General features: G+C 71.8%; 97 protein-coding genes, 1 tRNA gene and 3 pseudogenes (1 of these 101 only partly in view). 66 read left to right on the top strand and 35 right to left on the bottom strand.

Going from position 1 to position 115,343, the window contains the following annotated elements; genetic code table 11:
- The 9 genes from AQJ58_RS16225 to AQJ58_RS42510 form a co-directional block, all read left to right on the top strand.
- Positions 1–843 carry the end of a hypothetical protein gene (locus AQJ58_RS16225; RefSeq protein ID WP_067250621.1) on the top strand. It extends 2,190 nt beyond the left edge of the window, so the window shows 843 of its 3,033 coding nt (coding positions 2,191–3,033); its start codon lies off the left edge, out of view; its stop codon occupies positions 841–843.
- Complete coding sequence (locus tag AQJ58_RS16220) at positions 840–2,207, top strand: hypothetical protein (protein ID WP_067250619.1); 1,368 nt, start codon at positions 840–842, stop codon at positions 2,205–2,207. Before AQJ58_RS16225 ends, AQJ58_RS16220 begins: the two co-directional genes overlap by 4 nt.
- Complete coding sequence (locus AQJ58_RS16215; RefSeq protein ID WP_079078959.1) at positions 2,204–2,716, top strand: Pycsar system effector family protein; 513 nt, start codon at positions 2,204–2,206, stop codon at positions 2,714–2,716. Before AQJ58_RS16220 ends, AQJ58_RS16215 begins: the two co-directional genes overlap by 4 nt.
- A 192-nt stretch (positions 2,717–2,908) precedes the next feature.
- On the top strand, positions 2,909–5,251 hold the full coding sequence (locus AQJ58_RS16210) for a vWA domain-containing protein (RefSeq protein WP_067250617.1): 2,343 nt from the start codon (positions 2,909–2,911) through the stop codon (positions 5,249–5,251).
- A 143-nt stretch (positions 5,252–5,394) separates the two neighbouring features.
- Positions 5,395–9,408, top strand: a complete 4,014-nt coding sequence (locus tag AQJ58_RS16205) for a tubulin-like doman-containing protein (RefSeq protein WP_079078958.1) — start codon at positions 5,395–5,397, stop codon at positions 9,406–9,408.
- A complete protein-coding gene (locus AQJ58_RS16200) occupies positions 9,405–12,047 on the top strand; it encodes a hypothetical protein (protein WP_067250611.1) in 2,643 nt (880 codons plus the stop codon). The genes AQJ58_RS16205 and AQJ58_RS16200 overlap by 4 nt, the downstream gene beginning before the upstream one ends.
- Positions 12,041–13,279, top strand: coding sequence for a hypothetical protein (locus AQJ58_RS16195; RefSeq protein WP_067250609.1), 1,239 nt, complete (start codon positions 12,041–12,043; stop codon positions 13,277–13,279). The genes AQJ58_RS16200 and AQJ58_RS16195 overlap by 7 nt, the downstream gene beginning before the upstream one ends.
- 8 nt (positions 13,280–13,287) lie before the next feature.
- Positions 13,288–14,370, top strand: coding sequence for a hypothetical protein (locus AQJ58_RS16190; RefSeq protein WP_067250606.1), 1,083 nt, complete (start codon positions 13,288–13,290; stop codon positions 14,368–14,370).
- Positions 14,367–17,666, top strand: coding sequence for a hypothetical protein (locus AQJ58_RS42510; RefSeq protein ID WP_067250604.1), 3,300 nt, complete (start codon positions 14,367–14,369; stop codon positions 17,664–17,666). Before AQJ58_RS16190 ends, AQJ58_RS42510 begins: the two co-directional genes overlap by 4 nt.
- Positions 17,667–17,730: 64 nt before the next feature.
- On the opposite strand, the gene AQJ58_RS16180 is transcribed toward AQJ58_RS42510, so the two are convergent.
- A tRNA-Leu gene (locus tag AQJ58_RS16180) sits at positions 17,731–17,818 on the bottom strand.
- 165 nt (positions 17,819–17,983) lie between these two features.
- Between AQJ58_RS16180 and AQJ58_RS16175 the strand changes: the two genes are divergently transcribed.
- From AQJ58_RS16175 to AQJ58_RS45640, 3 genes are all read left to right on the top strand, one after another.
- A complete protein-coding gene (locus AQJ58_RS16175) occupies positions 17,984–19,339 on the top strand; it encodes a M20/M25/M40 family metallo-hydrolase (RefSeq protein WP_067250602.1) in 1,356 nt (451 codons plus the stop codon).
- A 131-nt stretch (positions 19,340–19,470) separates the two neighbouring features.
- Positions 19,471–19,704, top strand: a complete 234-nt coding sequence (chpH, locus tag AQJ58_RS16170; RefSeq protein ID WP_055638647.1) for a chaplin ChpH — start codon at positions 19,471–19,473, stop codon at positions 19,702–19,704.
- A gap of 189 nt (positions 19,705–19,893) precedes the next feature.
- Positions 19,894–20,781, top strand: coding sequence for a chaplin (locus AQJ58_RS45640; protein ID WP_067250600.1), 888 nt, complete (start codon positions 19,894–19,896; stop codon positions 20,779–20,781).
- Positions 20,782–20,850: 69 nt separating this feature from the next.
- Here AQJ58_RS45640 and AQJ58_RS16160 read toward each other — a convergent pair whose 3' ends face one another.
- Positions 20,851–21,039 carry a DUF5703 family protein gene (locus tag AQJ58_RS16160; RefSeq protein ID WP_046732800.1) on the bottom strand — a complete coding sequence of 63 codons (189 nt, stop codon included), beginning with the start codon at positions 21,037–21,039 and terminating at the stop codon, positions 20,851–20,853.
- Between the two features lie 47 nt (positions 21,040–21,086).
- Between AQJ58_RS16160 and AQJ58_RS16155 the strand changes: the two genes are divergently transcribed.
- On the top strand, positions 21,087–21,806 hold the full coding sequence (locus tag AQJ58_RS16155) for a hypothetical protein (protein ID WP_067250597.1): 720 nt from the start codon (positions 21,087–21,089) through the stop codon (positions 21,804–21,806).
- Between the two features lie 101 nt (positions 21,807–21,907).
- Here AQJ58_RS16155 and AQJ58_RS16150 read toward each other — a convergent pair whose 3' ends face one another.
- Together AQJ58_RS16150 and AQJ58_RS16145 are read right to left on the bottom strand one after the other, a co-directional pair.
- Positions 21,908–24,148, bottom strand: coding sequence for a helix-hairpin-helix domain-containing protein (locus AQJ58_RS16150; RefSeq protein WP_067250595.1), 2,241 nt, complete (start codon positions 24,146–24,148; stop codon positions 21,908–21,910).
- A complete protein-coding gene (locus tag AQJ58_RS16145) occupies positions 24,145–25,131 on the bottom strand; it encodes an aldo/keto reductase (RefSeq protein WP_067250592.1) in 987 nt (328 codons plus the stop codon). Before AQJ58_RS16145 ends, AQJ58_RS16150 begins: the two co-directional genes overlap by 4 nt.
- 216 nt (positions 25,132–25,347) lie before the next feature.
- On the opposite strand from AQJ58_RS16145, the gene AQJ58_RS16140 reads away from it, so the two are divergent.
- Positions 25,348–26,403, top strand: a complete 1,056-nt coding sequence (locus tag AQJ58_RS16140) for an LLM class F420-dependent oxidoreductase (protein WP_067250589.1) — start codon at positions 25,348–25,350, stop codon at positions 26,401–26,403.
- A gap of 202 nt (positions 26,404–26,605) precedes the next feature.
- Positions 26,606–27,394 carry a ferritin-like domain-containing protein gene (locus AQJ58_RS16135; protein WP_067250586.1) on the top strand — a complete coding sequence of 263 codons (789 nt, stop codon included), beginning with the start codon at positions 26,606–26,608 and terminating at the stop codon, positions 27,392–27,394.
- A 33-nt stretch (positions 27,395–27,427) separates the two neighbouring features.
- Here AQJ58_RS16135 and corA read toward each other — a convergent pair whose 3' ends face one another.
- On the bottom strand, positions 27,428–28,423 hold the full coding sequence (gene corA / locus AQJ58_RS16130) for a magnesium/cobalt transporter CorA (protein WP_067250583.1): 996 nt from the start codon (positions 28,421–28,423) through the stop codon (positions 27,428–27,430).
- Positions 28,424–28,485: 62 nt separating this feature from the next.
- On the opposite strand from corA, the gene AQJ58_RS16125 reads away from it, so the two are divergent.
- From AQJ58_RS16125 to AQJ58_RS16105, 5 genes are all read left to right on the top strand, one after another.
- Positions 28,486–29,172 carry a histidine phosphatase family protein gene (locus AQJ58_RS16125; RefSeq protein ID WP_067250580.1) on the top strand — a complete coding sequence of 229 codons (687 nt, stop codon included), beginning with the start codon at positions 28,486–28,488 and terminating at the stop codon, positions 29,170–29,172.
- A gap of 85 nt (positions 29,173–29,257) precedes the next feature.
- The gene (locus tag AQJ58_RS16120; RefSeq protein WP_067250577.1) at positions 29,258–29,848 is read left to right on the top strand and encodes a DUF3090 domain-containing protein; all 591 of its coding nucleotides are present in this window, start codon (positions 29,258–29,260) and stop codon (positions 29,846–29,848) included.
- Complete coding sequence (locus tag AQJ58_RS16115) at positions 29,812–30,645, top strand: SCO1664 family protein (protein ID WP_199844596.1); 834 nt, start codon at positions 29,812–29,814, stop codon at positions 30,643–30,645. Before AQJ58_RS16120 ends, AQJ58_RS16115 begins: the two co-directional genes overlap by 37 nt.
- A 114-nt stretch (positions 30,646–30,759) precedes the next feature.
- On the top strand, positions 30,760–31,989 hold the full coding sequence (gene mshC / locus AQJ58_RS16110; protein WP_067250572.1) for a cysteine--1-D-myo-inosityl 2-amino-2-deoxy-alpha-D-glucopyranoside ligase: 1,230 nt from the start codon (positions 30,760–30,762) through the stop codon (positions 31,987–31,989).
- 193 nt (positions 31,990–32,182) lie between these two features.
- Positions 32,183–32,386 carry a hypothetical protein gene (locus AQJ58_RS16105; RefSeq protein ID WP_067250570.1) on the top strand — a complete coding sequence of 68 codons (204 nt, stop codon included), beginning with the start codon at positions 32,183–32,185 and terminating at the stop codon, positions 32,384–32,386.
- Between the two features lie 77 nt (positions 32,387–32,463).
- On the opposite strand, the gene AQJ58_RS16100 is transcribed toward AQJ58_RS16105, so the two are convergent.
- Positions 32,464–33,468 carry a PAC2 family protein gene (locus tag AQJ58_RS16100; RefSeq protein WP_079078955.1) on the bottom strand — a complete coding sequence of 335 codons (1,005 nt, stop codon included), beginning with the start codon at positions 33,466–33,468 and terminating at the stop codon, positions 32,464–32,466.
- Positions 33,469–33,616: 148 nt separating this feature from the next.
- On the bottom strand, positions 33,617–34,288 hold the full coding sequence (locus AQJ58_RS16095; RefSeq protein ID WP_067250568.1) for a FadR/GntR family transcriptional regulator: 672 nt from the start codon (positions 34,286–34,288) through the stop codon (positions 33,617–33,619).
- A 202-nt stretch (positions 34,289–34,490) separates the two neighbouring features.
- Here AQJ58_RS16095 and mtnA point away from each other — a divergent pair, with 202 nt between their 5' ends.
- On the top strand, positions 34,491–35,522 hold the full coding sequence (gene mtnA, locus AQJ58_RS16090; RefSeq protein ID WP_067250564.1) for an S-methyl-5-thioribose-1-phosphate isomerase: 1,032 nt from the start codon (positions 34,491–34,493) through the stop codon (positions 35,520–35,522).
- Between the two features lie 51 nt (positions 35,523–35,573).
- Here mtnA and mtnB read toward each other — a convergent pair whose 3' ends face one another.
- The 3 genes from mtnB to AQJ58_RS16075 are packed head-to-tail and all read right to left on the bottom strand — an operon-like array spanning position 35,574 to position 37,503.
- Entirely contained in the window at positions 35,574–36,182 is a 609-nt protein-coding gene (mtnB, locus tag AQJ58_RS16085) for a methylthioribulose 1-phosphate dehydratase (RefSeq protein WP_067250561.1), read from the bottom strand.
- Positions 36,179–36,907: an acireductone synthase gene (gene mtnC / locus AQJ58_RS16080; protein WP_067250559.1), complete on the bottom strand. Its 729-nt coding sequence runs from the start codon at positions 36,905–36,907 to the stop codon at positions 36,179–36,181. Before mtnC ends, mtnB begins: the two co-directional genes overlap by 4 nt.
- Positions 36,904–37,503, bottom strand: coding sequence for a 1,2-dihydroxy-3-keto-5-methylthiopentene dioxygenase (locus AQJ58_RS16075; protein WP_067250557.1), 600 nt, complete (start codon positions 37,501–37,503; stop codon positions 36,904–36,906). The genes mtnC and AQJ58_RS16075 overlap by 4 nt, the downstream gene beginning before the upstream one ends.
- A 550-nt stretch (positions 37,504–38,053) precedes the next feature.
- Between AQJ58_RS16075 and AQJ58_RS16070 the strand changes: the two genes are divergently transcribed.
- From AQJ58_RS16070 to mtnK, 4 genes are read left to right on the top strand one after another with little or no spacing between them, the layout of a single operon-like run.
- On the top strand, positions 38,054–39,151 hold the full coding sequence (locus tag AQJ58_RS16070) for a substrate-binding domain-containing protein (protein WP_067250555.1): 1,098 nt from the start codon (positions 38,054–38,056) through the stop codon (positions 39,149–39,151).
- Positions 39,138–40,658 (top strand): sugar ABC transporter ATP-binding protein, encoded by a 1,521-nt coding sequence (locus AQJ58_RS16065; protein ID WP_067250553.1) that lies wholly within the window; start codon positions 39,138–39,140, stop codon positions 40,656–40,658. The genes AQJ58_RS16070 and AQJ58_RS16065 overlap by 14 nt, the downstream gene beginning before the upstream one ends.
- 36 nt (positions 40,659–40,694) lie before the next feature.
- Positions 40,695–41,741, top strand: a complete 1,047-nt coding sequence (locus tag AQJ58_RS16060) for an ABC transporter permease (RefSeq protein ID WP_067250550.1) — start codon at positions 40,695–40,697, stop codon at positions 41,739–41,741.
- Positions 41,742–41,756: 15 nt separating this feature from the next.
- Positions 41,757–42,926 carry an S-methyl-5-thioribose kinase gene (gene mtnK / locus AQJ58_RS16055; RefSeq protein ID WP_067250547.1) on the top strand — a complete coding sequence of 390 codons (1,170 nt, stop codon included), beginning with the start codon at positions 41,757–41,759 and terminating at the stop codon, positions 42,924–42,926.
- Between the two features lie 113 nt (positions 42,927–43,039).
- On the opposite strand, the gene AQJ58_RS16050 is transcribed toward mtnK, so the two are convergent.
- The 4 genes from AQJ58_RS16050 to AQJ58_RS16035 form a co-directional block, all read right to left on the bottom strand.
- Positions 43,040–44,656: a glycerol-3-phosphate dehydrogenase/oxidase gene (locus AQJ58_RS16050; protein ID WP_067250544.1), complete on the bottom strand. Its 1,617-nt coding sequence runs from the start codon at positions 44,654–44,656 to the stop codon at positions 43,040–43,042.
- Between the two features lie 51 nt (positions 44,657–44,707).
- A complete protein-coding gene (glpK, locus tag AQJ58_RS16045) occupies positions 44,708–46,246 on the bottom strand; it encodes a glycerol kinase GlpK (RefSeq protein ID WP_067250541.1) in 1,539 nt (512 codons plus the stop codon).
- A 147-nt stretch (positions 46,247–46,393) separates the two neighbouring features.
- Positions 46,394–47,188, bottom strand: a complete 795-nt coding sequence (locus tag AQJ58_RS16040; RefSeq protein ID WP_067250539.1) for an MIP/aquaporin family protein — start codon at positions 47,186–47,188, stop codon at positions 46,394–46,396.
- Between the two features lie 309 nt (positions 47,189–47,497).
- Positions 47,498–48,262 carry an IclR family transcriptional regulator gene (locus AQJ58_RS16035; protein ID WP_067250536.1) on the bottom strand — a complete coding sequence of 255 codons (765 nt, stop codon included), beginning with the start codon at positions 48,260–48,262 and terminating at the stop codon, positions 47,498–47,500.
- Positions 48,263–48,600: 338 nt separating this feature from the next.
- Here AQJ58_RS16035 and metH point away from each other — a divergent pair, with 338 nt between their 5' ends.
- The 4 genes from metH (at position 48,601) to AQJ58_RS16015 (ending at position 56,681) form a co-directional block, all read left to right on the top strand.
- A complete protein-coding gene (gene metH / locus AQJ58_RS16030) occupies positions 48,601–52,113 on the top strand; it encodes a methionine synthase (RefSeq protein WP_067250533.1) in 3,513 nt (1,170 codons plus the stop codon).
- A 107-nt stretch (positions 52,114–52,220) separates the two neighbouring features.
- Positions 52,221–52,916, top strand: coding sequence for an HAD family hydrolase (locus AQJ58_RS16025; RefSeq protein WP_067250530.1), 696 nt, complete (start codon positions 52,221–52,223; stop codon positions 52,914–52,916).
- A gap of 483 nt (positions 52,917–53,399) precedes the next feature.
- Positions 53,400–55,007, top strand: coding sequence for an ABC transporter substrate-binding protein (locus AQJ58_RS16020; RefSeq protein ID WP_067250527.1), 1,608 nt, complete (start codon positions 53,400–53,402; stop codon positions 55,005–55,007).
- Between the two features lie 90 nt (positions 55,008–55,097).
- On the top strand, positions 55,098–56,681 hold the full coding sequence (locus AQJ58_RS16015) for an ABC transporter substrate-binding protein (protein WP_067250525.1): 1,584 nt from the start codon (positions 55,098–55,100) through the stop codon (positions 56,679–56,681).
- A 69-nt stretch (positions 56,682–56,750) separates the two neighbouring features.
- On the opposite strand, the gene AQJ58_RS16010 is transcribed toward AQJ58_RS16015, so the two are convergent.
- Together AQJ58_RS16010 and AQJ58_RS16005 are read right to left on the bottom strand one after the other, a co-directional pair.
- On the bottom strand, positions 56,751–57,425 hold the full coding sequence (locus tag AQJ58_RS16010) for a response regulator (RefSeq protein ID WP_067250522.1): 675 nt from the start codon (positions 57,423–57,425) through the stop codon (positions 56,751–56,753).
- A gap of 14 nt (positions 57,426–57,439) precedes the next feature.
- Positions 57,440–58,597 carry a RecB family exonuclease gene (locus AQJ58_RS16005; RefSeq protein ID WP_067250519.1) on the bottom strand — a complete coding sequence of 386 codons (1,158 nt, stop codon included), beginning with the start codon at positions 58,595–58,597 and terminating at the stop codon, positions 57,440–57,442.
- A 174-nt stretch (positions 58,598–58,771) separates the two neighbouring features.
- Here AQJ58_RS16005 and AQJ58_RS16000 point away from each other — a divergent pair, with 174 nt between their 5' ends.
- The 3 genes from AQJ58_RS16000 (at position 58,772) to AQJ58_RS15990 (ending at position 62,332) form a co-directional block, all read left to right on the top strand.
- Positions 58,772–60,370, top strand: coding sequence for a site-2 protease family protein (locus AQJ58_RS16000; RefSeq protein WP_067250516.1), 1,599 nt, complete (start codon positions 58,772–58,774; stop codon positions 60,368–60,370).
- A 287-nt stretch (positions 60,371–60,657) separates the two neighbouring features.
- On the top strand, positions 60,658–61,560 hold the full coding sequence (locus AQJ58_RS15995) for a tRNA (adenine-N1)-methyltransferase (protein WP_067250514.1): 903 nt from the start codon (positions 60,658–60,660) through the stop codon (positions 61,558–61,560).
- 187 nt (positions 61,561–61,747) lie between these two features.
- The gene (locus AQJ58_RS15990) at positions 61,748–62,332 is read left to right on the top strand and encodes a hypothetical protein (protein WP_067250511.1); all 585 of its coding nucleotides are present in this window, start codon (positions 61,748–61,750) and stop codon (positions 62,330–62,332) included.
- A gap of 58 nt (positions 62,333–62,390) precedes the next feature.
- On the opposite strand, the gene AQJ58_RS15985 is transcribed toward AQJ58_RS15990, so the two are convergent.
- On the bottom strand, positions 62,391–62,696 hold the full coding sequence (locus AQJ58_RS15985; protein ID WP_067250509.1) for a ferredoxin: 306 nt from the start codon (positions 62,694–62,696) through the stop codon (positions 62,391–62,393).
- 243 nt (positions 62,697–62,939) lie between these two features.
- Here AQJ58_RS15985 and arc point away from each other — a divergent pair, with 243 nt between their 5' ends.
- From arc to prcA, 6 genes are all read left to right on the top strand, one after another.
- Positions 62,940–64,706 (top strand): proteasome ATPase, encoded by a 1,767-nt coding sequence (arc, locus tag AQJ58_RS15980; protein ID WP_067250506.1) that lies wholly within the window; start codon positions 62,940–62,942, stop codon positions 64,704–64,706.
- 240 nt (positions 64,707–64,946) lie between these two features.
- Positions 64,947–66,458 carry a depupylase/deamidase Dop gene (dop, locus tag AQJ58_RS15975; protein WP_199844595.1) on the top strand — a complete coding sequence of 504 codons (1,512 nt, stop codon included), beginning with the start codon at positions 64,947–64,949 and terminating at the stop codon, positions 66,456–66,458.
- Between the two features lie 187 nt (positions 66,459–66,645).
- Positions 66,646–66,864: a ubiquitin-like protein Pup gene (locus AQJ58_RS15970; protein WP_067250936.1), complete on the top strand. Its 219-nt coding sequence runs from the start codon at positions 66,646–66,648 to the stop codon at positions 66,862–66,864.
- Positions 66,800–67,495 (top strand): endonuclease VII domain-containing protein, encoded by a 696-nt coding sequence (locus AQJ58_RS40765; protein ID WP_420712155.1) that lies wholly within the window; start codon positions 66,800–66,802, stop codon positions 67,493–67,495. Before AQJ58_RS15970 ends, AQJ58_RS40765 begins: the two co-directional genes overlap by 65 nt.
- Positions 67,447–68,292, top strand: coding sequence for a proteasome subunit beta (prcB, locus tag AQJ58_RS15965; RefSeq protein ID WP_067250500.1), 846 nt, complete (start codon positions 67,447–67,449; stop codon positions 68,290–68,292). Before AQJ58_RS40765 ends, prcB begins: the two co-directional genes overlap by 49 nt.
- Positions 68,293–68,354: 62 nt before the next feature.
- Positions 68,355–69,107: a proteasome subunit alpha gene (gene prcA / locus AQJ58_RS15960; protein ID WP_067250498.1), complete on the top strand. Its 753-nt coding sequence runs from the start codon at positions 68,355–68,357 to the stop codon at positions 69,105–69,107.
- A 71-nt stretch (positions 69,108–69,178) separates the two neighbouring features.
- On the opposite strand, the gene AQJ58_RS15955 is transcribed toward prcA, so the two are convergent.
- Positions 69,179–70,252, bottom strand: coding sequence for a LacI family DNA-binding transcriptional regulator (locus tag AQJ58_RS15955; RefSeq protein ID WP_067250496.1), 1,074 nt, complete (start codon positions 70,250–70,252; stop codon positions 69,179–69,181).
- A 95-nt stretch (positions 70,253–70,347) separates the two neighbouring features.
- On the opposite strand from AQJ58_RS15955, the gene AQJ58_RS15950 reads away from it, so the two are divergent.
- The 12 genes from AQJ58_RS15950 (at position 70,348) to AQJ58_RS15895 (ending at position 82,363) form a co-directional block, all read left to right on the top strand.
- Entirely contained in the window at positions 70,348–71,607 is a 1,260-nt protein-coding gene (locus AQJ58_RS15950; RefSeq protein ID WP_067250493.1) for an MFS transporter, read from the top strand.
- Positions 71,608–71,616: 9 nt separating this feature from the next.
- Positions 71,617–72,978 carry a Pup--protein ligase gene (gene pafA / locus AQJ58_RS15945; RefSeq protein WP_059196529.1) on the top strand — a complete coding sequence of 454 codons (1,362 nt, stop codon included), beginning with the start codon at positions 71,617–71,619 and terminating at the stop codon, positions 72,976–72,978.
- A gap of 108 nt (positions 72,979–73,086) precedes the next feature.
- Complete coding sequence (locus tag AQJ58_RS15940) at positions 73,087–74,091, top strand: FKBP-type peptidyl-prolyl cis-trans isomerase (RefSeq protein WP_067250491.1); 1,005 nt, start codon at positions 73,087–73,089, stop codon at positions 74,089–74,091.
- A 71-nt stretch (positions 74,092–74,162) separates the two neighbouring features.
- Positions 74,163–74,534: an FKBP-type peptidyl-prolyl cis-trans isomerase gene (locus AQJ58_RS15935; protein ID WP_067250489.1), complete on the top strand. Its 372-nt coding sequence runs from the start codon at positions 74,163–74,165 to the stop codon at positions 74,532–74,534.
- Positions 74,535–74,664: 130 nt separating this feature from the next.
- On the top strand, positions 74,665–75,660 hold the full coding sequence (locus AQJ58_RS15930) for a helix-turn-helix transcriptional regulator (protein WP_067250485.1): 996 nt from the start codon (positions 74,665–74,667) through the stop codon (positions 75,658–75,660).
- A gap of 18 nt (positions 75,661–75,678) precedes the next feature.
- On the top strand, positions 75,679–76,833 hold the full coding sequence (locus AQJ58_RS15925) for a helix-turn-helix transcriptional regulator (protein ID WP_234360067.1): 1,155 nt from the start codon (positions 75,679–75,681) through the stop codon (positions 76,831–76,833).
- An 8-nt stretch (positions 76,834–76,841) separates the two neighbouring features.
- Positions 76,842–77,132 (top strand): hypothetical protein, encoded by a 291-nt coding sequence (locus tag AQJ58_RS42505; RefSeq protein WP_067250484.1) that lies wholly within the window; start codon positions 76,842–76,844, stop codon positions 77,130–77,132.
- A gap of 19 nt (positions 77,133–77,151) precedes the next feature.
- Entirely contained in the window at positions 77,152–77,346 is a 195-nt protein-coding gene (locus tag AQJ58_RS15915) for a hypothetical protein (protein WP_067250482.1), read from the top strand.
- Positions 77,347–77,630: 284 nt separating this feature from the next.
- Positions 77,631–77,918, top strand: coding sequence for a Sec-independent protein translocase subunit TatA (gene tatA, locus AQJ58_RS15910; protein WP_067250480.1), 288 nt, complete (start codon positions 77,631–77,633; stop codon positions 77,916–77,918).
- A gap of 47 nt (positions 77,919–77,965) precedes the next feature.
- Positions 77,966–78,910, top strand: a complete 945-nt coding sequence (tatC, locus tag AQJ58_RS15905; protein WP_067250477.1) for a twin-arginine translocase subunit TatC — start codon at positions 77,966–77,968, stop codon at positions 78,908–78,910.
- A gap of 142 nt (positions 78,911–79,052) precedes the next feature.
- Positions 79,053–81,905: a DEAD/DEAH box helicase gene (locus AQJ58_RS15900; RefSeq protein WP_067250475.1), complete on the top strand. Its 2,853-nt coding sequence runs from the start codon at positions 79,053–79,055 to the stop codon at positions 81,903–81,905.
- A 122-nt stretch (positions 81,906–82,027) separates the two neighbouring features.
- On the top strand, positions 82,028–82,363 hold the full coding sequence (locus tag AQJ58_RS15895) for a beta-Ig-H3/fasciclin (protein ID WP_234360066.1): 336 nt from the start codon (positions 82,028–82,030) through the stop codon (positions 82,361–82,363).
- Here AQJ58_RS15895 and atzF read toward each other — a convergent pair.
- The 4 genes from atzF to AQJ58_RS15875 form a co-directional block, all read right to left on the bottom strand.
- Positions 82,339–84,006: an allophanate hydrolase gene (gene atzF, locus AQJ58_RS15890; RefSeq protein WP_067250932.1), complete on the bottom strand. Its 1,668-nt coding sequence runs from the start codon at positions 84,004–84,006 to the stop codon at positions 82,339–82,341. The two genes, AQJ58_RS15895 and atzF, sit on opposite strands and share 25 nt — an antisense overlap.
- Before the next feature lie 111 nt (positions 84,007–84,117).
- Entirely contained in the window at positions 84,118–87,624 is a 3,507-nt protein-coding gene (locus AQJ58_RS15885; protein WP_067250473.1) for a 5-oxoprolinase/urea amidolyase family protein, read from the bottom strand.
- Positions 87,621–88,241 carry an urea amidolyase associated protein UAAP2 gene (locus AQJ58_RS15880; protein WP_067250470.1) on the bottom strand — a complete coding sequence of 207 codons (621 nt, stop codon included), beginning with the start codon at positions 88,239–88,241 and terminating at the stop codon, positions 87,621–87,623. The genes AQJ58_RS15885 and AQJ58_RS15880 overlap by 4 nt, the downstream gene beginning before the upstream one ends.
- Positions 88,238–89,065: an urea amidolyase associated protein UAAP1 gene (locus tag AQJ58_RS15875; protein ID WP_067250467.1), complete on the bottom strand. Its 828-nt coding sequence runs from the start codon at positions 89,063–89,065 to the stop codon at positions 88,238–88,240. The genes AQJ58_RS15880 and AQJ58_RS15875 overlap by 4 nt, the downstream gene beginning before the upstream one ends.
- 151 nt (positions 89,066–89,216) lie before the next feature.
- On the opposite strand from AQJ58_RS15875, the gene AQJ58_RS15870 reads away from it, so the two are divergent.
- From AQJ58_RS15870 to AQJ58_RS15845, 6 genes are all read left to right on the top strand, one after another.
- Entirely contained in the window at positions 89,217–89,852 is a 636-nt protein-coding gene (locus AQJ58_RS15870) for a TetR/AcrR family transcriptional regulator (protein WP_067250465.1), read from the top strand.
- Positions 89,853–90,124: 272 nt separating this feature from the next.
- Positions 90,125–91,759 carry a sensor histidine kinase gene (locus AQJ58_RS15865; protein WP_199844594.1) on the top strand — a complete coding sequence of 545 codons (1,635 nt, stop codon included), beginning with the start codon at positions 90,125–90,127 and terminating at the stop codon, positions 91,757–91,759.
- Entirely contained in the window at positions 91,756–92,163 is a 408-nt protein-coding gene (locus tag AQJ58_RS15860) for a roadblock/LC7 domain-containing protein (RefSeq protein WP_067250463.1), read from the top strand. The genes AQJ58_RS15865 and AQJ58_RS15860 overlap by 4 nt, the downstream gene beginning before the upstream one ends.
- Positions 92,160–92,570 carry a DUF742 domain-containing protein gene (locus AQJ58_RS15855; protein ID WP_067250461.1) on the top strand — a complete coding sequence of 137 codons (411 nt, stop codon included), beginning with the start codon at positions 92,160–92,162 and terminating at the stop codon, positions 92,568–92,570. The genes AQJ58_RS15860 and AQJ58_RS15855 overlap by 4 nt, the downstream gene beginning before the upstream one ends.
- The gene (locus AQJ58_RS15850) at positions 92,551–93,171 is read left to right on the top strand and encodes a GTP-binding protein (RefSeq protein WP_067250458.1); all 621 of its coding nucleotides are present in this window, start codon (positions 92,551–92,553) and stop codon (positions 93,169–93,171) included. The genes AQJ58_RS15855 and AQJ58_RS15850 overlap by 20 nt, the downstream gene beginning before the upstream one ends.
- 60 nt (positions 93,172–93,231) lie before the next feature.
- On the top strand, positions 93,232–94,710 hold the full coding sequence (locus AQJ58_RS15845; RefSeq protein WP_067250456.1) for a cytochrome P450: 1,479 nt from the start codon (positions 93,232–93,234) through the stop codon (positions 94,708–94,710).
- Between the two features lie 15 nt (positions 94,711–94,725).
- Here the strand turns inward: AQJ58_RS15845 and AQJ58_RS15840 are convergent, their stop codons facing one another.
- Positions 94,726–95,673 carry an RluA family pseudouridine synthase gene (locus AQJ58_RS15840; RefSeq protein WP_067250453.1) on the bottom strand — a complete coding sequence of 316 codons (948 nt, stop codon included), beginning with the start codon at positions 95,671–95,673 and terminating at the stop codon, positions 94,726–94,728.
- A 66-nt stretch (positions 95,674–95,739) separates the two neighbouring features.
- On the opposite strand from AQJ58_RS15840, the gene AQJ58_RS15835 reads away from it, so the two are divergent.
- Positions 95,740–96,321, top strand: coding sequence for a GNAT family N-acetyltransferase (locus AQJ58_RS15835; protein ID WP_067250452.1), 582 nt, complete (start codon positions 95,740–95,742; stop codon positions 96,319–96,321).
- Between the two features lie 306 nt (positions 96,322–96,627).
- Positions 96,628–96,948, top strand: coding sequence for a hypothetical protein (locus tag AQJ58_RS43320; protein WP_159056251.1), 321 nt, complete (start codon positions 96,628–96,630; stop codon positions 96,946–96,948).
- 127 nt (positions 96,949–97,075) lie between these two features.
- Here the strand turns inward: AQJ58_RS43320 and AQJ58_RS15825 are convergent, their stop codons facing one another.
- The 3 genes from AQJ58_RS15825 to AQJ58_RS15815 all read right to left on the bottom strand — a co-directional run bounded on the left by AQJ58_RS15825 (position 97,076) and on the right by AQJ58_RS15815 (position 100,627).
- Positions 97,076–98,617: an amino acid permease gene (locus tag AQJ58_RS15825; protein WP_067250447.1), complete on the bottom strand. Its 1,542-nt coding sequence runs from the start codon at positions 98,615–98,617 to the stop codon at positions 97,076–97,078.
- 122 nt (positions 98,618–98,739) lie between these two features.
- Positions 98,740–99,585, bottom strand: a complete 846-nt coding sequence (locus AQJ58_RS15820) for a siderophore-interacting protein (RefSeq protein ID WP_067250444.1) — start codon at positions 99,583–99,585, stop codon at positions 98,740–98,742.
- 94 nt (positions 99,586–99,679) lie between these two features.
- A complete protein-coding gene (locus AQJ58_RS15815; RefSeq protein WP_067250441.1) occupies positions 99,680–100,627 on the bottom strand; it encodes a 5'-3' exonuclease in 948 nt (315 codons plus the stop codon).
- A 102-nt stretch (positions 100,628–100,729) separates the two neighbouring features.
- On the opposite strand from AQJ58_RS15815, the pseudogene AQJ58_RS15810 reads away from it, so the two are divergent.
- Positions 100,730–101,221 (top strand): annotated as a pseudogene (locus AQJ58_RS15810) (FtsK/SpoIIIE domain-containing protein); the annotation flags it as partial.
- A gap of 5 nt (positions 101,222–101,226) precedes the next feature.
- Here AQJ58_RS15810 and AQJ58_RS15805 read toward each other — a convergent pair.
- The 5 genes from AQJ58_RS15805 to AQJ58_RS15785 form a co-directional block, all read right to left on the bottom strand.
- On the bottom strand, positions 101,227–102,030 hold the full coding sequence (locus tag AQJ58_RS15805) for a hypothetical protein (RefSeq protein ID WP_067250435.1): 804 nt from the start codon (positions 102,028–102,030) through the stop codon (positions 101,227–101,229).
- Positions 102,027–102,677: a hypothetical protein gene (locus AQJ58_RS15800; RefSeq protein WP_067250433.1), complete on the bottom strand. Its 651-nt coding sequence runs from the start codon at positions 102,675–102,677 to the stop codon at positions 102,027–102,029. Before AQJ58_RS15800 ends, AQJ58_RS15805 begins: the two co-directional genes overlap by 4 nt.
- Before the next feature lie 37 nt (positions 102,678–102,714).
- A complete protein-coding gene (locus AQJ58_RS15795) occupies positions 102,715–103,371 on the bottom strand; it encodes an amidase domain-containing protein (RefSeq protein ID WP_067250430.1) in 657 nt (218 codons plus the stop codon).
- Positions 103,372–104,102: 731 nt separating this feature from the next.
- On the bottom strand, positions 104,103–104,843 hold the full coding sequence (locus tag AQJ58_RS15790) for a DJ-1/PfpI family protein (protein WP_067250427.1): 741 nt from the start codon (positions 104,841–104,843) through the stop codon (positions 104,103–104,105).
- A gap of 171 nt (positions 104,844–105,014) precedes the next feature.
- Positions 105,015–105,389: an XRE family transcriptional regulator gene (locus tag AQJ58_RS15785; RefSeq protein WP_159056250.1), complete on the bottom strand. Its 375-nt coding sequence runs from the start codon at positions 105,387–105,389 to the stop codon at positions 105,015–105,017.
- Between the two features lie 743 nt (positions 105,390–106,132).
- Here AQJ58_RS15785 and AQJ58_RS44420 point away from each other — a divergent pair.
- Positions 106,133–106,468: a WXG100 family type VII secretion target gene (locus AQJ58_RS44420; RefSeq protein WP_067250929.1), complete on the top strand. Its 336-nt coding sequence runs from the start codon at positions 106,133–106,135 to the stop codon at positions 106,466–106,468.
- Between the two features lie 98 nt (positions 106,469–106,566).
- A complete protein-coding gene (locus AQJ58_RS15775; RefSeq protein WP_067250422.1) occupies positions 106,567–106,968 on the top strand; it encodes a type VII secretion system-associated protein in 402 nt (133 codons plus the stop codon).
- 85 nt (positions 106,969–107,053) lie between these two features.
- On the opposite strand, the gene AQJ58_RS15770 is transcribed toward AQJ58_RS15775, so the two are convergent.
- The 3 genes and pseudogenes from AQJ58_RS15770 to AQJ58_RS15765 form a co-directional block, all read right to left on the bottom strand.
- The gene (locus AQJ58_RS15770) at positions 107,054–107,647 is read right to left on the bottom strand and encodes a response regulator transcription factor (protein WP_079078950.1); all 594 of its coding nucleotides are present in this window, start codon (positions 107,645–107,647) and stop codon (positions 107,054–107,056) included.
- A gap of 17 nt (positions 107,648–107,664) precedes the next feature.
- A pseudogene (locus AQJ58_RS45345) lies at positions 107,665–107,850 on the bottom strand (aminocyclopropane-1-carboxylate deaminase/D-cysteine desulfhydrase family protein); the annotation flags it as partial.
- Positions 107,838–108,257: pseudogene (locus tag AQJ58_RS15765) on the bottom strand (alpha/beta fold hydrolase); the annotation flags it as partial. The pseudogenes AQJ58_RS45345 and AQJ58_RS15765, both read right to left, overlap by 13 nt.
- Before the next feature lie 167 nt (positions 108,258–108,424).
- Here AQJ58_RS15765 and AQJ58_RS15760 point away from each other — a divergent pair.
- Positions 108,425–110,695: a helix-turn-helix domain-containing protein gene (locus AQJ58_RS15760; protein ID WP_234360065.1), complete on the top strand. Its 2,271-nt coding sequence runs from the start codon at positions 108,425–108,427 to the stop codon at positions 110,693–110,695.
- 344 nt (positions 110,696–111,039) lie between these two features.
- Here the strand turns inward: AQJ58_RS15760 and AQJ58_RS45870 are convergent, their stop codons facing one another.
- On the bottom strand, positions 111,040–111,474 hold the full coding sequence (locus tag AQJ58_RS45870) for an aminotransferase class V-fold PLP-dependent enzyme (RefSeq protein ID WP_420712157.1): 435 nt from the start codon (positions 111,472–111,474) through the stop codon (positions 111,040–111,042).
- Between the two features lie 779 nt (positions 111,475–112,253).
- Here AQJ58_RS45870 and AQJ58_RS15755 point away from each other — a divergent pair.
- The 4 genes from AQJ58_RS15755 to AQJ58_RS15740 form a co-directional block, all read left to right on the top strand.
- The gene (locus AQJ58_RS15755; RefSeq protein WP_234360064.1) at positions 112,254–112,493 is read left to right on the top strand and encodes a hypothetical protein; all 240 of its coding nucleotides are present in this window, start codon (positions 112,254–112,256) and stop codon (positions 112,491–112,493) included.
- Positions 112,494–112,541: 48 nt separating this feature from the next.
- Positions 112,542–112,865, top strand: a complete 324-nt coding sequence (locus AQJ58_RS15750; RefSeq protein ID WP_067250417.1) for a WXG100 family type VII secretion target — start codon at positions 112,542–112,544, stop codon at positions 112,863–112,865.
- A gap of 99 nt (positions 112,866–112,964) precedes the next feature.
- On the top strand, positions 112,965–113,408 hold the full coding sequence (locus AQJ58_RS15745; RefSeq protein ID WP_067250414.1) for a type VII secretion system-associated protein: 444 nt from the start codon (positions 112,965–112,967) through the stop codon (positions 113,406–113,408).
- A gap of 35 nt (positions 113,409–113,443) precedes the next feature.
- Positions 113,444–115,343, top strand: a 1,900-nt coding sequence (locus AQJ58_RS15740) for an AAWKG family protein (RefSeq protein ID WP_199844593.1), incomplete at its 3' end; no start/stop codon positions are given.

Raw genomic sequence — 115,343 nt, 5'->3', positions numbered from 1 at the left:
GGCGCCCACCTCCAGGTCGCCTCGTACGCCCTGACCCGGCTGGCCGCCGGCAGCAGGGCCGCCGAGGCACTGACGCTGCTGGGTGAGTGGGCGGCCGAGATCACCGGGGACCGCCGCGACCTCGCGCTGCTGACCGGCGTACGGCTGTGCACGGCCCGCTGCGACGACTACTGGGAACCCGAGACCTCCGCCGACGACACCCCGGACGACCGGGGCGGACACCGGGGTGAGGAAGGCGCGGTCGCCGCGGGGGCCCCGGCGCGGGCGGCGCGACGGCCCGGCCGGGTGGGCGCCGAGACGGTGGCCGGTCCCGCCACGGCGCTGCGCATGCCGGGGCTGTGGCAGCCGGTCCCCACCCGGCCCGCCGTGCCCCGCGCCGACACCACGGCCGTCGACGACGGGATGGGCCTGCGCCGCGACTGGCCGCTGCCGCTCGCGCTCGCCGTCACCGTGCCGGAGGCCGCCGGGCCGTTGGCCGGGCTGCTCTGGCGGGTCTTCGACGGCCATCTCTCCGGCGAGCGGGCCCTGGACGGACTGTGCGGATGGCTGCGCGCGGCGGAACAGGACGCGGCGGTGACCGCCGACGGCCGCCGGACCTATGTGTTCGACCGGGACCGGCCACCGCCGGGCGAGCGGCCGGACGCGGCGGCGGGCGAACTGCTGCGGGCGCTGGTGTGGTTCCTCCCGCTGCTCGTGCGCGAGGAACGGGACTGGCAGCGGCTCGGCTGGGCCCTGGAGGCGATGGCCGCCGACCCGGCGGAACCGATGGACGAACGCTTCATGGGCCAGGTGCTCGACACGGTGGGGGCAGGCCTGCGGGCCGGAGGAAGGGAGCAGCGGTGATCGAGAACGGGCAGCCGGAGAGGGGCGGCCTTCCCGAGAACATCGCGGGACCGTATCTGCGGGAACGGGTGCTTCAGGGGGCCAGGTTCCGGCACACCAGCGCCGAGATCGCCTCGGTCGTCTACTACGAGGGGGGCGGCTGCAGCCTGGTGACCTCGAAGGGCACCGAGCACCTCGTGCCCCGGCGCTTCTACGCCCGGCCCGTGAGCGTCTGCGAGATAGCGAGGGGACGCCACACGACCGTCTTCAGCCTCGACCTGCCGGCGGCGGACGCCGCCTCCTGCTTCCGTACGAAGGTCACCGTGCGCTGGGAGGTGACGGACTTCCAACTCGTCGCGGAGAAACGCCTGTCCAGCATCGAGCGGGACCTCGGGCCGGAGATCGTCTCCCGGCTGCGGCAGGTTTCGGGACGGTTCGCGGTGGAGGACGCGCAGCGCGCCAACCAGGCCATCCTCGCCGAGACCGAGGCCGGGCGCTGGGCCGACCTCGGGGCCGACGCGGGCCTGCTCACCCAGATGTTCGTGGAGGTCAGCACCGACCAGATCCGGCTCGACCAGGTCGCGGAGGCGCGTAAGCAGACCGCGCAACAGGAGGAAGTGGCGCGCAGGTTCGCGGCCTGCTCCCGGCTGACGACCGGTTCGGCGGAGGACCGGCTCACGTACCTGATGGCCGTGGGCGGCAAGGAGGACGTGGCCGACGTGATCAACATGATGCGCGAGGACGAGGCCCAGGGCCGCCGCGAGACGCAGGAGTTCTTCCTGCGGATGCTTCAGCAGGGCCGGATCACCAGCCCCGAGCTGGAAGGGTTCCTGCGCACCAGGGTGCTCGCCTCGATGGCCCCAGGCGGCTTCACCCCGCCCGCCGTGCCCGCGCCCTTCGTCCCGGCGCCGAGGGAACTCCCGATGCGGGAGCCCGAACCGCGGCACGGTCCGGGGGGCCGGGACGCCGAGCCACCACGCGCACGCGTACCGGACGCACCGAACACCGCGTATCCGCCGGAGGGGTATGAGCCCGAGGCCTACGAGCCCGAGCCGTACGAGCCCAAGCCGTACGAGCCCGAGCCGTACGAGCCCAAGCCGTACGAGCCACCGGTCTACCACCCCGAGCCGTACCGTCCGGACCCGGAGCCGTACCGTCCCGCGCCGTACGACCGGCCCTCGTACGACGACCGGCCCTCGTACGACGAGCGGCCCTCGTACGACGAGCGGCCCTCGTACGACGAGCGCCCCCCGTACGACGACCGGCCCTCGTACGAGGACCGGGGCGCCGCCGACCGCGGTGGTGCCCGTCGCCGCAGGCGGGACGACGACTACTGGGACACCGCTCCGGAGCCGCCGGACGGCGGGGGACAGAGCGCCCGGTGACCGGGGGGCCGGGCTCGGCCGGTGAGCCGGACGCGCAGTTCGTGGCCGCGCGACTGCTGGCGGTGATCCGGGAGGACGCCGGACGGGCCGACGCCAAGGCGTCGTTCCTGCTGACACTCGTGATCGCGCTGCCCACCGTGCTACTGGGCATCACCGGCCTGCCGCACGGGCGGACGCCGGCCGCCCCGGTGCTGTTCGTCCTCGCGCTCGCCGGATGGCTGGCGGGGGCCGGCGCGCTGGTCCGCGTGGTCCTGCCGCGCAGCCGCACCCGGCGCAGCGGTCCGGGCCTCACCTACTACGTCGACGTCCTGGCCCTGCACGAGGACGGCGGCATGGAGGGGATCAGGGCGGCGGCGGTGCGGGCGGGGCGTGATCCGGCGGTCTGGCTGCTGACGCAGGCGGTCGACATCAGCGTCATCCTCGCCGAGAAGTACCGCTGGATCAGGTGGGGGGTCCTCTGGGTCCTCGTGGGTCTGGCCTGCGCCACGGCGGGATTTCTGACCGGCTGACCGGCTGACCGGCTGACGGCTGACAGCTGACCGGCTGACCGGCGCACGGCAGCGCACGGCAGCGCACAGAACAGGGCACTTTCAGAAGGCGAAGTGGGGATCGTGGGGAAACTATTCATCAGTCATGTCCGTAATGGGCGGGAATGTGCAAGACGTCAGGTCGCCCGCGGCGCCACCGCGCTGCTCGCGGCGATGCTGCTGGCCGGTACCGCCGCCGTGGGACAGGCGCCGGGGGCGGCCCGCGCGGCCGCCCCCGGCGACGCACCGGACCCGATCAGCCTGGCCGTGGCGGTCGACGAGTCCAGCAGCCTGAGCCGCCCCGACGTGGAACGCGAGCGGGACGCCGCCCAGCGCATCGCGCTGAGCGAGATATCCCCCGCCTCGCGGCTGACCGTGTTCGGCTTCGCCAGCGCGGACGACGACGCACAGCAGGCCGTCGACGAGGTGTGCCCGACGACGGCGCTGAGCGAGGTCGCCCGCGAGAAGCTCGGCGCCTGCGTCGGCAGACTCGACCGGAGACGCCCGGGGCAGGGCACCGGCACCGACTTCCCGGCCGCCATCCGGCAGGGCATCGCCCGTCTCTCCGAGGGGGACGGCTCCGCCCCGCGCATCCTCTTCCTGCTCACCGACGGCGTCCTGGACGTCAGCAGCAGCAAGGCCTACGGCGACGACAAGCGCAGCAGGCAGGCCAACGGCAGGCGGGAGCTGACGCGGGCCCTCGCCGAGGCCCGGGCGGCCCAGGTGCAGATCTGGCCGCTCGGTTTCGGTGACGTCGACGCGGCCGGCCTGCGCGAGATGGCGGCCGGCGGCTACCAGGGCGCCTGCGTCGACCTGCCCCAGGCCAAACCCGCCTCCCGGACCGTCGAGGACTCCGCCGCCCTGGGCGACGCGGTCCACAAGGCCTTCGCGAGCGCCCGCTGCCTCATCTCCGACCCCACCCACCAGGACACCCCGCCCGCCACGTTCCGGCTGCGGATCTCCCCGCTGGCCACCCTGGCCACCATCGTGGTCTCCAAGGGCGACCCGGAGGTCAGGGTGCGCATCCGCGCCCCGGGCGGCAAGGAGATCGACGGCAGCGGCGACGACGGCATCTCGTCCTACGAACTCACCGGCACCGACCAGGAGGTGGAGTCGCTGCGCATCGTGGCGCCCCGCCCCGGCACCTGGACCGTGAACCTGACCGCGCCCGAGGGCCACCGGGGAAAGCTTGCCAGCGTGGGGGTGCAGTGGCGCGGCGCGCTGCGGTCGTCGATCGTCATGACCCCCGCGTCCCCGCGGGCCGGCGAGCGGGCCACCGTGGGCCTCCAGCTCCAGACCTGGAACAACCGGCCGGTCGCCGACCCCGCCGACCTCAAGGTCCTCAAGGTGTCGGCGTCGCTGGAGGGCGACGGTTTCACCCGGCAGGCCGTCCGGCTCTCCGACGACGGGCAGGACGAGGACAGCCGGGCGGGCGACGGCCGGTTCACCGGCACCGTCACGATCCCGTCGACGGCGAAGGGCTCGCTCAAGGTGACCGGCGTGCTCACCGCCCTCGGACTCACCGCCGACCACCGGCCCTTCGTGACCGGCGTGACGCCCGTCAACCCGGACGTACAGGCCCACCTGGGCGTCCTTGACGCGACCGTGCACCCGGGCGGCCGGGTAGCCGTCACCCTCAAGGCGTCCGACGACTCCACCACCGCGCGCACGCTGCGCCTGGCCCTGGAGGACACGAGCCACGGCGACCTGACGGTGACTCCGTCGCGGGTGCGCCTCACCCCCGGGCAGACCCGGACCGTGCGGGCCGAGGTGCGCGTCGGACCCGACGTGACTCCCGGCCGGCTCTCCGCCAAGATCGTGGTCTACGACACGGCGCGCTCGGCACGGGTGCTGGACGCCCGCCTGGTGGCCGTACGGGTCACGCCCGAGCCGACCTGGCCGCAGAAGCACTGGCTCCTGCTGCTCGCCCTCGGTCTGCTGCTGGCGGCCGGCGCCGCGTTCGCCGGCTGGCGGCTGCTGGAGTCGCGGCGCGTCCACGACGTGCGCGGACTGGTCCTCACCCTCCTCGTCCCGGGCGGGGAGGGCCAGCCGGACCGCTCCGTCAGCACCATCACGGTGAAGACGAGCGGTCCGGAGTACTGCTTCGCCGTACTCACCGGCCAGGGCGGCGACCCCCGGCTGGTGCCGGACCGGCGGGGCCCGTACGCGGTACGGCGGGACGCCCAGCGCATGGCGCTGCTGCGCACGCCCGGGAAGAGCTCCGGCACCCGCGTCGACCACGGCAGGAGCGCACCGCTCTCCGACGGCCTGCTGCTGCGGATCGACTCGGCCGGCAGCCGGACGGGCCGCACCGGCGGGACGGGCCGCACCGGGGCGACGGGCGGGACCCAGCGACGGCCGGCCCGCGCCGGCGGCCGCTGGCCGTTCGCCCGGCAGGCCGGGCCCGGCCCGTCGGCATCCCGCCCGCCCCGCCGGGGCGAGGACACCCCGGCGTCCCGCCGCACCGACCGCGTACCCGCGTCCGGAGCGGAGCGCCCCTACGACCCCGACCTGTGACCGCGCGGCGAGGCCCGGCCACCACGCCGGCCACCAGGGCCCCGCCGCTCTCCCGCCCCATCACACCACCGGTCCGTAGCAGCGACCGGGCCACGCAGACACGCTGCCGGGCAGGCGACCGCCCGGGCAGAGGGGATCGCACGATGAAGATATTCCAGCCGATGCTGTTCGTCGGCCTGGGCGGCACGGGAGGCCTGGTAGGGGCCGAACTCGAGCGCCGCCTGCGCGCCGAACTCTGCGGGCCCGACGGCACCGCCCTCACCGGCGACGGCCGCCGGCTCCCGCACCAGCTGCCGGACTGCGTCCAGTTCGTGTACGCCGACTACAGCGAGGCGGAACTCGCCAAACTGCCGCACATCAGCGCCGAGCCGGCGCTGCGGCCGGCGTACTCCCGCACCGCGCGCGCCACCCACGACCTGCTGCCCGCCGAGTTCGACAGCTCTCCCGAGGTCACCCAGATGCTCCGGGCCGAGCTGCGCACCGAGGTCAGCGGCTGGCTGCCGCCGGTGGACGACGAACCCAAGGTCACCCCGCTGCGCAGCGGCGCCGGGCAACTGCCCACCGTCGGCCGGGCCGCGCTGTTCGCCACCCTGCGCGAGGGCCCCGCCCCCGTGCTGGAACCGCTGCGCCGCGCCATCGACGCGATCGGCCTGTCCGGCGGCGAACTCAGCGAACTGGGCGGCGGACCGCTCAGCGGCTGCGACGTGTTCGTCGCGTTCTCCGTGGCGGGCGGGACCGGCGCAGGGATCTTCCTGGACTACCTGTACCTGATCGGGCACGTCTTCCGGGAGAAGGGCCTGCCCGCCCGGATCTACCCGCTGGTGGTCATGCCCAAGGCCTTCCCGCCGGGCAAGGGCGGCGGACGCCGGGCCGAACTCAACGCCGCCCGTGCCGTGGTGGACCTGTCCCGGCTGGTGGACGAGCAGAACGTCCCCGACGCCAAGGCCAACCTGGGCGACACCGGCCGCCCCGACCCGACGGCCATGCGCTATCCCCAGATGCACCCGGTCCGGCTGCGCACCGGCACCGTACCGACGGCCTTCCTCTTCAGTCCCACCGCCGGCATCCGCCCCGACGACCTGCGCCGGTCCATGGTCTCGCTGGTGCTGTCCCTGATCGGCACGGACCTCGGCGACACCGGCAAGGGCACCGACCACGACGACCAGACGTTCGCCTCGAACTTCATCAACGGGGAGGTGGACCGCCGGACCCGCTCCGCCACCGGCATCGGCCACCGGGGCATCTCCACCAGCCTGGTCGCCGCCATGACCTCCCCCCTCGACGAACTCGCCGAACTGGTCGCGGCCCGGATGCTCGCCCTGGCGGTCCGCCGGCTCTCCGACCCGCAGGCGCACGCCTCGCTGGACATCCGCCCCCTGGTGCAGGAGATGTTCACCGCCGCCGGGATCGCCCCCGTCTGGCGCCGGGAGGCGCTGCCCGCACCCGAACCCGACCCCGTGCCCAAGGGCACTACGGAGATCCAGCAGGCGCTGCGCAACCGGCTGGAGGAGATGCAGCGGCTGCTCGACGAACTGGAGACCCGCCTCCAGCGGCAGATGCCCGCGTGGGCGGACGCCTTCGTCCCCCGGGTGGCCGCGGAACAGATGCTGCGCAAGGTCGACCTGCTGAGCCTGGAGGCCGTCGTCAAGGGCGTGCCCGGCCAGTCCGGCGCCGTCGGCCTCGGCTTCCTGGGGATGCTGGAGAACCGCCGCCAGGAACCGGCCCGCCCGGACGGCGTCGAGATCCAGCCGCCCTCCGTGCCCCGCATCCACCGCCGGGCCGGCGGTCTGTCCCGGGCCCGCTGGGGCGACGAGGAGGTCCTCGCCGCCCTCGCCGAACAGGACCTCTGGTACGAGTGGCGGGCCAAGGACATCTGGAACCGCGCCTGGGACCGGCAGGAGCCGCGCTGGCGCCGGGCGGCGGAGGAGCTCCGGCACGAGATCGGCCAGCTCGTCGAGGCCTTCGACAAGCACCTGGAGGAGGAACCGCGGGCCTGGGCCGCCGGACTGAAGGAGCTGTACGACGACCGGGCCGGCGTCTCCTACCTGCTCCCGCCGCAGAGCAGCCTGCGCGACTTCTACGAGGACCTGATCGACCGTCTCGTGGAGAGCGCCCAGCTCGGGCGCTCCGGCGACGAGGCGGACCTGCTGACCCACCTGGTCTCGGCCGACCACTGGGAGGCCGCCTTCACCACCGGGCGCCGCAACCCGGCCGCCGCCGTCGCCGAGGTCAAGACCGTCCTGCAGAAACGGGTCGAGCAGCTGTTCGCCGAACCGGGCACCCAGCAGCGCGCCCAGCCGCTGCTGCCCGCCATGGGGACGCTGCTGTCCGCGGCCGTCGGCGACGGCCAGGCCGTCCGGCAGGTCAGCAAGCCCGCCCTGGAGCAGTTCACCTACAAGCTCGCCGGACTGCTCCCCGCCGGTTTCACCCCCGAGGGCAACGGCCCGCTGAAGGTCCTCATCACCTACCCCAGCACCCATGGCCGCCGCACCGTGGTGGAGGACTACCTGGAGAAGCGGCTGCACCTGCCCAAGGGCCGCCGCAGCATCGTCTTCCGCCCCGTCGACACGGCCTCGATCACCGTCGTGCTGTTCCGCAGCGAGATGAGCCTGACCGAGGTGCCCGGCGCCCGGGAGGTCATGCGCCAGTGGGCCCGTGCGCAGGAGAGCCGCCGGGACGACGACGCCCTGCGCTGGCGGCAGCGGCTCGGCTACCAGGACCCCTGGCTGGCCAGCACCGCCGACGACCGCAGACACATCCTGCAGCGGCTGCTCTGCGTCATCTGGAACGGCCGGGTCGACGTCCAGGGCGACCCGGCGTCCCCGCGGCGCGTGACGCTGCGGCTGCACGACGAGATGGGCCCCGAGGTCCCCGGTCTGACCCTCCGGCTGGACGACTACCGCGACGGGGTGTCGAGCTGGGCGAGCCTGCTGCGCGCCTACGAGCGCTGGGCGCTGCTGGAGGAGGACGCGGTCGTCGGATCGTACTGCCGGGTCCTCATGGACACCCTGCCCGCCGGTCTCGGCACCTCCGGCAGTCGCCCCTCGCCGCTCTACCTCAAACTGGTCCACGAGGTGGCGCCGCACCAGCTGTCCCTGCTGGCCGAGCGGGAGCGGATGTACGGCGGCCGCATCGCCGAATGGCTGCGCCCGCTGCGGGAGTTCTGGTCCGTGGCCCTGCCCGGCGCCCTCGACCTCGCGTTCCCCAACGAGCAGCGCGCGGTGCAGTCGACGCTGCGGGGGCTGGAGGAGTGGACCCGTATCGGCCCGGTGCCCGCGCCCCGGCGCGAGGACCCGCCCGCGTCCCGCCCGCCCCACGGCGCCCCTCGGCGCGGCGCCGGCCCGGCCGCCTCGCCGTGGCAGGGCCCGGCGGCCGCCGAGACGGCCGCCAACGGCACCCTCCACTGGCCCGGAGCCACATCCGGCGGACCGGGCACCCCGGCCGACGGCCCCGGTTCCTCGCGTACGTTCGCCAACGGTGCGGCCGGGTGGTCGGGCGTCAGCGGCCCGGGTTCGTCGGGCACGTCCGCCGGCGGTCCGGCCGGGTGGTCGGGCACCGGCGGGCCGGGTTCGTCGGGGGCGTCGGGTGGGTCGGCCAACGGTGCGGCCGGGTGGTCGGGCACCGGCGGTCCGGGTGCTTCGGGTGGGGCGGCCAACGGTGCGGCCGGGTGGTCCGGCACTGGCGGACCGGTTGCGTCGGGTGGGTCGGCCGGTGGTCCGGCCGGGTGGTCGGGCACCGGCGGGCCGGGTTCGTCCGGTACGGCGGCCGACGGCGCTGCCGGATGGTCCGGCGCCGGTGCCGGGCACCCCGCGAGGGCGGCCGACAGCGCCGATCACTCCGCCCCGGGGGCGAACGGCGCGCACCGCCCGGCCGAAGGCCCCGCGTACCCGGGCCCGGGCTCCGCCCCCGGCGCCCCGGCCGACGGGGCGCCGCCCCCCTGGCCCGGCGGGGGAGGGGCCCACGTGCCCACCGCGGGCCGCACCGTCCCCGTCACCGAGCAGCCCACCGGCTACCCGCCCTACCCGGACCGCGCGCCCGCGGACGCCCCCTGGCCCGGCGGCGACGCCTCGGTGCCCTGGGGGATCGCCGACGGCGACGGCCAGGACGAATGGGACGACGCGGACGAGCACGACCCCTGGAAGGGAGACCCCCGGTGAACGACGCGAGGCCCGAGGACGGCGTGGCCGTCCTCGATCTGCGGCCGCCGCCGGGCCGTCCCGCCGACCCCGCCGCCACCGACCGGGCCCTGCGTGAACAGCTCGGCCGTGCCCGCCTCGGCGGCCACGCCCCCCGCCGCCTCCTCCTCCTGGACACGGCGGAGGGCCTGACCGTCCACACCGAGCTGTACGAACGCGTCATGGCGTATCCGGCCCGGACCGCGCCGCGCGTCCTGTGCGTGGTCGTCGGGGACCCCGCCCCCGCCGCCGCCCACGTCCCCGGCCGCCGGCTGCGGCTGCCGACCGTGCTGCGCACCGCCGGAGCCGGGGTGCTCTGGGTCTCCGACCCGCAGTGCGGCGCGGAGGAGGGGCACGACCGCCCCCTCGGCGACGAGGCCGCCGTCACACTGCTCGTCGAGCTGCTGGGCCCGCCGGAGCTGTTCGACGAGGTGCTGGAAGCCGTCCTGGGCTGTCCGTCCGCGACAGCCGCACTGTCCGCCAGGGTCCTCGCCTACGACCTTCCGGCCGACGCCCGCGACCGGGCCTGGCACGCGGCACTCGCCCGGTTCGCCGGCGACCCCGCCGCCCGGCCCCCGGCCGACGGGGCCGACCTGGCGCCCGCCGAGCTGCCCAGGCCCCTGGCCGAACTGCTGTCGGCCGCCCCGGGCGGGGCCCCCGACCGGCTGCTGCGCCCCGGCGGGCCCGCCGCGGCCGACCGCGACGCCTGCGCCGACGCCCTGGCCGCCGCCGAGACGGCATGGTCGGACCTGGCCCGGCCGGTCGCGCTGCTGACCGGCGGAGCCGCCGCGCAGGCCCTGCCCCGTGCGCTGGAGGACGCCTCGCACGCCCTGCGCCGCTACCGCGAGGTCGTCGCGCGCGTCCTCCGCGAGGGCGGGGCGCCCGGGGCGGCGCCCGCCGAGTCCGCCGCCGTCCTCGACCGGCTGGGCATCACACCGCCGGCGGCCGCGCGCTCCACGGCAGCGTCCGCCCAGAGCACCGAGGAGGAACTCGGCACCTTCACCCTCGGCCTGCTCTCCCGGGGCCTGGCCCTGCACACGGTCGCGGGCCGGCTCACCTCGCTGTCCGAACGGGTCGCCCCCGTACCGGCCGCGGGCCTCGCCGCCCGACTGGACCGGCGCCCGCCCGACGACCCCACCGGGGCGGTCGGGGCCGTCGGCGCGGTCGGGGCCGTCGGGGTCGACCATCCGTTCCACGCCTCCTCCGCCGGTCCCGGGCGGCTCGCCGCCGTCGCGGCGCTCCTCGCCCTGGCCGGAGCGGTGCGCTGGCCGGGCACCCTGCTGGCGCTGCTGCCGGTGCTGGTGCTGCTGGCGGGCGGCGCCCTGGCCGCCGCCCGGCGACCGAAAGCGGCCGTACGCGGCCCGATCAGGCAGTACGCCGTCCCCCGGGCGGTGTCCGCCGCAGTGGGCACCGTCGGCGGGTTCCTGCTGGGGCGGGCGCTGGACCCGCCCCTGTGGGCGGGCGTCGTCGGCGCGGCGCTGGCGGCGCTGGTCTGCGCGTTACTGTGCTGCGTCGACTGGGTGCGGGACGTCGACGACTGGTGCGAGCGCTCCGGACTCGCCGTCCTGCGCGAAGAGCTGGACCGGGTGGACTCGGTGCTGGCCGAGGCGATGCGGCAGCAGTGGTGGGCCGCCGGCGAACGCACCCGGTGCGCCGACTCCGCCCGCGCCCTGGCCGTGGTGCTGCGCCGCAGCGCCGCCGAGGCCCACGAGGGCCGTACCGCCACGGGCGCGCGCGTCCCCGGCCCCGCCGGGCCGCCCGACGCCGCGGAGCCCGCCGTACGGCACGACGACGGCTGGACCGGTGAGGCATGGCCGGACGACGACTGGTCCGAGGGCCGGTGGCACGAGGACACGGCGGGTACGGGAGACGCCGACCCCTGGCTGCAGGACGGTCCCCGGGAGGAAGCGGCGCCCCCGCACGGGACCTGGGAACCCGCCCCCGGAGACGACCGGCCCGTGGTCCCCGGAACACCGCCCTGGCTGGTGCACACCAGCGCCGACGGCGGCCCGGAGCTGCTGCCCACGCTGGTCGCCGACCTCGCGGACGCCACCGTCGACGCCCTCCGCCGGTTCTGGGGCGTCGCGGCACCGGCCCCGTCCGCGCACCGGCATGCCGACACCCTCGCGCACGCCGTCCGCGACGGGTTCGGCACCGCCCGCCGCCATCTGGAGCTCTGCGGGGTGATGGCGGCGCCGCCCTTCACCCGGCCCGGACGGGGACGCGGCGACGCCATGGCCCTGCTGGGCAGCGGCATCATGCCCGTGCGGGAGGCACTGGCCCCCGAGGCCGTCGACCGGCTGCGGTCGCTGTGCTCGCCCGCCCAGCTGCCGCTGCTCAGCCGCGATCCGGCGGCCATGCGGGTCATCCGCTTCGCGCCGCGCGCGGTGCGCACCGCGCTGGGGACGGCCCCCGTGGCCGAGTCCGACGACACCGTGTGGATGTCGTCCGGCCGTCTCGTCGGCGCGATCAGAGTGACCGCCCTGCGCCCGGGAGCGGTCGAGACGGTACGCGTCCGGGTCCGCCCCCCGGACGACGCGGTGGACGACGCGGTGGACGACGTGGGGGACAGGGCCGACAGCGGCCTGTCGCACGGTGACAGTGGGGGAGCCTCATGGTGAACGACCGACACCCGGGACCGCAGGGCAGCAGCCCCGGCACACCGGCCGACGCCGACCGGTCAGCGGCCGCCGGTGAGTTCGGCGAACTGACCATGGTCTCGGCGCAGGGCGCCCCGATGCGGGTCAAGGCCCGCTTCGGCGCCGACCTGCCGCGCATGGTCCGCCCGCCCGCCGTGGGCCGGCGGGTGCAGCTCCCGGACGACCGGTCCGGCCTGCAGGTCCGGCTGCCCGAGACCGAACTCGGCAACGACACGGCACAGACCGCCATGGAGGCCGAGATCGCCGCCGCGCTCACCCTGCACCGCGCCTACTCCGGAACCCGCTACAGCGGCCTGTTCCCGGTCCCGGTCGGCCACGACGTCAACGCCGCGGAGCCCTTCATCGTCTACGCCGCCCCCCGGGGCTCCTCCGTCGCCGCCCTCGCCCAGGGCGTGTCCACCAGCCAGCAGCGCGTCATCGAACGCGACCTCGTGCTCGCCGTACGGCTCATGGAGGCCGTGGGCCTGGTCCACCAGGGGATCGTCCCGGCCGCCGTACGCTGGGACGAGCACGGCATCCAGCTCTGGGACCTCGGTTCCGTCACCCGGCTCGGCCTCCCCCGCAGACCGTTCGGCATCCCGCCCTACGCCTCCCCCGAACAGCGGGCCGGCGAGGGCCTCACGGACGCCCGCGACGCGCTGTGGAGCGTGGGCCAGGTGATGCACCAGCTGGTCACCGGCCGCCCCGGGCACCTCGACGGACCGTCCGCGGACCTCACGGCACACCCCTCGCTCGCCCAGACGCTCGCACCCGTCTTCGCCCCCCGGGCCGCCGACCGGCCGCAGCCAGGCCAGCTGCTGCACCTGCTCATGCCCGGCGCCGGAGCAGACGTCCCCGCCGCGGGCAAGCCGGATCCCCTCGACCCCTACCGGCGCGACTTCGACACCGCGCTGCGCCGCAAACGCGCCTCCCTGCGCCGTACCCCGCCGCCGCCACCCGTCGCCCCGCCCCCGCAGGAGCCGCCGTGGCACGCGTCGGCGCCGGAGACCGCCGGCGACCGCTCGACGGGCCCGACCGGCTCGTCGGGCCCCGACCGCCCGCTCGGCCCGCCCGGCCCGCTCGGTCCACTCGGTCCGGCCGATCCCGCCGCTTCGGCCGCTTCGGCCGGTGACGACAGCACCTGGTTCTACGGCGGCAGCACGACCGCACAGGATCCCGAAACCGCAGGTACCGAAAGGGGTGGCTACCGGTGAGCCCCTTCATGTCCGACTCCTCGGCACGCGACATGCTCTGCCCCTACTGCCTGGAAATCGTCTCCTACGACGAACGCCACCTGTTCGTGCGAGACGACCGTCAGCAGTACCAGAGCCTGGACCTGAGTGGCCAGACCAGCCCGCTGCGCCGGGCCGACACCCTGCGCTCGGCCTACCAGCGCTGCCGCAACACCGACGGGGTGACCCCCCACTACATCCCCGTCCCCTACCTCACCAACGGCAGCCCCCTCACGGTGGCGATGGTCGGCGACTCCGCGACCGGCAAGACCCATCTGCTCACCCAGATGATCGGTGAGATCACCGACGGCGGCCTGGAGCAGTACGGGATCACCTGGCAGTCCGTGAACCCCCAGGACCACCGGGAGTTCATGGAGGAGCAGGTCGACGTACTGCGCTCCGGCATCATGCTGGAGCACACCCCGCAGCTGGAGACCTCCGCGACCTTCGAGGAGGCGCTGCTGCTCACCGGGGCGGACGGCAGGACCCGCCCGCTCGCCTTCTTCGACCTCAGCGGCGAGGACCTGCGGCGCACGGACGCCCTGCTGCGCTTCATGCTGGGCGTGGACGCGCTGATCTTCGTCGTCGACCCGCTGCGCGCGCTGCCCCACGCTCAGCTCGATCCCCTGCGCGGCGCCTTCCGCTACACGCGCGGCGGCGACCCGGCCTTCCAGACCGTCCTCGACCGGCTGCCGCGCACCGGCACGTACCTCGGGGTGGCCGCCGCCGTGGTGATCAACAAGTGCGACCTGCTGCGCTTCGAACCCCCGGTGGACCGCTGGCTGTCCCAACCGGCGATGCCCCAGGTCTCCGCCGCCCGGCTGCGCGCGGAGAGCTGCGACGCGTACGCGTTTCTGCGGCACTACGCCGGACCTGCCTGGGTACGGCCGTTCGACAGCGTGCTCCGCTGCACCCTGCACTTCGCCTCCGCGACCGGCAGCCAGTACCGCGACGACCGTTTCGTGCACGGCGTCCGGCCCCGCCGGGTCCTCGAACCGCTGGTCTCGGTGCTGTCCATGTGCGGCATGCTCGGCGACACGGGTGCCGACGGCCCCGCCGAGGTGGGGATGTGAGCGACGGCAACGGCGTGGTCCACCAGATGGTGTTCCGGTGGGCGGGCAGCCGGGGTGCCGCCCGGGGCGCGGGCATCACCGCGGTGGCGTACTCGTGCGACGAACGGGTCGCCCGAGACCTCGCGGAGCAGCGCGGCTCCGTGCTGCGGGTGAAGGGGGGCGGAGAGCGCGTCAGCCTGGTCCGGCTGATCCACGGCGGCCGGGCGGTCCTGCTGCGGAGGATGCCGGAGAAGGACGGCAACAACCGCGAGAGCAACATCTGCCACGCCCTCATGGCCCCGGCCGGGGCGCTCACTGCCCGCCGCTGTCTGGCCCTGGGCGCCGGCCCGTGGAAGGAGGACAAGTGGTTCGACTCGGCGCGGGGCGCCATCCCGGGTTTCGCGCTGAAGGACCTCCAGAAGCTGGCGGACCGGAGGCAGGGGCCGCTGCGGGACGGTGTGGTCCTGGTCCGCGAGCCGTTGGTGCGCCTGGTCGCCGAGCTGCTGCGGGAGCCGGGTGGCCGGGTGTCGGCCCGGATCGGTGAACTGGAGGCGGTGGCCGAGGCCGTCTCCCGGGAACTGCCCGCCGGTCGTGCCGGTCATGCCGGTCATGCCGACGGATGGCCGCCGGACCCGGCGTTGTCGGCCCTGTGGGCCCTGTGCGACATCTTCGGCGGCTGGCTCGGCCACGACGGCTGGACCTACGCCACCTACGACACCTCGGACCGGCATCCGCACCGGGTGGTCTTCGTGCCGGACTGGCGCCGCTCCCACGTCCAGGACGCGGATCTGCGCCGGATCAGGCTGACGGACGTCCAGCAGGACCACGCGGCGGTCCTCGCCCGGATGCTGGTCACCCACTACTGCGACTGGCTCGCCACCGGTTCGCTGGACAACTACCCCCGCCCTCTCGACCGTGCGGCCGACGCGGCGGCCCTGCCGGAGGAGGAGCGTTACGACCGCGTCGAAGCGGCGCTGACCGGCCACCCGCGCCGCCCGCACCGCGCACGGGACGACGAGCGGCCGCCTCCGAACCGCGCCGCCCCGTCGGACGCCTGGGCGCCGGACGCCGAAGCGGAGGGCGAGATCTGGACGCACCGGGAGGCCTGGCAGGCGCACCCACGGGACCGCGACCGACACCCCGCAGGACCGGGAAACCCGTCCCCGTCTCCCTCCTTGCCCCTGCCGACCGGCTGGCAGGGACGGGGAGAGCCGGCCCCGGACGCCACCGTTTCCCCACCGGGGCGCGGGCCGGGGGGCGCTGGACCGCCCGGCCCGGATCTTCGCGCTTCTGCCGAGGAGCCCGGGTCGGCGGAATGGGCTCCGGGACCGCAGCCGCGGACCTCCGGCTCGGGGCCTCAGGGCCGGGGGCACGGGGCGGCGGCCCAGGCGCCTGGTCCCACGGCCGGGCTTCCCGGCGGGGCAGCGCGCGCTGATGACCCGCCCGAGCAGCCCCGCGCCGGGGCGGCCCGGCCCCCGGACCCGGCAACGCGTCCCTCCGACGGGTCGCGCTCGGTGTCGTACCCCCCTGGCCCGGCCGGTGAGGCGCCCGAAGCCAAGGCGTCGCACATCTCGGGTCCGGCTGGTCCGGCTGGTCCGGCCGGTCGGGCATCTCGCGGGCCTGATGGGCCTCCGGGCCCTGGAGCGGGGCCCCGTGGCGCCTCGGGCTCGTCGCCGTACGTCTCCGCCCCGGCCGGGCCGGCATCCGGCGGGGACGGCTGGGACCCCGGTTCCGCGGCGCGGGCCCCCGGTACGGTGCCGGAGGCCCGCGGTACCGCCGCAGCGGCCCTCGGGCCGGCCGGACCGGGCGGGACGGACCCGACCGCGCCCCCCGTCGGAACCGCCGGCCCGGCCGGGTCCGGTGGGGGGTCCGGGGGCCCGGCGAGTCTCGGTCCTGTGGCGGTCGACGGGGGCGTGCGCTCCGGTCTGTCCGGTGCCGGTCCCGCAGGCCGGGCCCCGTCGGTCGAGGGAGGCCTGCGCCCAGGTCGGTCCGGCGTTGGTCCTGGGGGTCCGGCCGCGTCGGTCGGTGGGGGCGTGCGCCCTGGCTCGTCCGGCGTGGGGTCTGCGGTCCCGGCCGCGTCTGTCGGGGAGGGCACGGGCCCCGGCTCCGCCGCGGCTGTCGATGGAGGCGTGCCCCTCGGCCCGTCCGGCGTCGGTCCCGCAGGCCCGGCCGCGTCGGTCGGTGGAGGCATGGGTCCCGGTCTGTCCGGTGTCGGTCCTGTGGGCCGGGCTGCGTCGGTCGAGGGAGGCGTGCGTCCCGGTGCCTCGGGGGTCGGTCCTGTGGGGCCGGCCGCGTCGGTCGGTGGCGGCGTGGGTCCCGGTCAGGGTGGCGGTCCCGCAGGCCCGGCGGCGTCGGTCGACGGTGGCCTGCGTCCCGGTGCCTCGGGTGTCGGTCCTGCGGGCCCGGCCCCGGCTGTCCACGGCGGCCTGTGCCTGGGCTCCTCGGGAGTCGGAGCTGCGGGGCCGGCCCCGTCGGTCGACGGGGGCGCGGGCCCCGGTCCGTCCGGTGTCGGGCCCGGGGGCGCCGACCCGTCCGCCGGGAGGGGCGCGCGTCCTGGTGCCGCTGCCTCCCTCGGTGAGGGTGCGGCCCTTGCCTATCCGCCCAGGCCCAGCAGCCCCCCCGCCCCCGGTGGCCGGGGTGTGCGGCGGTCGCGGGAGGAGCGGGAGCGCGTCGGCCGGGAGGCGCTCGACACGCCCTTCCTCAGCAGCCTCCCGCACCCCAGGACGAAAAGGCGCCGCAAAAGCGGGGAGAGCATGACGACGCAGGCGCGCGGGGAGCTGATCAGGCAGCTGTGCGAGCCGTTCGGTCCCCGTGCCGACGACCTGCGGGGCACGTACCGCCGGAGGATCCTGCAGGAGGCGTCGGTGCCCGACCTCCTCCGCATCCTCACCGTGCCGCTGAACTGCCAGGCCCAGAACATCGTGCTCGGCTGTCTGGGGGACCGCGACTACTCCGAGGGCGAGATCGGCGACCTCTGCAAGGGACTCCTGCACGCCCGGCTGCTGCTCCCGGTCCGGCCCGTGGACGACGACCCCGAGCTGGACGGCGAGCTGCGGCGCCGGGCCGTCGAGGTGGCCGTCTGGCTGTTCCACTGGCTGGTGGTCCCCAGGGCCGAGCAGCACGTGCAGCTGGTGACGGGCTTCCTCGGTGATCTCGTGTCGTCGGGCGACGCCCTCGACCGCCTGCTCCTGGAGCAGATCCTCATTCCGGAGTGGCCCGTGGGCCGGCCAGAGCTGCCGAGCGCCGCGTTGCGGGAGGTGGTGCGCGGCCTGTACCACCACTACGGCCTGTGGACCCCCGGCCCCGAACGGCACTAGCAACAAATGCCGTATACCAGTGAGGGGCGGCCCGGCCTGAGCCGGAACCGCCCCTCACAGGAAGTGGTGTCCGAGGGGGGACTTGAACCCCCACGCCCGATAAAGGGCACTAGCACCTCAAGCTAGCGCGTCTGCCATTCCGCCACCCGGACAAGGTGTCTGTCGCGGCGGGTTTCCCTCGCGGCGACGTCGTAAACACTACCAGGCTTTCGAGGGTGCCCGATCACGCCTGGTCGGACGGGAGGCGTCGGTCCATGTGAACGGAGTGTGACGGGCCGGGACCGGTCTTGGGCGGGGGCCGCACCGGGAGGGAGGATGTGGGGGAACCGGCCAGGACAGCGGGAGGAAGCAGCGTGAGCGACACGGCCAGGAACGTCACCGGCGAGGACGAGGTCGTGGACCTCTGCCGCGACCTCATCCGGATCGACACCAGCAACTACGGCGACCACTCGGGCCCGGGTGAGCGCAAGGCGGCCGAGTGGGTCGCCGAGAAGCTCGCCGAGGTCGGCCTCGAGCCGCAGATCTTCGAGTCGCACCCGGGACGCGCCTCCACCGTGGCCCGTATCGAGGGCGAGGACCCGTCCCGGCCCGCACTGCTCATCCACGGCCACCTCGACGTCGTCCCGGCCAACGCGGTCGACTGGACCCACCACCCCTTCTCCGGGGAGGTCACGGACGGCTGTGTATGGGGCCGCGGCGCGGTCGACATGAAGGACATGGACGCGATGACCCTGGCGGTCGTGCGCGACCGGATGCGCTCCGGGCGCAAGCCGCCCCGGGACATCGTCCTCGCGTTCCTCGCCGACGAGGAGGCCGGCGGCCTGTACGGCGCCCGCCACCTCGTCGACCACCACCGGGGGCTGTTCGACGGCGTCACCGAGGCGATCAGCGAGGTCGGCGGCTTCTCGTTCACCGTGAGCGAGGAGCGGCGGCTCTATCTGATCCAGACGGCCGAGAAGGGCATGCACTGGATGAAGCTGACCGTCGCCGGCACCGCCGGGCACGGCTCGATGATCCACAAGGACAACGCGATCACCGAGCTGTCCGAGGCGGTCGCCCGGCTCGGCCGGCACACCTTCCCGGTCCGGGTCACCAAGACCACCCGCGCCTTCCTCGACGAGCTCGGCGACGCCCTCGGCACGGAGCTGGACCCCGAGGACATGCAGTCCACCCTCGCCCGGCTCGGCGGCATCGCCAAGCTGATCGGCGCGACCCTCAGCAACACCGCCAACCCCACCCAGCTCGGCGCCGGCTACAAGGTCAACGTGATCCCGGGCGAGGCGACCGCGCACGTCGACGGCCGCTTCCTGCCCGGGTACGAGGAGGAGTTCCTCGCCGATCTCGACCGCCTGCTCGGCCCGAACGTACGGCGTGAGGACGTGCACTCCGACAAGGCGCTGGAAACCTCCTTCGACGGGGCGCTCGTCGAGGCGATGCAGTCGGCGCTGCTCGCCGAGGACCCGGCCGCGAAGGCGGTCCCCTACATGCTCTCCGGCGGCACCGACGCCAAGTCCTTCGACGACCTCGGCATCCGCGGCTTCGGTTTCGCGCCGCTGAAGCTGCCCCCGGAGCTGGACTTCGCGGGCATGTTCCACGGCGTCGACGAGCGGGTGCCGGTGGACGGGCTGAAGTTCGGCGTGCGGGTGCTCGACCGGTTCATCGACGCGTCCTGAAAATCGCGCGCACGTGCGGGAGCTGCTGAGAAGAGTGAATGCGCCGATAAGCGCGTAGCCTCATTAATTCCCCCTCGTTACTGGTGATGCGGTCCGCTGCTGAGGATCGCTTTTGCCAACAAGGAGGAATAATGATCAAGAAGGTCGTCGCTGCTGCGGCTGCCACTGGTGGGCTGGTTCTCGCGGGCGCGGGCCTGGCCGTCGCCGATGCCGGTGCCCAGGGTGCCGCGGTGCACTCCCCGGGTGTCGCTTCCGGCAACGTGATCCAGGTTCCGGTGCACGTCCCGGTGAACGTCTGCGGCAACACGATCTCGGTGATCGGGCTGCTGAACCCCGCCTTCGGCAACGTCTGCATCAACAAGTGACGTCGACCCGCTGAGGGGTCGTCCACACCGTCGGCCCCGGAGCGCACCCTGCGCTCCGGGGCCTACCGGTCTTTTCCGAAGGAATGGCCGAAGAATTCGAACGGCCCGAATGTCCCCAAGAAATATCCCGGGTAGTGGAATGATGCGGGAATTCGGGCCGAGGACGAGATCGAAAGCAGGGAAACAGCAATGCGACAGGTCACCCGTAAAAGCCTCATGACCGTGGCGGCGGCCACGGGGGTGATCGCCGCCGCCGGCGGCTACGCGCACGCCGACACGGGCGCGCACGGCTTCGCCACCGACTCGCCCGGCGTCGCGTCCGGCAACACGGTGCAGGCGCCGGTGAACGTCCCCGTCAACGTGTGCGGCAACACCATCGACCTCGTCGGGCTCCTCAACCCGGCGTTCGGCAACTCCTGCACCACCCAGGGTGGCCGCCACCGCGCCCCGGGCGGCTACGGCGACAGCGACCACGCCTACGGCGGCGGCAACCACGGCGGCGGCGGTCACAGCGGCAACGGGGGAGGTCACTGGGGCGGTCACGGAGGTCAGGGCGGGGACGGTGGTCACGGCGGCGGCTACGGCGCGTACCCGGGCTCCGGGGGCGCACAGGCGGGCGGTCACACCGGTGGCTCGCCCGGCGTCGGATCCGGCAACCACGTCCAGGCCCCGATCGACGTCCCGGTGAACGTGTGCGGCAACAGCGTCGACGCCGTCGGGATCCTCAACCCGTCCTACGGCAACGGCTGCGACACCGGCGGCGGCCACGGATACGGCACTCCGCCGGACCGCGGCCACGAGACGCCGGGCCACCCGGGTCAGCACACCCCCGGCAAGCCGGTCGGCCACGGGTCCACCCCCTCCGGGCCCGAGGCCGTGCCGTCCACCCCGGGCCGCGGCACCCCGGCCCACTCGGTGACCGACCACCGGCCCACCGGCACCACCGGTACCGCCGCCAGCGGCGCCCAGCTCGCCGAGACCGGAAGCGAGGTCCCGCTCGGCCTCGCCCTGCCGGCCGGCGCGGGCGCGCTCCTCGCCGGAGCGCTGCTCTACCGCAAGGCGCGCACCTTCGGGTGACCTCCCCCGAGGCCGGACGACGGAGCGGGCCCCGCCTCGGCGGGGCCCGCTCCGTCTGTGTCGCTCACTTCACCATGTGGCACGTACCTGGCGGATGATCCGTCGGCGCAGCCGCACTCGGCGACTGCCGTCACGCATCAGGCTCAGGCGGTCCAACTCCCAGTGTCCGTACTCGGCATGGTCGGTCAGCAGACGCGTCGCCTCCTTGCGGGAGACCCCGCGCGGCACGTACACGTCGACAAATTCGTATTCCGGCATCGCATCTATTGTGCGGGCTGGGGCCTCGTACGGATAGCGTCTGCACTATGTCTGATGCTGCGCAGCCCACCGCTGCCGAGGTACGCGCCGCCGCCGAGGCGGTCAAGACCGCGCTCGACCGCCATCTGGCCGCGGTCGAACGCAGGTCGGGGGAGGACGACCCGGCCGTCTACGAGGCGTTCAACGAGCTGGCCGCGGCCGCCGAGGTCTACGACGAACTGCTCTACGACCGCTACGACGAGGTCACCCCCTTCGAGATCCCCGGCGCGGACGACTCCCTGCCCCCGTACACCGGGCCCGAGGAGCCGAACGCGGTCAGCGTGCTGATCCGCCGGGACTACGCCGTCGCGGAGCCGCAGCGGTTGCTCGCCCAGGCCCAGCGGATCGAGGCGGCGGACGACGAGGGCACGGAGGGCGCGGGCACCGTGCACGGGGCCCTGGGCATCCTGTTCGGCGAGTTCGAACCCGACGAGATCGCCTCCCGGCACAAGGAGTTCGGCCTGGAGGAAGGCGACTCCACGCTGTGGGTGCTCGCCGCCGACGAACCTGCCGAACCGGGCGAGTGGCTGGAGGCCCCGTTCGACCAGGCCGATCCGCAGCGGGTGGTCTGCCGGTTCGACGTGAGCGCGGTCTTCGACGATCTCGACGAGGACGACGAGGACGACGAGGATCTCGCGGCCGAGCTGGACGAACTCGACGACCAGGAGGACGGCGAGGACGGCGAGGACGTGGACGACCTGGAGCCGCTGGACGCCGACCGGCGCTAGGCGGCCGCCGCCCGCGGGCGGCGCGACGACGGGACACGAGCGGCGGCCGGGCCGGGGGAGACCCCGGTCCGGCCGCCGCTCGTGTGCGCGTGCCGGGACGGTCAGCCGGCCGGTGGCACCTGGGTGCGCAGCAGGACCGGCAGCCGGGTCGTCCGCGGTCTGGCCGGGACCTCGGCGACCGCCCGCGCCAGGGCCTGCTCGACACCGTGCACCACGGACAGATGCCGCTCCGCCCGCCCGAACGCCGTGTACACCCACGGCCGGGACAGGGCCTGTGCGGCGTCGCCGGGCAGCACCACGACGGCCGCCGGCCACCGGCCGCCCACCGCCTGGTGCGCGGTCAGCGCCCAGCCGTGCCGCACGGACTGCTCCACCCGCTCCTTCGCTACGACGACGGGGGCGCCCGCGCAGGACAGGTGCAGCCCGTCCGCGTCGGCCTTCTCCACCCGCCCCAGCAGGGTCCGCCCCGGCGCGGGGGAGTGGGCGACCACGTCCCCGGGGTCGAAGCCGCCGAAGCGGCCGGGGCCGGGGTTGAGGCGCTCCTTGAGCGCGGCGTTGAGCGCGCGGGTGCCGGCCGCGCCGCCATGGCCCGGGGTGATCACCACCGTCCGGCCCGGCTCGACGCCGAAGGCCCTCGGCACGGACTCCAGCACGAGTTGCAGGGTGCGGTGCACGGCCTCGGCCGCGTCCCGAACGGGGACGATCACCAGCTCCTTGCCGGGCGCCTCGACCTGGTTGAGCTCGCCCACGCCGATCCCGGAGAGCAGTTCGCCGAGCGGACCGGGGTCGGGGGTGCGTGAGGCGACCTGCGGGCACACCCGGGCGGCGAGCAGATCGGCGAAGACCCGGCCCGGACCGGCCGACCACACCTCCGCCGGATCACCGCTGAGCACCAGCCGGGCGCCGTCCGGCAGCGACTCGACCACCATCGCGGCGCTCTCCACGTCGAGCCGGGGCGCGTCCGTCACGATCAGCAGGTCCAGGGCGAGCGCCCCGTCGGCGTCCCGGCCGGGGCCCTCGGCGCCCGCGAGCAGTCCGTGGACGGTGACGGCGAGGTCCGCCGCGCCGGCCCGTGCCGCGATGCGGTCCCGGCCGTCCGCGGTGTGGCAGGCCGCAACCGCGCGCAGGCCGAGGGAGCGGGCGGCGGTGAGCAGCGCGGCCGGTTCGGCGCGGGCCGTCTCGCCGCCGGTGTGCAGCACCAGGCCGTGCCCGGCGACGGCCCGGATCAGCTCGGCGGCGCTGCCGGACGCCGAGGCGGCGGCCGACTCCCACCCGGCCTCCGAGGCGGTCTCCTTGGCCAGGGAGTTCACGATCCGGGCCAGGCCGTCGGCGAGGCTCTCCTCCGCGAGCGCGTACCGCTCCAGGCCGACCAGGACACGGACCGGACGGTCGCCCTCCGCCTCCGCCTCCTCGTCGTCGCTCTCGGCGTCCCCGGAGTGCGCCGCGTTCGCCGAGGTCTCGGCCTCCGGGTCCTGGAAGGCGAGCGCATCGCCCTCCGCCAGCGCGCTCTGCACGGCCTCGTCGGCGTCCGGCACGGACCGCTGGGCGAGGGCCGCGGTGAGCGCCGGGAGCTCCAGCGCGGTGTGACCGGCGAGGGCCGCCTGTTCCAGGAGCCAGACCGTCAGCGCGCGGCCCCGCCGCTCGTCGTCGGGGGCGCACTCCGCGCCGAGCAGGGCCCGGGCGAACCCGTCGGCCTGCTCCGGCCGTACGCCGGCGACCCGCAGCAGGTGCCAGGGGTCCGCCCGCAGCAGGTCCTCGGCGCCCTCGCCGAGCGCTCCCGCGACCTGCGGGGCGAGCGCCTCGGGGGCACCGCCGTCGGACAGCACGCGCCGCACGGCCGCGACGGTCTCCCGGGCGGGGGCCGGGGGAGCGGCCGGTGCCCCGGCGGGCGACGCCGGCTGCGGGCGCGGTACGGGGTCCGGGGTGGCGGGGCGGCGCGGGGGTTCCGGCGCGCTGAAGACGGTGGCGGCGGGTGTCGCCCCGCCCTCCACGGCCCGGACCGCCGCGAGCAGGTCGGCGGCCCGGCCGCTGAGCTTGGCCCCGCTGTCGATGGGGCCCGCCTTCTCCGCCTTGCGCCGCTCGATCCGCTCCCGCTCCAGCTTCTGCGCGGCCAGCTCGGCCTGTGCCTCACTGACCTGCGCGGCGGCCCCGCCCTCGGCACCCTCGGTGTCGGCGGTCCCGCCCTCGGCGGCCGGGCCCGCGCCGGTCTCCTCGGTCTCGGTCTCGGTCGCCGTCTCCTTCTCGGTCTCGCCCCCGCTCGCGGCCGGGGTGCTGTCGTCACCGTCCGGTGTCCCCGGCCCGGTGTTCTCGGTGTCGTCCGAGGAATCCGGTTCCGTGCTCACAGCGTGCTCCAGTCGTGATCGGGATAGCGGTGCACGGGCGCCGACACGTCGTCGAGGGCCCGGCAGATCTCGTCAGGAAGCGTAAGGGCCTCCACTGACAACGCCGCCGTGAGCTGCTGCGCGTTGCGCGCGCCGACCACGGGGGCGGCCACGCCGGGCCGGTCGCGGACCCAGGCCAGGGCGACCTGGAGCGGGGTGACCGCGAGCCCGTCCGCCGCGGTGGTCACGGCGTCGACGATACGGCTCGCGGTGTCGTCCAGGTACGGCTCGACGAAGGGCGCGAAGTGCTCGGAGGCGGCGCGCGAGTCGGGCGGCAGGGCGTCGCCCCGGTACTTGCCGGTGAGGACGCCCCGGCCGAGCGGCGAGGACGGCAGCAGCCCGATGCCCAGGTCGAGCGCGGCCGGCAGCACCTCGCGCTCCACGCCGCGCTGGAGGAGCGAGTACTCCATCTGCGTACTGGCGAGCCGGGTGCGGACGCCGGGTGCGGCGAGCTGCCAGGTGGCGGCCTTGGCGAGCTGCCAGCCGCAGAAGTTGGACACCCCGGCGTAGCGGGCGCGGCCGCTGGCGACGGCGATGTCGAGGGCCTGGAGCGTCTCCTCCAGCGGGGTGTCCGGGTCGAAGGCGTGCACGTGCCAGATGTCGACGTGGTCCGTGCCCAGCCGGGCGAGGGAGGCGTCCAGGGCGGCGAGGAGGTGGCCCCGCGAGCCGTCGAAGCGCCGGTCGGGGTCCGGCACGCTGCCCGCCTTGGTGGAGATGATCAGGTCACGGCGGGGCACCAGGCCGTCTATGAGCCGTCCCAGGAGGTACTCGGCCTCTCCGTCGCCGTACACGTCCGCCGTGTCGACGAGGGTGCCGCCCGCCTCCCAGAACGTCTTCACGAGGTCCGCGGCGTCGTGCTCGTCGGTGTCGCGCCCCCAGGTCAGGGTGCCGAGCCCGATGCGGGACACACGCAGGCCGGTGCGGCCGAGATGCCTCTGCTCCATGAACGCCGACATTACTGGCCAGAACTGGGCCGTGGGTTGCCTGTGGACAACGGAATCTCCGCGCGTCATCCCGCCGGCTCCCCGCCACGGCGCACCCGCCCCACCCCCTCGCGCCGCGCGGCGGGCGACGCTCACCACACCGGGCTCCCCACCCCCGGTCCCCCGCGCTAAGGTCGGCACGACAGCGTCGTTACTGATCAGTAAGGGGAATCGGCCATGCAGCTCGGGATCAACCTCGGCTACTGGGGTGCCGGAATGGACGCGGACAACCTGGCCGTCGCCCAGGAGGCCGACCGCCTCGGCTACGCCGTCTGCTGGGCCGCGGAGGCCTACGGCTCGGACGCCGCCACCGTATTGAGCTGGGTGGCCGCCAAGACCGAGCGGATCGACGTCGGCTCGGCCATCTTCCAGATCCCGGCGCGCCAGCCCGCGATGACCGCGATGACCGCCGCCACCCTCGACTCCCTCTCCGGCGGCCGGTTCCGCCTCGGCCTCGGCGTCTCCGGCCCGCAGGTCTCCGAGGGCTGGTACGGCGTCAAGTTCGACAAGCCGCTCTCCCGCACCCGTGAGTACGTCGAGATCGTCCGCAAGGCGATGACGCGCGAGCGGCTGTCGTACGAGGGCGAGCACTGGACGCTGCCGCTGCCCGGCGGCCCCGGCAAGCCGATCAAGCTGACCGTGCACCCCGAGCGCGAGCACATCCCGCTGTACATCGCCGCCATCGGCCCGAAGAACCTCGAGCAGACCGGTGAGATCGCCGACGGCGCGCTGCTGATCTTCCCCTCCGCCGACCACATCGAGGACACCGCGCTCCGGCACATCCGGGCCGGGCGCGAGAAGGCCGGCAAGACCCTGGAGGGCTTCGACGTCTGTCCGACGCTGCCGCTCGCCGTCGGCGAGGACAAGGACGTCGAGAAGCTCGCCGACACCTTCCGCCCCTACACCGCCCTGTACGTCGGCGGGATGGGCAGCCGCAAGCAGAACTTCTACAACCAGCTCGCCCAGCGCATGGGCTACGAGGCGGCGGCCGCCGAGGTCCAGGACAAGTACCTCGCCGGCGACAAGCAGGGCGCCGCCGCCGCGATCCCGCACGACCTGATCGACCGCACCACGCTGCTCGGCTCGGTGGAGCGGATCGCCGACCGGATGAAGGCCTACGCGGCGGCCGGCGTCACCACCCTGACCCTCGCCCCCGCGGGCTTCACCCTGGAGGAGCGCCTCGCCTCGCTGCGCGCGGGTTCTCGGGCGCTGGAGCTGGCCGGTCTGGCCTAAGGGTTCCCGCGCCGGGACACCCGGAAGTTACCGCGGCCGTGGTGGGGGCTCGGGGGTCTTCCCCGCCACGGCCGTCACGGAGAACAACGCCCCGGAGCGCGCGCGGTTACGCCTCGCGGCGCGCCGTGGCCCTCATCCTTTCGGCCGAGTCCCCGTCCCCCATCTGTTGCGGCCCGGTTCGTCCCGCATTTGACTCATGTGCATGCTTTCGGCCAAGAGTCTGTTCCAGGAGATCCTCGACAACGACGAGTCGTTCGCCCTGTTCTGCTCCATCGCCGCCGGCGGGGAGTCGCAGGGCGGCTGGGAGAACGCCCGGATCGCCGCGCTCGTCCCACCCGACCAGCGCGGCCTCGCCCCCAAGATCGCCCGCCACGGCGCCGACGAGGACAAGCACGGCCGCATCTTCAACGCCCTGATGAAGAAGCGCGGCGTCCACCCCGTCCCGGTGCCGCCGGAGACCGACTACACGATGCTCCTGGAGCGCAACGGCATCGGCCTCGCCCACGAACGACTGCGCGCCGACCGGCCGCTGACCGTCGAGGACATCGTCACCTACCTCGCCCACAGCCGGGTCACCGAGCAGCGCGCCTCCGAACAGATGGACCTGCTGCGCCGTTACTTCGCCGACCACCCCGCCATCGGCCGCGCGGTCAGGATGATCTCCGACGACGAGGGCAACCACCTCGCCTACTGCCACGAGGAACTGCTGCGCCTCGCCCACGCCGGTCACGGCCGCGCCATCCAGCGCACCCTGCGCGCGTGCGCGCTCGCCGAGATCCGGGTCTACCGGGACGTCAGCCTCGCCGTCATGGCGCACATGGGCCGCATCCTCGGCTGGCCGAAGGCCAAGTCCGCGGTCCTCGCGGCCGGTGTCCACGGCCTGTACGCCTGGGAGCGGTTCGCGGGCTGGCGGCGGATGGTGTCCCTGGAGATCCCCACGCACCGCGACGCCCTCGGCGGACCCGCCACCCCCGCCCCGGAGTACGCCTGAGCCCCGGCGGGCCCAGGCCCTCCGGGGCAGGGGCTACAGCCAGCCCCGCCGCTTGAACAGCCGGTACAGCACCGCCTCCAGGGCCGCCATCAGCGCGATCACCGCCGGGTACGACCACAGCCAGTGCAGCTCCGGCATGTGGTCGAAGTTCATCCCGTAGATCCCGGCGATCATCGTGGGTACGGCCGCCATCGCCGCCCACGCGGAGATCTTCCGCATGTCGTCGTTCTGGCGGACGCTCGTCTGCGCCAGATGAGCGCTGAGGATGTCGGAGACCAGCCGGTCCAGGCCCTCCAAGGACTCGTTCACGCGCGTGAGGTGGTCGCTGACGTCCCGGAAGAACGGCCGGGCCTTCGCGTTGACGAAGGGCAGCCCGGAACCCGGGCCGCCGGTGTCCGCCAGGCGGGTCATGGGCGGCACCAGGGGGACACAGGCGCGGCGGAACTCCAGCAGCTGCCGCTTGAAGCCGTAGATCCGCGACGCGGTGTGCCGCGAGCCGTCGCCCGTCGGGGAGAACACCTCCGCCTCCAGCTCCTCCAGGTCGGTGCCGAGCTCGGTCACCACCTCCAGGTAGTGGTCCACGACCGCGTCCGCGATCGCGTACAGCACCGCCGTGGGCCCCTTGGCGAGGATCTCCGGCTCGTTCTCCAGCCGCCGCCGCACGGCGCCCAGGGGTGAGCCCTCGCCGTGCCGGACCGTCACCACGAAGGCGTCGCCGAGGAAGACCATGATCTCGCCGGAGGAGACGGTGTCGCCCTCGGGCTCGTACACGACCGGCTTGAACACCTGGAACAGCGAGTCGTCGTAGACCTCCAGCTTGGGCCGCTGATGCGCGTTGAGGGCGTCCTCCACGGCCAGCGGATGCAACCCGAACTCCGCCGTGACGTGCTCGAACTCGTCCTCGGTCGGCTCGTACAGCCCGATCCACACGAAACCGTCTGAGGCACGCGCCTCGGCCAGGGCGTCGGAGAGATCCTCCGGCCCCTCCGCCCGGCGCCCGTCGCGGTAGACCCCGCAGTCGACGATCACGGAGCGTATTCTCCCTTCGTCCGCCGCCCGGCGCACGCGTGCGTGTGCCTACGCTGGGCCGCATGCCCACGCTGATCCTTGTCCGGCACGGACGTTCGACCGCCAACACCTCCGCAGTGCTCGCGGGCTGGACGCCCGGTGTCGCGCTCGACGAGCGCGGGGCCGCGCAGGCCGCCGCGCTGCCCGGCAGGCTGGAGGGGCTGCCGCTCGCCGAGGTCGTCACGAGCCCCCTGCAACGCTGCCAGGAGACGATCCGGCCCCTCCTCGACGCCCGCCCCGCCCTGCCCGTCCACACCGACGAGCGGATCGGGGAGGCCCACTACGGCGACTGGTCCGGGCGCAAGCTCGCCGAGCTGAAGGACGAGCCCCTGATGGAGGTCGTCCAGGCGCACCCGTCCGCGGCCGCCTTCCCCGGCGGTGAGTCCATGCGCGCCATGCAGACCCGCGCCGCCGAGGCCGTCCGCGAGTGGAACGCGCGCGTGGAGCGCGACCACGGCGCCGACGCCGTCTACCTGATGTGCTCGCACGGCGACATCATCAAGTCCCTCGTGGCGGACGCCCTCGGACTCCATCTCGACCTCTTCCAGCGGATCTCCGTCGAACCGTGTTCCATCACCGCGATCCGTTACACCCGGCTGCGCCCCTTTCTCGTACGCCTCGGCGACACCGGCGACTTCGCCTCCCTGGCGCCGCGCGAGGAACCCCCGAGCGGCGACGCGACGGTCGGGGGCGGCGCGGGCGCACCGTGATCGTCGGCCGCAGTAGGGTGAAGCGGTCCACACACGCGTACACGCATGGACGTTCCCGAACCCACGACTCCCATGGAGACAGGACGTGTCCCGTCAGGTGTTCCTCTACGACCCACCGGACCGCTTCGTGGCCGGTACGGTCGGACTGCCCGGGCGCCGTACCTTCTTCCTCCAGGCCACCTCCGGTGCCCGGGTGACCAGCGTGGCCCTGGAGAAGACCCAGGTCGCCGCGCTCGCCGAGCGCATGGACGAGCTACTGGACGAGGTCGTACGCCGTAGCGGCGGAAGCGCCTCGGTGCCCGCCGTGGCGCCCGCCGAGAACGCCGACACCGCCCCCCTCGACGCCCCCGTCGAGGAGGAGTTCCGGGTCGGCACCATGGCCCTCGCCTGGGACGGCGAGGAACAGCGCATGATCGTCGAGGCGCAGGCCCTCGTGGAGCTCGAGGCCGACTCCGAGGAGGATCTCGCCGAGGCCGAGGAACGGCTCCTCCAGGACGAGGAGAACGGGCCCCCGATGCTGCGGGTCCGGCTCACCGGCGCGCAGGCGCGAGCCTTCGCCAAGCGCGCCCTCGACGTCGTCAACGCCGGCCGGCCGCCGTGCCCGCTGTGCAGCCTGCCGCTCGACCCGGAAGGACACGTATGTCCGCGCCAGAACGGATACCGCCGCGGGGCGTGACGACCACCGACCCGGCCTTCGCCGGCCTCCTCGCCCGGGGCGAGCTGACCGTACGGGGCCGCATCCGCGACGCGTCCAACGCCGCCCTGTACTGCACCGTCGCCCACGAGGACCGCGAGGCCTTCTGCGTCTACAAGCCCGTCGCCGGCGAGCGGCCCCTGTGGGACTTCCCCGACGGCAACCTCGCCCGGCGCGAGGTCGCCGCCTACGAGGTCTCCGAGGCGACCGGCTGGGGCCTCGTACCGCCCACCGTGCTGCGCGAGGGGCCGTACGGCGAGGGCATGTGCCAGCTGTGGATCGAGGTGGCCCCCGAGGCCGAGCTGCTCGCCCTGGTCGACGGCGAGGAACCCGAGCCGGGCTGGAAGGCGATCGGCTTCGCCGAGGTCGGCGAGGGCCGCACCGCGCTGCTGGTGCACGCCGACGACGAGCGGCTGCGGCGCCTCGCCGTCCTCGACGCGGTGATCAACAACGCCGACCGCAAGGGCGGCCACCTCCTGCCCACCGCCGACGGCCGGCTCTACGGCATCGACCACGGAGTGACCTTCAACACCGAGAACAAGCTGCGCACCCTCCTGTGGGGCTGGGCGGGGGAGCCCCTGACCGCGGAGGCGGTGGACGTCCTCCAGGGCCTCAAGGCCGCTCTGGAGCCCTCCGGGGCGCTCACCGGCACCCTGACCCCGCTCATCACCGCGGCGGAGCTGGACGCCACGCGCGCGCGGGTCGACGGGCTCCTGCAGAGCGGCAGACATCCCGAGCCCGGGGGCGAGTGGCCCGCCATCCCCTGGCCACCGGTGTGACGGTCCTGACGCGTGCCGTCTGCACACGGGGCGGAAACGCGCAAGAGCGCCTTCCCGGTCATCCGGCCCGCTCCGGCGCGTATGCACAACATCCGTCCGGGTTACGCTCATGACATGCATGCCTGGCCCGCTTCCGAGGTCCCCGCCCTGCCTGGTCAGGGCCGCGACCTGAGGATCCACGACACCGCGACCGGTGGTCTGGTCACCCTTGACCCCGGTCCCGTCGCCCGTCTCTACGTCTGCGGCATCACGCCGTACGACGCGACCCACCTGGGACACGCGGCGACCTACAACGCGTTCGACCTCGTCCAGCGCGTGTGGCTCGACACCAAGCGGCAGGTTCAGTACGTCCAGAACGTCACCGACGTCGACGACCCGCTCCTGGAGCGCGCCGAGCGCGACGGCGTCGACTGGGTCGCCCTCGCCGAGAAGGAGACCGCTCTCTTCCGCGAGGACATGACCGCCCTGCGGATGCTCCCCCCGCAGCACTACATAGGCGCCGTCGAGGCGATACCCGGTATCGTCCCGCTCGTCGAACGGCTCCGCGACGCGGGCGCCGCCTACGAGCTCGACGGCGACATCTACTTCTCCGTCGAGTCCGACCCCCACTTCGGCGGGGTCTCGAACCTCGACGCCGCCGCCATGCGGCTGCTGTCCGCCGAGCGCGGCGGCGACCCGGACCGCCCGGGCAAGAAGAACCCCCTCGACCCGATGCTCTGGATGGCCGCCCGCGAGGGCGAGCCCAGCTGGGACGGCGGCTCCCTCGGCCGCGGCCGCCCCGGCTGGCACATCGAGTGCGTCGCCATCGCGCTGGACCACCTGGGCATGACCTTCGACGTCCAGGGCGGCGGCTCCGACCTCGCCTTCCCGCACCACGAGATGGGCGCCTCGCACGCCCAGGTGCTCACCGGCGAGTTCCCCATGGCCAAGGCCTACGTCCACGCCGGCATGGTGGCCCTGCACGGCGAGAAGATGTCCAAGTCCAAGGGCAACCTCGTCTTCGTCTCGCAGCTCCGCCGGGACGGCGTCGACCCCGCCGCGATCCGCCTCTCCCTCCTCGCCCACCACTACCGGGCCGACTGGGAGTGGACGGACCAGGTCCTCGCGGACGCCGTCGCCCGCCTCGGCCGCTGGCGCGCCGCCGTGTCCCGCCCCGACGGACCGCCCGCCGAGGCGCTGGTGGACGAGATCCGTGAGGCCCTCGCGCACGACCTCGACGCCCCGGCCGCGCTGGCCGCCGTCGACCGCTGGGCCGCCCTCCAGGAGGAGCGGGGCGGCACGGACATCAGCGCCCCCGGAGTCGTCTCCCGGGCCGTCGACGCCCTGCTCGGCGTCGCGCTGTAGGCGGCGCCGCCGATCGCCCGCCAGGGGCCCTTCACCGGTTCGCCCGGCGAAGGGCCCCTGTGCTGCGGTGAGGCGGCAGCTGATCGCCGGACCGGCCAACTGCCTCCCGGCGCAGGCTGCTCGCCCTCCCCACCGCATACCTCGACCGCCTCGGCGACGGCTCCCTCTACCGCGCCGACCTGCGCACCGGCGCGTGCGCGCCCTCATCTCCACGAGCCCCGGCACCCCCTCCTCGGCCTCGAACCCGACGACGAGGGGCGGCTGTTCGTCGCCCGCCGCGACCCGGGCGCCGGTCCGGTACGCCCTGCCGCTCGGCCGGCGTGGGGGACTCCCGGACTCCGCCGACGCCGACGCCGCCGCCCGAGACGACGTACGCGACGTCGCCGTCCCGGCATGACGAAGGGGCGGTGCGTTGAGGGAAACGCACCGCCCCGATCCGTACCGCCCCGATCCGCCGATCCGCCGATCCGCCGGTCAGTCCTCCGACGAATCCTCGTCGCCCGGCTCGGCGGACTCACCGGACTCACCCGACCCACCTGAAGCGCCCGACTCGGTGGACTCACCCGGCTCGCCGGTCTCCCCGCTCGGCCGGGGCGGCTTCGGAGGACGGGTCCGCTCGCCGGGGTCCGGCGGGCCCCCGCCGTCCCGGCGCCGCAGATAGCGCTCGAACTCACGGGCGATCGCCTCGCCCGACGCCTCCGGCAGCTCCGCCGTGTCGCGGGCCTCCTCCAGCGTCTGGACGTACTCCGCGACCTCGCTGTCCTCCGCCGCCAGCTGGTCCACGCCCACCTGCCACGCCCGCGCGTCCTCGGGCAGCTCGCCCAGCGGGATCCGCACGTCGATCAGGTCCTCGAGCCGGTTGAGCAGGGCCAGCGTCGCCTTCGGGTTCGGCGGCTGGGAGACGTAGTGCGGCACGGCCGCCCAGAGCGAGACCGCCGGCACGCCCGCGTGCGTGCACGCCTCCTGGAGCACGCCGACGATGCCCGTCGGGCCCTCGTACTTGGTCTCCTCCAGGTCCATCCGCCGCGCCAGATCGGCGTCGGACGTCGTCCCGCTGATCGGGACCGGACGGGTGTGCGGGGTGTCCCCGAGCAGGGCGCCCAGGATGACCACCAGCTCCACGCCCAGTTCGTGCGCGAAGCCGAGCAGCTCGTTGCAGAACGAGCGCCAGCGCATGGACGGTTCGATACCGCGCACCAGCACCAGGTCCCGCGGCTTGTCGCCGCCGACCCGCACCACGGACAACCTTGTCGTGGGCCACGTGATCTTGCGCACGCCGCCGTCCATGAACACCGTGGGGCGGTTCACCTGGAAGTCGTAGTAGTCCTCGGCGTCCAGCGCCGCGAAGACCTCCCCCTTCCACTCCCGCTCCAGGTGCGCGACCGCGGTGGAGGCGGCGTCGCCGGCATCGTTCCAGCCCTCGAACGCGGCCACCATGACCGGGTCGATCAGCTCGGGAACCCCCTCGAGCTCGATCACCCAGCGCCTCCTTCCGACGTGCCCTCGCCTGACCACCCAACCTTACGGCGTTCCGCGGGGGCGCCCGCAGCCCCCTTGCACGGGGGAGTGAACGGATCACTGCCCCGTTCACCCTGCTCGAACACCCCGGCAGTCCCGGGCGGTGGCCTCAGAGGCTCGACCGCAGCCACTGCTCCACGCTGGCGATGTGCACGGTCGCCCAGGACCGCGCCGCCTCCGCGTCCCGGTCCCGCAGCGCCGCCAGGATCGCGCGGTGCTCGCGCAGGGTCCCGGCGACCGCGTCCTCCTGGGTCAGCCCCCGCCAGATCCGGGCCCGGGTGGTCGGCCCCGACAGCCCTTCGAGCAGGGAGCACAGCACCGAGTTCCCCGCGCTCTGCACGATGCCCCGGTGGAACTCCAGGTCGGCGGCGACGATCTCCTCCACCGACGGCGCGTCCCCCAGTCTGTCCAACTGGGCTTCGAGCGCGTCCAGTTGCTGCTCGCTGACGCGCAGCGCGGCCATCGCGGTCGCGGCCGGTTCCAGGATGCGGCGCACCGCGAGGAACTCCAGGACCGTGTCGTCGCGATGGAAGTCGACGACGAACGACAGCGCCTCCAGCAGCAGTTGGGGATCGAGGCTGGTCACATAGGTGCCGTCGCCCTGGCGCACGTCCAGGATCCGGATGAGCGACAGGGCACGCACCGCCTCCCGCAGGGAGTTGCGCGACAGCCCCAGTTCGGCGGCCAGCTCGCTCTCCTTCGGGAGCCGGTCGCCCGGGCGCAGCGCACCCGAGACGATCATGCCCTTGATCTTCTCGATCGCCTCGTCGGTGACGGCCACGACCAACCTCCCTCTCGTCCCCGACCGGCTCGGATGCCGACCGGTTCCAGACATCGGACGTCTCAGGCCATTATGGGCCCGGCGCCGCGTCACCGGGGAGCCACCGGACGGGAAGCCCCAGGTCGGCGACCGCTTTCGAACGCTGGTTCTCCCAGGTCATGTACGGTGGCGGGCACCACCGGATCATCAGGAGTGTCCCGCTATGCCCCAGGAACTGCGCGCGGTCGCCTGGACCGGAAACGGCCTCGCGCTCATCGACCAGACGCTGCTGCCGCACCGCAACGAGACCGTGGACGTCCGCGATGTGGATACCCTGGTGGACGCGATCCGGCGGCTCGTCGTGCGCGGCGCCCCCGCCATCGGCGCGGCCGGCGCCTACGGCGTCGCTCTCGCGATCCTCCAGGGGCAGCGGGAGGGCTGGACCGGTGCCGAGGTGCGCGCGGCCGTCGCACGGGTGCGCGCGGCACGGCCCACCGCCGTGAACCTCATGGTGTGCGTCGACCGCGTCATGACCCGCTTCGACGAGGGCCTCGACGCGGTCCTCGCGGAGGCGGCCGCCGTCCAGCGCGAGGACGTCGAGGCCAACCGCGCGATGGGTGCGTTCGGCGCGGACTGGCTGCTGAAGCGGGCCGGCGAGGACCGGCCGCTGCGGCTCCTCACCCACTGCAACACCGGAGCCCTCGCCACCGCCGGGTGGGGCACCGCCCTCGGCGTCATCCGCGAACTCCACGCCCGCGGCCGCGTCGAGGTCGTCTACGCCGACGAGACCCGGCCCCTCCTCCAGGGCTCCCGCCTCACCGCCTGGGAACTGGTCCAGGAGGGCATCCCGCACTACGTCCAGGCCGACGGGGCCGCCGCCGGCACCATCCTGCGCGGCGAGGTCGACGCGGCGATCGTCGGCGCCGACCGCATCGCCGCCAACGGCGACACCGCCAACAAGGTCGGCACCGTGGGTATCGCCCTCGCCTGCGCCGACGCGGGCATCCCGTTCCTGGTGGCGGCACCGACGACCACGGTGGACCTCGCCACCCCGGACGGCGACGCCATCCACATCGAACTGCGCGGCGAGGACGAGGTGCTGGAGTGGGCCGGGGTCCGCACGGCCCCGGCCGCCTCGCGGGGCCACAACCCCGCCTTCGACGTGACACCGGCCCGGTTGGTGACGGGCCTGGTCACCGAGCGGGGCGTGCTGGACGTGGCGGCGGGCGAACTGCCGGGCGACCACCTGAAGTAGGCGCGACGGAGGGACCCCGGCCGTGGGGGTCCCTCCGCCGCGCGCACCGCGTCAGCGCTGCGACAGCTCCAACTCCAGCAGCCACTCGACGACTTCGGTGTGATGCCGGGCCTGACGGGGGTCGGCGCCCCACACGTACAGGCCGTGCCCCGCGACCACCACCGCCGGCATCCGGGGGTTGCGCGCCTCCTCCAGGCGGTCCCCGAGCACCTTCATGTCCTGGCTGTTGGCGATGACGGGCAGCGTCACCTCCACGTCGTGAGCCGGCTGCCCGACGCCCTTGAGCATCTCGACGTCCCGGAAGACGATCCCGCCCGGCTCACGCCGCCCCATGGCCACCGAGGCGACCGTGTGCACGTGCACCACGGCACCGGCCCCCGTCAGCGCGGCGACCCGCGCGTGCAGCTCGGCCTCGGCGGACGGCCGGCCGCCCCGCACCGCCGCCCCGCGAGCGTCCACCAGCACCACGTCCGCGGGCGTCAGTTCCCCCTTGTCGTGGCCGCTCGCGGTGACCGCGAGCCGCAGCGGGTCGCGGGAGAGCACCACGGACAGGTTCCCCGACGTGCCCCGCATCCAGCCGAAGGAGGCGAACCGGGCGGACTCGGCGGCCAGGACCGCGCCCGCCTCTTCCAGGTCGAGTGCGGAGATGTCGGTGCTCACGTGGTGCTCCTCGCAACGGTGATCTCGTCGAACGTCCCCGCCTGCGCGTGGTCGCCGACGCCCTGCTCGTAGTACGGCTCCCCGGGCCGCCGGATCCCGACGGTGTGCCAGCCGGCCTCGCGGGCCGCGTCCAGTTCGCCCGGCCGGTCGGAGAGGAACAGCAGACGGTGCGGGGCGGTCCCGGTCGCCTCCGCGATCCGGCGGTACGACGCCGGCTCCTGCTTGGGCCCCGCGTTCTCGGTGTCGTACAGCCCCGACACGAGCGGTGTGAGGTCGCCCTGCGGGCTGTGGGTGAACCACGCCCGCTGCGCCGCCACCGAGCCGGAGGAGTAGACGTACAGCCGCAGCCCCGCCGTGTGCCAGGCGCGCAGTGCGGGGACGACGTCGTCGTAGAAGTGCGAGACGAGGTCGCCGCGGGCGAACCCCTCCGACCAGACGATGCCCTGAAGGGTCTTCAGCGGGGTCGCCTTGCGGTCGTCGTCCAGCCAGGCGTTCAGCGTGTCGACGACCGCGGCCGCGTCGGCGTCCGGCTCCCCGGTCAGCTCCCGCACCTGGGCGATCGCCCGCGCCACTGCGGGCTCGGCGGAACGCTGGGTGAGCAGCTCGGCGAACCGGGCGCGCGAGTACGGGTACAGCACGTCGACGACGAAGCCCGTGGCGCTCGTCGTGCCCTCGATGTCGAGCACCACGGCGGCCACGTCGAAGCGCGGGTCGGGCAGGGTCACGCGGCACCCTTGTCTGCCGCGTACCCGGCGGCGATCGTGTCGTAGTCCGGGAAGCGCGCGGAGATCGGGGAACCGGTGAAGTTGCCGATCCAGCCGTCCTCCTCGTGGAAGAAGCGGATGGCGGTGAAGGACGGCCGCGTGCCCATGTCGAACCAGTGGGTGGTGCCGCGCGGCACGCCCAGCAGGTCGCCCTTCTCGCAGTAGACCGCGTGCACCTCGCCGTTCACGTGCAGATAGAAGATGCCGGAGCCGGAGACGAAGAAGCGGACCTCGTCATCGTCGTCGTGCGTGTGCTCCTGGAGGAACTTCTCGCGGGCGGCCTTCGCCTTCGCCGGGTACTCGGGGTCGTCGCCCGGGTGCAGACCGAGGACGTCGACGGTGGTGAAGCCCTCCTGCGCGTTCAGCTTCTCGATCTCCGGTCCGTACGCGGCGAACACGGTCTCGCTGTCGGCGTCGAAGGGGACGTCCTCGCGGATCGGCCACTGCTCGTAGCGCACGCCCAGCGGCTTGAGGGCCTCGGCGATCTCGGCGGGGTCGGAGGTACGGCGGAGCAGGGTCTGCGGGCCGGACTCGGCCCAGCTCGTCAGCAGCGTCATGGGGGCAACTCCAGGAGTCTGGAAGGGATGTCCGGATACCGAGACGGAATCGGACGCGTTCTTCGGTCGGAGGCGAGAGGAGGGCGGCGGCGGTGGAGCGTCACTCAGCCGCGACACGCCGCGCCGGGACAGCGCCACATGCCGGGCATGCGCAGCGCGTTCGCGCAGGGTGTCGTCATCGGGGCCTCACGTGCCGGGAGGGGTGCCGGTCCGCCGATGGTAACGCCCGACCGGGGACGAACCGCCTGTGACGTAATCGTTGTCCCGAATGGTGAGATTTGGTGTTCATCTCTTTGACGGGTGGCTGAAAACGTTCTCATGATCTCCCTATGAAGACGCTGCTGCTCGTGCGGCGGCTGTACGTGGATTTGCTCCGGTCGACCACGGCCAGCTGTCGCTGACCTCTCCCGGAGCCTTGACGCGCCCGTGTTCCGCCGGGTGTTCCCGCCGTCCGTGCGATGGCTTGTTCCCGTCCCCCGCTCCGGGCCCACGCATTCCCTTCATCTCCCCGCGCGTTCCCCGCTGCGCCACCCCGCCCTGGAGCATCCTCATGTCCCGCACCCGTCTGCCCCTCGCCGCGCTCTCGCTGGCCTCCGTCTCCGCCCTCGTCCTGTCCGGCTGCTCCCAGTCCTCCAACGCCTCCAAGAGCTCCGGCGACACCGCGGCCTCCGCCTCCGCCGCCACCGGCCAGAAGCCCGCCCCCTTCAGCAAGGGCGCGGTCAAGGTGGCCCTGGTCCGCCAGAGCGGCGCCGGCGACTACTTCGAGCAGTGGGGCAACGGCGCCAAGGCCCAGGCCAAGGCCCTCGGTATCGACCTCACCGTGTACGACGCCCAGGCCGACAACGCCAAGCAGGCCACCGACCTGTCCTCGGCCATCAACTCCGGGGCCCAGGCGATCATCATCGACCACGGCTTCCCGGCGACCATCCAGCCCGAGATCGACAAGGCCGTGAAGAAGGGCATCAAGGTCGTCGTCTACGACGTCGAGACCGACACCCAGGGCGTCGTCTCCACCGAGCAGGACGACGCCAGCATGGCCAAGGCCGTCCTCGACGTGATGGCGAAGGAGGTCGGCAAGGACGCCGCGGTCGGCTACGTCAACGTCGCCGGCTACGCCGCCCTCGACAAGCGCGACACCGTCTGGAAGTCCACCGTGGCCTCCGAGGGCTGGAAGCAGCAGTTCAAGGTCGGCAAGGTGACCGACTCCACCGCCACCGACAACGTTCCCCTGGTCTCCGCCGCGCTCACCCAGCACTCCGACGTGGCCGGCGTCTTCGCCCCCTACGACGAGCTCGCCAAGGGCACCGTCCTCGCCGTGCAGAACAAGAAGCTCCAGAAGAAGGTGAAGGTCTTCGGCGCGGACGTCTCCAACGCCGACATCCAGCAGATGACCGCCGCCGACAGCCCCTGGGTCGCGACCGCCGGAACCGACCCCTCCGCCGTCGGCGCCGCCGTCGTGCGCACCACCGCGCTGGAGCTGGCCGGCCAGCTGAACAAGACCTCCGTCGAGTTCCCGGCCGTCGCCATCACCCAGGACTTCCTGCGCGAGAAGAAGATCGCCAACATGGACGAACTCCGCAAGGCGCTGCCCGCGCTGAACCTGTCCCAGGTCTCGACCGCGGACTGGATCGCGAATGTCGCCCACTGAGACGCCGGCGGTCGCTCTCGCCGACGTCAGCATGGCGTTCGGCGGAAAGCCCGTCCTCGCCTCCGTCTCGCTGGACATCGCGCCGGGCAGCGTGGTCGCGCTGCTCGGCGCGAACGGCGCAGGCAAGTCGACCCTGATCAAGATCCTGTCGGGCGTGCACACGGACCACGGGGGCGAGGTACGGGTCGCCGGGGAACCCGCGGCCCTGCACTCCCCGCTCGCCGCCCGCCGGCTGGGCATCCAGACCGTCCACCAGCGCATCGGCGAGGGCATCGTGCCCGGCCTCAGCGTCGCCGAGAACCTGGTCTTCGAGGAACTCGCCCAGCGGCGCGGCAACCCGTTCCTCGGCGGCCGCGCCACCCTGGCCCGCGCCCGCGAGATCCAGGCCGGCCTCGGCCTGGACTGGAGCGACGCCGTGCTGAAGCAGGACGTCACCGAACTCGGCATCTCCGAACGGCAGTTGCTGATCCTCGCCCGCGCCCTGGCCACCCGGCCCCGGCTGCTCATCCTCGACGAGCCGACCTCCGCGCTCTCCGCCGCCGAGGCCGACCGCCTCTTCGGGCTCATCCGCAGGATGCGCGAGGACGGCATCGCCGTGCTCTACGTCTCCCACCGCCTCGGTGAGATCGACGCCCTCGCCGACCGGCTGGTCGTCCTGCGCGACGGACTCCTCACCGAGGACCAGGTCCGGCCGTTCGACTGGGACGCCGCCCTGCGCGCGATGCTCGCCCAGGCCCAGGAGGCGACCACCGCCCGCCCGGTCCGCGAGGGCGAGCGCGGCGAGAGCGTCCTCTCCCTGCGCGGGGTGCGCCTCTTCGACGGCCGCGCGCCCCTGGACCTCGATCTGCGCACCGGGGAAGTGACCGGAGTCGTCGGCCTGCTGGGCGCCGGCAAGACCGAACTGGCCCGCGGCCTCTTCGGCGCCGAGCCCTTCACCACCGGCACGGTCGAACTGGCCGGCACGGCCTACGCCCCCCGCCGCCCCGCCGACGCCATCCGGGCCGGCGTCCACCTCGTCCCCGAGGACCGGCACACCGACGCCCTCGTGCCCGGCTGGTCGATCGCGCAGAACGTCTCCCTGCCGTTCCTGAAGTCGCTCTCCCGCGCGGGCCTGGTCCAGCGGTCCCGGGAGGACGCCCTCGGCCGGGCCACCGTCGAGGCCCTCGGGGTCGTCACCCGCGACGAGCACAGCACCGTCGAGGAACTGTCCGGCGGCAACCAGCAGAAGGTCGTCGTCGGCCGCTGGCTCGCCGAGACCCCGCGCGTCCTCATCCTGGACGAACCGTTCCGGGGAGTGGACATCGGCGCCCGCCGCGACATCGGCCGCCGGGCCCGGACCCTCGCCGCCGAGGGCGCCGCCGTCCTCGTCCTGTCCGCCGACGTCGACGAGGTCCTCGAGATCGCCGACCGGGTCGTCGTCCTCGCGGCCGGTGAGATCCACCTCGACGCCCACGGCGAGGACGCCGAGCGCGACCGCGTCATCCAGACCATCTCGGCGTCCGTCTGACGCCGGCCCGCCCCACGAAGTCCGGGAAAGCACCCCATGACCACCACCCAGAGCACCGAGACCCCGGCGCAGACGGCGACCCCGCCCGCCCCCGGCACCGCCCCGCGCGTCCAGAACGCCGTCATCCGATACGGGTTCATCTTCGTCACGGTCGCGCTCTTCCTGTACTTCGCGCTGACCGAGGGCTCCTTCCGCGAGTCGGCGACCCTCCTCGACACCCTGCGGTACGTCTCCGTCGCCGCGATCCTCGGCCTCGGCGTCACCCTCACCATGGCCGTCGGCGGAATGGACATGTCCGTCGGCGCCGTCGCCGGTCTCGGAGTCTCCGTCGCCGCCCAGACCATGGTCGTCCTCAACCAGGTCGGCACGGTCGCCATCCTCGCCGTCCTGGTCGCCGGCGCCCTCGCCGGACTGCTCAACGCACTGCTCATCGTCGTCCTGAAGATCCCCGACATGCTCGCCACCCTCGGCACCATGTTCGTCATCCAGGGCAGCAAACTGATCCTCGTCGACGGCCAGTCGATCACCCCCGGCATGACCCTGGACGACGGCTCCACCGCCCCCGGCACCTTCACCGACGGCTTCCTGAAGATCGACCGCGGCACGGTCCTCGGCGTCCCGGTCTCCGTGCTGATCTTCGGCGCGCTCACCGTGGCCGCCTGGGTCTTCCTCGCTCGCACCCGCTGGGGCCGGATCCTGTACGCCATCGGCGCCAACCCCGAGGCCTCCCGGCTGGCCGGCATCCGCGTCGGCGCCTACCGCGCCCTGGCCTACGTCGTCTCCGGCGTCCTCGCCTCCGTCGGCGGACTCATCCTCGCCTCCCGCATCGGCCAGGGCGACGTCTCCGCGGGCACCTCCCAGCTGCTCGAAGCGGTGGCCGTGGCGCTGGTCGGCACCTCCGTGCTCGGCCGGGGCCGCCCCAACGTCTGGGGCACCGCGCTCGGCGCCGTCCTGATCGGCATCATCACCACCGGCCTCACCATCAAGGGCCTGCCCTACTACACCCAGGACGTCGTCGAGGGCGCGGTCCTCATCCTCGCCCTCGTCTTCAGCTTCACCCTGTCCAAGCGCCGCACCGCATAAGGGAGTTCACCGACCATGGGCTACCGCGTCCTGGAGACCGACGACATCCCGGCCTACCTGCGCGAGCGGGGACACTGGCCGGACCGCGAGGAGATCACCGTCCGGGAGGTGTCCGACGGCAACATCAACCGCGTCTTCCTCGCCTCCAACGCCGACGGCACCCGCAGCCTCGCCCTGAAGCAGGCCCTGCCCTACGTCCGGGTCGCCGGCCCCTCCTGGCCGCTCAGCCCCGAGCGCGCCGACGCCGAGGCCCGCGCCTACGAGCAGGTCGCCAGGGTCGCCCCCGACAAGATCCCCGCGATCCAGGGCTACGACCCCGAGCACTTCGCCCTCGTCATGGAGGACCTCTCCGACCTGGAGGTCCTGCGCACCGCCCTCAACGAGGGCGCCCCCTACGGCCCGCACACCTCCGCCCGCATCGGCGAGTTCGTCGCCCAGCTCACCTTCGCCACCAGCGACTTCGGCATGTCCTCCGCCGACCGCAAAGCCCTGCTCGCCGTCTCCGTGAACCCCGAGCTCTGCAAGATCACCGAGGATGTCGTCCTCTCCGAGCCGTACGTCGAACATGAGCACAACCACTGGCACCCGGACCTCGACGACCTGGCCACCGCCGTCCGCGCCGACACCCGGCTGCGCACCGAGGTCGCCGACCTCCGCCACACCTTCATGACCGGCGCCCAGGCCCTCCTCCACGGCGACCTGCACACCGGCAGCATCATGGTGGGCGAGCGGGAGGGCGCCCCCGTGGTGCGGGTGTTCGACCCCGAGTTCTCCTTCGTCGGACCGATCGGCTACGACCTCGGCCTGTACTGGGCGGGCGCCCTCGTCTCCGAGGAACGCGCGCGGGCCCTCGGCACGCTGTCCGACCACGCCGAACAGCTCCGGCTGTCCTGGGAGGCGTTCGAGACGGAGTTCCGCCGGCGGTGGCCGGCCCGCGTCGACACCTTCTTCGACGACGCCTACCTCGACCGCTTCCTGCGCCGCGTGTGGACGGACGCGATCGGCTTCGCCGGCACGGAGATCGTCCGTCGCGTCATCGGCTTCGCCCACCTCACCGACCTCACGACCCTCCCCGACCCGGTCCCGGCGTCCCGGCGCGCCCTGCTCCTGGGCCGTGAACTGATCGTGCGGCGCGCGGAACTGAGGAACCCCGACGAGGTGAGGGCGCTGGTGGAGACCGCCTGACCTCACCCGGCGCGCAGGCCGCGCGGCGTACGAAAGGGGCGGCTCCCGCGAGGGAGCCGCCCCTGTCACACCCGTACCGGCCCCGGTCAGGGGGGTGGGCCGGCGCGGACGGTCTACCTCTTGTCGAGCAGGCCCTGCACCTTGCCGCGCACCTCGTCCGTGGCCAGGCCGCGGATCGTCAGCGTGGTGCGGCGGCGCAGCACGTCGTCCGCCGTCTGTGCCCACTCGTGGTCCCGGGCGTAGACGACCTGCGCCCAGATCTCGGGGGCGTCGGGGTGGACGCGCCGTCCCAGCTCGGGGTTGTCGTTCGCCAGCCGGGCGATGTCGAAGGCCAGCGAGCCGTAGTGGGTGGCCAGGTGCTTGGCGGTGTCGGCCGCCATGCGCGGGCCGGGCGCCGGGTTGTCCACCAGCAGCCGGTGCGCGACCGCGCGCGGGTTGGCGACACCGGGCAGCGGCAGCTTCTTCGGCAGCGAGGAGATCGGCTCGAAGTCGTCGCCGAGCGGGTGGCCGGGCAGCGCCTCCAGCTTCTGCATCACCGTACGGCCGATGTGGCGGAAGGTGGTCCACTTGCCGCCCGCGACGGACAGCATCCCGCCCCGGCCCTCGGTCACCACCGTCTCGCGCTTGGCCTTGGCGGTGTCGCCGGGCCCGCCCGGCAGCACCCGCAGACCCGCGAAGGCGTACGTGATGTTGTCCCGGGAGAGCTGCTGGTCGCGGACGGAGAACGCGGCCTCGTCGAGGATCTGCGCGATGTCCTTGTCGTTGACCGCGACGTCCGCCGGGTCGCCCTCGAACTCCTCGTCGGTGGTGCCCAGCAGCAGCATGTCCTCCCAGGGGAGGGCGAAGGTGATCCGGTACTTGTCGATGGGGGTCGCGAGCGCGGCCTTCCACGGGGAGGTCCGCTTCAGCACCAGGTGCGCGCCCTTGGAGAGCCGGATGGAGGGGGCCGCGTTCGGGTCCTCCATCTTCCGCAGGTGGTCGACCCAGGGGCCGGTCGCGTTGAGCACCAGCCGGGCGTTCACCCCGAACTCGTCACCGGACACGCGGTCCTTCAGGTCCGCGCCGGTGACCCGGCCGCGGGTGAAGCGCAGGCCGGTGACCTCGGCGTGGTTGAGGACGACCGCGCCCGCCTCGACGGCCGCGCGGACCGTCATCAGCGCCATGCGCGCGTCGTTCATCTGGTCGTCGCCGTACACGGCCACGGCCTTGAGGTTCTCGGTGCGCAGCTCGGGCACGTCCTGCGCGGCCTTGGCGGGGGAGAGCAGATGCCCGACCCCGTCGCCGAACGCCGACAGGGCGGAGTAGGCGAACACGCCCGCCCCGAGCTTCGCCGCGCCGTGCGGCCCGCCCTTGTACACGGGGAGGTAGAACGTGAGCGGGTTCGCCAGGTGGGGGGCCACCTGGCGGGAGACCGCACGGCGCTCGAAGTGGTTCTCCGCCACCAGCTTCACCGCGCCGGTCTGCAGATAGCGCAGACCGCCGTGGAGCAGCTTGGAGGAGGCGGAGGAGGTGGCGCCGGCGAAGTCGCCGGCGTCGACCAGGGCCACCCTGAGGCCGGACTGCGCGGCGTGCCAGGCGGTGGAGATGCCCAGGATGCCGCCGCCGATCACGAGAAGGTCGTACGACGCCTTGGAGAGCTGCTCCCGGGTCTCGGCGCGGCTCGGGTTCGAGCCGGAGGCCGGGTGGGTCCCCAGGGCAGGCACGGAACTCAGGGTGGACTGACTGGTCATGTCGGGTTCTTACTCCTCATCAGAGCTGTGCGCGGGGGGCGTCAGCTCTCGTCAGCTTTCGTCTTCGAGCCAGCCCATGGTCCGCTCGACGGCCTTGAGCCAGGTCTTGTACTCACGGTCGCGGGTCTCCGCGTCCATGCGGGGGGTCCACTCGGCGGCCCGCCGCCAGTTGGCGCGCAGGTCGTCGGTGCTGGTCCAGAAGCCGACGGCGAGACCGGCGGCGTAGGCGGCGCCGAGGCAGGTGGTCTCGGCGACCATCGGGCGCACCACGGGGGCGTCCAGGAAGTCCGAGAGCGTCTGCATCAGCAGGTTGTTGGAGGTCATGCCGCCGTCGACCTTGAGGGCCGCGAGCTCGACGCCCGAGTCCTTGGTCATGGCGTCCGTGATCTCACGGGTCTGCCAGGCGGTGGCCTCCAGGACGGCGCGCGCGAGGTGCGCCTTGGTGACGTACCGGGTGAGGCCGGCGATCACACCGCGGGCGTCGGAGCGCCAGTGCGGGGCGAACAGACCGGAGAAGGCCGGCACGAAGTAGGCGCCGCCGTTGTCCTCGACGGAGAGCGCGAGCGTCTCGATCTCGGCGGCGGTGGAGATCAGGCCCATCTGGTCGCGCATCCACTGCACCAGCGAACCGGTGACGGCGATCGAGCCCTCGAGGGCGTAGACCGGCGCCTGGTCGCCGATGCGGTAGCCGACGGTGGTCAGCAGACCCGAGTACGAGTTGATGATCTTCTCACCGGTGTTCATGAGCATGAACGTGCCGGTGCCGTACGTCGACTTGGCCTCGCCCTCGGAGAAACAGGTCTGGCCGAACAGGGCCGCCTGCTGGTCGCCGAGCGCGGAGGCGACCGGGATGCCGCCGAGCAGGTCGCCGAGCTTGCCGCCGGTGACCTCGCCGTAGACCTCGGCGGAGGAGCGGATCTCGGGGAGCATCGCCAGCGGGACGCCGATGGACTCGGCGATCTTGTCGTCCCACTCCAGGGTGTGGAGGTTCATCAGCATGGTGCGGGAGGCGTTGGTGACGTCGGTGTAGTGCTTGCCGCCGTCGACACCGCCGGTCAGGTTCCAGATGACCCAGGTGTCCATGGTGCCGAAGAGGATGTCGCCCGCCTCGGCGCGCTCGCGCAGACCCTCGACGTTGTCGAGCAGCCAGCGGGCCTTGGGGCCGGCGAAGTACGAGGCCAGCGGCAGGCCGGTCTCACGGCGGAAGCGGTCCTGGCCGACGTTGCGGCCGAGCTCCTTGCACAGGGCGTCGGTGCGGGTGTCCTGCCAGACGATGGCGTTGTGGACGGGCTCACCGGTGTTCCTGTCCCACAGCACGGTGGTCTCGCGCTGGTTGGTGATGCCGATGGCCTTGATGTCGTCGCGGGTGATGCCGGCCTTCTGGATGGCGCCGGCGACGACCTCCTGGACGTTGGTCCAGATCTCGTTGGCGTTGTGCTCGACCCAGCCCGGCTTGGGGAAGATCTGCTCGTGCTCCTTCTGGTCGACCGAGACGATACGGCCGTCCTTGTCGAAGACGATGCAGCGGCTGGAGGTGGTGCCCTGGTCGATCGCGGCGATGAAGGGGCCGGCGGTGTGGGCGTCGGTCACTGAGTGCTCCCGGGGTTCCGTGGGTAAGGGGCTGTCTGTACGGCGCGGTGCTGTTCAAGTGCGGTGAAGGCCGAGGTGAAGCTCTTCGTGCTCGTCAAGCCCTTCAAGTGCTTCGAGTGCTTCACACGCTTCAAGCTCTTCGTGCTCTTAAGCAAAGGCGACGTTGTAGATGCCTGCAGCGATGGCGCCGCCGATCAGCGGACCGACCACCGGGATCCAGGCGTAGCCCCAGTCGGAGCCGCCCTTGTTGGGCAGGGGCAGGAGGGCGTGGACGATGCGCGGACCGAGGTCACGGGCCGGGTTGATCGCGTAGCCGGTCGGGCCGCCGAGGGACAGTCCGATCGAGACGACCACCAGCGCGGTGACGAGGGCACCGAGGGTGCCGAGGCCGTTGCCCTTGTCGTTGAGGCCCTGGGTGAGGACGGCGAGGACCAGCACCACGGTGCCGACGATCTCCGTGGCGAGGTTCTGCCAGGGGACCCGGATCTCCGGGCCGGTGGAGAAGATGCCGAGGACCGGACCCGCGCCCTTCTCCTGGGCCTCGACCGACTTGGCCGTCGTGGCCTGGGCGCCCGGGCCGCCGACGATCTCCTTGTCGGTGAGGTGCGCCTGGAACTGGCCGTAGTAGGCGACCCACACCAGGGTGGCGCCGATCGCGGCGCCCAGCAGCTGGCCCGCCCAGTAGACCGGAACGTCGCTCCAGTCGCCGTCCTTGATCGCGAGCGCGAGCGTCACGGCCGGGTTCAGGTGGGCGCCGGACAGCGGCGCCGAGGTGTAGACGGCCGTGAGCACGGCGAAGCCCCACCCGAAGGTGATGGCGAGCCAGCCGGCGTTGCGGGCCTTGGAGGCCTTCAGCGTGACGGCGGCGCAGACGCCTCCGCCGAGCAGGATGAGTATGGCGGTACCGATGGTCTCGCCGATGAAGATGTCGGAGCTGGACACCCGCGACTCCTTTGTCCTTCGTCCAGGGATGCCGTTCTCCCCGGGTCCCTCCGGGGGGCTGGCGCCCTCGGGAGTGAGAGCGATGCCGGTCCTTGGCGTTGTCACACTCTAGCGCGTATTGCCGGTAGGTGTTCGACAATGCCGACCGATGGACGGGAGTCTTTCCCCGGCGTCGCGCGTGCGTCAAGGGTTCGGTTCTCGAAAACGCGATCGTTACTGATCCCTGGTCTCCGGGTGGCGCACCGCGGCCTGCGCACGGGCATGACGAAGGCCGGGACGCCCCCTGGCGTCCCGGCCCGAAGTCCCTGCTCAGAAGCGCCCGGCGCCCAGGTCCCGCGACACCGCGCGGGCGCAGTCCCGCACCGCCGCGATCAGCTCCGGCCGCAGCTCGCCGTCCCGGCGCAGCCGCTCCACGGCACCCGTGATGCCGACCGCCCCGACCGGCATGCGGCGCCGGTCGTGGATGGGCGCCGCGAGGGAGGCCACGCCCTCCCAGGTCTCCTCCACGTCGGCCGCGTAGCCCCGCGCGCGCGTGACGTCGAGGATGTGCTCGAAGTCGTCCGCGTCGCACACCGTGCGGTCCGTGAAGGGCTTGCGGTCGGCCTCCAGGGCCTCGCTGTGCGCCACCGGGTCGTACGCCGACAGCACCTTGCCCAGGGCCGTGGAGTGCAACGGCTGCATGGCCCCGATCTCCAGCACCTGCCGGCTGTCGTCCGGCCGGAAGACGTGGTGCACGATCAGCACGCCCTGCTGGTGCAGCACGCCCAGGTGGACGCTCTCACCGCTGGACCGCGCCAGGTCGTCCGTCCACACCAGGGCCCGCGCGCGCAGCTCGTGCACGTCCAGGTAGGTGGTGCCCAGCCGCAGCAGCTCCGCGCCCAGCTGGTAGCGCCCGGAGGTGTCGTCCTGTTCGACGAACCCCTCCTGCTGGAGCGTGCGCAGGATGCCGTGGGCGGTGCCCTTGGCCAGGCCGAGCGCGGAGGCGATGTCGGACAGGCCCAGCCGCCGCTCCCCGCCCGCGAGCAGCCGCAGCATCGCCGCCGCCCGTTCGACCGACTGGATGTTCCGTGCCATCCGCCCTCCTGCCTCCGTCCCCTTAGCCGTCCACGCGCGGCACGCAAGTACCGTCGTTCGGCAATGTCGAACACTACCGGTCCATGTCGACCTCCCGCTAATGGTCGGTCAACACCCGCTGCGCCACCCGACGCCCTGAGGTGACGTGGCGGCAGTGTGGCGGTGACCGGCCCCGCGCGCGAGCACCGGTACGTCCGTCCTGCCCGTCCACCCCGTGGACGCCCTGACCATAAGGCCCGGACCCGGCTACCCTGACGGCGTGCGCACTCCCCGGGAAGCGGCACCGCGTCCCGGGGTCACGCAAAGCCGACAGCCGTCGCACCCGAGGGAGCCCTTCCATGGCCTCTGTGCCGCCGACCCCTTCCGCCGACAGCCGGACCCGTGTGTCCGCGCTCCGCCAGGCCCTGGCCACCCGCGTGGTGGTGGCCGACGGGGCCATGGGCACCATGCTCCAGGCCCAGGAGCCCACCCTCGAGGACTTCGAGAACCTCGAGGGCTGCAACGAGATCCTCAACCTCACCCGGCCCGACATCGTCCGTTCGGTCCACGAGGCCTACTTCGACGCGGGCGTCGACTGCGTCGAGACCAACACGTTCGGCGCAAACCACTCCGCCATGGCCGAATACGACATCGCCGACCGCGTGTTCGAACTGTCCGAGGCCGGCGCCCGCATCGCCCGCGAGAGCGCCGACGCCTTCGGCGCCCGCGACGGCCGGCAGCGCTGGGTCCTCGGCTCGATCGGCCCCGGCACCAAGCTGCCCACCCTCGGCCACATCGGCTACGGCGTCCTGCGCGACGGCTTCCAGGCCAACGCCGAGGGCCTCCTCGCCGGCGGCGCCGACGCCCTGATCGTCGAGACCACCCAGGACCTCCTCCAGACGAAGGCCTCCGTCCTGGGCGCCAAGCGCGCCATGGCCGCCACCGGAGCCGACGTCCCGCTCCTGGTCTCCATGGCCTTCGAGACCACCGGCACCATGCTGCTGGGCTCCGAGATCGGCGCCGCGCTCACCGCCCTGGAACCCCTGGGCATCGACATGATCGGCCTGAACTGTTCCACCGGCCCCGCCGAGATGAGCGAGCACCTGCGCTACCTCGCCCGGCACTCCCGCACCCCCCTGCTGTGCATGCCGAACGCCGGTCTGCCGATCCTCACCAAGGACGGCGCCCACTTCCCGCTCGACGCCAAGGGCCTGGCCGACGCCCAGGAGAACTTCGTCCGCGACTACGGCCTCAACCTCATCGGCGGCTGCTGCGGCACCACCCCCGAGCACCTCAGGCAGCTCGTGGACCGCCTCAGGGGCGCCACACCCGTCGAGCGCGCCCCCCGCCCCGAGCCCGGCGCCGCCTCCCTCTACCAGACGGTCCCCTTCCGCCAGGACACCTCGTACCTGGCGATCGGCGAGCGCACCAACGCCAACGGCTCCAAGAAGTTCCGCGAGGCGATGCTTCAGGCCCGCTGGGACGACTGCGTCGAGATGGCCCGCGAACAGATCCGCGAGGGCGCGCACATGCTCGACCTGTGCGTCGACTACGTCGGCCGCGACGGCGTCGCCGACATGGCGGAACTCGCCGGCCGCTTCGCCACCGCCTCCACCCTGCCGATCGTCCTGGACTCCACCGAGGTGCCCGTCATCCAGGCCGGTCTGGAGAAGCTCGGCGGCCGCGCGGTCATCAACTCCGTCAACTACGAGGACGGCGACGGACCCGAGTCGCGCTTCGCCAAGGTCACCCGCCTGGCCCAGGAACACGGCGCCGCGCTGATCGCCCTCACCATCGACGAGGAGGGCCAGGCCCGCACCCCCGAGAAGAAGGTCGAGATCGCCGAACGGCTCATCGACGACCTCACCGGGAACTGGGGCATCCAGGAGTCGGACATCCTCATCGACACCCTGACCTTCACCATCTGCACCGGTCAGGAGGAGTCCCGGGGGGACGGCATCGCCACCATCGAGGCGATCCGCGAACTCAAGCGCCGCCACCCCGACGTCCAGACCACCCTGGGCCTGTCCAACATCTCCTTCGGCCTCAACCCGGCCGCCCGCATCCTGCTGAACTCCGTCTTCCTCGACGAGTGCGTCAAGGCGGGCCTCGACTCCGCCATCGTCCACGCCTCCAAGATCCTGCCGATCGCCCGCTTCAGCGAGGAGGAGGTCACCACCGCCCTCGACCTCATCCACGACCGCCGCGCCGAGGGCTACGACCCCCTCCAGAAGCTCATGCAGCTCTTCGAGGGCGCCACCGCCAAGTCCCTCAAGGCCGGCAAGGCCGAGGAACTGGCCGCCCTGCCGCTGGAGGAGCGCCTCAAGCGCCGCATCATCGACGGCGAGAAGAACGGCCTGGAGGCCGACCTCGACGAGGCGCTGCTGACCCGCCCGGCCCTCGACATCGTCAACGAGACCCTGCTGGACGGCATGAAGGTCGTCGGCGAGCTGTTCGGCTCCGGCCAGATGCAGCTGCCGTTCGTCCTGCAGTCCGCCGAGGTCATGAAGGCGGCCGTCGCCCACCTCGAACCGCACATGGAGAAGTCCGACGCCGACGGCAAGGGCACCATCGTGCTCGCCACCGTGCGCGGCGACGTCCACGACATCGGCAAGAACCTCGTCGACATCATCCTGTCCAACAACGGCTACAACGTCGTCAACCTCGGCATCAAGCAGCCCGTCTCCGCGATCCTCGACGCCGCCCAGGAGCACGACGCCGACGTCATCGGCATGTCCGGCCTCCTGGTCAAGTCCACGGTGATCATGAAGGAGAACCTGGAGGAGCTGAACCAGCGCGGCCTGGCCGCCGACTACCCGGTCATCCTCGGCGGCGCCGCCCTCACCCGCGCCTACGTCGAACAGGACCTCCACGAGATCTACCAGGGCGAGGTCCGCTACGCCCGCGACGCCTTCGAGGGCCTGCACCTCATGGACGCCCTCATCGGCGTCAAGCGCGGCGTCCCCGGCGCCAAGCTGCCCGAGCTCAAGCAGCGCCGCGTCCGCGCCGCCGCCGTGGCCGTCGAGGAACGCCCCGAGGAGGGCCACGTCCGCTCCGACGTCGCCACCGACAACCCCATCCCGACACCCCCGTTCTGGGGGACCCGCGTCATCAAGGGCATCCAGCTCAAGGAGTACGCCACCTGGCTGGACGAGGGCGCCCTCTTCAAGGGGCAGTGGGGCCTCAAGCAGGCCCGCACCGGAGACGGACCCACCTACGAGGAACTCGTCGAGACCGAGGGCCGCCCGCGCCTGCGCGGCCTGCTGGACCGCCTCCAGACCGAGAACCTCCTCGAGGCCGCCGTCGTCCACGGCTACTTCCCCTGCGTGTCCAAGGACGACGACCTGATCATCCTGGACGAGCACGGCAACGAGACCACCCGCTTCACCTTCCCCCGCCAGCGCCGCGGCCGTCGGCTGTGCCTCGCGGACTTCTTCCGCCCCCAGGAATCGGGCGAGACCGACGTCGTCGGCCTCCAGGTCGTCACCGTCGGCTCCCGCATCGGCGAGGAGACCGCCAAGCTCTTCGCGTCCGACTCCTACCGCGACTACCTCGAACTGCACGGCCTGTCCGTCCAGCTCGCCGAGGCCCTCGCCGAGTACTGGCACGCCCGCGTGCGCTCCGAACTCGGCTTCGCCGGCGAGGACCCCGCCGACATCGAGGACATGTTCTCCCTGAAGTACCGCGGCGCCCGCTTCTCCCTCGGCTACGGCGCCTGCCCCGACCTGGAGGACCGCGCCAAGATCGCCGCCCTGCTCCGGCCCGAGCGGATCGGCGTCCACCTGTCCGAGGAGTTCCAGCTCCACCCCGAGCAGTCCACGGACGCCATCGTCATCCACCACCCCGAGGCCAAGTACTTCAACGCACGGTGACATGTCACTGAGCACACTGATCGGATAAGTCGTACACTGGTCGGTCCACTGCAGGCCGGTTCCCCCAGCGGGAACCGGCCTGCTCGTCCCTCAAAGGAGGTACGTGGATGACCAGCACGGTACCCGCGCCCCTGACCCGTACGGCCGAGGGCTCGGCCCTCCAGGCGGTGCTCCTCGACATGGACGGCACCCTGGTGGACACCGAGGGCTTCTGGTGGGACGTCGAGGTCGAGATCTTCGCCGGTCTCGGACACACCCTCGACGACTCCTGGCGCCATGTCGTGGTCGGCGGCCCGATGAGCCGCAGCGCCGGGTTCCTGATCGAGGCGACCGGCGCCGACATCTCCCTGCCCGAGCTCTCCGTCCTGCTCAACGAGGGCTTCGAGGACCGCATCACCCGCGCCCTGCCCCTGATGCCGGGAGCCGCCCGGCTGCTCGCCGAGCTGGCCGAGCACGAGATCCCCATGGCCCTCGTCTCCGCCTCCCACCGCCGCATCATCGACCGTGTCCTGACCTCGCTCGGCCCCCAGCACTTCACCCTGACCGTCGCCGGCGACGAGGTCGCCCGCACCAAGCCCTACCCCGACCCCTACCTCTTCGCGGCCGCCGGCCTCGGCGTCGACCCGGCCCGCTGCGCCGTCGTCGAGGACACCGCGACCGGGGTCGCCTCGGCCGAGGCGGCGGGCTGCCATGTGGTCGCGGTGCCCTCCGTGGCCCCGATCACCGCCGCCCTGCGGCGCACCGTGGTGCCCTCGCTGGACCAGGTCGACGTTCCGTTCCTGCGCGGTCTGATGCCCCTGTGACTCCGCTCCGATGATCACCCCCGCGATCATTGGTGATCCTCTCGATGACGGAATTCGCCGTACGCGTTCACCGAGCGTGCACCGCCGATAGGAAGGTAATTCGGCGGCTGTACGCGCGGCGCCATTCCGATCTCTCGGTAACGGTTGCATTGCGGACGGACGCAGGCCATTGACGGTGTGACCTTCCCCACGCGGGGCGGGGTCGACAGAAGGTTCAGCCCGTGTGTAGACGCCGCGTTCCGGGCTTTTGGACACACCCTTGTGTCCTGATTCATTGACGGCTGCACGGATCGTTCCGCTCGTGATTGTTCAATGCGTTCGCATACGGTTTCGCTCCGTGATGGCCTTTCAACTCCGGTCGCGGCGAACCCTCGTGCCGGTCCGGACTAATCTCTTCGCGGAACATCACCCCTATCCCCGTGATCCGCCGCGACAACCTTGCATGCCGGGTACACGGACCGACAGCTCTGGAGAAACTCGAGCATGAACCGCAAGACTTTGGTGCTGCCGGCCGTGGTCGGTCTGCTCGCGCCCGTACTCGCCGCCTGCGGCGGGGCCGACAGCGGGAGCAGCGGCGGCGATGCCATCGTCGTCGGCACCACCGACCGGTTCACCGCCACGAAGGCCGCTCCGGCGCCGCTCGACCCCGCCTACGCCTACGACGTCGGCACCTGGAACATCCTTCGCCAGACCGTGCAGACCCTGATGATCGTGCCCAAGGGCGACGGCGACCCCGTCCCCGAGGCGGCGCAGTCCTGCGGATTCACCGACAGCGGCAACGAGCGCTACGCCTGCAAGCTGCGAGACGGCCTGAAGTTCTCCAACGGCGACCCCATCACCGCCGCGGACGTCAAGTTCTCCATCGACCGCGCCCGCGCCATCAAGGCCGACTCCGGCGTCTTCGCCCTGCTGTCCACCATCGACACCGTCGAGACGCAGGGTGACAACGAAGTCATCTTCCACCTCAAGACCGCCGACGCCACCTTCCCGTCCAAGCTGTCGACCCCCGTCGCGGGCATCGTCAACCCCGACGACTACGCCAAGGACAAGCTCCGCGACGGCTTCGAGGTCGACGGCTCCGGCCCGTACACCCTCAAGGCGGAAACCGACGGCGACACCGTCACCAAGGCCGTGTTCACCAAGAACCCCCATTACAAGGGGACGTTGAAGGTGAACAACGACGAGGTCGACATGGTGTCCTTCGACGACGCCGACGCCATGGGCACCGCCCTCGAAAAGGGCGACATCGACCTGATGACGCGCACCATGTCCCCGGAGCAGATCAAGAAGCTCTCCGACGCCGCCGCCGACAGCGACATCGACCTCGTCGAGCTGGCCGGCCTCGAGATCCGCTACCTGGCCTTCAACACCGACGCTCCCACCGTGAAGACCAAGGCCGTGCGCCAGGCGATGGCCCAGGTCATCAACCGCAACGAGCTGGTCTCCCGGGTCTACGGCTCCCAGGCCGAAGCCCTCTACTCGCTCGTCCCGGCCTCCGTCACCGGCCACTCCAACGCCTTCTTCAACAAGTACAGCGACCCCAGCGTCAGCAAGGCCAAGGCCCTGCTCGCCGCGGCGAACATCACCACCCCGGTGAAGCTCACGCTGAACTACACGACCGACCACTACGGTCCCGCCACCAAGCAGGAGTTCGAGCTGCTGAAGAAGCAGCTCGACGCCAGCGGCCTGTTCGACGTCACCATCAAGGGCACCGCCTGGGACAACTTCATCCCCGCCGAGCGCAAGGGCGAGTACGCCGTCTACGGCATGGGCTGGTTCCCCGACTTCCCCGACGCCGACAACTTCCTCGCGCCGTTCCTCGACAAGGACAACACCCTCAAGTCGCCGTACACCAACAGCACCATCATCAACAAGCTGATCCCGCAGTCCCGTCGTGAGGCCGACCGCGTCAGCGCCGGCAAGAGCCTCACCGAGATCCAGGACATCGTCGCCGACGACGTCCCGATCCTCCCGCTGTGGCAGGGCAAGCAGTACGTCGCCGCCAACACCGACATCACCGGCACCGCGTACGCGCTCAACTCCTCCGCCACGCTCCAGCTGTGGGAACTCGGCCGTGGGGTACGCAACTGAAGGACCCCTTCCGGTCGGGTGATACCTTCTTCGCGGCTGGGGCCCGGGACGGCGCCCCGGTGTGACGGGACCCGACGACAAAGGTATTGCGTGAATATCCGTAACCAGTGGCCGGTCCTGCCCATCGTGGCGGGACTGGCCTCCGGCATGTTGACCGGCTGCGGCGCCCAGACCGGGGGCTCGGACGGCGACGGCTCCACCGTGGTGCTCGGGATGTCCGACGACGTCCTCGCCACGGACCCGGCCTCCGGCTACGACCCCGGATCCTGGATGCTGTTCAACAACGTCTTCCAGTCGTTGCTGAGCTTCCCCAAGGGCGGCACCGAACCCGAGCCCGACGCGGCAAAGGAATGCTCCTTCACCGACCAGCAGACCAAGGTCTACCGCTGCACCCTCAAGGACGGCCTGAAGTTCTCCAACGGTGACGACCTCACCTCCAAGGACGTCAAGTTCTCCTTCGACCGCATGCTGAAGATCAACGACGACAACGGCCCGGCCGTCATGTTCCCCATGCTCGCCAAGGTCGCGACCCCCGACGCCAAAACCGTCGTCTTCACCCTGAAGGTCCCCGACGCCACCTTCCCCAGCAAGCTCGCCTCCGGCGCCGGCTCCATCGTGGACCACCGCACCTACGACGCCGACGGCCTCCGCAAGGACGGCGGCGCCGTCGGCTCCGGCCCCTACACCCTCGACTCCTTCGACAAGGACCAGGCCGTCTTCTCGGTCAACGAGCACTACCGCGGCACCGCCGGCGACCCCCAGAACAAGGGCGTCACCCTCAAGTTCTTCGGCGGCGACCAGAAGGCCCTCAAGAAGGCCCTCCTCGACGGCGACATCGACATCGCCTACCGAGGCCTCACCGCCGCCGACATCGCCGACATCGACGCCGGCACCGGCAGCAAGGGCGCCGAGGTCGTCGAAGGCAGCAGCGCCGAGGTCCAGCACCTCGTCTTCAACACCGCCGACCCCGTCACCGGGAAACTCGGCGTCCGACGGGCCATCGCCTACCTCATCGACCGCGAAGCCCTCATCCGCGACGTCTACGAAGGCACCGCCGACCCGCTGTACTCGATCATCCCGGCCGGGATAGCGGGCCACAACACCGCCTTCTTCGACCGCTACGGCGCCCACCCCTCCCAGGCCAAGGCCGCCGCCGCACTCCAGGAGGAGGGCATCACCGGCAAGGTGAAACTCACCCTCTGGTCCACCCCGTCGCGCTACGGCCCCGCCACCGACCAGGAACTCAGGACCGTCGCCGCCCAGCTCAACGCCAGCGGCCTGTTCGACGCCGACGTCAAGTCCGTCCCCTTCGACCAGTACGAGAAGGACATCGCGGACGGCAAGTACGGCGTCTACGTCAAGGGCTGGGTCCCCGACTTCCCCGACGCCGACAACTTCACCGCGCCCTTCTTCGGTGACGGCAACGTCCTCGCCAACAACTACACCAACGAGACCATCACCGGCACGCTCATCCCGCGCACCGCCGCCCAGAGCGACCGCACCGCCACCGACGACGACTACTCCACCCTCCAGGACATCGTCGCCGAGGAACTCCCCGTCCTCCCGATCTGGCAGGCCAAGCAGTACGCCGTCGTCGGCGAGCACGTCTACGGCCTCGAGAACTGCCTCGACGCCTCCACGGTGTTCCGCTTCTGGGAACTCAGCAAGGGCTGACCCCCGGCAGGCCACGACGAAGGGCGCCCCCGCTCGGCAGGGGCGCCCTTCGTGTCGTACCCCTACGGCCTACTGCTGCGCCCCCGGCCGCACCAGACCACTCTCGTACGCGTACACCGCGGCCTGCACCCGGTCGCGCAGCCCCAGCTTCGTCAGCACATGCCCCACGTGCGTCTTCACCGTCGTCTCGCTGACGAACAGGTCCGCCGCGATCTCCGCGTTCGACAACCCCCGCGCCACCAGCTTCAGCACCTCCACCTCACGGTCCGTCAGGGTGTGCAGCGCGTCCGGCACCGGCTCGTCGCCCGACGGCAGATGCGTGGCGTACTTGTCCAGCAGCCGACGCGTGATGCTCGGCGCCAGCATCGCCTCGCCCGCCGCCACCACCCGGATCGCCTGCACCAGTTCATGGGCCGGCGCGTCCTTCAGCAGGAACCCACTGGCCCCCGCCCGCAACGCCTCCACCACGTACTCGTCGAGGTCGAACGTCGTCAGCACCAGCACCTTCGCCGGGCCGTCCCGCCCCGGCCCGGTGATCTGCCGGGTCGCCTCCACCCCGTCCATCCGCGGCATCCGGATGTCCATGAGCACCACATCGGGCTGCAGCGCCCGCACCTGGTCCAGGGCCTGAAGACCGTCTCCGGCCTCACCGACGACCGCGAGGTCCTGCTCCGCCTCCAGGATCATCCGGAAGCCGGTACGCAGCAGCGGCTGGTCGTCGACGAGTAGGACGCGGATGGCCACGTGAGTCTCCTTCGCTAGTCCGGCCCCATTCTGCCCTGCTCGACGTCCCCGGAAGCCGCCGCCCTCACCGGCAGCGGATACGGCGGGGGAGTACCGCCGAACTCCGGACAGTGCGCCTGGTGATCGCACCACCCGCACAGCTTCGTCGGCCGCGGCCGCCACTCACCCGTCTCCGTCGCCAGCCGGATCGCCTCCCACAGCGCCAGCAGCCGGCGCTCCACCCGCTCCAGATCGGCGAGGTCCGGGTCGTACGTCAGCACGTCCCCACTGCCCAGGTACACCAGCTGCAACCGCCGCGGCAGCACGTTCTTCAGCCGCCACACCACCAGCGCGTAGAACTTCATCTGGAACAACGCCCCGTCCGCGTACTCCGCGCGCGGCGCCTTGCCCGTCTTGTAGTCCACGATCCGCACCTCACCGGTGGGCGCCACGTCGACCCGGTCGATGATCCCGCGCAGTCTGAGCCCCGACTCCAGCTCCGCCTCCACGAACAGCTCCCGCTCCGCGGGCTCCAGACGCGTCGGATCCTCCAGCGTGAACCAGCGCTCCACCAGCGCCTCCGCCTCCGCCAGCCAGCCCGCCATCCGCACCCCGTCCGGATCGTCGGCGAACAGCTCCACCACCTCCGGCCGCGTCCGGCGCAACCGGTCCCACTGCCCCGGGATCAACGCCTTCGCCCGAGGCGCCGTGCGCTCCGCCGCCGGCGCGTCGAACAGCCGCTCCAGCACCGCGTGCACCAGCGTCCCCTTGGTGGCCGCCGCACTCGGCTTCTCCGGCAGCCGGTCGATCACCCGGAAGCGGTACAGCAACGGACACTGCATGAAGTCCCCGGCCCGCGAGGGCGACAGGGAGGCGGGCGCCACGGCGACCGGCTCGGCGGGCGCGGGCACGAGAGGCGACGCCCCCGCGTCCGAGGACCCGACCCCGTCAACGGCTCCAGTCCCGACACCCGCCGCGCTCGCCCGGGCCCCGGCACCTCCCTCGGACGCACCGGACTGCGCATCCCCCTCAGGCGCGCCGGACCCGCCCCGCCCGGACCCGTCCCGCTCCGCAGTGGCCATCCCCGCCTCCCCCTCCGGGCCGGTCCCGGCCCCCGCTTCCGTCCGGGCGGACTCCTCCGCGTCCCCGCCCTCGGCGCCCGCGCCGCCGGCGCCCTCGCTGCTGCTGTCCATGCCTCAGACCATACGGCCCACCACTGACAGTGACCCAGCCCCGGCCCGCTCACCCGGCGACGAGCGGGGAAACACGGGGGGTGCCGGGGCGGAACGCGTCACCACGGCCGCATACCATCGGTCACAGACCTTCCGCCCGGGACGAGCGGGAGACGCTTCGAACGAGGGGACATCGTGGTGGAAAGCGGCGGGAGCGGGCGGCCGCGGCCGGACAGCGAAGAGTCGGCCGAGCACCCCGTCACACCAGCCCCCCAGCCCACCGCCCCGGCGCAACCCGAGGGCCCGCCCCCCGCCCCGCCCGCCACGGAACCCGCGCCGACGCCGACCGAGGGCCGACAGAGCGGACGCGAGTCCTCCGACGAGCGCGACGCGTCCGCCGGCACGGAGCAGGCGCCCGGCACCGGCACCCCGACCGACGACACCCCACCCGCAGATCCCCCCACCGAGCAGCCCGCCGAGCCGCAGCCCGAGAAGCCGCAGCCCGAGAAGCCCCAGCCCGCACCCGAACCCGCCCCCCACACCGACCGGAGCCGGGCGCACGCGCACGCCCAGGACGGCGGCACCGCCCCAGGACCCGCCCCCACCGGCATCAAGGGCCCCCCGCCCCAGCGCCCCCCGGAGCAGCCCCGCGGCGGACTGCTCATGGGACGGCCCTTCGGCGTGCCCGTCTACGTGGCACCCAGCTGGTTCCTCGTCGCCGCCCTCATCACCTGGGTCTTCGGCGGCCAGCTCGACCGCGTCCTGCCCGAACTGGGCGCCGCCCGCTACCTGGTCTCCCTCTTCTTCGCGGTCGCCTTCTACGCCTCCGTCCTCATCCACGAACTCGCCCACACCCTGGCCGCCCTCCGCTTCAAGCTCCCCGTCCGCCGCATCCAGCTCCAGTTCTTCGGCGGCGTCTCCGAGATCGAGAAGGAAGCCGAGACCCCCGGCCGCGAATTCTGGCTCGCCTTCGTCGGCCCCCTGCTGTCCCTCGTCCTCGCCGGCGTCTTCTACGCCGCCCTTCAGCCCGTCGAACCCGGCACCGTCCCCGGCGTCCTCCTGGCCGGCCTGATGATCTCCAACCTCATCGTGGCGATCTTCAACCTCCTGCCCGGCCTCCCCCTCGACGGCGGCCGCATGCTCCGCGCCGTCGTCTGGAAGATCACCGGCAAGCCCATGAGCGGCACCATCGCCGCCGCCTGGGTCGGCCGCGCCCTCGCCGTCTCCGTCCTCATCGGCCTCCCGCTGCTCACCCAGTCCGGCGCCCTCGGCTCCCGCGCCGAGGACAGCGTCGGCATGGACACCGTCACCGACGCCCTGCTCGCCGCCATCCTCGCCGCGATCATCTGGACCGGCGCCGGCAACAGCCTGCGCATGGCCCGCCTGCGCGAACACCTCCCCGAACTCCGGGCCCGCACCCTCACCCGCCGCGCCGTCCCCGTCGAGACCGACACCCCCCTCTCCGAGGCCCTCCGCCGCGCCAACGCCGCCGGCGCCCGCGCCCTCGTCGTCGTCGACGCCCACGGCGAACCCCTCTCCCTCGTCCGCGAGGCCGCCATCGTCGGCGTCCCCGAACACCGCCGCCCCTGGGTCGCCGTCAGCGGCCTCGCCCAGGACCTCACCGACGGCATGCGCGTCTCCGCCGAACTCGCGGGGGAGGACCTCCTCGACGTCCTGCGCGCCACCCCTGCCACCGAATACCTCGTCGTCGAGGAGACCGGCGAGATCTACGGCGTCCTGTCCGCCGCCGACGTCGAACGCGCCTTCGTCAAAGCCATGGCCCGCCCCTCCTAGGGGCTGTCCGGCGGATCATGCCGCAGACGCGGGGTCTGGCACGCCCACCTGCGGCGTTGTCGTCGGTTGCCGACTCCCCCACGCTCGGCTTCGCTCGCGCGGGCGGGACCCCCATCGCGTCGACGCCCTCCTCCGCCTTGCAGTTGGACGCACCAGACCCCGCTCACCTGGGCCGATGAGTCACCGCTGCTTTCCTGCGACTTGATCCGCCGGACAGCCCCTAGCATCCGCGCCGCCCGCACCCACCCGTGGTCGGCGGCCCCGCCAAACGCCGGTAGGCTGTTCACATGTCCGAACCGACCGGTGCCGCCCGCAGGCGCGGGCCCTTCAAGGTCGGGGACCAGGTTCAGCTGACCGACCCCAAGGGCCGCCACTACACGTTCACGCTCGAGGACGGGAAGAACTTCCACACCCACAAGGGTTCCTTCCCCCATGACGAGCTGATCGGCGCTCCCGAGGGCAGCGTTGTCCGCACCACCGGTAACGTCGCCTACCTCGCGCTGCGCCCCCTGCTCCCCGACTACGTCCTGTCCATGCCCCGCGGGGCAGCCGTCGTCTACCCGAAGGACGCGGGGCAGATCCTCGCCTTCGCCGACATCTTCCCCGGCGCCCGCGTCGTCGAAGCCGGCGTCGGCTCCGGCTCCCTCAGCAGCTTCCTGCTGCGCGCCATCGGCGACCAGGGCATGCTGCACTCCTACGAGCGCCGCGAGGACTTCGCCGACATCGCCCGGCAGAACGTCGAGCGCTACTTCGGCGGCCCGCACCCCGCCTGGCAGCTCACCGTCGGCGACCTCCAGGACAACCTGAGCGACACCGAGGTCGACCGCGTCATCCTCGACATGCTCGCCCCCTGGGAGTGCCTGGAAGCCGTCTCCAAGGCCCTCGTCCCCGGCGGCATCCTCTGCTGCTACGTCGCCACCACCACCCAGCTCGCCCGGACCGTCGAGTCCATCCGCGAGATCGGCTGCTTCAACGAGCCGACCGCCTGGGAGACGATGATCCGCAACTGGCACATCGAGGGCCTCGCCGTCCGCCCCGACCACCGCATGATCGGCCACACCGGCTTCCTGCTCACCGCCCGTCGGCTCGCCGACGGCGTCGAGCCGCCCATGCGTCGCCGCCGCCCCGCCAAGGGCGCCTACGGCGAGGACTACGCCGGCCCCAACGCCGACGGAGGCAACGGCCGCTGACCCGGCCCACGCCACACGGACAACGACAGGGCGCCGTGGCCGAGTTCCCCGAACCCCCGGGGAACTCGGCCACGGCGCCCTCACCTTGGCCCCGCCCGACCCCGCCGTTCCGCCGCCCTGTGACGTGTGGCACGATGCTCGCCACCCCCCACCCCCACCGGCACAGCCACCCCAGGAGACGCTCCTAGTGCAGCAATCCGCCGTCCCGGAACTGGCACACACCCACACCCGGCCCATCCACTGGGTCGCCACCGCCACCGCGGTGGCCGGCGTCGTGGCCCTCTCCTCGGCCCTCCAGCCCGGACCCGCGACGGCCGCCCAGGCCTCCCCGCCGCACAGCGCCACCACACCCGCCGCCTCGGCCACCGCCCCCGCCACCACCGGCGTCGAGTTCCCCCTCGACTGCGGTCCCACGGTCAAACCGCTCGTCATGCGCAAGGCCAGCGGAGACCTCGACGGCGACGGCAGGCCCGAGACCGTGGCCGCCGTCCACTGCGACGCCCCCATGGGCACCCCGCCCGACGGCGTCTACGTCCTCACCCAGGCCGCCGGCAGCACCCACGCGCGCGTGGTCGCCACCCTCGTCGACCCGAAGGACCGCACCAACGTCACCACGCTCACCGTCACCGACGGTGCCGTCCTCGCCACGCTCCTTGGCTACTCCTCGCCGGACGTGCCCAGTTGCTGCCCCGATCTCAAGGACAGCGTCAAGTGGCAGTGGAAGGACGACAGATTCATCCGCTCGACACCCGCCGGCGCCCACAGCGTCTGAATCAGGCCATCACCGGCTGTGAGAAATCAGACAGCCCTCACGGCCCGTACCTGAACGCTCACTCCGCGTCCGGGCCGTACACCTCGACCCTGTCCGAAACGCGACGCACATGGATGCACTCGCCGGGACACTCCCGCACCGAGTCCACCACGTCCGTCAACAGCGGCAACGGCACCGGCACCGTCGCCCCCTTGGCCTGCAGAAGCTCGTCCTGCGCACTCTTCACATACGCCAGCCCGTCGATGTCCAGCTCGAACACCTCCGGCGCGTACTGCGCACAGATGCCGTCACCGGTACAGAGATCCTGGTCGATCCAGACCTCCAGCGTCTCCCCACCGACACCGGCCTCCTGCTGCACGCTCATCTCTCCTGCCGTTTAGCGCCGAGCCGCAAGGGAACGATGCAGGCTCTGACGGGTGTTGAACACGTCGACCCTACCCCCGCCCGCTTCCCAATCATGTTCGGTGGGTATTCCCCTGGCGTGAGGGGAAGCGCAAGGGTGAAGATCGGACACACCCCGACAGTCTTTGTGATCTAGGGGTTTCAATCGACACCCGCCCAGGTAGGGTCTGGAAGCGTCCAGCTCCCCTTGGAGGAGGTGAGGACCGTGGCAGCCCACGACGACGACATGAACCGCGGCATCCGCCCGGGACGAGGGTCCGACGACCCGTCCGGGCAGATTGCCTACCTCGAGCAGGAGATCGCCGTCCTGCGCCGCAAGCTCGCCGACTCTCCGCGACACACGAGGATTCTCGAAGAGCGGATCGTCGAGCTGCAGACCAACCTGGCCGGCGTGTCCGCCCAGAACGAGAGACTCGCCAACACGCTCCGTGAGGCCCGCGACCAGATCGTGGCCCTCAAGGAGGAAGTCGACCGGCTCGCACAGCCCCCGGCCGGCTTCGGCGTCTTCCTCGCGGCGAACGAGGACGGCACCGCCGACATCTTCACCGGAGGCCGCAAACTCCGCGTGAACGTCAGCCCCAGCGTCGAGCTCGACGAGCTCCGGCGCGGCCAGGAACTGATGCTCAACGAAGCGCTCAACGTGGTCGAGGCCATGGAATTCGAGCGGGTCGGGGACATCGTCACCCTCAAGGAGATCCTCGAGGACGGCGAGCGCGCCCTGGTCATCGGGCACACCGACGAGGAACGGGTGGTCAGGCTCGCCGAGCCGCTGCTGGACGTCACCATCCGCCCCGGCGACGCCCTCCTGCTCGAACCCCGCTCCGGCTACGTCTACGAGATCGTCCCCAAGAGCGAGGTCGAGGAACTCGTCCTCGAAGAGGTCCCCGACATCGGGTACGAGCAGATCGGCGGCCTCGGCGGCCAGATCGAGGCCATCCGCGACGCCGTCGAGCTCCCGTACCTCTACCCCGACCTGTTCAAGGAGCACGAACTGCGCCCGCCCAAGGGGGTGCTCCTGTACGGGCCCCCCGGATGCGGCAAGACGCTCATCGCCAAGGCCGTCGCCAACTCGCTGGCGAAGAAGGTCGCCGAGGTCACCGGCCAGGCCGCCGGCAAGAGCTTCTTCCTCAACATCAAGGGCCCCGAGCTCCTGAACAAGTACGTCGGCGAGACCGAGCGCCAGATCCGCCTCGTCTTCCAGCGAGCCCGTGAGAAGGCCAGCGAGGGCACCCCCGTCATCGTCTTCTTCGACGAGATGGAGTCCCTCTTCCGCACCCGCGGCTCCGGCGTCAGCTCGGACGTGGAGAACACCATCGTCCCCCAGCTCCTCGCCGAGATCGACGGCGTCGAGGGCCTGCAGAACGTGGTCGTCATCGGCGCCTCCAACCGCGAGGACATGATCGACCCCGCCATCCTGCGTCCCGGCCGCCTCGACGTGAAGATCAAGATCGAGCGTCCCGACGCCGAAGCGGCCAAGGACATCTTCGGCAAGTACCTCACCGAGCGCCTCCCCCTGCACGCCGACGACCTCGGCGAGCACGGCGGCGACAAGTCCATGACCGCCCAGAGCATGATCCAGACGGCCGTGGAACACATGTACGCCGAATCCGAGGAAAACCGCTTCCTGGAAGTCACCTACGCCAATGGCGACAAGGAAGTCCTGTACTTCAAGGACTTCAACTCCGGCGCCATGATCGAGAACATCGTGGGCCGCGCCAAGAAGATGGCGATCAAGGACTTCCTGGAAAAGAACCAGAAGGGCCTCCGCGTCTCCCACCTCCTCCAGGCCTGCGTGGACGAGTTCAAGGAGAACGAGGACCTGCCCAACACCACCAACCCCGACGACTGGGCCCGGATCTCCGGAAAGAAGGGCGAACGGATCGTCTACATCCGTACCCTCATCACCGGAAAGCAGGGCGCGGACACCGGACGCTCCATCGACACGGTGGCGAACACCGGACAGTACCTGTAAAAAACAGGGCGGCTGCGGGTGCCCACCACGGGTACCCGCAGCCGACTGTTTTTCAGGCCACGGCTGGAGCAAGGCAATGACGCAAATGATCTCCCCACCGGCACAGAGGCGTTCTAGGCTCTTTCCTACCGCCGGGTTGCGCAGTGCGGAGAGGACGGGCACCGCACCCGCACCGGATGAGCACCACCGGTATCTGAGCGGCGCCCACGACCGAGGGTGCCGCCGGGCAAGGAGGGCCGCATGACCGTACGGCGAGTAATGGGCATCGAGACGGAGTACGGCATCTCCGTCCCCGGCCACCCCAACGCCAATGCCATGCTCACCTCGTCCCAGATCGTCAACGCCTACGCCGCGGCGATGCACCGGGCCCGCCGGGCCCGCTGGGACTTCGAGGAGGAGAATCCGCTGCGGGACGCGCGAGGCTTCGACCTCGCCCGCGAGGCCGCCGACTCCAGCCAGCTCACCGACGAGGACATCGGCCTCGCCAACGTGATCCTCACCAACGGCGCCCGCCTCTACGTCGACCACGCCCACCCCGAATACAGCGCCCCCGAGGTCACCAATCCCCGCGACGCCGTGCTCTGGGACAAGGCCGGCGAACGGATCATGGCCGAAGCCGCCGAACGCGCGGCCCAGCTCCCCGGCGCCCAGCCCATCCACCTCTACAAGAACAACACCGACAACAAGGGCGCCTCCTACGGCACGCACGAGAACTACCTGATGAAGCGGGAAACCGCCTTCTCCGACATCGTGCGCCACCTCACGCCCTTCTTCGTCTCCCGCCAGGTCGTCACCGGCGCCGGCCGCGTGGGCATCGGCCAGGACGGCCACGAACACGGCTTCCAGCTCAGCCAGCGAGCCGACTACTTCGAGGTCGAGGTAGGCCTGGAGACGACGCTGAAGCGCCCCATCATCAACACCCGCGACGAGCCCCACGCCGACGCCGAGAAGTACCGCCGCCTCCACGTGATCATCGGCGACGCGAACCTCTCGGAGATCTCCACCTACCTGAAGCTGGGCACGACAGCCCTGGTCCTCTCCATGATCGAGGACGGCTTCATCGCCGTCGACCTGGCCGTCGACCAGCCCGTACGGACGTTGCACCAGGTCTCCCACGACCCCACGCTGAAGAGGCTGGTCACCCTCCGCAGCGGCCGCACACTCACCGCGGTGCAGCTCCAGATGGAGTACTACGAGCTGTCGCGCAAATACGTGGAGGAGCGGTTCGGGTCGGACGCCGACGACCAGACCAAGGACGTCCTCGCCCGCTGGGAGGACACTCTCACGCGCCTGGAGAACGACCCGATGAGCCTGGCCGGCGAGCTGGACTGGGTCGCCAAGCGGGAACTCATGGAGGGCTACCGCCGCCGTGACGGCCTCGACTGGGACGCGGCGAAGCTGCACCTCCTGGACCTCCAGTACGCGGACGTGAGGGCCGACAAGGGCCTCTACAACCGCCTCGCGGCCCGCGGGCGCATGAAACGGCTCCTCGACGAGCCGCAGGTCGAGCGGGCCAAGGGCAAGCCCCCGGAGGACACCCGCGCGTACTTCCGCGGCCGCTGCCTCGAGCAGTACGCCGACGACGTCGCGGCGGCCTCCTGGGACTCGGTCATCTTCGACCTCCCGGGCCGGGACTCGCTCCAGCGCGTGCCAACCCTGGAACCGCTTCGCGGAACGCGAAATCACGTCAAGGAGCTCCTGGACCGCTGCCGCACGGCAGAAGACCTGGTCAAGGTCCTGTCGGGCGGCTGAGCGAGCCCCAGGAAGCTCATGCGCGGCGGGGTGGAAACCCCGCCGCAAGGGAATCATCGAGGTGGGCCTCGTACGTTGGAACAACTGCGGGGCCGATGTCCGACCCTGCTTGTAGGGTCTGATCATCACCGATCGGCAGGAAGCCGACCTGCCGAACATGTCGGGCGAACTGAGCGGGGTGAGGGTTATGGCGACCAAGGACACCGGCGGCGGCCAGCAGAAGGCGACGCGCTCCACGGAGGAGGTCGAGGAGCAGACCCAGGAGGCGGAAGCCCAGGGCGACCTCAAGGAGCGCCACGAGAAGCTGAGCGACGACGTGGACTCGGTGCTGGACGAAATCGATGATGTGCTCGAAGAAAACGCCGAGGACTTCGTGCGCTCCTTCGTTCAGAAGGGTGGCGAGTGATTTTTCCTTCGATTCGAAGGCGGCGGGGGAACCCGGATTGCTCGACAGCGGAAACGTGAAGCGTTGCTCGCGGTGCAAGCAAGACAAGCCGCGAGCAGCCTTCGCAAGCAACAAAGCGATGCGTGACGGGCTTCAGGTGTACTGCCGGGAGTGCTCGGCGGCGTACTACAGGCAGCGTCAGGACGCCCGTGGGAGGAAGCCGCGGCCGAGGGTGGCCACACCCGAGGGGCACAGGTACTGCCAGCGCTGCGGGGAGATCAAGGCGCACGCTGCATGGGATCGCAACAAAGCTGCCTCCGACGGCCTGTCGACACGCTGCAAAGCATGCCGGGCAATCGAAGGCCGCGAGGGTCATCTGAAGCGCCAGTACGGCCTCACTATTGCTGAGCGTGACGCCATGGTCGCCTCTCAAAGGGGGCTCTGCGTGATCTGCCTGAAAGCTCCCGCCGTACATGTGGATCATTGCCATCAGACGGGTAGGGTCCGTGGCGTACTGTGCTTCAACTGCAATTCGGCCATCGGCAAGTTGGGAGACGATCCCGACGCAGTTCGTCGGGCAGCCGCCTACCTGGAAGGAACTCCGTGGAAGCCAACACTCGTAGCACCGGGCGTCTACCAGCTGCCTTCCTGACGCCTGGGTCCTCGTCCTTCATGGACTTCCTCTCCGATCACCAGCCGGAGATGCTCCCGGGCAACCGGCAGCTGCCGCCGACGCAGGGTGTGATCGAGGCGCCGCACGGGACGACGATCGTGGCCGTGACGTTCCCCGGGGGCGTGGTGCTCGCCGGTGACCGCCGGGCCACCATGGGCAATGTCATCGCCCAGCGGGACATCGAGAAGGTGTTCCCGGCCGACGAGTACTCCGCCGTCGGCATCGCCGGCACCGCCGGCCTGGCCGTGGAGATGGTCAAGCTGTTCCAGCTGGAGCTGGAGCACTTCGAGAAGGTCGAGGGGGCCCAGCTCTCGCTGGAGGGCAAGGCGAACCGGCTGTCGACCATGATCCGCTCCAACCTCGGCATGGCCATGCAGGGCCTCGCCGTCGTACCGCTCTTCGCGGGGTACGACGTGGACCGCGGCAAGGGGCGCATCTTCTCGTACGACGTCACCGGCGGCCGTTCCGAGGAGCACAACTTCGCGTCCACGGGCTCCGGCTCGATCTTCGCGCGCGGCGCGATGAAGAAGCTGTTCCGTGACGACCTGTCCGAGGAGCAGGCCACCACGCTGGTGGTGCAGGCTCTGTACGACGCGGCCGACGACGACTCGGCGACCGGTGGTCCCGATGTCGCGCGCCGGATCTATCCGATCGTCACCGTGATCACGGAGGACGGTTTCCGCAGGCTCTCCGACGACGAGTCCTCGGAGATCGCCCGCTCGATCCTCGAGCGCCGCCTCCAGCAGCCGGACGGCCCGCGTGCCGCCCTGCTGTAGTCGGCGGGCCCGTTCTTATCCCAGGTGATCCAGTGACTTCGACAGAAAGGGACGGATAACCGGTGTCGACGCCGTTCTATGTCTCACCCCAGCAGGCGATGGCGGACCGCGCGGAGTACGCGCGCAAGGGCATCGCCCGTGGCCGCAGCCTGGTCGTGCTGCAGTATGCCGACGGCATCGTGTTCGTCGGCGAGAACCCGTCCCGTGCGCTGCACAAGTTCAGCGAGATCTACGACCGGATCGGCTTCGCGGCCGCCGGCAAGTACAACGAGTACGAGAACCTGCGGATCGGCGGTGTGCGGTACGCCGATCTGCGGGGGTACACCTACGACCGTGACGACGTGACCGCGCGCGGTCTGGCGAACGTGTACGCCCAGACGCTGGGCACGATCTTCTCCTCGGCCGGTGAGAAGCCGTACGAGGTGGAGCTGGTGGTCGCGGAGGTCGGTGAGACCCCGGACGGCGACCAGATCTACCGGCTGCCGCACGACGGGTCGATCGTGGACGAGCACGGCTCGGTCGCGGTGGGCGGCAATGCCGAGCTGATCAGCAACTATCTCGACCAGCGGCATCAGGACGGGATGACGCTGGCGGAGGCGCTGAAGCTGGCCGTGCAGGCCCTGTCCCGTGAGTCGAACGGCACGCAGCGGGAGATTCCGGCGGAGCGGCTGGAGGTGGCGGTGCTGGACCGTACGCGTCCGCAGCAGCGCAAGTTCAAGCGGGTCGTGGGCCGGCAGCTGGCACGGCTGCTGGAGGCGGACGGTGCGGCGACGGAGGCGGAGAGCTCCGAGGAGGAGGACTCCGGGGAGGAGTAGTCCGACCGCGGAGTCGTGTGCTCACCCTCTCTGTGCCCCGGCCGGGTTCGACCGCCGGGGCACAGGGCGTCTCAGGGGGCGCCGGGTGGCGCTGTGGAGCCTCGGGCGACGAGGTGGACGGGGATGTCCCCGGCGTCGGGTGTGCGGCCGTCCAGGACGGCGAGGAGGGCGTGCATGCCGCGTTCGCCGAAGAGCTCGGCGTCGAGGCGGACGGTGGTGAGTTCGGGGTCGAGGGCGGTGGCGAGGGCGAGGTCGTCGAGGCCGGTGACGGAGAGGTCGTCGGGGATGCGCAGGCCGAGGCGGCGGGCGGCCTTGTAGGCGCCGGCGGCGAGTTTGTCGTCGTCGCAGACGACGGCGGTGGGGCGGTGGGGGCCGGGTGTGCCCAGGGCGGCCTCGGTGGCGGTCAGGGCGCCCTCGATGGAGATGGGTGCCGGAGCGGTCCGCAGGGTGGTTCCGGGGGCGTCTGCGAGGCGTACGGCGAGTTCCCGCGCGCGTACGTCGAAGGTCCAGGAGGGTACGTCGGCCGCGAGGTGCAGGAAGTGGCGGTGGCCGAGGCCGAGCAGGTGGTCGGTGATCTGGCGGACGCCGTCGGCGATGTCGAGGTTGACGGTGGCGGCGCCGAGGCTGCCGGTGGGGTCGCTGTCGAGCATGACGAGGGGGAGCTGGTCGCCGCGGATGGCGGTGAGGGCGTCGGCGGCCATGGAGGAGGCGATGACGCCGTCGAGGGCGGCCTGGGCGGAGGCGAAGGGGTCAGGGATGGGGGCGGCCCGCAAGGGCCTTCCTTTGAGGGTGGTGGAGGGCGACGGGCGGGAGGGGCCGACGCCTTCGGGGGAGGGGTAGAGGACGACGCCGAAGCCGTGGTCGGCGGCGACGCGGGCGGCGCCGGTGTAGACGCCGGCGAAGAACTCGGTGGTGAGTGCCGGGACGACGAGGAGCACGGTGCGGGTGCGGCCGAGGCGGAGGTTGCGGGCGGCAAGGTTGGGCCGGTAGCCGAGGTCGCGGGCGGCCTGCCGTACGCGTTCGGCCGTGGTCTCGGCGACGCGGCCGCGCCATTTGTCGCCGAGGACCAGGGAGACGGCGGCCTGGGAGACCCCGGCGGCCTGGGCGACGTCGCGGCTCGTGGGGCGGGTGCTGTGGTGTGCCACCGTCCGCCTGCTCCTTCGTCTGGACTCGTGAACAGCGCACATGGTACGTATGACGAAGGGCGTTATACGTAAAACCTCAGACGGGTGGGTGGACGATGGCCACGGGGTACGGGGAGATCCTCAGGGCGCGGCACGCGGCCCGGCTGCTGGTGGGCACGCTGGTCGGCCGGCTGCCGAACGCCACGTCCGCGATCGCCGTCGTGCTGTTCGTGCGCGCGGAGGGGGGCACGTACAGCCTGGCGGGGGCGCTGGTCTCGGTGTACGGCGTGGCGAGCGCCGTGGGGCAGCCCGTGCTGGGACGGCTGGTGGATCGCTTCGGGCAGCCGCGCGTCCAGCTGCCCGCCGCGCTGGTCTCGGCCCTGGCGATGGCCCTCTTCGCGTTCTGCGGCCCGGATCCGCTGCTGCTCGCCTATGCGGCCATGGTGGTCGGCGGGCTCTTCACCCCGCCGCTGGAGGGCGGGCTGCGGGCCCTGTGGCCGTCGGTGCTGCGCCGTCCCGAGCAGGTGCCGGCGGCGTACGCGATGGACGCGGTGGCGCAGGAGGTGATGTTCACCGTCGGGCCGCTGCTGGTGACGTTGTGCGCCTCGCTGTGGTCGGAGCGGGCGGCGCTGCTGGTGGTGAACGGCGTCGGGGTGCTCGGGGCGCTCTCGGTGGTGGTGTCGCCGCCCTCGCGCGCGTGGCGCTCCGCTCCGCGCGAGGCGCACTGGCTGGGGGCGCTGCGTTCGCCGGCGCTGCTGGTGCTGCTCGGCGCCCTGCTGTTCGTGGGGATCGCGATGGGGTCGATCACGGTGGCCTCGGTGCCGTACGCGGACGCGCACGGGGGTGACGCGGTGTACGGCCGGCTGATGGCGGCGCTGGGGCTGGGGGCGCTGATCGGGGGTCTGGTGTACGGGGCGCGGGAGTGGCCCGGGGTGCCGGAGCGGCGACTGCGGGTGCTGGTGGCGTTCCTGGCGGTGTGTTACGCGCCGTTGATGCTGATGCCGGGCGCGGTGGCCATGGTGGGGCTGGCGACGCTGGCGGGGGTGTTCCTGGCGCCGGTGCTGGCCTGCGCGTTCGTGATCGTGGACCGGCACGCGCCGCGGGGCACGGTGACCGAGGCGTTCTCCTGGCTGGTGACGACGTTCACGGTGGGCGCGTCCGTCGGTACGGGTGTCGCGGGTCCCGTCGTGGAGGCCGGTGGCGCCGTTCGGGGGTTTGCGGTGCCGGTGGTCGCAGGCGGTGTGTCGCTGCTGGTTTTGCTGGTCACGGGGCGGGTATTGGCAGCTCCGGCCGTAAGTGCGGTGGTTGCGTCTTCATCCGAAAATGATCCGAACCGTGCTGCCGAACCCCGTTTCAGTTCAGGGGATCGGGCGTAATGTTCAGTCATGGACCGCCGCATTTTCGGGCTGGAGAACGAGTACGGCGTCACGTGCACGTTCAGGGGACAGCGCCGCCTGTCGCCTGACGAGGTGGCGCGGTACCTCTTCCGCCGTGTCGTGTCATGGGGCCGTAGCAGCAATGTCTTTCTGCGGAACGGCGCCCGCCTGTATCTCGACGTGGGTTCGCATCCGGAATACGCCACACCGGAATGTGACAACGTGACCGAGTTGGTCACCCACGACAAGGCCGGCGAGCGCATTCTCGAAGGACTCCTGGTGGACGCGGAACGACGCCTGCACGAGGAAGGAATCGCGGGCGACGTCTACCTCTTCAAGAACAACACGGACTCGGCGGGCAACTCCTATGGTTGTCACGAGAACTATCTGGTGGCCCGGCACGGGGAGTTCTCCCGGCTCGCGGACATCCTCATTCCGTTCCTGGTGACCCGCCAGCTGCTGTGCGGCGCGGGCAAGGTGCTGCAGACGCCCCGTGGGGCCGTGTACTGCGTCAGCCAGCGGGCGGAGCACATCTGGGAGGGCGTCTCCTCGGCGACGACCCGGTCCCGGCCGATCATCAACACGCGCGACGAGCCGCACGCGGACGCGGAGCGTTACCGTCGGCTGCACGTCATCGTGGGCGACTCGAACATGTCCGAGACGACGATGCTGCTGAAGGTCGGCGCGACGGATCTGGTGCTGCGCATGATCGAGGCGGGCACGGTGATGCGGGATCTGACCCTGGAGAACCCGATCCGGGCGATCCGTGAGGTCAGTCATGACATCACGGGCCGGCGCAAGGTGCGGCTGGCGAGCGGGCGGGAGGCCTCGGCGCTGGAGGTGCAGCGCGAGTACTACGAGAAGGCCGTCGACTTCTGCGAGCGCCGCGGGATCCGGACGGGCACGGTCGAGCAGGTGCTGGAGCTGTGGGGCCGGACGCTCGACGCGATCGAGGCCGAGGACCTGGACCGGATCGGTACCGAGATCGACTGGGTGATGAAGTACAAGCTCATCGAGCGGTACCGGGCCAAGCACAACATGACGATGTCGCATCCGCGGGTGGCGCAGATAGACCTCGCCTACCACGACATCCACCGTCGTCGCGGTCTGTACTACCTGCTGGAGCGCAAGGGGCAGGCGGCGCGGATCTGCAACGACCTGAAGATCTTCGAGGGCAAGTCGGTGCCGCCGCAGACCACTCGGGCGCGGTTGCGCGGTGACTTCATCCGGCGGGCGCAGGAGCAGCGCCGGGACTTCACGGTGGACTGGGTGCATCTCAAGCTCAACGACCAGGCACAGCGGACCGTGTTGTGCAAGGACCCGTTCCGTTCGGTGGACGACAGGGTGGAGAAGCTGATCGCCGGCATGTGAGTGCCGGAACGCAACACGGGCGCCGTACGTTTCCCGTACGGCGCCCTTCTCACGCCGTAGAGTTGCGCGCACGCCCTTTTCAAGATCGACCGATTACGAGGCTTTATCGTGCGCCGACGCTCACTGCTGCTTGCCGCCGTTCCCGCGGGGCTGGTCACGCTCTCCGCCTGTGGGGACGACAAGTCCGACTCGAGCAAGGCGAGTGAGGACGCGTCGCCCTCGGCCCCGGAGACGTCCGCGGCGCCCGCCCCCAAGATCGTGGACGGTCCGCTGCCTGCCATCACGGCGGGGACGAAGTTCGGTGAGAAGCCGACGGTGGCCAAGGGCACGGGTGAGCCGTCGGACCAGCTTGCGGTGAAGACGGTGATCGCTGGCGGCGGTCAGACGGTCGCGGAGAAGGACTTCATCTGGGCCAACTACCTGGGCCAGATCTGGGACACCGGAAAGGTGTTCGACAACTCCTACGACCGCAAGACCCCGCTGTTCATCCAGCTCGCCCCGGGCTCCATCATCGACGGCTGGCGCTATGCCCTGACCGGCAAGAAGGTGGGCAGCCGGGTGGAGTTCTCGGTGCCGCCGACCTGGGGTTACGGCAAGGAGGGCCAGTCGCAGGCCGGCATCAAGGGCACCGACACGCTGGTGTTCGTGGTGGACCTGGAGGACACCTTCAACGCCAAGAGTTCCGCCAAGGGCACGGACGTCCCGCAGGACGACGCGAAGCTGCCGAAGGTCGGGACGAACACCGACGGCAAGGCGCCCTCGGTCGACATCCCGAAGACGGACCCCCCGACGAAGCTGGTGGCGACCTATGTGATCGAGGGCGACGGCGAGAAGGTCGCGGCCGACAGCACGGTGGTCGTGCAGTACCAGGGCTTCGTCTGGGACTCGGGCAAGAAGTTCGACTCGTCGTACGACCGCAGCGCTCCCACCTCCTTCTCGCTCCAGCAGGTCGTCAAGGGATGGGCACAGGGCCTGACCGGCAAGAAGGTGGGCAGCCGGGTCCTGATCGTGATTCCGCCGTCGCTGGGCTACGGGGACAACCCGCCGAGTGGCAGCGGCATCGAGAAGGACTCCACGATGGTGTTCGTGGTGGACATCCTGGCGGCGTCCTGACGTCGTCCGGGATGAAAGACTGTCCGTGTTGCCTTTCCGTAGAGAAGCAGTAGACAAGCAGGAGCAGTGACGTGAGCAACGAGAAGCCCGAGATCGACTTCCCCGAAGGCGAGCCGCCGGCGGACCTCGAGATCAAGGACATCTGGGAGGGCGACGGCGAGGTTGCGCAGGCCGGTCGGACCGTCACCGTCCACTACGTGGGTGTCTCCTTCAGCACGGGCGAGGAGTTCGACGCCAGCTGGAACCGTGGCGCGCCGTTCAGCTTCCCGCTGGGTGGCGGCCGTGTCATCCAGGGCTGGGACCAGGGTGTGCAGGGCATGAAGGTCGGCGGCCGCCGCCGGCTGACCATCCCGCCGCACCTGGCCTACGGCGACCGCAGCCCCACGCCGGCGATCAAGCCCGGTGAGACGCTGATCTTCGTCGTGGACCTGCTCGCCGTCTGACCGCCGTCCGACCGGTCGTGACCAGCCGGGGCCCATGCCTGCGCGGGCATGGGTCCTCGGCTTTTGCCGGGGGACCGCGGGGCGGTACGGTCGACGATCGTACGTATCGAAGGGGAGGCGAAGGGCGTCGATGGCCATTGCCAAGGCTGAGCGGCTGATGAACCTCGCGCTGTGTCTGCTGGGCACGCGCAGGCCGTTGAGCAAGCGTGAGCTGCGTGACTCCATCGAGGCCTATGTCGAGGCGTCCCGCTCGGGCGGGGGTGCCTCGCGGGCGGAGGCCGGGGCCGCCAGTGACGACTCCTTCAACCGGATGTTCGAGCGGGACAAGGACGATCTGCGCGAGCTGGGCCTGGTCATCGAGACCGTGGAGAGCCTGGACGGCGAGATCGGCTATCTGGCGCGCCGGGACAGCAACCGGCTGCCGCCGATCACCCTGGACGCCGAGGAGGCCGCCGCTCTCGGTCTGGCCGCGAAGGTGTGGCAGCAGGCCCGGCTCGCGGGCGCGGCGAGCGGCGCGCTGCAGAAGCTGCGCGCGGCCGGATTGCCCGAGGACGTCGATCCGTACGAGGCGCACGGCGCGCTGGAGCCGAGGATCCCCGTGCACGAGGCGGCCTTCGAGCCGCTGATGCTGGCCTGCCGGGACCGCCGGCCGGTGGTGTTCGACTACCGCAAGGCCACCGCCGCCCGTCCCGAGCCCCGCCATGTGGAGCCGTGGGCCCTGGAGTGCTGGCGCGGGCACTGGTATCTCGCGGGCTTCGACCGGGAGCGCGGTGCCGAGCGGGTGTTCCGGCTGTCGCGGATCACCGGCCGGGTCCGCTCGCGCGGGGCGGGTTTCACCGTGCCCGTCCCCGATGTCGTGACGGTCCGGGAGACCGTGGCGAGCTGGGCGGGGGAGACCGCGGACCGCAGCGCGCTGATCCGGCTGCGCACCGGCGCCGGGTACCCCTTGCGGGCGAAGGCCACGGCCGTCCGGGAACTCGGTGACGGCTGGGACGAGTTGGAGATTCCGTACGGGCACGGGCTGGACGCCTGGCTGGTGGAGTTCGGGCCGGACGTGGTCGTGCTGGAGCCCGCGGAGCTGCGGGCGGACGTCGTGGACCGGCTGCGGGCCGTGGCCAAGGGCTGAGGGGGAGCGGAGCAAGACGTGGCAGGCAAACCGGTCAGGCCGGCGAACGCGATCGACCAGACCCGTCGGATGCTCTCCCTGGTGACCTATCTCAGGGAGCGCCCGGGGGCGCGGATCGAGGACGTGGCGCGCGCCTTCGGCATCACGGAGGACGAGCTGGTCTCGGACCTCGATGTGCTGCCCATGTGCGGCACCAGCTTCCGCGGTGGCGATCTGCTCGACATCGACACCGACGGTGAGCGCATCTGGTGGCACAATCCGGCGGCGCTGGGCGCGGACGCCGCGGAGCCGCTGCGGCTGGCGGCCGACGAGGCGACCGCGCTGCTGGTGGCGGCGCGCGCGGTGGCGACGCTGCCCGGTCTGCGGGAGGGCGACCGGCAGGCCCTGCTGCGGGCGACGGCGAAGGTCGAGGCGGCGGCCGGTGAGGCGGCGGGCGCGAGTGCGCGGCTGTCGGTGACGTTCGAGTCCGAGGGCGGGGTCTTCGCGGACGTCGACCGGGCGATCTCCGAGCGCCGCCGGCTGTGGATCCGCTACTACTCTCCGGCACGCGACGAGCTCAGCGAGCGCGAGATCGACCCCATCCGTCTGGTCAGCGTCGGGCACACGTACGTGGAGGCGTGGTGCCGCCGCTCCGAGGCGCGGCGCACGTTCCGGCTGGACCGGGTCGCCGAGATCAGGATCCTGGACGAGCCGTCGGCGCCGCCGGAGATCGAGCTGCGTGATCTGTCGGAGGCGCTGGTGCAGCCCGCCGCCGAGGATCCGGAGGTCGTGGTCGAGGTGGGTCCGGGCGGTCGCTGGGTCGCCGAGTACTACCCGCACGACAGCGCCGATGAGCTTCCCGACGGTGGGCTGCGTATCACTCTGCGCACGCCCGACCCGGCCTCGCTCAGGCGGCTGGCCCTGCGGCTCGGTCGCGACGGCCGGATCGTCTCGCCGCCGGACCTGGCGGGCAGCGCCCGCCGGGCCGCCCGCGAGGCGCTGGCCGCGTACGACGGCATCGAGGCGTCGGCGGCGGCCGAGGTCCCGGCGGCGCCCGAGGTGCCGTCGGCCCGCGGTGACGAGCGGCGCGGCGGTCCGGTCGACGGCCGGTCCGGCGGCCCGGCCGAGGTGCCGGACGGCGTGCGGTACGACGGGCCGGCCGAGGGGCGGTCCGAGGCGCGGTCGAAGGGGTAGGAGGAGCGGTGAGCGAGTCGGTGGCGTCCGGTGCGCGGGGCATCTCGGTGGCTTCGGCGTTCGCGGGCATGCGCAGTGTGGGGCCGGTGACGTTCCGGGCGGGCTGCCCGGACTGCCGTGGGTATTTCGAGCTGGCGGCGGGCGCTCTGCGGCTGGCCATCGGCGCCACCAGCCGCACCACGTTCTACTCGTTCACCTGCCCCGACTGCGGGGTGGCGGTGCGCAAGCCGGCCGGTGAGCGGATCGTGGAGCTGCTGCTGGGCGGCGGGGTGCGCACCCTGCGGCTCCAGGCGCCGTAGCAGGGTCTAGGCTCGCCTCATGTTCTGGCCGATGTTCGCGGTAGCCGTGGGTTTCGTGGGTCTCGCCGTCCTCGCGGCCTTCGCCGTACGGGTCTTCGTGGAGGCGCGGCGGCTGGGCCGGCAGGTCACGGAGTCCGCCCGGCGGATCAGCCGGGCCGCCGAGGAGCTGGAGCGGGCGTCGGTGAGCGTGGCCGGTGCCGTGGACGCGCTGTGAGGGGCGCCGTGCCGGCCCCGGTGCAGGGCTGTGGTGGTTCTGTGAGTCCGCCACCGAATGCGTTTTGGGCCACTTCGCCCTCCCGCCGTGGCGGCGTGGGCGGGTAGTGTGCAGATCGCGGCCCGGAGAACGAGGCCCGGACCGCGGATCGGGAGTACGCACGGGGATTGCCTCGCGTTCACCCCTGAGCGTTACGATCGCTGCCAGCACGATCGTTCGGACATCTGTCCGACCAGTCGGACAGGACCCCCACCCCAGCCGCCTCGGTGAGAAGGTAAAGACTTATGTTCGGAAGGCTCGGCGCCCCCGAGATCATTCTCATCCTCGTCGTCATCATCCTGCTGTTCGGCGCGAAGAAGCTTCCGGACATGGCCCGCTCGCTCGGCAAGTCCGCGCGCATCCTCAAGAGCGAGGCCAAGGCGATGAAGGAAGAGGGCAACAGCACCGCCACTCCGGCGGGCCCGCCGAACCCCGGCGAGCAGCCGCCCGCGCAGCGCACCATCCAGGCCGCCCCCGGCGATGTGACCAGCTCCCGCCCGGTCACCGAGCCGACGGACACGACCCAGCGCTGACGCAGGGCCGGTGACCTCCGGCCCGCTGTACGAGATGAGGATGTGGGTTGCTCAAGTCTGCCCGCAAGCAGGAGAAGGACCCCGAGGGGCGGATGCCCCTCGCGGATCACCTTCGTGAGCTGCGCAACCGGCTCGGGAAGTCGGTCCTGGCCATTGTGGTCGGGGCGACTGTCGCCGCTGTCTACTACCAGGACATCATCAATCTCCTCACCCACCCCATCCAGGAGGCGGTGGGCTGCTCCAGGCCGTTCTCGGAGCTGGCGAAGGAGAGCGACGGGGCCTGCGGCAACATCACGATGTCGGGCCTCATGGGTCCCTTCACGCTGATGATCAAGGTGTCCCTGACGGCCGGTGTGGTGGTCGCCAGCCCGGTGTGGCTCTACCAGCTCTGGGCGTTCATCGCGCCCGGCCTGCACAAGCACGAGCGGAAGTACGCCTACGCCTTCGTCGGCAGCGGCGTCCCCCTGTTCCTCGCCGGCGCGTGGTTCTCGTACCACGTGCTGCCCGCGGCCGCGACCGTGCTGCTCGGCTTCACTCCGGACGGAGCGGTGAACCTGCTGCCGCTGGACGACCTGCTCGACCTAGTGACCCGCATGGTGATCGTCTTCGGTCTCTCCTTCGAGCTGCCCCTGCTGCTGGTGATGCTCAACCTGACCGGGCTCATCGGCGGCCGACGGATGCTCGGCTGGTGGCGGGGCATGATCCTCGGTGTCACCATCTTCGCGGCCTTCGCCACCCCGACCGTCGACCCGGTGTCGATGCTCTCGCTTGCCGCGCCGATCATCGTGCTGTACTTCCTCGCCACGGGCTTCGCCCTGCTGAACGACAGGCGCAAGCGTCGGCTGGAGGCCGAGGGCCCCGCCGACGACGAGGCCTCCGAGCTGGATCTCACCCCCGAGGCGATCGGCGAGGTCGAGTCCGTGTCCCCGGGCCGTGCCCTGCCCGAGCAGGCGGGCCCGGAGCGCGTCAACGGATACGACGACGTCACCTGATCCCCGGATGCCTGAGCGGCCGGCGCGCACACCCTGTGCGGCCGGCCGCTTCGGCGTCCTGGCGCGCACCGTGGCCGGGGCGGTACGCACCGTAGGCCCCTGAACTGCGTGATCACAGGTTTCGCCGGCACCGATCGGGATATTGATCGTCCTGTTGTCACAGGCTCCCGGTACGCTCGAAAGCACGATGACAGACGACCTCTCCCCGGCCGAGCGGTACGCGGCGGCGCGCAGTCGTGCCGCCGAGCAGGCCACCGCGCTCGCGTCCTTCCGCGAGATGTACGACTTCGGTCTCGACCCCTTCCAGATCGAGGCATGTCAGGCACTCGAGGCGGGCAAGGGCGTCCTGGTGGCCGCCCCCACCGGCTCCGGCAAGACGATCGTGGGCGAGTTCGCCGTCCACCTCGCCCTGCAACAGGGCAAGAAGTGCTTCTACACGACCCCCATCAAGGCCCTGTCGAACCAGAAGTACTCCGATCTGTGCCGCCGTTACGGCGCCGAGAAGGTCGGCCTGCTCACCGGTGACAACAGCGTCAACTCCGACGCCCCGGTGGTCGTGATGACCACCGAGGTCCTGCGGAACATGCTGTACGCCGGCTCGCAGACCCTCCTCGGCCTCGGGTACGTGGTGATGGACGAGGTGCATTACCTCTCCGACCGCTTCCGGGGCGCGGTCTGGGAGGAGGTGATCATCCACCTCCCCGAGTCGGTCACCCTGGTCTCCCTCTCCGCGACCGTGTCCAACGCCGAGGAGTTCGGCGACTGGCTGGACACCGTCCGCGGCGACACCGAGGTGATCGTCTCCGAGCACCGGCCCGTGCCGCTGTTCCAGCACGTGCTGGCCGGACGCCGGATGTACGACCTGTTCGAGGAGGGCGAGGGCCACCGCAGGGCGGTCAACCCCGATCTCACCCGGCTGGCCAGGATGGAGGCCAGCCGGCCCTCCTACCAGGACCGCAGACGCGGCAGAGCCATGCGCGAGGCCGACCGGGAGCGGGAGCGGCGCCAGCGGTCCCGGGTGTGGACCCCGGGGCGGCCCGAGGTCATCGAGCGCCTCGACGCCGAGGGCCTGCTGCCCGCGATCACCTTCATCTTCAGCCGTGCCGCCTGCGAGGCAGCCGTCCAGCAGTGCCTGTACGCCGGGCTGCGGCTCAACGACGAGGACGCCCGGGCCGAAGTGCGCACCCTGGTCGAGGAGCGCACGGCCGCGATCCCGCGGGAGGACCTGCACGTCCTCGGCTACTACGAGTGGCTGGAGGGCCTCGAACGCGGGATCGCCGCCCACCACGCGGGCATGCTGCCGACGTTCAAGGAGGTCGTCGAGGAACTGTTCGTCCGCGGGCTGGTCAAGGCCGTGTTCGCGACGGAGACCCTCGCGCTCGGCATCAACATGCCCGCCCGGTCGGTGGTCCTGGAGAAGCTCGTCAAGTGGAACGGCGAGCAGCACGCCGACATCACCCCCGGTGAGTACACCCAGTTGACGGGGCGTGCGGGGCGCCGCGGCATCGACGTCGAGGGTCATGCCGTGGTGCTGTGGCAGCGCGCCATGAACCCCGACCACCTCGCGGGACTGGCCGGCACCCGCACGTACCCACTGCGCTCCAGCTTCAAGCCGTCGTACAACATGGCGGTCAACCTGGTGGAGCAGTTCGGGCGGCACCGGTCGCGGGAGCTGCTGGAGACCTCCTTCGCCCAGTTCCAGGCGGACCGTTCGGTCGTGGGGATCTCCCGGCAGGTGCAGCGCAACGAGGAGGGACTCGAGGGTTACAAGGCCTCCATGACCTGCCACCTCGGCGACTTCGAGGAGTACGCCCGGCTGCGGCGTGAACTCAAGGACCGGGAGACCGAGTTGGCCCGGCAGGGCGCGGTCGAGCGGCGGGCGGAGGCGGCCGTCGCCCTGGAGAAGCTCAAGCCGGGCGACGTCATCCACGTACCGACGGGCAAGTACGCCGGTCTGGCGCTGGTCCTGGACCCCGGGCTGCCGGCCGGGCGGGCCAACGGACACCGCGGCTTCGACCAGCACGACGGCCCGCGCCCCCTGGTGCTGACGGCCGAACGGCAGGTCAAGCGGCTGGCGTCGATGGACTTCCCGGTGCCGGTCGAGGCGTTGGAGCGGATGCGGATCCCGAAGTCCTTCAACCCGCGTTCCCCGCAGTCCCGTCGGGACCTGGCGTCCGCGCTGCGCACCAAGGCCGGGCACATCCCGCCGGAGCGGGCCCGCAAGAAGCGGTCGCAGGCCGCCGACGACCGCGAGATCGCGCGGCTGCGCGCGGCGATCCGGGCGCACGCCTGCCACGGGTGCGCCGAGCGTGAGGACCACGCCCGGTGGGCCGAGCGCTACCACCGGCTGCTGCGGGACACCTCGCAGCTGGAGCGGCGGATCGAGGGACGCACCAACACCATCGCCCGGACCTTCGACCGGATCGTCGCGCTGCTGACCGAACTCGACTATCTGCGGGGCGACGAGGTCACCGACGACGGCAAGCGGCTGGCCCGGCTCTACGGCGAGCTGGATCTGCTGGCCAGCGAGTGCCTGCGGGCCGGGGTGTGGGAGGGGCTCGCCCCCGCCGAACTCGCCGCCTGCGTCTCCGCGCTGGTGTACGAGGCGCGCGTCGGGGACGACGCGATGGCCCCGAAGCTGCCGTCCGGCAAGGCCAAGGCCGCCCTGGGCGAGATGGTCCGGATCTGGGGGCGCCTGGACGCCCTGGAGGAGGACTTCCGGATCAACCAGACCGAAGGGGTCGGGCAGCGTGAGCCCGATCTCGGGTTCGCCTGGGCCGTGTACATGTGGGCGTCCGGTAAGGGTCTCGACGAGGTGCTGCGGGAGGCGGAGATGCCGGCCGGTGACTTCGTGCGCTGGTGCAAGCAGGTCATCGACGTGCTCGGACAGATCTCCGCGGCGGCTCCGACGGAGGGGTCCACCGTGGCCAGGGCGGCGCGCAAGGCGGTCGAGCAGGTGCTGCGCGGGGTCGTCGCCTACTCCTCGGTGGGCTGACGCCGGGAGCGGGTGGGGGAGCACCGCGCAAGGTTCGCGCAAGGTGCTCCCCGGACCATCGGGTTCATCACCGCCGGGCGGACGGCTCGGCGGTCGGCGAACACCCGAGGGAGACCATGCCCATGCCTGTGTCCTTGCCCAAGTCCCCGCGTCTGCGCGGTGCGTTCGTCCGGGGCGCGGCCGTCACCGCCGCCGTCGCGGGCGGTCTGGCCCTGTCCGCCCCCACCGCGAGCGCCGCCGTGGGGGACACCGCCCCCTCCTGCGTCAGCCGCACGGTGTACTCCACGCCGGACGGCTTCGACGTGCTGCTGGAGAACAAGTGCGCCAGCCAGATGAGCGTCAAGGTCATCGTGGACTACGGCGGCGACAGCAACTGCTACGTCATGTCCAAGAACACGGTCCAGGTCTTCGTGTACGAGGGGATCTTCGGCAGTTACCACAAGACCGTGCTGTGCTGAGCGAGCCGGTACGCCCGCCAGCCCCCGTACCGTGTGATGTCCTCGGCGTCCGTCAGGGCGCCCGGTTCGCACAGGAAGCCGGGGACGGCGGTGCCGTCGGCCAGTTCCACCCTGCCCAGGGTCATGGGGCGGGGCAGGGACGCCAGTAGCCGGCCCAGCCCTTCGGCGGGGAGGCGCCAGATCTCCACCTCGATCTGTGCGCCTCCCTCCCCCTCGTGCACCAGCCCCGGCTTCGGCGGGCTCGTGTCGAGGGCGTGCAGGCGGTAGACGGGGGCCGTGGTCGTCGTGCGCTCCAGCCGTGCGCCCAGGGCGAGGAGCTGGGGGTTCAGGGGCTGGCCCGTCAGGTGGGCGCCGACCACCGCGAGACGGGGCTCCGGCGGGAGCTGTCCGGCGATCCGTGCCAGGCGCTCGTCCGTGTGGGCGGGACCGATCAGCATCACGCCGAAGGGCAGGCCGTCCACCTCGCCGGCCGGGACGGCCACCGCCGCCAGGCCGAAGAGATTGGTGGAGTTGGTGAAGCGGCCGAGCCGGGCGTTGGCGCCCAGGGGGTCGGCGGCGACCTCGGCGAGGGTGGGGTGGCCGGGGGCGGTGGGCAGCAGGAGGGCGTCCGCGTCGGCCAGTTCGGCCAGCGCGCGGGTGCGCAGGGCGGCCAGCCGGTCCTGGTCCGCGAAGAGCCGGTGAGCCGGGACGTCCCGGGCGCGGGTGATGATGCCGGCGACCGTCGGGTCGAGACCTTCGCCGCCCTCCTCGATCACCTTGTCGACGAAGGCGCCCACGGCCGTGTAGCGCTCGGCGACGAAGGCGCCCTCGTAGAGCATCGCGGCCGCCTCGGTGAACGGGGTGAGGTCGAGGGGGCGGATCTCGGCCCCGGACGCCGCGAGGTGCGCCACCGCGGCTTCGTAGGCCTCGGCCCAGCCCTCGTCCAGTGCGCCGAGCTGGGCGAGCGGGGGGACCGCGATCCGCCAGGGGCCGGGGGTGCGGGCCGGGACGGTCGGGGGGACCGCGCCGGTCGTCATGTACGCCAGGGCCTCTTCCGCCTCCCGCAGGGTACGGGCGAACACCGTCACGCAGTCGAGCGAGGCGCAGGCCGGGACCACGCCCTCGGTGGGGACCAGGCCACGGGTGGGCTTGAGGCCGACGATGCCGTTGAAGGCGGCGGGCACCCGGCCCGAGCCCGCCGTGTCGGTGCCGAGGGCGAAGTCGACGAGGCCGAGGGCCACCGCGACGGCCGAACCGGAGCTGGAGCCGCCGCTGATGCGCAGGGGGTCGACGGCGCCGCGTACCGCCCCGTACGGGGAGCGGGTGCCCACCAGGCCGGTCGCGAACTGGTCCAGGTTCGTCGTGCCCAGCAGCAGGGCGCCCGCGGCCCGCAGGGAGGCCACCACAGGGGCGTCGGCGGCGGGCCGGTAGGCGTACGCGGGGCAGCCCGCCGTGGTGGGCAGGCCCGCCACGTCGATGTTGCCCTTGGCCGCGAAGAGACGGCCCGCGAGGGGAAGACGCTCGCCCCGCGCGACGCGGTCGTCGAGGGCGCGGGCCTCCGTCTCGACCTCGTCGCGCGGGCGCAGGTCGATCCAGATCTCCGGCCGGTCCACCGCCTCGATGCGGGCGTAGGCGGCACGGACCCGGGACAGGGTGCCGGACATCTCCTGCCGGGGCGCCTGCCGGCTCGCCCGATGCGCGGCCTGATGCGGAGCCTGATGCGGGGCCTGATGCGGGGTCCGGTTCGTCGCCTGGTTCATGGCCTGGTACCTCTTTCAGTTCGCGGCCGGGGCCAGGACGAGCAGTGCCGTCCCCGCCTCCACCTGGTCGCCGGGGCGGGCCAGGATCTCCGCCACCACGCCGGCCGTCGGAGCGTGCACCCTGGACTCCATCTTCATCGCCTCCAGCGCCAGCAGCGGCTGCCCCGCCGCCACCGCGTCGCCGGGCGACACGTTCACCTGCCAGACCGACGCGGCGAACTCGGCCTCGATCAGCCGGCCGCCCGCCGGGACGGCGACCTCGGCGGGGGGAGCGGGCGGCGCGGACGCGGCCTCGGCACGGGCGAACTCGCCCGCGGCCTCCCACGCGTCGCGCTCCGCCGTGAACGCCGTCTGCTGCCGCCGCCGGAACCGCGCGATGGAGTCGGCGTGTTCGGTGAGGAAGGCCTGGTGCTCCGCCAGGGAGAAGGTGCCCTCCTCGATCCGCGGCACGAACCGGCCGGAGACCAGGTCGGCGCGCAGGTCGAGGAGTTCGTCGGCGCCGACCGGGTACCAGCGGATGCGGTCGAAGAAGCGCAGCAGCCAGGGCGAGCCCGGCTCGAACGCGCCGCGCTGCTGCCACGCCGACCAGACCTGGGTCGTACGGCCCACGAACTGGTAGCCGCCGGGGCCCTCCATGCCGTATATGCAGAGGTAGGCGCCACCGATGCCGACCGAGTTCTCGGCCGTCCAGGTCCGGGCGGGGTTGTACTTCGTCGTCACCAGGCGGTGCCGGGGGTCCAGGGGGGTGGCGACGGGGGCGCCGAGGTAGACGTCACCGAGGCCCAGGACCAGGTACTCCGCCTCGAAGACCGTGTCGTAGACGTCCGCGACCGAGGCGAGGCCGTTGACGCGGCGGATGAACTCGATGTTCCACGGGCACCAGGGGGCGTCCTCGCGGACCCCGGCCATGTAGCGGGCGATGGCCTCGCGGGTCGCCGGGTCGTCCCAGGACAGGGGGAGGTGGACGGTGCGGGAGGGCACCACCAGTTCGTCCGTGGGCGGCAGGGCGCGCGCCATCCGCCGTACCGCCGTGAGGAGTTCGTGCTGGGGCAGCAGCGCCGGGTCGGTCCGGATCTGGAGGGAGCGGATGCCGGGGGTGAGGTCGCCGACGCCCGGCAGGGCGGCCGCGCCCACCGCCTCCATCAGGGCGTGGACCCGCATCCGCAGGGCCAGGTCCAGCTGCATCGGGCCGAACTCGACCAGCAGGTTGTCGTCGCCGCTGCGGCGGAAGGTGACGTCGCCGTCCCGGGCGAGGATCCCGCCGTCGACGATCGCGGGTCGGTCCGCGCCGTGCACGTCGACCGGGGTGAAGCGGACCGTGTCGCCCGGGCGGAGCTGGCCCAGTTTCCAGCGTTCGGAGCTGAGGACGGTCGCGGGGCACACGAACCCGCCGAGCGAGGGTCCGTCGGGGCCGAGCAGCACCGGCATGTCGCCGGTGTAGTCGACGGCGCCGACGGAGTACGGGGTGTCGTGGATGTTGGACGGGTGCAGCCCGGCCTCGCCGCCGTCGGTGCGGGCCCAGCGGGGCTTGGGGCCGACCAGCCGCACCCCGGTGCGGGCCGAGTTGAAGTGGACCTTCCAGTCGGCCGCGTAGAAGTCGTGGATGTCGTCCTCGGTGAAGAACTCCGGTGCGGCGTGCGGGCCTTCGACGGCGCCGAGGTGCCAGACGGAGCCGAAGGCCGGGCGGTCGGTGACCGGGGTGCCCTCGGTGACCTCGCCGCCGTGCAGGACGTCCCCGGTGCGCAGGGCCCGTCCGCCGTGCCCGCCGAACCGGCCCAGGGTGAAGGTGCTCGCGCTGCCGAGGAAGGAGGGCACGTCCAGCCCGCCGGCGAACAGGACGTAGGTGCGCAGTCCGTGCCCGACGGGCGCGCCGACCTCCAGCACCGCCCCGGCCGGGACCGTCACCGGCTCCCACTGGGGCACCGGGGTGCCGTCGACCGTCACCGGGGCCGGGGCACCGGTCACGCACACGGTCGTGGGGTGGGTGAACCGCAGCGAGGGTCCCTGGAGGGTGCATTCGAGACCGGGGGCGCCTTCGGGGTTGCCGAGCGCCCCGTTGCCGAGCCGGAAGGAGCGGTCGTCCATCGGGCCGGACGGCGGGACCCCGACCTGCCAGTGCCCGGTGCGGCCGGGCCAGTCCTGCACGGTGGTGAGGGTGCCGGCGGCGACGACCTCGATCCGCGGGGTCGGGTCGTGCACCTCGGCGAGGGTGGCCGTGGAATGGGTCGCCGTGGCGAACCGGGGGTCCGCGAGCGCCGCCCGCACCAGCCCCAGATTGGTCTCGATGCCGTCGACGCGGGTGTGCTCCAGCGCCTCGTCCAGGCGGCGCAGCGCCTCGGCGCGGTCCGCGCCGTGGGCGATCACCTTCGCGAGCATCGGGTCGTACGACGTCGTCACCTCGGTGCCGGTCTCCACCCAGCCGTCCACGCGGACGCCGCCGGGGAACTCGACCCGGGTCAGCAGGCCCGCGCCGGGCCGGTGGTCGCGGCTCGGGTCCTCGGCGTAGAGACGGGCCTCGACGGCGTGCCCGCGCGGGGGGCCGGGGTCGCGCACGACGTCCCGTTCGCCGCGGGCCAGGCGCAGCATCCAGGCGACGAGGTCGACGCCGTAGATCTCCTCGGTGACCGGATGCTCCACCTGGAGGCGGGTGTTGACCTCGAGGAACCAGGCCTCCTCGCGGGCCGCGTCGTAGACGAACTCGACGGTGCCGGCGGAGCGGTAGCCGACCGAGGCGCACAGGTCGCGGGCGGCGGCGGCCAGGCGCCGTCGCACGTGGTCGGGCAGGCCGGGGGCCGGGGCCTCCTCCAGGACCTTCTGGTTGCGGCGCTGGAGGGAGCAGTCACGGTCGCCGAAGGTGACGACCCGGCCCTCGCCGTCGCCGAAGACCTGCACCTCGACATGGCGGGCGTGTTCCACGAGCCGTTCCAGGAAGACGCCGGCCGAGGAGAAGGAGGCGGCGGCGACGCGCTGGACGCGTTCCCAGGCGTCGGTGAGTTCCTCGGGGGAGCGGCAGGCGGACATGCCGATGCCTCCGCCGCCGCCGGTGGCCTTGAGCATGACCGGATAGCCGACGGCCTCGGCCCGCGCGAGGGCCTCGGGGAGGTCCGGCAGGAGGCCGGTGCCCGGTGCCAGGGGCACCCCGGCCGCCTCGGCCGCCGCGCGGGCGGTGTGCTTGGCGCCGAACAGCTCCAGCTGTTCGGGTGTCGGTCCGACGAAGACGATCCCGGCGTCGGCGCAGCGGCGGGCGAAGGCCGCGTCCTCGGAGAGGAAGCCGTAGCCGGGGTGGATCGCGCCCGCGCCGGTGTCCTTGGCGGCCTTCAGCACGAGGTCGGCGTCGAGGTACGACTCCTTCGCCGGCGCCGGCCCGAGCCGTACCGCCTCGTCGGCGAGCCGGACGTGCGGGGCCGAGCGGTCGGGGTCGGAGTACACGGCGACGGTGGCGAGGCCGAGTGCGCGGGCGGTGCGCAGGATGCGGACGGCTATCTCGCCGCGGTTGGCGACGAGGAGCTTGGTGAAGGTCATGCGGGGCTCCCCGTGATCGTCATCTCCACGGCCGTCGGCTCGAAGCCGTTGCAGGGGTTGTTGATCTGGGGGCAGTTGGAGACCAGGACGAGGACGTCCCGTTCGGCGCGCAGGGCGAGGGAGAGGCCGGGGGCGGAGAGGCCGTCGACGATGCCGAGGGTGCCGTCCTTCTCGACGGGCACGTTCATGTACCAGTTGATGTTGGAGACCAGGTCCCGCTTGCCGAGGCCGTACCGGGCGCCCTCGGCGAGGAAGTTGTCCACGCACGCGTGCTGGGCGTACGTGTGGTGGCCGTAGCGCAGGGTGTTGGACTCCTTGGAGCAGGCGCCGCCGACGGTGTCGTGGCGGCCCACGGCGTCGGCGGTCATCGTCATCAGGGGGGTGTGCTCGTTGGACATCAGCACACTGCCCGTGGTGAGGAAGATGCCGCCCTGGGCGTGGATCGTGTCGGGGGCGCTGTAGCGCACGGACGTGTCGTGGGCGTCGTACACGAGGAAGTCGACGGCCTGGTTGCCGTGCAGGTCGGTGACGGTCAGCGTCTCGCCCTCGCGGACGACGGCGGACCAGGCGGCGCGGGCCGGGACGACGGTGGTGCGGGCCGGGACGGCGGTCTTCATGCGAGCCCCCTCGCGGTGAGGAATTCGGCGGTGTTGAGGAAGGCGCGGCGGCCTTCGGGGGTGGCGTCCCACAGGGGGTCGCCGGGGCGGGTGGGTGCCGCGCGCCAGGCGAGGACCTCCAGCGGGGTGCTGGTGTAGTCGGGGCGGGGGTCGCACGGGTGCGGGACGTTGGCGATCAGGACGGTGAGGTCCTGTTCGGCCCGCAGGGTGACGCTGCCGCCGGGGCCGGCCGAGCCGGTGAAGTCGAGGGTGCCGTCCTCACGTACGGCGACGCCCTGGAAGAAGGAGAGGGAGGGCGGCAGGTCGCGGGGTTCCAGGCCGTTTTTGGCGGCGGCCAGCTTGAACAGCTCGCGGCCGGCGGGGGAGGGGCCCTGCGGGGTGCCGTCGCCGTAGCGGGCGGTGTTGCGGGCCAGGGTGGAGGTGCCGGCGAGGGCGTCGTGCCGGCCGGAGGTGTCGGCGATCAGGGAGGCGAGGACGCGGCCCTGGTCGGAGAGGAGGAGCACGCCCTCGCCGAGGTAGGCGTTCCACTGGACCTTGACCGTGTCGGCGACGTTCAGCCGCTCCCAGGGGCGGCCGTCCACGTGGAGCAGCAGATGGGCGCAGGCGTCGCCGTGCAGGTCGGTCAGGCGCAGTTCGGTGCCGCGGGCGAGGACCCGGTGGGTGTAGTTGCCGCCCGCCACGGTCTCGGCCCACACCAGGTGGCCCGCCTCGCAGGGCGGGGCCGGCCAGTCGGCCGCCGGGACGACGGGCATGGCCTCGGCCCGGGTGCCCTCCTGGGCGCGGGCGTGGGCGCGTGCTCCGTACGTGGTCGCTGTCGCCGCCATCGTGGACCTCCGGCTGCCGGGAAGAGGTAATTTCTGTCGCTCGACAGAAATTAGGGGCGGGCCGGGTCGCGGGCATTGCCCGTGTGTTGCCGCTCGGTTACCGAGCCCTCACGAAGATCGCCGTCCGGCGCGGTGTGCGAGGATCGAACGCATGGGGACGAGCAAGGGGACCGGTGGGCGCCGGGTCGGCAGGCCGCGGGCCGCGCAGCGGCCGGACAGCGGTCTCGAGCCGCGCGCCGAACTGCTCGCCGCCGCCGCGGAGTTGTTCACCGTGAACGGCTACGCGGCCACCACCACCCGGGCCGTCGCCGAGCGGGCGGGGATGCGTCAGGCCTCCATGTACCACTACGTCTCCGGCAAGGAGGAACTCCTCGCCGCTCTGCTGGAGTCCACCGTCACGCCGTCGCTGGCGTACGCCCGCGCGCTGCTCGCCGAGGACGGACGGGCGGCCGAGGAGCGGCTGTGGGAGCTGTGCCGCACCGACGTGGAGCTGCTGTGCGGAGGGTCGCACAACCTCGGAGGGTTGTACCTGCTGCCCGAGGTGCGGACCGAGAGGTTCGCCGGATTCCATGCGGTGCGCGCCGAACTCAAGGACGCCTACCGGCAGCTGATCGCAGCGACGCCGGCGGGCGGCGCTCTCGCCAAGGGTGAGCTGGACCTGCGGACCGATCTCGTGTTCGGCCTCATCGAAGGCGTCATCCTGGTCCACCGCTCGGATCCCGAGCGGCCCGTCTCCGACTTCGCCCGCGCCACCGCCGACGCGGCCCTGCGCATCGCGGGGGCCTGAACACCGCCGGGAGTGACGGGCTCACCCGTCCGGGCGGGCCGGTTTCCGCACACCTGTCCCCGGTAACTGTGCGCGTTCGACTGGTGTCCGAGTGTGTAAATGGGGCCGAGGTTACTCCACTCGCACGGTCGGTTTCAGAGGGTTGCCGAATATGACACGGCGATGATCCGGTCGGACTAAGCTCGCCCGCGGCGCACCGAGTTGCGGTGTATTCGTGCGCCTGTTCCCTTTTGCTCCGAAGATACCGACAGATCCCTACAGAGGGTGCCCACATGGTGAGTGTTCAGTCCCCACCCGGTCGCCGAGAACTTTCCTTCGCCCGCCTGCTGTTGCTGCCGGCGATAGTGATGGCCGCGGTGACCGGAGCCGCCGTCGCCCTGGTGGCGGGGCCGGCGCGGCTCGCCGTCGGCGTCTGCGGAGCAGTGGCCACCCTGCTCATCACCGCGGTGGGGGCCGACGCCCGGATCCGCTGCCGCCGGCTCTGGGAACTGCGCACCGCCTCGGAGCAGCGCGTCGCCCACCTGGAGCGGCGCCTCGCCGCCCAGCAGGACGAGAACAGGTTCATCGCCAAGGAACTGGTGCCCCTCGCCGTCGAGTGGCTGCGCGGTGGAAATTCCCCCGAGGAGGTGATGCACCACCTGGGTGAACGCGAGCCGTTCTTCCACGAGATCGACGACGGACAGCGCGTGCTCGTCAAGCGGTTCCTCGACGCCATCGACTACGAGAACGCCCTGCGCGACTCCGTCCAGCGCGCCTTCGTCAACGTCGCCCGCCGCGTCCAGGCGATCGTCCATCAGCAGTGCGCGGAACTGCGGGAGATGGAGGACGACCACGGCCGCAACCCGGAGGTCTTCGACGACCTTCTCCGCATCGACCACGGCACCTCCATGATCGGCCGCCTCGCCGACTCCATCGGAGTCCTCGGCGGGGGCCGCCCCAGCCGCAGCTGGCCCGCGCCCGTGCCGCTCTACAGCGTGCTGCGCGGCGGCATGTCCCGCATCCTGGAGTACCCCCGCATCAAGCTGAACTCCATCGCCAAGGTCAACATCCGCGGCATCTCCGTCGAACCGCTCATCCACGCGATCGCCGAACTCCTCGACAACGCCACCCGGTTCTCACCCCCGAGCGCCAAGGTGCAGGTCAACGCCATCGAAGTGCAGACCGGCATCGCCATCGAGATCGAGGACGCCGGCGTCAGCCTCAGCGAGGAGTCCCGGGCCAAGACCGAGAAGATGCTCGACGACGCCATGCGCGGCGTCACCATGCAGGACCTCGGCGGTGCCCCGCGCCTCGGCCTCGCCGTCGTCGGCCGGCTGTGCACCTCCTTCAACCTCCAGGTGTCGCTGCGCACTTCGGCGTACGGCGGGGTACGCGCCGTCCTCGTCGTGCCCCGCGAGATGATGACCTCCGAGCCGGCACCCGGCTACGCCCACGGCATCGGCGCCGCCGCCGCGCAGATCGACCTGAGCAACATCGAGGGGCCCAAGCGGCCGCCCAAGCGGCGTCGGCCCACCAACCCGAAGATCCCGGCCCACGTCTCCCTCGAGGACGACGTGCCGGTCATCACCGAGTGGACCGACAAGGGCCTGCCCCAGCGCCGCTCCAAGGCGATCATCCCGATCAGCCAGCGCTACGCCGAGGCGTACGCCGCGCAGGAGGCCGCCGAGCGCGCCGAACGCGAGGGCCGGCCCGACCCGTTCGCACAGGCGCAGCCCGAACCGCCGAAGCCCAAGAAGAAGAAGCAGGAACCCGGAGTGGCCTTCGAGGCCTTCTGGGAGGGCCTGAAGAAGATCGCCCCGCCGGGTGTCCACCCCACCGACTTCACCCGCAACCCCACCGCATACCTGCACCTGATCCAGGACAAGCCCAAGCCGCCCGAGGCCGACGACGAAGGGGACCTCACGTGATCCAGCAGCGCCAGAACTTCGACTGGGTGCTCAAGGAGCTCTACGACGGCGTCCCCGGCATCGAGATGATCGTCGTGCTCTCCTCGGACGGCCTGCGCATCGCCCGCTACGCCGGTGAACCCGACGCCGCCGACCGCGTCTCGGCCGCCTGCGCGGGCATGCAGAGCCTCGCCACCGCCATCGCCCAGGAGATGGAGTGCGTCGAGGGCGACATGAACCTCATCATGATCGAGATGGACGGCGGCTACTTCTACATGATGTCCGCCGGCGCCAACGCCTATCTCGCCGTCCTGTCCGACGTGTGCTGCGAACCCGGCCGGATGAGCGCCTCCATGCGCGACCTCGTCGTCCGCATCGGGGCCCATCTGACCAGCCCGCCCCGCCGCAACGGGCTGACCGTATGACGCCTCCGCAACGCCGGCGGCGCCAGCCCCTGGCGCTCCCGCCCCCCGCACCGGCCCCGCCCGCCGCATCCCCGGCGGACCGGGAGAAGAAGCCCGACCGGCTCTACACGCTCACGGGACCCGACGGCGAGCGGGCGCCGCTCGACCTGGTGACGTTGATCGTGGCGTGTGCCGACCCCCCCTCGTCCGCCACCCCGGAACAGGCCGTGCTGCTGCGGATGTGCTCCGCCCCCCTGTCGGTGGCCGAGGTGTCCGCCTACCTCGGCCTGCCGTTCACGGTGGTGACCGTCCTGCTCACCGAGATGCTGGCGGCCGAACTGGTGCAGGCACGCGCCCCGATCGTCCGCCAGAAGCTCCCCGACCGATCCCTGCTCGAAGCGGTGATGCATGGACTTCAAAGGCTCTGACACGGTCCCCGGCCCGCGGGTCGAGGACCAGCTCCCGCAGACCACCACGGCCGCGGCGAAGATCGTCATCGTGGGCGGCTTCGGCGTCGGCAAGACGACCATGGTCGGCTCCGTCAGCGAGATCAAACCGCTGACCACCGAGGAGACCATGACCCAGGCCGGTATCGGGGTCGACGACGACTTCGGCTCCGACACCAAGACCGCCACCACCGTGGCGATGGACTTCGGGCGCATCCGCATCACCGAGCAGGTGGTGCTCTACCTCTTCGGCACCCCCGGCCAGGAACGCTTCTGGTTCCTGTGGAACGGGCTCTTCGAAGGCGCCCTCGGCGCGGTCGTCCTGGTCGACGCCCGCCGCCTGGAGGTCAGTTACGAGGTCATGGGCCGGCTGGAGGAGGGCGGAGTGCCCTTCGTCGTCGCCGTCAACACCTTCCCCGACGGCCCCCGTTACCCCCTGGAGGACCTCCGGGCCGCCCTCGACCTCGCGCCGGACGTGCCGATCGTGGAGTGCGACGCCCGCCGCCGCGCCTCCAGCCGCGACGTCCTGATGACCCTGATGCGGTTCCTGCACACCCTCTCGCTCAGAGGCAGCCTCATCTAGCCCCGGGCCCCCTTGCCCACCCCCCGACAACGGATTCCCCACAGTTGCGGAGCGACCCCTGTGACCCCTGAACACCCCACGACGACCGGACCCCACGACCTCGCCCTGGACCCCCCGCCCGGCTGCCCCGCCCATGCCACCGGCCCCGGCGGACTGACCCGGCTCTACGGCCCCGGCGCGGAGGACCTCGGTGAGCTGTACGAGCAACTGCGCGAGCAGTACGGCCCCGTGGCCCCGGTCCTGCTCCACGACGACCTGCCGATGTGGATGGTGCTCGGCCACGCCGAGAACCTCCAGATGCTGCGGACGCCCTCGACGTTCACCAAGGACACCCGCATCTGGACGCCGCAGCGCGAAGGCCGCGTCCGGCCCGACCACCCGTACATGCCGCACATCGCCTGGCAGCCGATCTGCGCCCACGCCGAGGGCGACGAGCACAAGCGGCTGCGCGGCGCGGTCACCGCGGCCATGGAGACCCTCGACGAGCGCAGTGTGCGCCGGTACATCCACCGGGCCACGCAGACCCTGGTCAACCGCTTCTGCGAGGAGGGCCGGGCCGACCTCGTCGGCCAGTTCGCCGAACACCTCCCCATGGCGGTGATGTGCCAGCTCCTCGGCATGCCCGAGGAGTACGACGACAAGATGGTCGCCTGCGCCCGGGACGCGCTCAAGGGCAGCGAGACCGCCGTCGAGAGCCACGCGTACGTCGTCGAGGCGCTGAGCCGGCTCACCGTGCGCCGCCGCGCCGCCCCCGCCGACGACTTCACCAGCCATCTCATCGCCCACCCGGCCGGGCTGAGCGACGACGAGGTCCGTGAGCACCTGCGGCTGGTGCTCTTCGCCGCCTACGAGGCCACCGTCAACCTGCTCTCCAACGTTCTGCGCATGGTCCTGACCGACCCGCGCTTCGTCGCCCGCCTCAACGGCGGCGAGATGACCGTGCCGGAGGCGGTCGAGCAGTCCCTGTGGGACGAGCCGCCGTTCAGCACGATCTTCGGCTACATGGCCAAACAGGACACCGAGCTGGGCGGCCAGCGCATCCGCGCCGGTGACGGGCTCTTCTTCGCGCCGGCCCCCGCCAACGTCGACCCCCGGGTGCGCCCCGACCTCTCCGCCCACATGCGGGGCAACCGCTCCCACCTGGCCTTCGGCCGTGGCCCCCACGAGTGCCCCGGCCAGGACATCGGACGCGCCATCGCCGACGTCGGCGTCGACGCGCTGCTGTCCCGGCTGCCGGACATCCAGCTCGCCTGCGACGAGGACGAACTGCGCTGGACGACGTCGATCGCCTCCCGGCACCTGGTGGCGCTGCCGGCGCACTTCGAGCCCAAGCCCCAGCAGGACGTCAAGCTGAAGCCGACCCACGCGGCCTCGGTGCCACCGCAACGGGCCTTCCGTCCGCTGACCATCGACCCCCGGCCGGCGTCCCCCGCGCCCGAGCCGACGGCCGCCCCGCAGCCCGCACCGGCCGTCCCCGAGCAGCCGGTCCGCCGCCCCGGCGCCTGGCAGCGGTTCCTGATCTGGTGGCGGGGCTACTGAGCCGCCGCCCGGCGGCTAACCGGCCCAACGGGCGTACGACACCCAGGACTCCAGCACCCTGCCACTGCGCAGCAGGTGACGCGCCCCGGTGACCGGATCGGTGAACTCCAGCTCCCGCGCCAGTAGTTGCAGCGGGCGCCGGAAATCACCGGCCGGCCCGGGCGGGGCCACCTCCGGGTAGAGCGGGTCGCCGAGGATCGGCACGCCCAACGCGCTCATGTGGACGCGCAGTTGATGGGTCTGACCGGTGTGGGGGACCAGCCGGTAGCGGGCCAGCCCGTCCGGCCGGTGCTCGACCGGCTCGATGTCGCTGACCGCGTTCGGCTCCCCCGGCACCTCGAACGCGGCCGGCGTGCCGCGCTCCTTCACGATCCGGCTGCGCACGGTCACCGGCCAGGCCCGCCCCGGAGCGTAGGGGGCGACGGCCTCGTACACCTTGCGCACCAGCCGGTCGCGGAACAGCGTCTGGTAGGCGCCGCGCTCCTCGGGCCGCACCGTGAACAGCACGAGTCCGGCGGTGAGCCGGTCCAGGCGGTGTGCCGCGCCCAGGGCGGGGATGCCGAGCTCCCGCCGGAGCCGGGCCAGCGCGGTCTCGGTGACATGGCTGCCGCGCGGGGTGGTGGCCAGGAAGTGCGGCTTGTCCACGACGACGATGTGCTCGTCGCGGTGCACGACCTCCAGCGGGAACGGCACCGGCACCTCGGCGGCCGGCTCCCGGTGGAACCACACGAACATGCCCGGTACGTACGGGGCGTCCGGGGACACCGCCGTCCCGTCGGCGCCGACCATCAGCCCGGCCCGCAGCATCCCGTCGACGACCCCGGCGCCCGCCCCGGTGAGCCGCTCCACCAGGTGGTCCCGCACGGTGGCCCAGTGCCCCTCGCCCGGCAACCGCACCCGCACCGGATCGATCCCGTCGCGCTGCGGCAGGGGGGAGGGCGGGGGAGGGGTGCGGCGTCTCATCGGGGTCCAGGGTACGACCGGAAAAACCCGTTGTCCGGGACGGGCGCCGTTGGCAGGATGCGCCCCATGCCGTCCACCGCCGCCACGGTGCTGCCCGCCGGAACCCTGTCCGCAGCCCCGCAGCCCGTCCTGGCCACCGGGGACGGACTCGTCCTGCGCCCGTGGCGGGCCGAGGACGCCCCCGCCGTCCACGCCGTCTTCCAGGATCCGCTCATCCACCAGTGGCACCTCAGAGCCGCCGAGTCGCTGGCGGAGGTCGCCGGGTGGATCGAGGAGTGGCAGCGGGCCTGGAGCGGTGAGCGCAACGCCCAGTGGGCCGTCGCCGACGCGGACACCGACCGGGTCCGGGGGCGGGTGGCGCTGCGCGAGATCGCCTTGGACGAGGGGACGGCCGAGGTGGCGTACTGGACCGCTCCGGAGGCCCGCGGAAACGGCACGGCGGCCCGCGCCACCGCGGCACTCGCCCGCTGGGCCCTCGACGAGATCGGCTTCCACCGTCTGGAGCTGTCGCACGCCACCGCCAACGAGGCCTCCTGCCGTGTCGCGACGAAGGCCGGATTCGTCCTGGAGGGCACCAGGCGCAGCGCCGCCCTGCACCGGGACGGCTGGCACGACATGCATCTCCACGCGCGCGTGCAGGGTGACTGAGGGCCGTCACCCGATCGTGGTCATCATCCGGGCACACACCCCCACAAGGGGCATTCGCGGCGCATGATGCGACCTCGGCCACGCTCGCCCGGGGGACCCATGCGCCAGACCGCCACCGCTTTTCTGCTCGCCGTCGTGTTCGCTTTCACGGGCTGCTCCGGGGGGAGCGGTGACACGGACGCCGAGCCCGGAGCCGGCCCTGCGGCGCGGACACCTTCGGCGACACCCGGGAGGTTGCGCCCTGTCTGGGGGCCCAGGCTCGAGGCCGCCACCGGCACGCGGGGCGAGGGCACGTCGGCCTGCCGGATGCCGTCGAGCGACGCCTGCGCCGGATACGCGCGCGCCGTCATGAAGGTCGTCGCGGGCCTGGAGGACGCGATCGAGAAGTCGGGCCGCGCGTACCCGAAGGCGCGGGCCCAGATCGCCAGGATGAAGGCCGCGCAGGCGGCGTACGTGGCCGGCGGGTGCCACGGGGACGTCACGGCGGACGATCCGAACTCGCGGTGTCATGGGGTGGTGGCCGTCACCATCGGGGCGTCCACCCTGGACGTGACGCTGCTGACCGACGAGGCCGGCCTGCGGGCCCACGGCCGGGAGCCAAAGGGCGCTGTCAGTGGTGGCGCATAGTCTGCTCGCATCACTGTTCACGCATGCTGCTGGCTGCGCACGCTGAACGCACCGATGCCCCGCCCGATGGACAGCGCCAACGGCGGGGCATCGCTGTGTCGCGTCGCTTGCCGGGTTGCTTTCCGGGTCACTCCACGCGCAGGTCGCGACGGCGGACGGTCCGGTAGAGGAGGCCGGTCACCACCGTGACCAGCAGGAACAGCACGGTGAACCACTGGAAGTACCAGTGGCCGCCCGCCGGGTCGTACACCGCCGCGCGGGGCCAGGCCAGGTTGACGGTCATCAGCAGGCCGTAGAGCAGGGCGAGAACGTTGACGGGGATGCCCCAGCGGCCCAGCGAGAACAGCGGGGCGCCCCGCTCGTCGGTGCCGGCCGAGGAGAACCCGCCGCGCAGCCGGCGCACCAGCAGCGGGCCGGTGACCATCGCGTAGGCGAGGTACAGCATCACGATGCAGGTGGTGCCGATGGCCAGGAAGGCGTCCGGCGAGGCGAAGTTCAGCAGGAGCAGGGCCGCCGCGAGGACGCCGACGACCAGGGCGGGGGCGCTCGGCATGCCGGTGCGCGGGTTCACCCGGGCCAGGCGCGCGGAGAACGGGAGCTGACCGTCGCGGGCCATGGAGAACAGCATCCGGCAGGCCGCCGTCTGGATGGCGAGCGTGGCCACGGCGATCGCCACCACCACGTCCGCGAGGAGCACCTTGCCGACGCCGTCGCCGAGGCTGCTGGTCAGGACGTAGGACAGTCCGTCGACGCCGAGGCGCCCGTCGGTGAGGCTGGGCGCGGCGAGCAGTCCGCCGAGCACGATCAGCCCGCCGAGCAGCCCCGCCGCGCCGAGCGCGGTGAGGATCGTGCGGGGCGCCGTACGGCGGGGGTGGTGGGTCTCCTCGCTCATCTCGCCCGCGCTGTCGAAGCCGATCATCACGTACGCGGCGGTGAACGAGCCCACCGCGAGCGCCCCGAACAGGCCCGACTGGGCGGCGCCCGTGGTGTGGAAGGTGATGCCGGGCGTGCGCTCGGAGTGGGTGAGCAGCAGGACGACGATGAGGACCGCGCCGATGATCTCGGCGGTGACCCCGACCCGGTTGATCACCGACATCACCCGGTTGTCGACGACGTTGACGGCGGTGGTCAGGGCCAGCAGGATCACGCCGAGCAGGGCCGCGTTGGCCGCGCCGTCGGGGGAGACCGGCGAGGGGTCGGTGCCGATCAGCTGGAAGCCGGACCAGATCGCCGGCAGCACCATCTGCAGGGCGAGCGCGGCGGCCGCGACGACGACGATCTGGCCGATGACCATGATCCAGCCTGCGAACCAGCCGAACGACGGCGTCGACAGCCGCGACGACCACTGGTAGATCGCGCCGGAGATCGGATAGCGGGCCGCCAGTTCCGCGAAGCAGGCGGCCACCAGCAGCTGCCCGAGCAGCACCACCGGCCAGGCCCAGAAGAAGACGGGGCCGCCGAACGCGTACCCGAAGGCGAAGAACTGGAAGACCGTCGTCAGGACGGAGATGAAGGAGAAGCCGGCGGCGAACGAGGCGTAGCGGCCCAGACTGCGGTGGAGTTCCTGGCGGTAGCCGAACTCGGCGAGGGAGCGGTCGTCCGGGGCGGGGGCGTGGGCGGGGGAGTGCGGCGGGTCTGGGCGTACGTCGGCGGGGGAGCTGGTGGTCACGGCGGCACCTGCCTTGGGCGCGAATTCCTGTCGGGCGACAGAAATTAGGGACGCCCTGTTTCACAGGTGTCACGCCGTCGTGTCCGGGGCGGGCCCAAGTCCTCACGCTCCCCCCAAGGGGGCTACGCGGCCGGTGCCGCGCCCTCCTGCTCGGCCTCCACGCGCGCGTTCCAGTCCCGCTTCGAGGCCTGCCAGCCGTCCTCGTTGTGGCCGAGCCGCCAGTAGCCGGAGATCGACAGATCCTCGCGCGGCACCGCCAGCTCGACGCGGAGCAGTCGGCGCAGCTCCTTCACGGCCGCCGCCTCGCCGTGCACGAAGGCGTGCACGCGGCCCTCGGGGAACTCCAGCGCGGTCACGGCCTCGACCAGCCGCTCACCGACCGGCCGGCCGTCGCGGTGCAGCCAGACGACCTCCACGTCGGAGTCGATCTTCTGCTCCTCCTGGGGGCCGTCGACCTCGATGAAGGCGTGCGCCACCGCACCGGAGGGCAGCGACTCCAGCGCGGCCGCGATGGCCGGCAGGGCGCTCTCGTCACCGGCGAACAGATGCCAGTCGGCCCCGGTGTCGGGGGTGTAGGCGCCGCCGGGGCCCATGAAGCGGACGGTCTCGCCCGGCTGGACGCGCGCCGCCCACGGCCCGGCCAGGCCCTCGTCGCCGTGGATCACGAAGTCCAGGGTCAGTTCGCGGTGTTCGGGGTTCCAGGCCCGCACGGTGTACGTCCGGGTCACGGGCCACTGCTCGCGCGGGAACTCGGCGCGGATCCGCTCCAGGTCGAAGGGCTCGGGGTAGGTCACACCCCCGGGGCCGAAGAGGAGCTTCACGTAGTGGTCCGTGCAGGTGCCCGCCGAGAACTCGGCCAGGCCCTCGCCGCCGAGCACCACACGCTGCATGTGCGGGGTCAGCCGTTCGGTGCGGACGACCTGCGCGGCGTGGGGCGTGCGCGGCGTGCGTGCCGGACGTTCTGCCATGACGGCCTCCCATGCTCTATGGTTAGGTTTACCTAAGTTAGCACCTTTCCCCCCGGCGGCGCCTCCCCCGGACGAGGTGCGGCGAGAGCATGACTCATGCGCCGGCCGCCCCGGTCGACCCCAGGGTCAGCAGCAGGCGCTGCAGTGAACCGCCGAGCCCCCAGCGCTCCGCGAGCGCCTCCAGTGTCGCCCCGTCCCGTGGCGCGTGGGGCAAAGAAACGTTCACGTCCGGCAGCGGGACGTCGCCGGCGACCCTGACCACCCGGGGGGCGACCGCGACGTACGGCCGCGCCTCGTGAAGCCGCCTGCGCTGCGCGGGGGTGAGCTTCGCCTTCGGGTCGTCGACCGCCGCCATGATCCCGGCGAGGTCGCCGAATTCGGCCAGCAGCTTGGCCGCCGTCTTCTCCCCGATGCCCGGCACCCCCGGCAGTCCGTCGCTCGGGTCGCCGCGCAGCAGCGCGAGATCGGCGTAACCGCGCCCGTCGACCCCGTACTTCTCTCGCAGCCACGCCTCGTCGGTCGTCTGGAGCGTGCCGACGCCCTTGAGCGGGTACAGCACCCGCACCCCGCGCGCGTCGTCCACCAGCTGGTACAGGTCGCGGTCGCCAGTGACGATGTCGACGGGGCCCGTCGCCCGCGCGGTGAACGTGCCGATCACGTCGTCCGCCTCGTAGCCGGCGACCCCCACCCGTGCGATGCCCAGCGCGTCCAGCACCGCCTCGATCACCGGCACCTGGGGCGAGAGCGTGTCCGGCACCTCCTCCTCGTCCGGTCCCACCGGGCGCTCCTCGGCGACGCGGTGCGCCTTGTAGGAGGGGATGAGGTCGACCCGCCACTTCGGGCGCCAGTCGGCGTCCATGCAGGCCACCAGCTCGTCCGGCCGGTGGTCCTTGACCAGGCGGTCGATGAAGTCGAGCAGTCCGCGCACGGCGTTCACCGGAGTGCCGTCCGGCGCCTTCACGGAGTCCGGGACGCCGAAGTAGGCGCGGAAGTAGAGCGATGGGGTGTCTAGCAAAAGGCGCTTTACCGATCTGGTGGTCATGCGGTCAGGATCGCACTGCTGCCCGCTGGACGTGCGAGAACGACGAACGCCCCCGGATATCCCGAGGGCGTTCGTGTGGCCGTCTGGGGTCAGAAGGCCGATCTCACCGAGGGAGTGGCCGGGCTGGTGGAGAGGGTCACCGGATGCTGGTCGGGCCCTTCCGCACCGCCCGTGCGAACGCTGCCGCACCGGTTGTCCCTCTCCGAACTGCCAGAGGCGGAACTGGCCGACGGACTGCGGATTCCGCTGGGGCTCGACGAGACGACCCTGTTGCCGGTGTGGCACGACTTCAGCCGTACGCCGCACCTGATCGCCGTCGGCGACACGGAGAGCGGGAAGACCAACCTGCTGCGGCTGGTCGCCTCGGCCGTCACCGCCCGCTACACGCCCAGCGAGGCCCGCGTCCTGGCGGTGGACTACCGTCGCACGCTGGTCGAGGCGGTGCCGGAGGAATACCGCCTCGGGCACGCGGGGTCGCTTGATGCCCTGCGGGAGCTGGTGAGCGGTTCGGACCGGGCCATCAAGACCCGCATGCCCGGACCGGACAGCACTCCGGCCCGGATGCGCCTCGCGGACTGGTGGACGGGGCCCAGACCAGGCTAGGAGGGTACCGCGATCCGCGTCGGCCTCTTCTCATAGGAGAACACCGCAGCGACCACGACCGTCACCGGCTTGACCGCGGGTGCGGGACCGGTCAGTTTCGTGGTCGGGGTCGACGACGGTTTGGCCACGGGCAGCACAGCGGTGAGCGTGGCGACACGGCCCTGCTTCAGGGTGGCAACCAGGCTGACGACCTTCCCTCCCGGCTGCCTGGACATCTCCCGCAGCCAGGCACGGTCGGCGGGGCGCTGGTGGGCGGCGAGCCGGGCGGTGTCGACTCCCAGCTGGTACTCGATGTGCTGGCCGCTGTCGTCGGAGGTGACCACCGGCTGCGAGGTCACGACGGCGTCGGGCCACCGGGTGCCGTCCAGCAGGACCATCAGCTGGAACGGGTCCAGCCCCGGTGCCTGGATCTGCGGCATCGACTGCGGGGCGGTCCGTCCGTCATCGGTGAGGTCGCGTCCGCTACCCGCGAGGGTCTTGTGGTTCCGGCCCTCGAAGAAGGTGTCCCCGGCCCGTACGGCGACGACGGTGGTGTCGCCGGCCACGGTCAGTGATGTCTCGCCGGTCCTGCGCGGGAACTCCCAGGTGAGCGTTCCCTTTCCCTGGGTCACCGCGACGGTGCCCGACTGGACGGTCTCGGTGACCGCCGCCGTAACAGCGGGGAGGGCAGTGATGTGTTGATAGGCACCGCGCAGTTCGTCGACGACCTGCTGCTGAGCGCTCGGCGCGGCGGCGGTGTAGGCGCAGCCGGCGGTCAGGACGGGAGCCAGACCACCGGCGGCGAGGCGGGCGAGCCTCACGGCGCCTCACCAGGGGCGAAGTCGCCGGTCATGGAGCTGACCAGCCACTTGCCCTCACTGTTCCTGATCAGCGTGGCCGTGTAGTTCATGACGTTCACGGGGTGGGCGGTGGCCCAGCTTCCGTTCACCTTCTGCTGGAACTTCGCCCAGATGGTGACCTCGGCCTGAACGGTCGCGGTGGCTCCGGAGACGCCGACCCGGGTGAAGACCACCTTCGACGCGCCGCTGCCCAGGTTGCGGAAGCCGGGGTCCGCCTCCGCGGTGACGGCGTTGTGCAGGCCGTTCTCCTCCTTTTTGGCCTGGGCGGGCGTGAAGTAACGGCCGAGCAGCGACACCCCGTCGGAAAGCTGCTTCTTGCGCGCGGTGGCTGCGACCATCGGGGCGGGCTCACCGGCGGCGAGCTTGGAGGTGTCACCGACGGCGGAAGCGGGGGGTGCCTGGACGGCACGGGAGGCCTTTACGGCTGCGGTGAAGGCGCTCTTGACCCCGGACAGCTCCCGGGAGTCGGACTTGACCAGACCGTCGACGGTGTCCTGGCCGCCGGCCGCGGATCCGGCGCCGCCGAGGGCGATGACACCACCGGCGACCGCAACGGCCAGGGCTCCGGCCAGCGCGGGCGTCCTTGAGGTGTTCTTGGTGGGGGGCACTGCTACCTCCGAGGTGCAGGATCGTTCAGCCGGGGGGTCAGTTCGCGGCGTCAATGTCCATGAAGTAGATCGTGGTCGTCGCCCAGGCCGCGTTGTATGGCTTGAGGGACCAGAAGGCGTGGTAGCGGTTCGTGGTGTGCTGGTCCACGTAGTTGCCCTTCCAGCCGGGGCTGCTTGGGTCGACGCCGTGGCCGACCTGCATGGACGCGTGGCTGACGCCCTCGCCCTGACCCCAGTCGTAGAACAGGACGTCGCCGGCCGTCACCTTGTCGGGCGTCCAGTAGTCGGTCGACGACCCCGGGGCGGTGCCCGCGGGATGGCCGCCGGGATTGTCCGCGATCAGGAAACGGTAGTAACCGTCCGCAGCGGCCCAGGCGTTGGCCCACGTGAAGTCGTCGTTGTGGGTGCCCGCGCCCTTGATCCACCAGGACTTGTCACTGGACGCGTTGGTGTAGGCGTTCCGGAAAGGGTACTTGCCGCCGATGTGAGCGGCCTGGGACACGAAGTTGGTACAGTCCCCACCGAATACGGGGTAGGCCGGGGTGTTGTTCTGGATCGCGTATGTGTCCGCGTACTTGGCCGCCCCGGCGCCGTCGTAGGCCACGGCCGGGCCGGTCGCGAGGCACAGAGTGGAAACGGTGAGGGCGAAGGTCAGGGTGGAGGCGAGATGACGCCGAACCCGTGAAGTGGGCACAGTGGTTCTCCCGTTGCGACGTGCTGGTCATGCACCTTGTCGTGGGCTGTGAGAGTACAGTGAAGATCCTGGGGTGAAAAACTTCTGGCAGGGTGTGGATTGATTCGGATCCGTCCCCGATTTCCCCTCCCAACTCAGCGCATTCGCCCATAACTTGATCGACCGATGGCTTGCGGATCGGTACGGTTCCGAGACCTGTCGCTGTCACATTTGTGAGCGTCGGCGCCAAGCACATCGGCGACGAGGCCTCAAGCGTCGGCTTTCAACCGGGAGCGAGACACCGGCGACCCAGTGGTCCCCGAGGTCCGCAGCCATGCGCAGCAGGGCGTAGGCGGCGGCGAACCGGACAGCGCGGGTGCTGTGCTCGGTCATGGTGAAGGGACTCCTCATCTTGCTGGCCGGGTGCAGGTGACGGTGGTGCTGTACGGATGGCGCTCGGATCGTGAGCGAGCCGATCGCTCATGGGCGGCCGTGACGGCGGGGCCGGCCTCCACTGACCCCGTGCTCTTGGCCGCGACGGGAGAGGTTGGTAGTGAAGTGCGGCGTCAGGCCGCCCCGCGGGTCTTCGGCGCGGGTGCCGTCGACGCGGCAGGCGAGTTGCTCGTCGCGCTGGACCGCCGGGAAGGGGTGCCGTGGATGCTCCGGAGGTCGGCCGTACACGCGTCGCACAGGAAGCGGCATACCCCCTGCTGCCCTATGAATTACGGCGCCTGACCACGCGTCACTGATCCTCACCCGCGGAGCAGCGCGAGGAGATCGGGGTGGCCGGTGAGTGCCTCGGTGAGGAACTGCTGCGCGATGGGCGCATGGCTCTCGATGTCGACGGTGCCCCAGTCGATGCCGCCGAAGGGTGGCTGGGGGTCGTACTCGATCAGGAGCTGTATCTCCCGGGCGGTCTGCTCGTCGGTCATGCGGCTCACGAGGTGGAGCGCCATGTCGATGCCCGCCGAGACGCCGGCGGCCGTGAGGTACGGGCCGTCCTCCACCCAGCGTTCGGCGACCGGTGTCGCCCCGAAGGCGGTGAGCAGGTCCCGGAACATCCAGTGGGTGGTGGCGCGGCGGCCGTCCAGCAGCCCCGCGGCGCCCAGCAGCAGGGAGCCGGTGCAGACGGAGCCGACGACCTCCGCGTTCGCCGCCACCCGGCGAATGCCGTCGAGCAGGCGCTGGTCCGCCATGGCCGAAAGCGTGGAGACCGGACCCCCGGGTACCACCACCGCGTAGGGGTCTATGGTGTAGTCGAAGGTGCTGTCGGGCACCACGTCGAGCGGGGTGTCGGTCCCCATCACCCGGAGCCGCTCGCCCACGACCACCACCCGAAAGCCGTCGCGGACGCTCTGCAGCGCCGAGAACACCTGCAACGGTCCGACCAGGTCCAGGAGCGTGAGCCCCGGGTAGGCGACGAAGGCGATGGTCCGCGTCGGCTGCGACGGCTGTGTCCGCGGCGTCGGCTGGGCAGCGGAGGTGAGGGACATGTCGTGCTCCCAGGTTCGGGGCCGCTCGGGGCGGTGGTGGGCGGGGCCGCTCGGGGGTACGGCTGCGGGCCGTCCGGGGAGCGGCCAGGGCGTAGGGGCATACGTAAAGGCCTGCTGCATTGCGACGGCACGTTCCCTTTCATGTCCGGCCGGCCGGACATCAGTCCTTCTCTACTGGTCCACTTCGGAGAAGGACGTGCCGTACATCGCGTCGCAGGGACCGGTGGCGGCCTCCAATTGCCGCAGGGAGATGTTCAGCGCGTGCAGAAGGGAGAGTGTCTGGCGGAAATTCCCCGGCCACCGGTTCTCCGCCTCGGCCTTGAGGTATTCGGTGGTGTCCATTTTGATGGTCCGGGTCAGCCGCGGCACGCTGAACTGCCGGGCGAGTCGGTGCTCGGCCAGGGTGCGGGGTTCGTCGATGCCCATCAGTTCGGTGGTCCGGCACCAGAGGACGTCCGCGAGGGCGAACAGCTCGTTCTCGGTGGGGCGGTACGTGCCGCTCTCCCAGGCGCCGACCAGTTCGGGATCGACAGGGGCGCCTAGCACCGTCATCTCCCTGGCCACATCGTGCGGCAACATTCCCAGGTGCCGACGTGCGGACAGGGCGTTGGCTGAGTTGAACAACGGTCGGTCCATGCCTCGGTGCTTCCGTGCGGGTGCGGGCCATTCCCGCGGTGGTCCGGATGGCGCCACCGGGGAGGAACGGCTTAAGAGTGGGTTCGACTTCCTTGCCGACGCGCGACGTTGCGCTTTCGGCGGCTGCAAGAGGCAGCCGGGCTCGACAGCGAGCTCCCCCGCCGTCCGGGATTGCTGCCGGATCGGCTCGAACGCATCGGGGCGAGGGTGCTCGGCCCAGGCGGCCAGGCAGGTGGCCGGCGGTCTCCCCGGAACGGGGGGTGTGTCCTGAGGTGACCGGCCGGCGGTGGCCGCCTCGGTGCTCGGGAGATCGGGTGGCCGTCCGTCACATTACGTCTGTCCCGCAGCTGTTGTGATCCGTCGAAGGTGGGGGAGGGACGAAGAGGAAAGTGATTTTCCCCTTTGGGCATGCGGTTCAGGGGTGCTTAAAAAAAGGCCGGATCATTTAATGGGTGAAAGCTCAGAATTTGCTCAACAGCCTTTAGTTACTTCGGAGTTGGGCCCTAATGTCATGCCAATCTCTCCCAGCGACTCATCACCCAAGGAGCAGACTCATGGCAGGCGGCGGACAGCAGTCGAGTGCACAGTCGACCCGGAACGGCATCCAGGCACTGGAATCCGCTCGCAACGGCGTCACGCGGTGCCGTCAGGACGTGGATGCCACCCGTGACAACCTCACCGACGGACACATCTACGTCGCCTACTCCCACGTGCAGAACGCGGCGGACGACATGGTCAGCCAGACCAGGGCGATCGCCGCCACCCTGGCGAATCTGGAGGCGGAACTCAGCGAGCTGAAGAGCACCTGGTACGGCGCCGACGCCGACGTCTACCGGCAGAAGCAGGCCGCGCGGGACCAGGGTGCCGTGCGGAACATGGAGCAGCTGCTCACCTCGCACGCCGGCCTGCTGACGGACATCTCCGCCAACTACAAGTACAGCGAGAACTCCCTGTCCCAGATGTGGTCCGAGGTCACCATGGGCCGCTGAGCCACCCACAGCCGGCGCGAGCACTCCCCCTCGCTCGCGCCACCGCCCGCCGCCCGGCCCCCGTTCCGGGCGGCGGGCGAGTACTCAGGAGACTGACAGTGACCGATCTCGATCTGACGCACCTCAACGCCAGGGAACTGAACAGGTTCATCGAAGAGGTGGCCGAGTTCAGCAAGGCGCTGAAGGCGATCCGCGAGGACACGTCCTCCGTGCCCGCGCTCAGGAGTCTGGTGGAGGGACGCACCACTGGCGACACGCTGAACCAGAACCCGGTCCTCGCCGTCGGCACCATGGCCGGCGACGAACTGACGCACGGCAAGACCCTGGTCGAGGGGCTGACCAAGGCAGCCAAGTCCGTCGACGACGTCTTCGCGGCACAGCAGACCCTGTTCAAGGACATCGAGAGCGACCTGCAGACGACCATCGACACGCTGACTACTGGGCCGGCTTCACCGAGGAGCTGGCTGCATAGGAAGGTCTGCACGAAACAGGCTGCCTGAGCGGTGCCTTTGGGTACGAGGAACGGCTGGGCACCACAGCCGTCCGACGATGAGCAAGCAGCAGAGCCGGACCCGAGGCCGCCGGTCAGATGAGTCCGCTGCGGATGGCGTACGACACCGCTTGCACGCGGTTGCGCTGCCCGAGGCGGATCTGCACGGCGGAGAGGATGTTCTTGATGGTGCGCTCGGAGTAGCTCAGCTTGGCGGCGATCTCCGGCAGGGTGAATCCTTCCGAGAGCAGCTGTAGAACAGTGATCTCCCGGCTGCTGAGCCCGGAGGCGGTCAGGCCCCTGGGGCCAAGGACCTCGCGTTGGATGCGGTCCATCTGATCCATCAGCCTTCCCTGGACGACCGGCGGCAGATACGCCCGCCCTGCCACCACGTCACACACCGCCCGCGCCAGCGCTGCCGCATCCACCTCGGCACGCCACAGCACCGCCCGTATCCCATGCGCTGCGACGGCTGCCGGGTCAGCGTGCCAGCCGCCGCTCACCACCAGCACAAAGCGACTGCCCGCCGGTGCGGGTAGACCGCGCAGCAGTTCCAGCGCCGAGGAATCGACCGCCTTGACCGCGACCACCACGGTCATGGCCTCCGCCATGGCCGTCAGGGTGATCTGGGGACTCTCCTCCAAGCACGTCATCAGACCGATCTTGGTCAGCGGATCTGCGGCGTGCACGGCTGCACGGACTGTTCTCAATGCCTTCCGCCCAAGGGCAGGGCGCTGTGCGCGTTCAGCGCGGGCTGTCCGCCGAGGTGGGCGCAGAGCACGGTCGAGTCGTCTTCGATCTCACCGCGTGTGACGAGGTCGATCATCGCGGCCATCGACTTCCCCTCGTGGACGGTGTCGGTGACCATGCTCTCCGTGCGTCGGCGCCGGCGGGGTCGTCGGTCTTGAGCAGGAAGGGCTCGACGGACGCCAGGAAGGCGGCCTTCGCCACCCGGCCCGAACCGTAGGTGCCCAGGTGGCGGCCCGCCTCACCGGTGCCCGTGGAGAAGCCGACGAGGACGGCGTCCGTCAGGGCCGGCGTGGTCAGCACCTTGTCGAGGTCGGCGGCGAAGGTGTCGTAGTCGTTGCCCTTGGTCGGCTGCGAGGAGCGGCCGAAGTCGCGCCGGTCGTAGGTGATGACCGGGTGGCCGGCCTCCATCAGGGCGGGCACCTGCCGCTCCCAGGAGTGGCCGTCGAGCGCACAGCCGGGTATGAGCACGACGGGCTGTCCGGTGCCGTGGTCCTCGTAGGAGAGCTCGATGGGCGCGCTGTTCTCTTGGCCGACGGTGATGTACGGCATGTCGGTTCCCCACCATGGACGGGAGTTCGGGTACTGGGTCCAGCGCACCACGAGCGAGGGGACCTCACCAGGCAGAAAGCCAGGCAGAAGTAGACCGCGCTTACTGTAATGTCGTGATGACCAGTCATGCTTCCGACACGTCCCCAGGCGGCACTCCCTTCGGGGTGATGCTGCGATCCCTGCGCCGGGCCGCCCGGATGACCCTGGAAGAACTGTCCGGGGCGTCCGGAGTCAGTGTCCGCGCGCTCGGCGACATGGAGCGCGGACGCAGCCGCGGACCGCAGCGCCGTACCGTCGACGCGCTCGCGGCCGCGCTCGCGCTGGACGGCGAGCAGCGCGAGCGCCTCCAGCGCCTGGCCGACGCCGGCCGGGAACGCGGCGGCCCGAGCCCGTCGCCGTATCTCCTGCGCACCGTCGCCGACTTCACCGGCCGGGAGCAGGAGCTGGCGGATCTGGAGGCGCTCGTCACCGGTGCCGGCACCCGGGCCGTGGTGCTGTTCGGGCCGGGCGGGCAGGGCAAGACGACACTCGCCGCGGAGGCCGCCAGGCGGCTGGCCGGGCACTTCCCGGACGGCTGTGTCAGCGTGCGGCTGCACGGCATGAGCGACGCGCCGCTGCCCGCCGCCGAGGCGTTGGTCCTGTTGCTGACGGCCCTCGGTCATCCCCCCGAGCGGATCCCGGTGGACTCGGTCGCCCGGGAAGCCGTCTACCGGGCCACCCTGGGCGCCCGGCGGGCCCTGGTCGTCCTCGACGACGCGGCCGACGAGGAACGCACCAGGCCGCTGCTGCCGGACGCCGAGGGCAGTTTCGTGCTGGTCACCAGCAGACGGCCGCTGGCCGGTCTGGAAGGCGTACGGCGGATCAGGCTCGGCGGGCTCAGCGGCCACGAGTCGGCGGCGCTGCTGGAGCGGATCCTCGGGGCCGCGCGCACCGGCGGCCAGTCCCAGGCGATCGCCCGGCTGACCGGGCTGTGCGGGCATCTGCCGCTGGCCCTGCGGATCGTCGGCAACCGCCTCTCCAGCCGGCCGGGCTGGCCGCCGTCCCGTCTGGCCGACCAACTCGGCGACGAGGAACGGCGGTTGAACGGACTGATCGCGGGCGACCTCGCCGTGCGCAGCGCCCTCGCCCTCTCCTACGGCCAGCTCACCGGCCCCCACCGGCTGCTGTTGCGCCGGCTCGCCCTGCTGCCCGGCCGCGACACCGGCCCGGACCTGGCCGCCCTCCTGACCGGCGACGACGACCCGCTCGCGGTCGAGGACTCCCTCGACCTGCTGGTCGACCGCGGTCTGCTGGAAGAACCGACACCCGGCCGCTACGACCTGCACGACCTGGTACGGCTCTTCGCCCGCGAGCAACTGCACGCCGAGGAGACGGAGTCGGCGGTCGCGGAAGTCCGGCTCCGCATGGCCGACTGGCTCCTGCGCTCGGCCTCCGCGGCGGGCCGCTGGTTCGAGGCGCCCGGCGCGCCGGAGCCGTGGCCGGGCGAGCCCGCCCCCTTCACCCCCGAGTCCGCCGAGGAGGCGGAGGAGTGGCTGAGAGCCGAACGCGCCCACTGGGTCGGGGCATTGCCCCTCATGTCCGCGGCGGACCGGCACGCGGAGATCCTCCACACGGCCCGCACCCTGTACTGGTTCTCCGACCGCTGGGAGAAGTCGCCCGAGTGGCGGACCCTGTTCACGTACGGCGTCCGGTCCGCGGCCGCCCTCGGCGACCGCGCGGCTGAGGCGCACCAGCTGAACTGCCTGGCATGGGCGCACTGGGTGGGCGCCTACGAGTACGCGCGCTGCGAGGAACTCGCCCGGCAGGCCCTGCGTTTGGCGGAGGAGACCGGCGAGACGGCACTCCAAGCCTGGGCATGGAGCTACATCAGCAGTGCCTGCATGAATCTGGGCCGCCCCGCGGAGGCGGCCGAGTCGGCAGGGAAGTCGGTGGAGCTCTTCGAGGCCATCAATGACACCACCGGCGCGGCGATCACGCGGCGGAAGCTCGCCAGCGCACTGCGCGAGGCCGGCCGCCCCGAGGAGGCGCTGGCCATCCACCGCTCCTTGCTCGGCGGCTCCGCCGGAGACGTACCAGGCCTCAACGCCGTCTCCCAGGCCCTCATCCAGACCGAGATGGCCTACGACCTGTCGGCCCTGCACCGCTGGCCCGAGGCGGTGCAGGCCTTCCGGGCCATCACTGCCCCGCCCGCCTACAAGGACAGCGACCACTTCCGCGCCACGGTCCACTCCGGCCTGGCCGCGGCCCTGGAACACATCGGCGAACTCCCCGAGGCCCACGAGCACTACATCCGGGCGCACCGCCTGTTCACCGAGATAGGCGACAGCAAATCCGCCGCCGGGACGGCAACGTCGATCGACCGGACCCGCTCAGCGGGGAAGGCCGGGCAGCAGGTCGCTCCCGGCAACGTGAGCGGTCAGCCGGGGGCGGGGTCGTAGCCGGGGTCGGCTGAGATCCGCCGGCCTGGCGGCCGGGCCGGCCGAGCAGCGGGTCGCCTCCGGCGGCGCAAGCCGTCAGACGCGGCCGTGGGCGGCGCCGGGGGTCGGGGTCGCCTGGTATCCGGTAATCCGGTGGCCGGGCAGGCCGGGCCGCAAGTCGCTCCGCGGCCGGGGCCGGGGTCGGCCGGGATCCGGTGGCCGGGCAGGCCAGGCGACAAGTCGCTCCCAGCGATGTGAGCGGTCAGACGCGGCCGTGGGCGGCGCGGGGGTCGGGGTCGCCTGGTATCCGGTAATCCGGTGGCCGGGCAGGCCGGGCCGCAAGTCGCTCCCGGCGCCGCGAGCCGTCAGACGGGGGGTGGGGTCGTAGCGGGGTCGGGCTCGGATCCGGTAGTCCGTCGACGGCGTCCCCTTCGTCCTGGAGGCCGTCTCGGGCGTGAGGCCACACAACAAGCCCTGGCACACGCCTCGGGCAATCGCAGGCCGAGTAGGGTAATCAGCCGGTCCACCGCCGAGGTGGCCCCCGAGCCGCAGAACAGGACGCAGACGCTGTCGTCGGCGCCGATCGCCTGTGCGACCAGGCGTCTGGCCTCCTCGCGCCGAGCCGTGGTGACCCGGCCGGTCAGCGTCGCCTCCGTGTGTGTATTGGCGTAGCGCGGAACGACCTCATCGCGGATGGCGTCCTCGACGAACGTGAGCGCCCGCCCGCTCGCGGTCCAGTCGGCATAGACCAGAGGACAGGGCCCGTACGGCCCCGCCACCTCCGTCGTCCTTCCCACCATGGCCGCGCGCGTGCGCCGTATCAGCTCGGATTCGGCGGCCTCGGGAGCCGGCGGGGGGATCGGCATCAGCCCGGGACAGTGATCACCCGGGACGTCTCCGGATGTAAGCGACGGTGTACGCATAGCCGGATTCCTCAGCTCTCTCGTGCAGTGAGCTCACGCTGACTCCTGACACCGGGCGGGCAGGTGCCTCGGTGGGGTGCCGTCGGCCGCCACCGACACGGGAAGGATGCGCCCGAGCGGCACAACTGCTCATCAGCGAGCTCCACCAGCCTCAATACCGGTGAAGCTAAGGCACCCCACAGGCCCCTCTGAGCACTCGGCAGCGGGAAAGGGCGGGACGGGAAGGTGATCGTCCCGTTCGGGCCTGCCTTCAGCCATCCGGTCTCCGAGTACACGGACCGATCTCGCGCTTGGCGTCATGGCCTGAAACGTGAAGCGCCTGACTCCGTCCGGGGCCTGCTGCTGGACCGGGAGCTGAACCCTGCGGTCCAGGATCGCCATTCCCGCTGGGCCACTGGGTCAGGCGCGGGCCTGCGATGCAGGGCGGATACACGAAAGGGCAACTTCTCAGGGACCGATGGCTCAGAAATTCCTCAATCGGAACCGCTCCCCATGGGGTTGAGCTCTAACTTCATGCCAATCTCTCCCAGCGACTCATCACACCCAGGAGCAGCCCAATGGCAGGCGGCGGACAGCAGTCGAGTGCACAGTCGACCCGGAACGGCATTCAGGCACTGGAGGCCGCTCGCAACGGCGTCACGCGGTGCCGTGAGGACGTGGATGCCACCCGTGGCAACCTCTCCGCGGCGTACCAGGGCAGTGACGGAGGGCAGTTCGGTGAGCTGCTGAGGATGTGGGACGAGCAGTGCGGCGTCATCCAGAAGAACCTCCAGGACATGGTCGACGCGCTCGAACTGAGCCTGAAACAGCACCAGCAGACCCAGACCTCCGCGGGAGAGGCCATCACCCACGCCTCCCACGCCTCGGATGCGGTCTTCCAGCAGCTGACCGGCTGATCCGCGCGCCGCCCCCTCCCCGCACCGACGACCGAGACGAGACTTCTGATGAGTGACAACCTCACCGACGGACACATCTACGTCGCCTACTCCCACGTGCAGAACGCGGCGGACGACATGGTCAGCCAGACCAGGGCGATCGCCGCCACCCTGGCGAATCTGGAGGCGGAACTCAGCGAGCTGAAGAGCACCTGGTACGGCGCCGACGCCGACGTCTACCGGCAGAAGCAGGCCGCGTGGGACCAGGCCGTGCGGAACATGGAGCAGCTGCTCACCTCGCACGCCGGCCTGCTGACGGACATCTCCGCCAACTACAAGTACAGCGAGAACTCCCTGTCCCAGATGTGGTCCGAGGTCACCATCGGCCGCTGAGCCACCCACAGCCGGCGCGAGCACTCCCCCTCGCTCGCGCCACCGCCCGCCGCCCGGCGCCCCGTTCCGGGCGGCGGGCGAGTACTCAGGAGACTGACAGTGACCGATCTCGATCTGACGCACCTCAACGCCGGGGAACTGAAAAGGTTCATCGAAGAGGTGGCCGAGTTCAGCAGGGCGCTGAAGGCGATCCGCGAGGACACGTCCTCCGTGCCCGCGCTCAGGAGTCTGGTGGAGGGACGCACCACTGGCGACACGCTGAACCAGAACCCGGTCCTCGCCGTGGGCACCATGGCCGGCGACGAGCTGACGCACGGCAAGACCCTGGTCGAGGGGCTGACCAAGGCAGCCAAGTCCGTCGACGACGTCTTCGCGGCACAGCAGATCCTGTTCAAGGACATCGAGAGCGACCTGCAGAGGACCATCGACACGCTGCTGAGGAACCAGAGCGACAGTCTGACCGCCATCGAGGGCGAGAAGCTGCTCGACGCCTTCTCGGACGTCGACAACGACCTGGCCGACCGTCCGACCTCCCGATCCTGAGCCGTCCCCCCTCCTCCTCCCGGGAGTTCCCCGCTGTGGCTGACAACACCTCCGAAGACGACTACTGGTCCCGGGCCGTGTCCCTCTTCACCGGGTACACCATGCCCGAACGGGGCAAGCTGTTCGAGAAGCTCAAGAGCGGCGAGGGTGTCCCCCTCTTCCGGCACGGCATCCAGTCCCTTGACATGAGGGCCGTGCAGCAGGGCGACCTCGGCCTGCGGCAGGGCGTCCAAGGCCGAAACCAGCGCAAGGGCGAGGACTACGACATAGTCTTCTACTCCTCCTCGGGCGGTGACGGCAGTCACGACGGCGGCATGAAGATGCATCGGGTCCGGATCGTGATGATCGGCGTCATCCCCGACGCGAATGGCCGGGCCACGTTCTTCTCCGAGAGAGACGACCCCCTGGGCGAGGGGTGGGGTGACAACAACACCTTCACCGGCATCGAAAAAATCCAGTGGGACGCGTCCGACATGGCCCGGTACATCTTCGGAGGCAGGAGAGCGCTGGGGGCGCTCACCGATGAGTACAGCACCAAGGACTTCAGCTACGCCGGACAGTCCGTGCCGGACAGCAGCGCCGTCGATCTGCTGTCGTTCACCCGTACGGCGCAGTCGTTCGACAGGGCGAAAGCATTCCTCGTACAACAGGCGGAGACGCTGGGGCAGTGGGAGAAGGCCCTGGGCTCGGAGCGGTCCGCCTGGCGCGGAAAGGCCGCCGGGGTCTTCCGCGGGCTGGTCAAACAGCTGCACACGAACTACGCCGGTTACGCCGACCAGCTCGGGGGCAAGGGCTACCAGGGCGCACACCTCACGGTCGACGGCTATCTGCCCACGTCCAAACCTGGTCACGCGGTCACGGTCGCGCAGCGCAATCTGCTCGCCCAGGCGAAGACGTTGGAGTACGCGTGGCAGGACTGGGCCGACTCCGGTTTGCATGACCCGCACCGCGTGGTCAACGGCCTGCTGGACGACCTGGTCACGTGGCTGATCGCCAACAACCTCCCCCATGTGCTGAAGCGCGACGGCGGGAGCGGCCCGATGGGCTCGCAGCTGGCCTCGACCTATTCCAGTACTGCCGCCTTCCGCCAGGTCCATCCCGTCTACGGGGACCTGACGAAGGACTCGGCATGGAAGAGACTGGGCGAGAGGGCCGTCAAGATATGGCGGGAGACTCAGGATGCCTACCTCGAGACGCCGGCCCGCAACGCCCTGTCGCGTCTCGGCAATCAATGGCTGCAGACCTCGAAGGACGTCGTAGTCGCGCTGCGGACCAGGGACACCACCCCTCTGACCGAGGCATACAGGAAGGAGGAGGCTCGGCTCGCGAAGGAGAAGGCCGAGAAGGAGGGCGACTCCCTCAGCAAGACCCTCGACAGCCTTGGCGGCTTCGGCAAACAGATGAACAAGGCCATGGAGGACTTCGGCAACAACATGGGCAAGGGGCTGGGGGGCTTCGGTAACCAGCTGAACAAGGGCCTGAACGACTTCGGCCAGGGCATGAACAAGAACCTGAACGACTTCGGCGAAGGCATGAGCAAGGGCCTGAACGGTGCCACCAAGGGCATCGGTGACAACGTCAGCAGCCTGAACAAGGGTCTGAACGACTTCGGCCAGGGCCTGAACAAGGGCCTGAACGGGGCCACCAAGGGCATCGGCGACACCGTCAGCAGCCTGAACCAGGGGGGTATCGGCGGCTACCTGGGCGGAATCCTCGGCGGCAACGGGAACCCCACGCACAGCTCCGATCCGTCGGCCAAGAACACCGCCGGCGGCATCAGGAATCCCGACGGCAGCACCACCGTGCTGAACCCGGACGGCTCACTGACCACCAAATACCCGGACGGGTCGGTCCACACCGTCAACCCCGACGGGACCATCCCCATGCCGCAGCCATTTCCGTCACCGGGCACAGTCACCACGCCCAGCGGCTCCA

Source organism: Streptomyces sp. DSM 15324, from assembly GCF_001514285.1.
Classification (GTDB): domain Bacteria; phylum Actinomycetota; class Actinomycetes; order Streptomycetales; family Streptomycetaceae; genus Streptomyces.
Note: the sequence above shows the minus strand (reverse complement) of the source record. Positions and strands in the feature narration are given on the sequence as shown.

Bases quoted from the DNA above. Each gene is read 5' to 3' on its own strand.
- AQJ58_RS16210 (WP_067250617.1), top strand. From the start codon at position 2,909: ATGCTGCTGGCCGGTACCGCCGCCGTGGGACAGGCGCCGGGGGCGGCC.
- AQJ58_RS16205 (WP_079078958.1), top strand. From the start codon at position 5,395: ATGAAGATATTCCAGCCGATGCTGTTCGTCGGCCTGGGCGGCACGGGA.
- AQJ58_RS16195 (WP_067250609.1), top strand. From the start codon at position 12,041: ATGGTGAACGACCGACACCCGGGACCGCAGGGCAGCAGCCCCGGCACA.
- AQJ58_RS16190 (WP_067250606.1), top strand. From the start codon at position 13,288: ATGTCCGACTCCTCGGCACGCGACATGCTCTGCCCCTACTGCCTGGAA.
- chpH (WP_055638647.1), top strand. From the start codon at position 19,471: ATGATCAAGAAGGTCGTCGCTGCTGCGGCTGCCACTGGTGGGCTGGTT.
- AQJ58_RS45640 (WP_067250600.1), top strand. From the start codon at position 19,894: ATGCGACAGGTCACCCGTAAAAGCCTCATGACCGTGGCGGCGGCCACG.
- AQJ58_RS16160 (WP_046732800.1), bottom strand. From the start codon at position 21,039: ATGCCGGAATACGAATTTGTCGACGTGTACGTGCCGCGCGGGGTCTCC.
- AQJ58_RS16155 (WP_067250597.1), top strand. From the start codon at position 21,087: ATGTCTGATGCTGCGCAGCCCACCGCTGCCGAGGTACGCGCCGCCGCC.
- AQJ58_RS16145 (WP_067250592.1), bottom strand. From the start codon at position 25,131: ATGGAGCAGAGGCATCTCGGCCGCACCGGCCTGCGTGTGTCCCGCATC.
- AQJ58_RS16140 (WP_067250589.1), top strand. From the start codon at position 25,348: ATGCAGCTCGGGATCAACCTCGGCTACTGGGGTGCCGGAATGGACGCG.
- AQJ58_RS16135 (WP_067250586.1), top strand. From the start codon at position 26,606: ATGCTTTCGGCCAAGAGTCTGTTCCAGGAGATCCTCGACAACGACGAG.
- AQJ58_RS16125 (WP_067250580.1), top strand. From the start codon at position 28,486: ATGCCCACGCTGATCCTTGTCCGGCACGGACGTTCGACCGCCAACACC.
- AQJ58_RS16115 (WP_199844596.1), top strand. From the start codon at position 29,812: ATGTCCGCGCCAGAACGGATACCGCCGCGGGGCGTGACGACCACCGAC.
- mshC (WP_067250572.1), top strand. From the start codon at position 30,760: ATGCATGCCTGGCCCGCTTCCGAGGTCCCCGCCCTGCCTGGTCAGGGC.
- mtnA (WP_067250564.1), top strand. From the start codon at position 34,491: ATGCCCCAGGAACTGCGCGCGGTCGCCTGGACCGGAAACGGCCTCGCG.
- AQJ58_RS16075 (WP_067250557.1), bottom strand. From the start codon at position 37,503: ATGACGCTGCTGACGAGCTGGGCCGAGTCCGGCCCGCAGACCCTGCTC.
- AQJ58_RS16070 (WP_067250555.1), top strand. From the start codon at position 38,054: ATGTCCCGCACCCGTCTGCCCCTCGCCGCGCTCTCGCTGGCCTCCGTC.
- AQJ58_RS16065 (WP_067250553.1), top strand. From the start codon at position 39,138: ATGTCGCCCACTGAGACGCCGGCGGTCGCTCTCGCCGACGTCAGCATG.
- AQJ58_RS16060 (WP_067250550.1), top strand. From the start codon at position 40,695: ATGACCACCACCCAGAGCACCGAGACCCCGGCGCAGACGGCGACCCCG.
- mtnK (WP_067250547.1), top strand. From the start codon at position 41,757: ATGGGCTACCGCGTCCTGGAGACCGACGACATCCCGGCCTACCTGCGC.
- AQJ58_RS16050 (WP_067250544.1), bottom strand. From the start codon at position 44,656: ATGACCAGTCAGTCCACCCTGAGTTCCGTGCCTGCCCTGGGGACCCAC.
- AQJ58_RS16035 (WP_067250536.1), bottom strand. From the start codon at position 48,262: ATGGCACGGAACATCCAGTCGGTCGAACGGGCGGCGGCGATGCTGCGG.
- metH (WP_067250533.1), top strand. From the start codon at position 48,601: ATGGCCTCTGTGCCGCCGACCCCTTCCGCCGACAGCCGGACCCGTGTG.
- AQJ58_RS16025 (WP_067250530.1), top strand. From the start codon at position 52,221: ATGACCAGCACGGTACCCGCGCCCCTGACCCGTACGGCCGAGGGCTCG.
- AQJ58_RS16020 (WP_067250527.1), top strand. From the start codon at position 53,400: ATGAACCGCAAGACTTTGGTGCTGCCGGCCGTGGTCGGTCTGCTCGCG.
- AQJ58_RS16005 (WP_067250519.1), bottom strand. From the start codon at position 58,597: ATGGACAGCAGCAGCGAGGGCGCCGGCGGCGCGGGCGCCGAGGGCGGG.
- AQJ58_RS15995 (WP_067250514.1), top strand. From the start codon at position 60,658: ATGTCCGAACCGACCGGTGCCGCCCGCAGGCGCGGGCCCTTCAAGGTC.
- AQJ58_RS15985 (WP_067250509.1), bottom strand. From the start codon at position 62,696: ATGAGCGTGCAGCAGGAGGCCGGTGTCGGTGGGGAGACGCTGGAGGTC.
- dop (WP_199844595.1), top strand. From the start codon at position 64,947: ATGACCGTACGGCGAGTAATGGGCATCGAGACGGAGTACGGCATCTCC.
- AQJ58_RS15970 (WP_067250936.1), top strand. From the start codon at position 66,646: ATGGCGACCAAGGACACCGGCGGCGGCCAGCAGAAGGCGACGCGCTCC.
- AQJ58_RS40765 (WP_420712155.1), top strand. From the start codon at position 66,800: ATGATGTGCTCGAAGAAAACGCCGAGGACTTCGTGCGCTCCTTCGTTC.
- AQJ58_RS15950 (WP_067250493.1), top strand. From the start codon at position 70,348: ATGGCCACGGGGTACGGGGAGATCCTCAGGGCGCGGCACGCGGCCCGG.
- pafA (WP_059196529.1), top strand. From the start codon at position 71,617: ATGGACCGCCGCATTTTCGGGCTGGAGAACGAGTACGGCGTCACGTGC.
- AQJ58_RS15930 (WP_067250485.1), top strand. From the start codon at position 74,665: ATGGCCATTGCCAAGGCTGAGCGGCTGATGAACCTCGCGCTGTGTCTG.
- AQJ58_RS15915 (WP_067250482.1), top strand. From the start codon at position 77,152: ATGTTCTGGCCGATGTTCGCGGTAGCCGTGGGTTTCGTGGGTCTCGCC.
- tatA (WP_067250480.1), top strand. From the start codon at position 77,631: ATGTTCGGAAGGCTCGGCGCCCCCGAGATCATTCTCATCCTCGTCGTC.
- AQJ58_RS15895 (WP_234360066.1), top strand. From the start codon at position 82,028: ATGCCTGTGTCCTTGCCCAAGTCCCCGCGTCTGCGCGGTGCGTTCGTC.
- atzF (WP_067250932.1), bottom strand. From the start codon at position 84,006: ATGTCCGGCACCCTGTCCCGGGTCCGTGCCGCCTACGCCCGCATCGAG.
- AQJ58_RS15885 (WP_067250473.1), bottom strand. From the start codon at position 87,624: ATGACCTTCACCAAGCTCCTCGTCGCCAACCGCGGCGAGATAGCCGTC.
- AQJ58_RS15880 (WP_067250470.1), bottom strand. From the start codon at position 88,241: ATGAAGACCGCCGTCCCGGCCCGCACCACCGTCGTCCCGGCCCGCGCC.
- AQJ58_RS15875 (WP_067250467.1), bottom strand. From the start codon at position 89,065: ATGGCGGCGACAGCGACCACGTACGGAGCACGCGCCCACGCCCGCGCC.
- AQJ58_RS15870 (WP_067250465.1), top strand. From the start codon at position 89,217: ATGGGGACGAGCAAGGGGACCGGTGGGCGCCGGGTCGGCAGGCCGCGG.
- AQJ58_RS15865 (WP_199844594.1), top strand. From the start codon at position 90,125: ATGGTGAGTGTTCAGTCCCCACCCGGTCGCCGAGAACTTTCCTTCGCC.
- AQJ58_RS15855 (WP_067250461.1), top strand. From the start codon at position 92,160: ATGACGCCTCCGCAACGCCGGCGGCGCCAGCCCCTGGCGCTCCCGCCC.
- AQJ58_RS15850 (WP_067250458.1), top strand. From the start codon at position 92,551: ATGGACTTCAAAGGCTCTGACACGGTCCCCGGCCCGCGGGTCGAGGAC.
- AQJ58_RS15840 (WP_067250453.1), bottom strand. From the start codon at position 95,673: ATGAGACGCCGCACCCCTCCCCCGCCCTCCCCCCTGCCGCAGCGCGAC.
- AQJ58_RS15835 (WP_067250452.1), top strand. From the start codon at position 95,740: ATGCCGTCCACCGCCGCCACGGTGCTGCCCGCCGGAACCCTGTCCGCA.
- AQJ58_RS43320 (WP_159056251.1), top strand. From the start codon at position 96,628: ATGCCGTCGAGCGACGCCTGCGCCGGATACGCGCGCGCCGTCATGAAG.
- AQJ58_RS15820 (WP_067250444.1), bottom strand. From the start codon at position 99,585: ATGGCAGAACGTCCGGCACGCACGCCGCGCACGCCCCACGCCGCGCAG.
- AQJ58_RS15815 (WP_067250441.1), bottom strand. From the start codon at position 100,627: ATGACCACCAGATCGGTAAAGCGCCTTTTGCTAGACACCCCATCGCTC.
- AQJ58_RS15790 (WP_067250427.1), bottom strand. From the start codon at position 104,843: ATGTCCCTCACCTCCGCTGCCCAGCCGACGCCGCGGACACAGCCGTCG.
- AQJ58_RS15760 (WP_234360065.1), top strand. From the start codon at position 108,425: ATGCTGCGATCCCTGCGCCGGGCCGCCCGGATGACCCTGGAAGAACTG.
- AQJ58_RS45870 (WP_420712157.1), bottom strand. From the start codon at position 111,474: ATGGTGGGAAGGACGACGGAGGTGGCGGGGCCGTACGGGCCCTGTCCT.
- AQJ58_RS15750 (WP_067250417.1), top strand. From the start codon at position 112,542: ATGAGTGACAACCTCACCGACGGACACATCTACGTCGCCTACTCCCAC.